This window comes from Candidatus Lariskella endosymbiont of Hedychridium roseum (genome assembly GCF_964020185.1).
In the GTDB taxonomy this organism is placed as follows: Bacteria; Pseudomonadota; Alphaproteobacteria; order Rickettsiales; family Midichloriaceae; genus Lariskella.
Genome location: NZ_OZ026538.1, coordinates 865,070 through 980,412, shown reverse-complemented (window position 1 = coordinate 980,412; position 115,343 = coordinate 865,070). Strand labels below are relative to the sequence as shown.

Here is a 115,343-nt window from a genome sequence, read left to right as displayed (position 1 = left end):
GATATAGTTGGTGTGTATGCTAACCCTGGTGAGATTATTACAGATTATATAGATAATGTTCGTCACATACTGAGAAGTTTTGCTATATTGCTTGATGCCTCGAAAAATCCATTAGTGTTTTTGTATTCTGATGAATATGATAAAAAGCCTATTACTAGAGCTGCTGCTGAATTAAATATTATGGAAAATATATGTTTGATAGATATTGCGCTCGATAATGGAGGTAGTAGTGAAGATATATTAGAAAAAATTGCAGATCTTGAGATGATTGCCAAATCAAGAGGAGTTGCAGTTGGTATAATACGTCCATATCAAGCTAATATAGAGATTCTTCAAAAGTGGATGGAAACGCTGAAAGAAAAACAGATTGAGATTAAACCGCTTACATTATTCATGAAAGAGAGGTCCAAGATTGCAAGTGGGAACTAAATTCTCTATCGCTTAAAAATCGATCATATAATGTTCAAACTAATCTGCTTGTCAAAAGCTGCGTAAATCAATTTATTCCTAATATATATCTATTATCTACATATGAAGTGAAGCTTAAAAAAAGAGTTAGGAAGGCTGTTATTGACTCAATTTTTGGCGGATGGACTTCTTCTTAAAACTTTTTTCAGGTAAGCAAGTGAAAGGAAGCATACGGAGCGCAGTGTACAAGAGGTACAAGAGGTACATGAGCATCTGAAGGCAAAGAAAGTAATAAAGCAATTGGCCGCTTGAAATAAGGCAATGCCTTCATTAGTGCACGCTTTGATGGTTTGCAGGGCATGATTTTTTAGAGTCCCAGTTAATTTCTGAGTCAGATATTATATATGTTTACAAAGAAATGAATGAAGTAATGCTTGAAAATCAGGCCAAAGGAGTCTGCGAAAGTGACTTTGCTGGGCAGTGCATAAGCATTTGAAGAAGAAGTCTAGTGTTAACCGTTCGTGTCTGGTATCTCTGTATAGTTATAGTGTAATTATAAATTCTACTAACAGCTTTTATAGCATTATAGAAGTGGTTTATTGCAATGATGTTGGAAATCATATAGAAATATGTATAACTGGAATTGCTAGTCGGTTTATCACTGATGTTATTTGTTGTGCTTCTAGCGTCTTAAGATAGTAATTTTTTATATACAGGTAACTTAAGCAGTTATTTTTTGTATTTGTATAATCAATTTCAAAATTCATTATATTGTAATGGTATAAATCTTTTGATTTAGATGTTGCACTATAGCAGAAAATCTCTATGTAATGTTACTGAAATATACAGCTGATATGCTTTAATTATTAAAGGAGTTATATGCATTTTAAGTGTCTGGTCTCTGTATTAATTTGCACATTTCTTGTATTTGGATGTAGTAAATCTTCAAGCAGAAAAGATAAGACTGGAGGAGATCCTAAAGATTTTAAAGAGAGAAGGGTGCCTAGAGAGAATGCAATGATTAGTAGAGGTGTTGGTGTTCGTTCTAATGTTGATTTGATGTCGAACCCTCCTAACAGAAATATGCAGGATGATGCGGTATTAAATCTTAGTGAGCAAAACAATACAGGAAATAATGTATATACTAGAACGAATTCTGATGAGAAGAAGACTAGTACTGGCTTTACTCAAAGTGTTTTAAATAGAAATGCAGCTTCAAATGTTCAAAGCACAGAAGGTGATAAGAAAACGATAGCAGATGGTAGTAAAGAAGCGTAGATTCTACTTTATTCTTTCGATAGACTTCTTCTTAAGATGCCTGTTTCAGCTGCCAATTGCTTTGTCGCTTCCTCGTGCTTTTGTATGCTTCTTACAACTTGCTTTGCTAGAACAAGTTTTTCAGAAGAAGTCTAATATTTTCTGAGAATATTCGCTTGAGCATTGCATGTTTAACTTATAGAGTAATGTAGCTTTTGCTTTACGAATCTCGCTATAATGTTTATTTTCTGCTGTTGTCATATCTAAAATATTCAGTTAAACATTACTGCAATAAACATAAATTCTTTTCCATTCAAGATAAATGAAATGTCTGAACATATAAGGGACTTAGAGCAACAAGCAAATGATTCTGAAAATGAGAATGTAATTAGACCAAGTCTGCTGAGGGATTTTATAGGTCAAGAAAAGTTAAAGCAAAATTTGCATATCTTTATTTCAGCTGCAAAATCGAGAGGAGAAGCCTTGGATCATGTATTATTTTATGGTCCTCCAGGCCTTGGCAAAACAACTTTGTCGCAAATTATTGCTCAGGAATTAAATGTTGGTATTAAGGTTACATCTGGGCCTATGTTAAGTAAAACTGGAGAGTTAGCTGCAATTCTTACTAATCTTGAACATAATGATGTATTATTTATAGACGAAATACATAGGCTTAATCCATCAGTTGAGGAGCTTTTATATCCTGCTATGGAGGATTATTGTATAGATTTAGTCATAGGCTCTGGCCCGGCCGCGAGATCTGTGAAGATAAATTTGCCAAAGTTTACATTGGTTGGTGCAACTACAAGACTAGGTCTTTTAACGAATCCACTGCGTGATAGATTTGGTATTCCTGTCAAACTAGATTTCTATGATGCAGGTGAGTTATTAAAGATTATTTTAAGAGGAGCGAAAATATTTGAAGTGCAGATTGAAAAGGAGGCTGCAGAAGAAATAGCTAGATGCTCTAGGGGAACACCTAGGATAGCAATTAGGCTTCTTAAACGGATTAGGGACTTTGCACAATATCAAAACAAAGCAGTAGTCAATGCAGACATAGTAAAAAATGCTCTGAATATGCTTGGTATTGATGTTCTTGGTCTTGATGCTTTAGATTATAAATATATCAGATATATAGCAGATTATTATGGTGGTGGACCTGTTGGAATAGAAACAATTGTTGCTGGGCTATCTGAAGATCGTGATACTATAGAGGATGCAATTGAGCCATATCTAATGCAGATAGGATTTATTAATCGTACTACAAGAGGAAGGGTTATAACTGCAAAATGTATGGAATATTTTGGTATAAATAATGTAGGATGATTTTTGATAGAATGTGTATTATTTTGCTATAATTAATATTATATTCGCTTCAAAAAGTTAATTTTAATGTCAAAATTTTATTTGTTTTGCAATAGATTGAAGCAGAAAAAATTATCGTTTTTTGATTAGATTTCTTTTAGATATAAGCTGTTTTTGCTTTAATACTAAGAGGTTTTTTGCACAAAAATTGCAATTATTTTTGCATAAAGTGAGTGAAATCAATTGTTATTATAAGTAAAGCTTATCAAAAAGTTTAATGTTTTTATATTAACACTTTTCTTTTTATGTGTAAGATAATCTGCTATAACATTCATTTCCCTAATTCTCTGGCTTTCTGAGTTAGTAGATTGCTTGTTTATACAAGCATGGGATTTGAATTTTTATTAGATTTAGTTGATTTTTGAATTTTGTTGTAGCTGGAGGTTGTATATGGCTGATGTTTTTGATCTTATAGTGATAGGTGCAGGTCCCGGTGGTTATGTTGCTGCAATTAGAGCTGCACAGCTTGGTCTAAAAACTGCAGTTATAGAGAGAGAAAATTTAGGTGGTATATGTTTAAATTGGGGCTGTATTCCAACTAAAGCAATGCTTAGAGCAGCTGAAGTTTATCATACAATTCAGCATTCCGAGGAATTTGGAATTAAGTGTGGAAATGTTAGTATAGATTTTCAAAAATTGATTGATCGTTCTAGAAAAATAGCAGGACAGCTAGCAGATGGTATTAATCACTTACTTCATAAAAATAAAATAAAGCATATTTCAGGAAGTGCTCGTTTTTTATCTAATAAGCTGCTTGAAGTAAAAGATGCATCTGGGAAGGCGACTGAAGTATCAGCAAAGAATATAGTAGTTGCAACTGGCGCAAGACCTAAGGTACTTCCGAATTTGGAGATAGATGGGAAGTTGGTTTGGGGATATAAAGAAGCTATGACGCCAAAAAAATTGCCTAAATCAATTTTAGTTGTTGGAAGTGGCGCTATAGGTGTTGAATTTGCAAGCTTTTATAACATGCTTGGAACAGATGTTCACATCATAGAAGTGGCAGAGAGAATACTCATGGCAGAAGATCAAGAGATTGCAACACTGGCTCATGCAGCATTCCAGAAACGAGGTATTAAAATATCGACAAACTCGAAGATTACAAATGTTGTTAGACATAAAGATCATATTTCTATTGAATGGAAGTCAGATGACAAAGTTTTTAAGAAGGATTTTGAACATGTGATATCTGCAGTTGGTGTTCAAGCAAATGTGGAAAATTTAGGGTTGGAGAAAACAAAAGTTCAGCTAGAGAGAGGTTACATTAAAACAGGTAAGTATATGGAAACTGATGAGTCAAACGTTTACGCAATCGGGGATGTTACAGCTCCTCCTTTGCTTGCACATAAGGCTAGTCATGAAGGGATAATATGTGCTGAGCATATTGCAGGCCTTGCGCCAGAACACATGGATCGAAATAAAATTCCTGGCTGTACTTACTGTTATCCACAGATTGCAAGTTTAGGATATACAGAGCAGCAAGCAAGAGATCTCAAACTGGATGTAAAGATTGGAAAGTTTCCAATGATTGCAAACGGTAAGGCATTGGCAGTTGGAGAACCAAGTGGCATTGTTAAAGTGATTTTTGATGCAAAAACAGGAGAATTACTTGGCTGTCATATGATTGGACATGAAGTTACTGAGATGATACATAGTATTGGTCTTGTTAAAGTATTAGAAGGAACAGAAGAGGATATAATTCATAATATATTTCCACATCCTACAATCTCTGAAGCGATGCATGAGGCTGTTTTAAGCGCATATGGAAGGGCTATACATATTTAGTAAATAACTATAGTAAATTAAGTTGAAGTTTGCGCATATATATAGATGTGTGTTACACCCAAAGGAAAAGTGCCATCCTCATATAGCGAAGATTTTCGGAAAAAAGTAATAACATATGTATGTTTTGGTTCAATTCTTTAATACGCAAACCTCAGCTCAATTTACTATAGCTTATGCTGTATGAGGAAAATATTGCTAGTGAGATTTATAGAATCTAAAAAGTACGTGCGGACTAATTGATGAGAGGAATACTATATATATTGTGGCATTAGAAGAATTAAAGCAGAGTTATTAATCAACATGAGTAAATCTTTAATAATTTATTACGTGATAACTCACCTTTTATAATTTCTATATATGACTTTGGTATATCAAAATATTCAGAAAGCAATTTTACCATTGCAACATTAGCCTTGCCATCAGTAGCTTGTGCAGTAACCTTTACTTTTATATGTAATATTTCATCATCAGCAGCACTAAGAATCTCAATCTTATTTTGCTTAGCATTAGGTATCACTTTTACACTCACAAATTTTTCAGACATAAATATTGATCCATTTTTCAAAACTATGCTTTTTAGCAAACGCTATGAAGGCAGTGCCTAGTTTAGCCATACTTCATTGAAGAATAGTATGTAGCTACACATCATCACCGGAGATTTTGACAAAGTCTGTAGCAACTTCTTTTGTATGTCCAATATTCTTCGCCATTTCTATAGCACCTTTGCTATCGTATTTGAGCATATCTCTAAGCAAAGAAAGCATTTTAGCATGTTTATTATCTTTCGGGAATCTAAGCTTAAAATCTTCATACAAATCTTCAAAAAGCTTGATTTCATTAACTAAAATATAAGCTATAGATTGCTTTAATAGTCTAATAACATCATAAGATGTCAAACGAGTATCCTTATACCTGATAGAATATATATAAGGTTCAGAAAAATCATTAAATTCTTTCCACTTTTCTTCCGACCATAATATCTTCATCTTTATTTCATCTGCTTGTTGTGATAAATCTCCTTTTAATATATTGATAGCAGCCTCACTATTTCCAGATGCATATAATGCTTCTGCACTCATATATCTGCGCTCTTTTGCAATTAAGTCTGGTAAATTTTGATAAGGAGCACCAAAAGCAAGTATCTTGAGAGCGTTAATAGGCTTTTGATTATATATGTATATATGCATCAGCTTATTGATAGCACGTTCCTTTTTTATACCAACTAGCCTATTACGTACCTGGTGTTCCAGAAGATCTGAAGCTTTGTTTAAAAGATCAAGTTCAATTAAGTAATCTGCAATATTAAGTATAACTTCATCTCCTAAATATCCTATAGGTAAAAGATGTTTAAATTCATAAAATAACTCCAGCTTCTTTAATGGTGCATCATACCGCTGTCCCTTGATCAAGAAATAATTTATGAACAATTGACTCATATCACTTGTTAATCTTAATGCTTCTATAGTGTTTGGATAGTCATCCAAAACCATTTGACCTATTCTAAGTGCCTGCAATAGCTGATCCTGACTATTATAAGAAGCATATAGATCTTTCAAGATACTCATCTCGAGGCCGTTGACTCCTGGTCCACGCCATATTACTCTCAAATGCTCAAGTTGATCAGTAAATTCGTCACTTGCGATTTTGTTATTATTATGTAGGACTTTTGCTTTTAGCCAGCTGCATTTTATATAATGTATAGGATCATTTCTACTAGCTATGCATTTATCAAACATTTCAATTGACTTATTAATCTTATGCTGAGTTGCATACAGTACTCCAGTATCAGAGTATAGCCTGTTTTGTTCTGATTCAGGTAATTTGAATGTTTTTAATACAGTAATTATCCTTTGAGCCATATCTACAGAACCATTGCTTACCTTATCACCCAAAATATCAAATCCGATTTTTGAGAGAAGAAAGGTAGGATAATTCTGCATAAAATTTGACTTATAGTCTTCAAATAATGCTATAGTGTTAGAACGTCCAAAGTATTTATAAGAATCTGCCATCTTATATGCTATCATTACCTTCCAGAACATAACCTCTTGGCGGTGCACTATTGGCACACTCTCTATATCTATAGAATCAATTAAGTCATAAGATTTTTCATAGCGACGATTCATATATTGAGCAACAGCATTAATTAAGGTAGCTCTATAGCTGATTTTTATAAGACCGCTTTCGCTTTGTGCCATCTTGACATATGCAACTGCTTCAGGATACATCTGATTTCCCAAGTAGAATAAGGCTAAATTTAGTTTTGCGATTGGTCTATAAGATGCTTTTCCTGTTATTACATCATGTCTTAAATATTTTTGTGCATCCATAAAATGCATCTTAGGCAAATCTTCAAAATTTAATAATGAATGCCTACTTGTGCGTGCATCATCTATTGACTTAAGACTATAATCCCATAGCGTGGATGAAATATTTAAACCACTTGCACTTGTTATAATTATACTAGAATCAAATGAAGATATTTTAATATCATCTGAGATTCTTTCAATAACGGCACCTTGAATTGTGTTAATCAAATTAAGATCAACAAATTTATAGTCCACCTCAACTCTTCTATTCTCAGTATCAACAGGTATAACAGACATCATATTACCTGTTACTGGGTCTCTATAATCAATGATGGAAGTTATTTCTCCATCCATCATTAACTCTATATTAGGAGTAGGAAGTGCCATTGGTCTAACAAACAAAGGTATTCCATAATATCTCTGATGTTGTTTTGAAACCTCAAGTATCCAACTATTGCCACTCTGAGAAAGGGTGACACCAAGGTTTGTATCTCCTAAGGTAAGCCCTATATCAGCCGTGATATAAGTTGCATTGCGATCAATATTATATTGCTCAAGGTTATATAACTTAAGTTTATTTGGCAGTATTGATGATCTGCCTGCTAAACTGCGGCTGTGATCTTGGAAATCCAATTCTGCGTACTGATCAAATATTATCCAAAGTTTGTTGTTTCTGATAAATGCGGCTGCTTTTACAGGAGAGTTCCAAAAGAACGTAACAACTGCACCAGAACTATTGCTTTCAAAGCGAGTAACAATCCTTTCAGACTGAGGAAGTAATTGTTTTACTTCTTTCTCTACCTCAATTCCAGCTTTATCAAACAAATTCACCCTTCCTTTATCGATGCTACCTGTATGAAGCTGTAAAGCTTTACCGCTATCATTTTTTTCTATAGCACCGATTTTTTTGGCACCTTTTTGTTTTGCTGCTTTCTCTTCTAAATTACTGGATATAACACTTGGCTTTTTTACACTCCTGCTGCTAACTTTTTGAGGAGGTTTCTTTTTTGCACGCTGTACTTTAGATGCAGCTCTACTATTATTCACCTTTTGTAGTTTGTCTGCTTGATTAACAACCTTTTCTTCATCTTTCATATTCTTCAGCAATAGCAACGGCTTATCAGGTTCAGCTGAAATCGCTACAGGCAGTAAAAAAGTACCGCAGACGAATAACAGCAGAACAAAAACTAATACGCTGCTTTTATTTAAAAAATACCTCATCATACAATACACATAAAATTAATGAATCAAGCAATAAACAGCATCATCATTCCGCTCAAGTAACGGTTTACAGGATAAAACCTACATAGAACTATGCTGTTATCTGAATTACATATCTGGTAACTAACATTAGTATCATTAAAACCTCTTATTTTATTATATCTAAACTTGAATAAAATTGTTAGTAATACGGTAGCTCAAAATTTGCTCTGCTTATCTAAGAGACGATAAGAAAAGCACAAATTAAGATCTTTAATGACTCTAAGACTCAACAATAAATATATACTAATCGGATTTAAATATCTCAGTCAGAGTAACACCGATCTTATTATCAACTAGCACTATCTCGCCGCGTGCAACTAGTTTATCATTTATACAAATGTCTATTGCATCTCCAACTTTTTTGTCCAATTCAACAACAGCACCTTTATTAAGTTTAAGAATCTGGTTCACTTTTAATTCAGCATGACCTAGTATAGCAGATATCTTCAGTGGAATATCATAGACTGCTTGGAGATTTATCTCTCCGCCAACGTCTGCTTTTTGTTGTGCTTGATTGGATATATTACTTTGTTGGTCTAACATTTATACCTCTAATTTAATACCAATTAAAAAAATTACTAAGCATCGCCCGTTTTTGAAAGATAACTATCAAGCACAGAATCCAAGTCTTCAAGCAAGATATCAATATTCCTAGAAATAGCGCCTCTGTCAAAATCAATCACACAATCACCTTGTGCTATATCATCTTGTGCTAATAAAACAATTTTTGTATTAGGACTACACATGCTTGTTATCTCATTCATACAGTCAAAAATTGCTTCGTAATCCTTAGTGCTTACTTTAATGCTTATTGATGGTTCAGTACAAACCTTGTGCATATTCTTTCTTAAAAAATCCAAAATCGAATCAGTAGAAAAACGCTCAGCTACTGAACCAACCACCTTACGCAAAAATACATTTAATAAAGCACCAAAATCCTTAATCATTTCATCATATTGACTTGTAACTACAGCGCCTATCTCATCAATTCTACTCATGATTGCAGATAATAACAGAAAATTTTTTTCCTGTACTTTATGTTGTTCCTCTTCATACTCCATCTTAGCGATTTTCATGCCTTCTGACATGGCATCAGATTTTAGTGCCTCAATTTCTTCTTTTGAATATTTTACAAATTCACATGAGTTGATTACCGAGACAGCAGGAGCTTGGTTTTTAACACTTGTGACAACCTCTTGAACACTTACCTCACTGTATTCTTGTTCATTACATTTTATATGTTCAGCATTTACAGAAGGACATTTATTCATTTCTAAAACGAAATCTGTCAAAGGAAATTTAGTAATGGCCATATCTATAACTCCTCTTCTTCATCACCTTCAGCGTATATCATTTTAATGACGCCTTTATTTATAAGGTCCTTTGCAATTTTCACTATGTTGCTTCTTGCATCATCTATATCTTTTTTGCGAACGCTTCTTAAGCCCTCAACTTCCTCCACAAGGAGCTTATAAGCTCTTTGTGACATATTTTGCATAAATATCTCATATATTTCATCTGGAGCATCTTTAAGAGCAGTAGTAAGTGTAGCTTTATCAACAACCTTTATTAACTCTTGAATTCCCTCGGGATCTATACGCAGTATATCTTTAAATTTAAACATAAGTCTTTTGATCTTGCCTGCTGCATCTTCATCATATTGAACAAGCATCTCCATAAACTTCTCTTCACTTTGCTTACCAAAGTAGTTAAATATCTCAGCTACTACATGGTTATTGTCATATTTTTGCATACTACCTGAATCAGTAACAAATTCGGTACGTAGCGTTTTTTCAATACTTTCTATTACGTCTTTTTTTACAGTGTCCATCGACATCATTCTTTTCAACATCTCAAATCCTGTCTCTTTATTGAAAAGTGACAAAATCTTAGCAGCATGAGATGGAGCCATTTTAGTTAGTATTAGAGCAATTGTTTGCGGGTACTCATTCTTTAAAAAAGAAACAAGTAACATAGGGTTCATTTTTCCGATCTTATCCCATATATTACGGCCCATTGGTCCACGTATATCTTCAAGCAGAACGTTAACTTTGTCATGTCCAAGTACTCCACGCAAAAATCTTTCAGTGCTATGAATATTTCCTATTACACTCATGGAAGTATTCATATCACGTGCAAACTCAATGATGACACTCTTGATAATTTCAGGATCAACTCTACCAAGCGTTGCCATAGCTTGAGAGACATCTTTGATCTCAGATTCATCAAGCGCGCGAAACACACGCGAAGCTACTTCAGGCTCTAAGGACAGTAATAGAATAGCCGCCTTATTTACACCAGTCATTTTTATAGACATACAGATTAATTAATCCTCACCTTTATATAACCAATTTCTGACAATTGACACTGTGCCATCAATATGCTGATTTACTGCATCATTTAAATGTCTCAACAAGTTCTGGTTTTTATCACTATAAGCGCTTGAGAGCAAAGCTTCTATACTTGTGTCAGTTTCTAAACTTGCGCTCTTAGCAATACCTTGTTCATTAGTATCCATGCCTTCTGAACCATTACTGTTAATATTATCTGCTGAGCCAGAGCCAATGCCACTTGAACCAAGTTCTGAGATTGCAGCAGCTGCAGCTTGAGGACTCATTTCAAGACCAGTAATCATAGATTCAAGATCTCTTGCTCCTTCTATCCCAAGTCCATTTCTATCATCTATAATCTTTGCTATAAATGGCTTCACGACCAAAACAATCAACAGTATGCTTACTATAGCTATTATTGCAGTCTGTATGAGGCCTCTCATATCACGCTTTAACCAGTCCATAAGTGTTTCTGGTACCACATCTTCTTCAATACCTGTACTGAACTGCATATTCACAATACTTAGTTTATCACCACGTTTTTCATCAATACCGACTGCAGAAATTACAAGATCTTTTATTTGTTGCAATTCTTCATCAGTTCTAGGGTTATATTTTGAGATAGGGTTACCAGATGATCTATCTACCGTATAAGTACCATCAACCAAAACAGCTATAGAAAGGCTTTTTATTTTGCCGCTCTCGCTTATTCTATTACTAACCTTTTTTGATATTTCATAATTTGTAATCTCATCAGATTTAGATCTGCTTTTAACATTAGCAGTGGGTTGTTTTTGTGCTCCAGGATAAGGAAGATTTGTTGCAACACTTACATTATCTGATTGTTTTGTATCTGATTCTTTTTCTTCACTTACTTTATGTGATCTAATAACTTGACCGTCAGGATCATAAGTTTCTGTATTTATAACTTCTCTATCAAAATCAATATCAGCTGTTACACTAGCTTTTACTTTACCTACTCCAACAGACCTTTCGAGTATTTCTTCTATAGATCGGGTCAATTTTGATTCAACACTACCTTTAAAATCTAGCATTCCTGTTGCAAAAACACCAAATTCTTCGCCATCATCAGAATTCAACTTGAGAGGTTTGCCATTGCTATCTATTATTGTGATGTTCTCAGCTTTTAGTTCAGGTACAGCAGCAGATACTAAATGTGTAATTGCAGCTACTTCATTCTTTCCAATCTGCTTATTTTTTGCAACTTTCAAAACGACAGAAGCAGACGGAATAACGGAATCTTTGGAAAATAGCTCTTTTTTCGGAAGTACAAGATGTACTCTTGCAGATTCTATAGAAGCAATACCACTGATTGTTCTGGATAACTCTCCTTCAAGCGCGCGAACCAAGTTGATGTTATATACGAACTGTGAAGTACCAAATGCATCAGACTTATCGAATATTTCATATCCAACTATGTTTCCAGAAGATGGATAACCTTCTTCAGCGAATCCAATTCTAAGTGAGTGAACTCTATCCATAGGAACTGTTATCTCTGCATTATCAGCAGATACAGTATATTGAATACCCATAGCCTGCAGTTTTGATGCTATAATACTGCTATCCTCTAATGATAAATTACTATAAAGAGGTGACATAGGCACCTTGTATGCGCTAAATACAAGCCAAACTATGAGTGATAAAATAACTAAAGCAACGCTTAACAAAGCGCCAACTTTTACAGCGCCAAGTTTTTTGAAAAAATCCATTAATGCATTCATACAATCACAATATGTTTATACTTACTTATAGAGTTAATCAATATGCACCAACATGATACACTCTGAAAAAAAGATAAAGAGTGTAAAGTAGGATTACTAACACAAACAATGGACATAAAGATGCTAGTATCCTTAATGTGATGCCACCGTACTCTCAATTTATTAGCAACATATACTTATAAAAATACTATACAAATAGTTGTCTTATACAAGTAAAAGTTATTGGTATGGTTATAGAATTTAATAGCGAGATTAGCATAATATATATTGTAACGTGAGAACTATAGTAGAACAAAATATGCAGTGATCTGAGAGTTTAATAGAATATATAGAGTGGAGGCTTGATATATAAAAGCCATAAAACAAAATTTTTATGTAATAATATAGATTTAAGACGATTTTTCTTTGATATAATGAAGGATTTGCTTAAATCAAAGCGTCTCAGAGTATATCAATTACTACCGGCTAAAGCGCGGTAGTTTGTGTAACGCTTGCAAAGCAGATTAAAAGCGTAAACGCTAAAACTCTGATATTCTAAAATCATCTTTTTTGTGATGTTCCTCATGCTGTTCTATATATTTTTGCACTTCTTCTGAATTCACATTGCCAACTGTCACAACAAAATACCCTCTGGCCCAAAGATGTTGTCCACAATACCGCTTACGGAGCAGTGCAAATTCCTGTAGCAACTTACGACTACTTATACCTTTAATATATTGCACAGCTTTAGATATTGATATACTAGGGGGAACCAATGCTAATATATGTACGTGATCAGGACTCATACTGCCACTAATTAATATTTATGTAATTAGCAGCACATATTTCTCGGATTACTTCCCTAGTTCTAATCGCAACTTGCCTAGTTAAAACTCTATACCTATACTTAGTACAAAATACTATATGATACTTTAGGTCATATAGGCTGTGGGATCATCTCCTATATTCCATTCGTCCTCCCTTAGCACATTTCCTAGATAACTAATACTAAAGTGTTCGCCTAAAGGCGAGGGTGTTAACCATATCACATATAACTACATAAAGTATATTATATTATGATATATTAATATATGAATAAAGATTATATGATCTAATTTTGAGAGTTTTCACAATTAGATAGAAGTATGATATGATCACTTTTTTAAAAACTAAAGAGTGGTTTTATGGTTTGTTGTAAGGGATGTTGCTCTGATATCTTTGTAAAGAATGGCATTGTGAGGGGGTGTACAGCGTTATAAGTGCAGATCATGTTCTAAATTTTGTTGAGGGCGATCTGGGCAAGAAGCCTCAAACAGCTGTTAAGAAAGCATTATGCGTTATGCTATATAGTCTTGGTAATGGCTCTTTTTCTATGTTAGGCAAGATATTATGGCATTCGCCGTCCATAATTTATCGCTGGGTAGTAGAGGTGATGGGCAAGACTCAGGAGCCAGTTGTCTCTTCGGATATTATGGAGATGGAATTCGACGAGATGTGGCATTTTATTGGTTCAAAAAAAACAAGCTTTGGATCATTAAGGCAGTTGATCGTAGTACAAGGAGAACAGTTGCCTGGGTTACAGGCAATCGTGATACTGCAACATTCCAAAAGCTCTACAAAAAGTGAGTCATCTGAAAGAATGTCATTTTTATACGGATGATTGGGATGCTTTTTCTAAAATTTTACCCAAAGAGCGTCATACAATTGGAAAGTCTGGCACAGTATGTATCGAGAGAGATAATAGCAACACGCGACATCATTTATGCCGAATGACACGGCGCACTAAAATCGTTTCTAAAAAAGAGTCAATGGTATACGAATCCATCAAGCTTTGGTGCGCTCTTACTATTACACAAATATTCAAACAATATCAAGAACAGCTCTTATCTATCTTTATGTGAAAACTCTCCTAATTATTATATGTTAAATACATTAAATATGACTTTATTAAAGTAATAAAACATTGTGATGTGAGATTGGCCAGTTTATGACAATCATAAAAATCTATAGTGCTAAGTAACGGTAAAATAATATGCAATATATAATCGGTATTGGTTCCAATATAGGTGACAGGAAATTACACATAAAAAGAGCAATTGAACTGCTTATAGAAAAGTTATGCAAAGTAAATTGTGTGAGTCAAACGAAAAGTCAAAACTTTGATATAGAACGCTTAGAAGTTGTCAAATTAACAGAGCAGTATATAAAAAGCTCAAGAATAGTACCACTAGCAACAATCATATATGATGGGAAGATTATAATATCACGGATATATGAGACACAAGCTTTACTACCAGAATTAAGCCCAGCAGACTGGGATGTAGAATTTCTTAATGTTGCTATTACATTTGATTCTATACTATCTCCAAAGGATATGTTACTAATTTTTAAAACTGTTGAAAGAGAAATGGGAAGAAAATCCTCTGCAAAATGGGCTCCACGAGTAATTGACTTAGATATAATATTTGCAGGACAAGAAGTAATAAATGAATCACATGAGATTTCTAATTTCTTAATTATTCCACATAAAGAATTTATGAATAGAACTTTTTTTATTGTACCTGTGGCAGATATAGCGCCAGACTATGTACATCCACTATTTGGCATAACAATTTCTAATATTTTAATAAAACAATTGCAAAGCTCATAATTTATGGTAAAAATACCAAATGGTTGAGTTTTTTACTTCTGGCTTCTAAGCATGTCATATTTTTTATGTATTCGTTGTAATTTTTATTTTTATATGGAAATTAGATGTTTATACGCAATAAAATGCTTATAAAGGCTTTGATTGCTTTTTTATATTGTCTATAAGAATGTAATATTAGGCATTGCTAACTAAAGATAGATATCAGCAAGTCTTTATTAAAAAGCATTAGGATAGAGTTATAGATCATATCTATGGCCTTACTGTAACGTTTGGTTTTACGATGAAACCTGGCTAAATAGTGCCGTATTAATGAGTTGAATGATTCCACTAAAGACGTTTCTGCCTTAGTAGAATAGTGTTTTTTAGCAATCCTAAATTTTTCATAAACGTCGTAATGGTCACTGCATGATATCTCTATCTCGTAGCTACTTTGTAATCGCATGGCAATCGGAAGATAGGATGCAAAATCCCTGACAATGCTCACTTCAAAATCAACAACTTTATTTCTGTCCCTATCAACAGCAAGCCAAATGTAGACTTTGTTAGTTTTTTTTGGCAATAACTAAAAAGCTCATCCAGCTCAATAATTGAGATTTGCTTGGCATCCTCAGGTATCGTAACATCATTCAGCCTTTGTTTTAGAAGCTTTGAGAATTTTCTAATCCACTTTATTATAAGTGAACTCGAGACCTTTTCTAATCTCTCGATTGATCTAATTCCAACTCCCTCCAGATACATACTAACAACCTTCATCTTTTTATTAAGGCTGTACTTTACTCTCATATCTCCAGACTTATAGCTCTTTTTACACTCTGGGCACTTATACCTCTGACGACCTTTAATATAGCCATTCTTTGTGCTTTCTATGCTGCCACAATGCTTACAACTTAACATATATAATGCTTCCAATATAACTTACTATCAAGGCAGTATACATATACGCGAATTTAAAAGCAAAATCTATTCTTGGTTAGCAATGCCTAATATAAAAGTATGATGTTATTGACTTTTTGTAATAATATTAATAAAAATGCCTTATAGCCTGCACCTGTAGCTCAATTGGATAGAGCATTACCCTCCGAAGGTAAAGGTTGTGGGTTCAAATCCCGCTAGGTGCACCAAAAAGCTACTGCCGCTTTCTATAGGATAACAGGCCTTGTGCACGTGATAAATCGCTTTTCTGCTAAGGTAGTGTACGCGGGGCGCCAAAAGTCTCGAAACAAAATGAAATGGTGCCACGAGTGTCAAAATAGTGCTTTAAATTTAACTTCTCGCCAAAAATTTATTTGCATAGCAAATCAATTTTTGGCGGATAGACTAACTATGTATTTAGCTGCACTCTATTCCTCTTTGTATCGCCAAAAAAAAAATCTGCTATACGCTTGGATGATTCATCAGCAACTCGAGTTACAATAATGTCTCGAAAAGTTTAAGTTAAATTAATAAAAACACAATTCATAATTGTGAGAGTGAGTTCACAAAGCTTTAAAACTAATTATAGATTCACGTACTTCTATTACAAAGCCTTGCTAAATGAAGAGTTAGAATTACAAGAATAAGGTAGTTTCGTTATTTAAAAACCATTAGATCTAACTTTACACATTGATTATTGAGAGTAAAATGGCGCAAAAAATCAATTTATAATTGAGCTTTTTACAATGCAGTGTAATAATCCTAAATGTTATGCAATGTGGTTTGAATTTGGTTAATACAAGAGTTTTTTCCTAGTCTGTGTCTCGCGTTGCATTGTTTCTAGTAATGATTTTAATTAATTCTGATGAATGAGCGCGATACGGTCACTATCTTTGGTGCAAGTGGATTTTTAGGAAGGCACCTAATCAGCGTGATCGCAAAATCTGGTGCAAAGATTAATTTGGTAACACGCAGTGCGTTGTTGAATAACGAAAAACTTTTATATGGCTCAGCTGGTCAAATTGTCCAAATAAAATTTTCTGATAATAGGGAAGTTTTAAAAAATATAGTTTCCGGATCTAGCTATGTTGTGAATTTAATCGGTACTCTCACTTGTAATGAAAAAGAGTTAGAATATGCAAATGTTTCTGTGCCTAGAAAAATAGCAGAAGTAGCAAAGCATGCAAAAGTAAAAAGATTTTTGCATGTTTCTACTTTAGTAGGAGATAATTTAAAGCTTAAGTCTTGTTATATAAAGAGTAAATTAAAAGGTGAAAGCGCTATATTAAATGAGCTGCATGATGCTATCATATTGCGTCCATCTCTGATGTTTGATAATGGAAGTGGTTTTTTAGGTATGATTATAAAACTGGCAAAATTTTTGCCAATCATACCAGTCGTTGGAGGTGATAAACTAAAATTGCAGCCAATCTATGTACACGATGTTGCGCTTTGTATATATAATGCTCTTACTTTACAGTGTAGTAAAAGTGTTTGCGGTAGACCTATAGCAATAGCTGGTACACACATATATTCTATAAAGGAAATTGTGGATATAGTATTAAAGCATAATGGCGTTAATAGAGTAACTGTAAACATACCAGCATGGCTTGTAAGTATAAAAGCCTTTATATTGTGGAAGCTTGGCTTATTAAAAATTACTACAGAACACGTTAAAATATTCACTGCAAATAATATACTCGCAAAAGGAGAGAATGGTTTATATGAGCTTTGCACATCACCAACTCCAATAGACCTCTTGCATAACCTCATTCTGAGGTAGAAATTCTTATAGAGTAGATTTTTGCAAAACGTCACCAAACAATGATCCACGTGAGTGTTTTTATGTTTTAGTGACAATCAAATCACAGTTTGGAACAGGTTATGCAAGAGGTCTAATACATGAAATATTGTAGTTAGTACGCGCGCCAAAAGTCTCGGAACAAAAGCATGAAATGGTGCTTGGAGCGCAAAAATAGCGCTTTAAATCCGTAAGAAAATGTTATAATAGACGCAAAAACCTTACGGATTTTGTGAAAGCAAAATATTTTGCTTATTAGAGCTGTTGTTTTTTCCTAAGCAATATAAGCAAATGAGAGATGGGATACACAGTAATGAAGAATAAGCAAAAAGTGCATGCCATCCAAGTTTTAGAGCAGCATATCCTGAGGAAGCTGTGAGTGATGTACGGCAAATGGAAGCAAAAGAGGAAAGCAGTGCATACTGAGTTGCTGTAAACTGCTTATTTGCCAGAAGACTGATATATGCTACAAGTGCTGCGCTACTTATCCCACCTGCAAGATTGTCTATTCCTATACAAACTGTAAGCACTGATATATTATGTCCTACAACAGCTTGCCATACAAATACCAAATTGGAAATTGCCTGTAGCACTGCACCCAAAAAAAGCATTTTATATATACTAATTTTGGATATTAAATATCCACCAAATGCCGTGCCTAGAAGCGTTGCAACAGTCCCATAAATCTTTGTTATATTTGCAATTTCTATCTTAGAAAATCCTATTTGTAACAAAAATGGACCAGTCATTGGCCCAATATAAGCATCACTCATCTTATATGATAGCACTAGAGCCAACATTAATATCCAGTTCTTGCGACTCATAAAATCCGCAAATGGCGCTATAAAAGCATCTTTTACCCATGATAAAATGTTATCATGAGTAAAAGTACGATTGATTTTTGGCTCTTTCGCAAGTAAAAGCAACCATATTCCTTGTAATTGGAAAACAGCCATAGTGCAATATGCTATATTCCAACTCCACTGTTGTGCAATGTACAGAGAACCTACTGATGTGATCAACATACCAAATCTATAGCCAAACTGTGCAAATGCAGCGCCAGCGCCTTGCTCTTCTTCATCTAGCATTTCAATACGAAATGCATCAATTATAATATCTTGTGTTGCAGATAAAAATGCTAAAGAAACGCCAAGCACTGCTATGTAAGAGATACTGCTGCTTGTGCTTACAAATGACATCAAAAAAATTATTGCGGAGAGGGTTAACTGAGATAGTAAGAGCCAAGATTTTCTATGCCCTATCAGTTTACCTAAAATAGGAATCCTTACACTGTCTATAATAGGAGCCCATAAATATTTAAGAGTATATGGAAGTACAACTATGCTCATTATTCCTATACTTACCAAATCTATTCCGACATCTGTAAGAAACAACAAGAATGTTGAAGCTGTAAGTGAAAATGGAAAGCCAGATGATATACCAAGAAGAAACACTGTAAGAATTTTAGGACGAAAATATACAAACATTACTACCTTTAAATTAATTCAATAGACCTCTTGCATAACCTGTTCCAAACTGTGATTTGATTGTCACTAAAACATAAAAACACTCACGTGGATCATTGTTTGGTGACGTTTTGCAAAAATCTACTCTATAAGAATTTCTACCTCAGAATGAGGTTATGCAAGAGGTCTAATATGATGCTACTAAACAAACCTTGTGTAGGCCTTTTTGACTTGATTCTCCATATTATTTATTTCATTTTTTTGTAAATATGAAAGTATCATGTGCAGAAATTACATTTAATATGCTTGCTATATTTCAAAAATTGGCGCATCTGAAAGACCGCCCATTGCTTTGCGTCCTTTCTAGTACTTTTTTAAATATAGCTTCGTATCAAAATCTGAAATACCAACTCTTCATTTATCAGATGTATACTCTCAAAAATCATGCCATCAAAATCCTCGCGCATACACTTATGAAGACAGCGCAACAGCTATACATTGGTAATAATTAAAAGTATAGATAAAATAAAGATATTAATACAATCTTAAATTGCTGAATGCTAGGCTATATAGCATCATCTTTATGATAGCAAATGTATATTCATGAAATTTTCCTATTGTTTGCTAAACAATAAAGATATAGCGAGATCCAGGTGAAATTAATATATTATTCGTTATTTTCTTCTGTTACATCATCAAAAGCAAGATTTTCTGATATGTCTCTAGATACAGACTCTAGGTCAGGACAAAGTGCGGAGATATTTTCTCTTGCTATCATGTCATGCATTTCTTTACGTAGTACTGTTACGTTTTTAGGAAAGGTAATACCAAATTTAATAGAACTCTTCTTAATCTCTACAACTTTGATTTCTATATCATTGTTTATAATAATAGACTCTTCGAGTTTCCTTACTAAGTATAACATCGCAAAGGTTTTTAGATTTTAGGTAAACAAAATGAGCGAACAAAGATGGTGCCGAATATCTGATTTGAACAGATGACCTACCGCTTACAAGGCGGTTGCTCTACCACTGAGCTAATTCGGCCAAAGCAAACAAAGCAAGGTTAGTCAAATATGCAAATAACACAACCTCTAAAACATGGCGAAAGCCACAGATGTACATCCAAAAACATGCAAAACAAGCTTAAAGCTTGAAAACAAGGATCGCATACAATAGACTCGGAACTTGTACAGCGCGACAGCATAACATGTTAGTCTTGCTTTTACTAGAGAAAATAATGCTTTGTTAAATAAAAATATAGTCTTTACATAATGAATCAAGTGCCAAAACTTCCAGAGATTAATAATGAAACCACAGCTATAGAAAGTAAACCGCATAGCGCGTTTTTTTGGCGTATTATACATTGTATTATAGCACTTGCTATTACATCTGCAGTTGCAATATATTGTTTCATGGTTTCTGAAAGACTTGGTAAATCCTTACAGGTGCTAGAAAATCAGCTTGACGAGATGAATTTATTTCATAATAAGTTGGCAGGTAATCTAGACCAGATGATATCTATAGTTGGAAATTTAAACTCTTCGACTTCTATAGAAAAGGAATTGGTATCAAGATCAAACCAAATGCTGACAGTAAAAGCTGCATTTAATGTTATTGAGAAGATAAAGAATGGTGAAGATTTTCACAATGAGCTTGATGTGATGAATCATTATGAGAATATAAATGTGATTAGTGAAATGTTAAGTGATTTATATAAACTTGCTAAACATGATACTCCATCAAACCATAACATAGTAACCACATTATCATCTTTCATGATAAATTTAAGCGGTAATACAAGGAGTCTTGCTGAAAACACAGACATTCCTGAAAAGTTTGCAGAAGTAAAGTTATTTAAAGATATGATAAAAATACAAGAGGTAGAAGAAGTAGAATTCAAACGTAATTTGGAATATGCTATAAGAGAAATACAAGGCAATGATATAAAACAAGCCATAGAATTCTTAAAGCCAATATCACACAAATACGTAGAGCTTGAACCAATAATGCAGTCATTACAAATGAAAGCGAACTCAGTTGTGCTAATTGAACAAATAATTAAACAGATAGTAAACGATGCGAATTAGTTTTGCTATATACCTGATAATATTCTTAGGGTTTTTTGCAGTTGGTTTCTTTTTAACTAAAGATATTCAAGATATTATTGTTGAAGCTTTTGGATTTAGAATTCATATACAGCCAATCGCTGGAATTGTCATATTATTGCTTAGCTATTTACTACTATACGTCGTTATAAAATTCTTCTTTATAGTGTTTAATATACCTAATTACTTGTCTAAAAATAGAGAAGCTAAGGCTATACAAAAGATGAATGAAAATTTGATGTTGCTTGTTTTTGCTATGCAAAGTGGTATGAAGCAAAATGTTCAGAAGATATTAAGGAACTTAAAAAGTATTCAGTGCACTCCTTATTTTGAGCGTTATGTTAGATATATGCTTGAAAATATTTTTGGTGAAAAATCAAAACCAGAAGAAAAAAAAGAAGCTCTACTTGAAATGCTACAATATTCTGAAAGTACTAAATTTGCTCTCTATGAACTTTGCGTTTTAATGATGAGTGAAAAGCAGTATGAAAATGCACTTATTTATGCTTCAAAAATGTATGAATTATTTCCGGATGAAAATGCAGCGGAGCTTTTGGTTAGAAATCATATTATGCTCTGCCGTTGGAATGAGTTGGATGAATTATTAAACTCATCCGGTATGGGTAAATTTCTAAATAAGGTGAACTTTAATTCGTATCGTGATATGGTGCGTGCAAAACTAGAAGTTATAAAATAAAGTTTTACTTATATGAAGAAATTAAGAATAGCTATTAACGGCTTTGGAAGAATAGGTAGATGTGTATTTCGTGCACATCTGGAAAGAGTTTCTCTAGGGATGGATGATGGTTTAGAATTTGTTGTTATCAATCTAGGACATGGAGATGCTGCAACTTATTCGCACCTTTTGCAATATGACTCCACACATGGTTTTTTACCCGATATTACGGCAGAAGATGATTCAATAAAGACCAAATTAGGTTGTGTAAAAACAGTAAGTATTACTGATCCTTTAGATTTAAGTTGGTTGGAAGATCGGATTGATGTTGTGCTAGAGTGTACAGGTCGAATGAATAAACACACAAGTAGCTTAATTCATATTGAGAAAGGTGCAAAAAAGGTTATCGTTTCTGCGCCATGTGAAGGTTCTGCAACTTTAATACATGGTGTTAATAATGCAATGCTAGATCTTACAAAAGAGGATGTAATATCGGTTGGTTCTTGTACAACAAACTGTCTTGCTCCAGTTGCAAAAATTTTGAATGATAATATAGGAATTGAAAGTGGTTTTATGACCACAATACATGCTTACACCAATGATCAAAATATTTTAGATTCGAGACATAAAGATCTGAGAAGAGCAAGAGCTGCATCTCTCTCTATGATTCCGACTTCAACTGGAGCAGCTAAAAGCATAGGAACTATTTTACCAGAACTTTTGGGAAAATTGGATGGAGTAGCTGTGCGCGTACCAACGCCTAATGTTTCAATGATAGATTTAAAATTTTCAGCGGCGAAAGAGACAAGTTCTGAAGAGATTAATCAATTAATGATTGATGCTTCAAAAGGTAAAGAACTATGTGGAATTCTCACCGTAAATAATAAAGAGCTAGTATCAATAGATTTTAATCATAATGCAAGTAGTGCAGTTTTCGATTTAACACAAACAAAAGTAATCAGAGGTAATTTTTGTAGAGTTGTAGCATGGTATGATAACGAATGGGGATTTTCAAATCGAATGCTTGATATTTGCAATTCAATTGCAAAAACCTTTTAAAATCAAATTATTAAAGTTAAATAGTGAGAATGTGTATACACAAGATAAAAAGAGAACATCTCTTATATTTAACAATTACTTATGACTTTATTAACAGTGCAATATGTAAGATCAAATAGGCAAGCGAGAGGAATATAATATTTTTTATAATCACCAGGGATATAGGATTATTTTGAAGTTGATTACTATAAGAAGTTTTTATAATAAAATGCATTATCTAGCTTATTTGCTTGCAAAAGCAGCATACAATTATTCGATAAAAATGTGTTATATAGAGCAGTTTTTGTTTTGCTTATCATTTTTAAGTGCTTTGTATAAGAAGCAAGCAGCATTATATAAGGATTACTATGATAATCCATTTCTTTGAGGTTATAAAAGTCTTCAATGCTTATATTTTATATATTTAAGAGTATTTATTTGATACTGCGTTATAATTTGATGTTACAGTTATTGAATATTATTTTCTTGAAGCGTTTAAATCATAGTGCACGTGTATTATTTGCACAAAGATTAGTAAATGCACTACCAAAAATGGGTCCTGCATTTGTGAAGTTTGGGCAACTTCTCTCTACAAGACCTGATTTAGTAAGTGATGAGATTGCAGGTTATATGTGTAAGTTGCAAGACGAAGTTCCTCAAGAGCAGTTCAGCTCTATAAGCAAAGTTATCAAAGCAGAGCTAGGTATTACATCTTTAAATGTTGCATTCTCTAATTTTGAGCCAAAAGCAGCTGCAGCTGCTTCAATAGCACAAGTACATAAAGCCGTTACAATAGATAATGTGGTTGTTGCTGTGAAGGTATTGCGCTCCAATATAAGACGTAGTTTTGAATCTAATATAGCAGGATTTAAATTAGTCGCAGAATTTATAGATAACTATTTTACTTCTGCAAAAAGACTGAAATTACCAGAAGTTATACGTGTTTTGAGTGATCTTGCAAGGGTGGAGCTCGACTTGAGACTGGAGGCTGCAGCAGCTGATAAAATTTCAAAAAGTGCTAGTAATGTAGCAAAAATTCCAAAAATATTATGGCAATACACTACTAAAAATGTCTTGGTTATGGAGTGGATAGATGGCTATAAAATAAATAAATTGCCTAGTATTATTGATAGTAATGCTCGCTTGCATATAGTACGTCAGTTATTATTTGTATTTTTTAACCAAACATTTGTTGATGGATTCTTTCATGCTGATTTGCATCATGGTAACATTGTAGTGATACAAAACTTATATCCAAATATTCAAAATGATGCTTATAAATATATCATAGGATTATTAGATTTTGGTATTACTGGAGGACTTAGCTTAAAAAATAAAAGACTGATGCTTGAGATTCTGCAGGGATTCTTAGATAGGGACTATGATAGAGTTGCAAAAGCTCATTTTGATGCCGGTTATGTTCCTTCTTCTGAGTCTTTAGAGCTTTTTTCACTTGCATGTAGAAGTATAGGGGAGCCAATAATAGGTAAAGATGTGAGTGAAATATCAATCTCTTCGTTGTTGACCCAGCTTTTTGAAATTTCAAAATCGTTTAATATGAATACTCAGCTAGACTTACTTTTGCTTCAGAAAAATATGGTTATGGTTGAGGGCATTGCTCGTACAACATTTCCAGATGTTAATATGTGGTTGATATTAGAAGAATGGATAACAATAAATATCAATATTATCAATAAGTTATGTCTCAAGAATCAGGAATTATTTCAAAAATTCACTTATGTTTTCTCATCTCATTTAGCATTGATTGAAAATATAAACAATGCTAGCAAGCTGTTTTTACAAGATCACAGTAATCGCAAAAGAATCAGGAAGAAATCTAATATGCTAATTATATTGATGGCGCTGTCTTTATTCGCTGTGGCAATATTCACTTCAACGTAGTATGTACATGTATATTAATAGCATTACTGCACTAAAAAACTTCTTAGTTAGTAGGCCCCCCGCGCCAAAAGTCTCAAAAGTGCTCATGAAATGGTGCTTGGAGCGCTAAAATAGCGCTTTGAATCCGTAAGAAAATGTTATAAGTAAAAGCAAAAACCTTACGGATTTTGTGAAAGTAGTGTTTACGCGGCACATGAGCAATTAATAGACTTCTTCCGAAACTCTACTTCCTTTGTGAGAACTGGTGCGTTGATTTCGTGTTCTGATTCTCAATGTTATCAAATACACTCTTGTCCTTCTTGCGCCTAAATCTCCTACCATTTTTCTGCCAGAAGCTAGTTTCGAAAGAGGTCTAATATATCCAAAAATTAGCACAGAGCTGAATCCTGGGCTAATTTTTGCACATTTCACTTCTCCACAAAAATTTATTTGCTTGCGTAAATCAATTTTTGGCGGATGGTGCATTATAATTATCTGCGAGGCATAAATAGGAGATATAATAAATCCATTTATATCAGCCATAGGCATGAATCTGAAGGCGATAGAGCGCACTCTATCTGGCTAATTACCTGAATTTAAACATATAAAAATCAAATGCTACAAAGTGACAATAGAGGGCGAATGCTTAAAACACAGCATTTTGCGCGCCTTACAGACATTTTTCTCATTCTGCCCATAAAAAATTACAACAAATTGACGCAGATATCATCAGCTGAGCAATAAAATACACAATACACAGTTGTACCAAGGAATTTCAAAAGCTAAAATGCATATTTCTGGCGGTATGGAGCAGCTATATCATTTCTACTGAGCTTGTAGCTTCTTGCACAAGAACTTCTTTAACACTTTCATCATGAACTCCAAAATCTAGGATTGATGTGAGTTTTATTACTAAGTTAAAGTAAAAATTCTGAAAATAAGAATAGTATTCGGATAGATCGTTATATGCGTTATCAGATTTTTTTGCACCTTCATCGCTATTTACTTCAAGATTTAGCGAGTACATATTTGAAATAGCACTGTATCCATAATATGTAGTAAGTATTAAATTAGCATATGTAATATACGGCATATTGAGCAATCCTATGATGTAAGGAATTGCAGTAAAACTAGCCGCCATTATAACACTCTTCGCTGCTTCGAAATATTGACCAGTATACAAGTGTTGCCCAACATCTAAAGCATTAATAGCAATAAAATGCCGATTAGTACTAAAATACATACCATATAGCTTTATTGAGCCTATTAGAGCCTTTTTCGTATTATCTCGTGTAGGTATATAAATAAACCTTGCAAAGTCTACTGCAGTATCTACTGTTTTGCTCCCAGTAGTTATCCAATGTAAGAGTCGTTGTGCAATTTCTTTAACTTGTATGTCATCTTTAAACTTTTCTTCTAAACTTTTTACAAATACCAAGTCATCATTGTAGCCATTTTCTTTGTCTGGATGCACTTTACGTGGCGCAAATCTCCCAAATGCACTCCTTAACATCTTTTGGTGAGAGCAAGGCTTTTAGTGCCTCGGACAGGAGATGTTTTAAATTTAAAAGTTGCAGCAAATTATTTGGAGGTTTTAGAGTGTCATTTGGTGATGAGTTGCTGTGAGGTGGCTGATTTGTAGAATCATCACTATTTGCAGGAGCAGCATGCGGTATTGCAATCTCTTTATGTAGTTATATGTGATATGGTTAAGACCCTCGCCTTTAGGCGAACACTTTAGTATTAGTTATCTAGGAAATGTGCTAAGGGAGGACGAATGGAATATAGGAGATGATCCCACAGCCTATATGACCTAAAGTATCATATAGTATTTTGTACTAAGTATAGGTATAGAGTTTTAACTGGGCAAGTTGCGATTAGAACTAGGGAAGTAATCCGAGAAATATGTGCTGCTAATTACATAAATATAATTAGTGGCAGTATGAGTCCTGATCACGTACATATATTAGCATTGGTTCCGCCTAGTATATCAATATCTAAAGCTGTGCAATATATTAAAGGTATAAGTAGTCGTAAGTTGCTACAGGAATTTGCACTGCTCCGTAAGCGGTATTGGGGGACAACATCTTTGGGCCAGAGGGTATTTTGTTGTGACAGTTGGCAATGTGAATTCAGAAGAAGTGCAAAAATATATAGAACAGCATGAGGAACATCACAAAAAAGATGATTTTAGAATATCAGAGTTTTAGCGTTTACGCTTTTAATCTGCTTTGCAAGCGTTACACAAACTACCGCGCTTTAGCCGGTAGTAATTGATTGTTTTGTGCCGATATAAAAGTTTCTTTCTTTTTTTTATCAAAGATATTAGTAGCACTACTTTGAGGAGTATAAAATATAGTTTGGGTAGCGTTATTTGTATGTTGTAATAACTCTTTCTGCAGTTTTTGATCGTCATATTTTAATAATGACTCAAATTCCTCGATTTGAAAAAGTGTAAGCATGGAATGCTTGACAAGGGCTGTAGCTTTTCGCGATCTATTATCATAATCTTTATCAAGTTGTGGCGGTTCTTGTCTCTGTGACTCGACATTTTTTTATATATTATGTCGGAATCGTGGTTTAGGTGCTCAATTTTATCGAAAAATTCTGTGTCAGAGGCAGATATTCCGAGTGTATCAAGCATTTGCTGATTTTTTATGATTTGCTCGCGAAATGTTAGGTATTTTTTTAAATTTTCTATAATTTTTAATGTTTTATGTGCCTGCTGGTCTTTAGGAGTATTTTGTGATATGGTATGTGATGTAACATTATCGAAAAATTCTGTGTCAGAGGCAGATATTCCGAGTGTATCAAGCATTTGCTGATTTTTTATGATTTGCTCGCGAAATGTTAGGTATTTTTTTAAATTTTCTATAATTTTTAATGCTTTATGTGCCTGTTGGTCTTTAGGAGTATTTATGGTATTTAATGTGATATTTATAGAATTATCGCTTCTCTTAGATAAATATGTCTCAATATGCTTAACTAATTCTTTTCCTATAACCTTGCTCTCGTTTGAGAGTTCGAATTGCACCTTTAAGCCTCGAGCTGCTGTGCTAGCGTTAATATTCTCTTGAATGATCTTGAGATTCAGTTTGATTATGTCGTTTATGAAACTACTTTCATCATGCTTTAAGAATAAACCAATCCTACTGTCTTCGGAGCTAAGATGCGATAGCATCTTCTCGTGAAATTCTGTGGTGAAACCAGTATGATTCTGTTGTGGTTATTACAGTATTGTTTATCCACGCTCTGAAATTTTGAATATCATAACCTAAGGAAGCTTTAGTAATTACAAATGACAAGGCATCTTTCACATCATCAAAATTACCAAGCAAATGTTTTAGCTTACTTAATAAAGCAATGAATTTTTCTCCTTTGTCAGATAAATTCTCTTCAGATAACAATAAAACAACTTTTGCATTCTCGGAGAGTTCAAATAACTGATCTTTCTCATATCTGTTAGTATCTCCAAGCCCTGGGCAATCCAAATAGATAATGCCTTCGTGTTCATAAAAATTAGGAAATTTCGTCTAGGCGTATCATGACTTATTTTAGATCTACTGAAATGACCATTTGACTTTAATATCGATGTTCTTTCTCCACTAATATTTGCATTTTTAACATCAAGCTCAGCTCCAGTGATATAGTATAATAAAGTACTTTTGCCGACACCTGTATCTCCAAGCAACAATACTATATCTTTATTATAAGAAATCTTTTCATTTCCAAGCTCAACTGGCAGTCTAATAATGTCACTCTCTACAGGAACATAGTGCGAGGCATTTATTTCGCTTGGAAAGGCTGCTGTGTATTCAGTTATTTTGCCTCTATTCTCTGGAGTTTGGCTAAAAGCTAATTCCAAGTCATGCGTGGTGGTGCCATATTCTACAGGTGGCTTTGTAAAGTACATACTGTTAGTTACGCCATCAACAGAAGTGCTGCTTACAGATTTATTTAAATCCGCAATATTCTCTAAACAATATTCCAGCCGCTTCGTCAATGAATATACGATTTTGTCCACTCTGAAGTAACTGTGTGGCTTGTTGATTTTTATCAATCAAATATTTTAAACCTTGATTGCTTGCATGAGAATCTAGTGCTTTGACAATTTGCTGTGTATTATAATAAGAATCTGTATTTGCTGATGCATTTCTATCTATTCTTTTCTTCATTGCGGCATTATGAATTTCAAGGATAAACTCAATTAGCTTTAACTCGCTATGAAATATATTTTTTATGCAAAAATTCTAGAATAATGCTTAGAAGATTAAATATTTCCCATTATTCCTGGATTATTGCATTCTTAGCCATTGCGAATCTATCCATATATATTCTACCGCTTGAAATTGATATAAAACAATATCAAATGACTAGGCAGTTTGTATATAGATATTGCTATAGTGCAATATTAACTTGATTGATCCAAAATGCAACTTTTTAAGGTGCAAATATAGGCAAAAATATCACTTATTTAATGCTAATATTAAAGAGATGAGAGTTTTCACAATTAGATAGAAGTATGATATGATCACTTTTTTAAAAACTAAAGAGTGGTTTTATGGTTTGTTGTAAGGGATGTTGCTCTGATATCTTTGTAAAGAATGGCATTGTGAGGGGGTGTACAGCGTTATAAGTGCAGATCATGTTCTAAATTTTGTTGAGGGCGATCTGGGCAAGAAGCCTCAAACAGCTGTTAAGAAAGCATTATGCGTTATGCTATATAGTCTTGGTAATGGCTCTTTTTCTATGTTAGGCAAGATATTAGGTCATTCGCCGTCCATAATTTATCGCTGGGTAGTAGAGGTGATGGGCAAGACTCAGGAGCCAGTTGTCTCTTCGGATATTATGGAGATGGAATTCGACGAGATGTGGCATTTTATTGGTTCAAAAAAACAAGCTTTGGATCATTAAGGCAGTTGATCGTAGTACAAGGAGAACAGTTGCCTGGGTTACAGGCAATCGTGATACTGCAACATTCCAAAAGCTCTACAAAAAGTGAGTCATCTGAAAGAATGTCATTTTTATACGGATGATTGGGATGCTTTTTCTAAAATTTTACCCAAAGAGCGTCATACAATTGGAAAGTCTGGCACAGTATGTATCGAGAGAGATAATAGCAACACGCGACATCATTTATGCCGAATGACACGGCGCACTAAAATCGTTTCTAAAAAAGAGTCAATGGTATACGGATCCATCAAGCTTTGGTGCGCTCTTACTATTACACAAATATTCAAACAACATCAAGAACAGCTCTTATCTATCTTTATGTGAAAACTCTCATAATTTTAAATCTTTTTAATGTATCAATGATATTTATCAAAAAGATGAAGTTTAGCGTGCCTGTTTTATACTGCTTTAGCTATAGCATTGGAATCTGCAGAAGTTATAGGATTTATTCCCATAAATTTATTCCCATAAAGTTTTCAAAGGATTCGCAAAGCGAAGTAAAACTACAAAAGGCCGGTTTTTCGGTCTGAAGCTTTATTTGATAAAAGTATCTTTTAGTAGTGGAAATGAAGATTATAGAAAGGCTTTAAGGTAGATTAATTTCTACAAAATGTTACGGTTTCGAAATAAGAATCTTGCATCATCTATAACTTAACATTTTGTCCTACCATTTTATCTAGAGACATTAATATAGTAGGTACAGCATTCATCCCTGGATTTATAAAGAACTCAGAACACAGCAAATGCGAAGTTTGTGTAAATTTATAAAAATCCCTTATAAAACCATATCTTTTAAGTTGTACGACTATATGCTATTATTTGTGGGATTTGGTATAAGAGATCGTTGAGTGAAGTACGCAGATTTTATCAATTCACTATAATAAAAAATTTGCTGCAATGTTAAGTGCACACTGCATTTTTTAACTATATACACTCTAGGTATCTGCCTTTGTAAAAACTATATATTGTTTGAAATAGATTGTTTTGCTACATTTGTACTTATGGCGCTACCAGTCAGGTAGGTGGTGAGCTTGATTTCAAAGTTGTTTGCCAGTTTATGGTAGCATAAAATTCCTTTTTATAGTCGATGTCAATATTAGCAAATTTTCATATTCACATCTTTAAGATGCGCTATATTCAACCTAAGAGGTGTGAATTATGATTGTACTTGCTATGTCATCACTTGTATTCATTATGAAAAAATATGGTATTAACATATTGTATTCTATTTGTGCATCATTGCGTCTTATTTTTCTTTGCTTAAGAAGTTGCTATGAATTTTCTATGTATCTCTTAAAATATTTGTATATTGACTCACATAAAAGTTATATATCAAAATATGTGATTTATTGCTTATTCCTATTGTTTTATAATACTTCTGCATTTGCTAATGTTAATTTTTATGCGGATTGCGTAAAGGGATATCAATTTTCTGATAATGCTATGCAATCTATTATGCTTTCACCTCTGAATTTGGTTTGTCAAAGACGATGTGAATCTGAATGCGGAGCTTTCTCTAGAAAAATAAAGGATCCTACCATCAAAAATGATGATGGAATAGAGCTGAATTCTGCCATTATTACTGAATGTGTTGCACAGTGCCAATCTGGTATTTTATTTAAAAGTCATTATTATGAAGCAAAAACTAGAGTAAATGGATCTGATCCCATAGAAGTTGAAGTGAAAGCACCAGTTAGTATAGCTTCTGCTTGTACTGAAGGGAAAGAATGGGTTGCAAATAATGCATTTAAAACTTTATTTTTTGTAAAGTCAGGAGACAAAATTAAAATCAGTTTAGTTGGAGATTATCAACATAGCAGCAAAGTATATCTGTGTGGTAAAAAAGAGAAAAAGTTAGTTCCAATTTTTCCTAATATTTCAGATCCGTTGTATGATATTACTAAGGCTGCAGATTGGAACATTAATAATAAACAAACGGCATGGAAAAAGCGATCAGATCATTGGTGCTTGCTTGATTTAAATGATACTGAGTGGAGTGCATTAAATAATAAATCGCTTTGGTCTTCTCCTCCTTGGTCTATGCCTCCAAGTTCTAAACCAGCTAGTGATATTTGCAATTGGAGCGCACGTAATAAAAGTATCACTGATACAGGGGTATATATAAGAAACGATGATGAAGTAACTATCAAATGGAGTGGAAATTATGCAGTTCAGAAGGATATTGGAACAGCTGGTCAAGTAGTATATGACAGAAAAGCATTAGTTGAATGCATGTACAATAAGACTTTGCAGCCAAGTGTAGTACAACAATGCAAAGATTTATGGAGAGAACAAAGCGCACTTTGGATCATAGCACAAAATGGAACTTCCTATATTCCATTGTATGGTGAGGATGCCAGACGAACTGATATAAGAAGCGGTTTATTATATACTCCACCTTCTAGTCAACCTGCTGATCCTCCTAAAAAGTGGTATGGTCTATCTGGAACAGTAGTAGACGTCAATCTAAAAAGTGAAACTAACACATCGATTCCTGGTTGTCCAAAGCCTGATGATAAAACCGAAAGCAGCGGTTATCAAGATCCAGATTGTATAAGGATTGTGAATCCTGGAACAGCAAGCTATACATTTTCAGGGAAGTTAGAAGGTTTATCTGATGAGAGAATACCACTAATGATACAACATCCAAATGCAAACGATCAGAAACATTTGGGAGGTTATGAAGTCAATATAGAATGGGGTGGTTGCGTATTTACAGACGGGCAGAGGATGCAATATGCTGTTATGACAGAGGCTGAAATAGCAAAGGTAAGTTTGGATAGTGGAGTTCTACAAATTCCTGAAGAAGAATGGAAAGATGTTCCTAAAGAAGTATTTTTGGGTTCTCATCTTGTTGTCAATACTTCTAAATCCGGATATCTATTTTTTAGGATTAAGAGCATGGATTTGCCATTTGGCGCAAATGATACACTTAAAGATCTATATGAAAATCCAGCGAATCGTTTTGGAAAATATTACATGTTAGCTGAGTCAATTAGCCAATCTTCTGCAGTTGTTAAGGATGGTCCAATCACGCAATTGCTTAGGATTATTATGGAACAATTACTTGGCAAGGATAGAAAAACTGGAACAGTAACACAAAGTGGGGCAGTCTATAAGATTTTTTCTTCAATTGTAGAAGATAGTATATTTAAAAATGTTATTAATGCTCTAATTGTAGCGTATATTTCATTCACTGTAGTAGGATTATTAATAGGTGTTGTGCAGTTAAGTCAACAAGATGTGATAAAGAGACTTGCAAAAGTTGGCTTAATACTAGTACTTATTTCCAGCACAAGTTGGGAATTTTTTGGTGGTTATCTAGTTCCATTTTTTGTGGATGGTGCTACAACTTTGATAGCATTGATACTATCGTCATCGATGGATTTAAGCGGTACAGAGTTAACACATAATAATCTAATGCAAGATCCACTAATAATCTTTACTATATTTGATGGGCCTTTCAAGGAAATGTTTAGTTCAGTCACTTGGAAGAAGATTTTGGGATTATTTCTTTCAAGTCCGCTTGGGTTACTTATAGTTTTCTTGATACTTTTTTCTATGTGGTTTTATGTACTTACCATAGTAAAGGCAAGTGTAATGTATATATTCTCCGTTATCATGACATCGCTTTTGATTGTAATGGGTCCAATTTTTATTCCTATGATATTATTTAAGCAAACTGCAACTTTATTTAAGAATTGGTGTTTTCAGCTGTTTTCTTTCATGTTGCAGCCTGTGATGTTGTTCTGCTCCATAGCGATGTTCAATATATTATTACTTGCTATATTACACGCAACACTCGGATTTACAGTGTGTCCTAACTGTATTCTATATATAGATTTGTCACCTCTTTATTCCGCTTGCTGGATTCCTGGTTATGCGCTCGTAGTAAACTCACACCTTCCTGTTGGTGTTTCATCAATGTCTTCTATACCTCTCTCTATACTTGCTGGTGCGTTGACATTTATGTTGCTAGCTCATGGTACATATGGTTTCTGTGATTTTATCACAAGACTTGCTATGAATATTATTACAGGTTCACCATTTGGTTTTGATATATCTAGACCAGCTGAGAAAGTAATGAGTGTTGGAAGTGATATAAAAGATTTTGTAAAAGATGCTGCAGTTTCAATTGCAACAAAGGGTAAGTCTTCTGGGGGAGATAAAAAAAGAGAAGACGGAAAGAAAGATCCTGCTGGATATAAAGATAAGAAAAATGATGATAAAAGTAAAAAGCCACAAGTAGAAATGTTTTATGATGATAGAAACAAGAGTGATAGTAGAGAAGGTAGTAGACGTGGCTCTCTTGATGAGGAGTAATAAATTAATACGACTCTGTCAGCAGTGGTAATAGCTTCATGTCAAATACATCAGAGATATACCGCAGCTAAATGAAGAGTTGAGATTTGAATTATGCACATATGAAGTTAGCCTTTAAAAGGCGCCAATTTTAAAAAAGATAACAAGTATACAATTGCTTGTTTAATAGGGCTATAGTTCAGGTTGTATTATGTAAATATTTTATTTATAATGAATGTTTTACTTTCTTATGTAGAAAATTCAAAATTTGTTTTGACATGTAGTTTGCTCATCATGTATCTTTAGGCGTCACATGGTTTATTATTTATTTTTGCGCCTGTAGCTCAGCTGGATAGAGCGTTAGACTACGGATCTAAAGGTCAAGGGTTCGAATCCTTTCAGGCGCGCCACTCTTTCATTCAGCTTTTGAGTGTTTGTGCCAGTGCATAGGAGAGGTGTTTATATTTTAAGTTGCGTTTCATTTAGTTTAAGTATTTATACTTATTTATTATTTGTTTAGATCTATAGAGCAATGTTTTTTTTGAAATAATCGATAGATATATAGATTTTTTAGATAAATCTTTGTAAGATGTGTGCTTCATAGTTTTTATATGTATTTATGGATAGATAGTATGGCAAGAAGAGTACTGATTTTCATGTTCGTTGTTATAGTTGCGTTGTTTGGTGCAAATTATGCAGCAATTTATATTCAAAAGAGAAACATTAAATCTGCCGTTGAGATGGCAAAAGAAAAATTGAAGGAAGTGCATGTAGATTTCAATTATGAGAAAATAGACTTTTCTACAACTACAGCTTTTGATATTAAAGCTGCTATTATAAATCCATCGTTTGAACAAAAAACATCTGTGAGCTCTACAGTCAGAACTCTTGATTCGATTAATATAACTGTAACACCATTTTCCAAAGAGTTATCTTTAACTACTACTAGTAAAATAAGAGAGGTAACCACAACATCTGGAGTTCAGATTTCAGATTTATCCTATTTTTTTAAAGCTCCGCGGATAGATATTAAGTTTTTAAACTCAATTAGCGATATATTTAAAAATTCAAGTGCACAAAAAACAAGTATTATAAGTCGTATTAAAGAAATACGGTATATTGATGAAGGTCTTACTACTGCAGATGAGATGGTAGATGGAAAGTTTTTTGTGCAGTATGACGGTGCTGCATTGAATGTAGTAAATCGCAGAGAAAATACTTCTACAAAGGATAAGGTAGAAGATACAAAAGATGAACCACATGAGATTATGAATTTTGCAATAGATGGTACTGTTGCAAGCTGTAAATATAACTCTGATCATCCAGATCCGGAGGTAAAACATATGGCAGCAGCTGGAAAGAGTACGGTTTCTCTTGATGTGGATTATATAGTTGGTGCTCTTGATCTCTCTAAGGATTCAGAAGGCGCCGCAGATAAAAAACTTTGTCAATATGTTGAATTTAAGAAGCTTCATTTAATTAATGATATCTTTTCTGTTAGTATAAGTGGTAGAGCAGGTTTTAATATTTCTGAAAAGAGACCAATGGTTGAAGGCGAGATATCAATAAATGAGATGCCTGCATTTGTTAAGTTTTATTCCAAGTTGTTTAACTTAATTATAGATAGAGAAATTAAAAATACTAGTGTGGCTGGCGGTGCTTTGAGAGATGATCAAGTTTCTGATGTAATATCGTTGCTTGAAAAATTAGCAGAGTCTACTAGTGTTCCAGGTAAAGCTGAGTTTAGAGTCACAAGTACTTCTGATGATTCACATTATGATATTAGAATTTCGGGTAAGCCTGCTATTGAGGTTTTTAACGAACTGAAAGGAATTTTTATCAGAGATCCAGCAGCTGTTATCGGCGCACCTACAATTGATGAATAGGTAAGTGGGTAGTTATATATTAATGTATAATATAATGTTTTTGTGTTAGTGTAATAATTATTAATCATATTATTAATATATCATGGAACAGTTTATGCGAAATAGTACTGTAGATAAGAGTCCTGTGTTGATGGATATAATCCTTGAACCCGATCCACGGTTACATTGCAAATCTGAAGATGTAGAAATTGTTGATGATACTTTGGTAGCTTTATGGATGATATGTTGTTTACCATGAAGGAGAATAGTGGCGTAGGTCTTGCAGCAGTTCAGGTAGGAGTGCTCAAGAAAGTTATAGTAGTGGATATCACAAGACCAGATGATTCTGTTCCAGTAGATGGAATGCCAATGTTTTTAGTTAACGCGAAGGTGATTAAATACTCTAATGATAAGTCATCGTTTCATGAGGGCTGTTTGTCGTTGCCAGGTATACGTGCAGATGTCCAAAGACCTTCTGATATAGTAGTGGAATATCTTGATTATTATGGTGAAAAACATGTTCTTGAACTACAGCATAGTTTGCTATCAGTTTGTATCCAACATGAAATTGATCATACAAATGGTATAATGTTTACAGATCACATATCAAATTCAGAACTGTAGTATTGATATTAAGTGGAGTTTTTCAAGCTTCATGATAGGTATTAATAGATATATCTTTGCAAGGTGTAAAACAATATATGTATTGTGTGATGTTTTACACTTAAATTAGGTTGTGTAGAAGTGCTCTGTCATAATACCATTGTTAGTATAGGAATTGTTAATAGAGTATGTGCTAGGAAGAGTGTGAGGCAGTGATAATCAATACATAACGAGCGGTCTTTTTTTAAGGCGCCAATTTTGAAAAGTATGACGAGTATAAAGCTTAAAATCTTAGTTACTAGATAAGACTCTTTAATTCACAGATTCAAGATGCTTCAGCACGTCACTCGATCTTGCTTTCATAATATACTTCTTCGGAAATTCTTGTTCCAGCTGTTAGTTATTTTGTCGCTCCGTGGCTTGTGGGATGCTCCTTGCACTCGCTCCACTGGAACAAGTTCCATAAGAAGTCTAATTAGGTACTGCCTTCATAAGTGCACGCTTTGAGGATCTTAATGGCTAAAGTACCAGTTATTGCAGATCAGGCAAAAAAGGTCTGCTAAAGTGATTTTGCTGGCAGTACCTAATATCTTCAATTTTCTTGACTATAACGTTTTTATGTTGGTGTGATAATTCTTGGGTATATTATTAGTATGTTATGGCACAGTTTATGCGAGATAATATTGTAGATAGAAGTCAAGTATTGATGAATATAATCCTTGAACCAGATCCACGGTTACATTGCAAATCTGAGGATGTAGAAATTGTTGATGATGCCTTACGTAGTTTCATGGATGATATGTTGTTTACCATGAAGGAAAATAATGGTATAGGCCTTGCAGCAGTTCAGGTAGGAGTGCTTAAGAAAGTTATAGTAGTGGATATCACAAGGTCAGATGATTCTGTTCCAGTAGATGGAATGCCAATGTTTTTAGTTAATGCGAAGGTTATCAAATGTTCTAATGATAAGTCATCATTTCATGAGGGTTGTTTGTCATTGCCGGATATATATGCAGATGTCCAAAGACCTTCTGATATAGTAGTGGAGTATCTTGATTATTATGGTGATAAACATGTTCTTGAACTACAGCATGGTTTACTATCAGTTTGCATTCAACATGAAATTGATCATACAAATGGTATAATATTTACAGATCACATATCAAAAATAAAGCGCGATATGCTAGTAAAAAAAATGCTGAAAGCGAGGAAAAAATCTAATGCATAATATTAGTTTTTCTACATCTATAGCAAACTAACTATAAAATATGGTAAATTAAGTTGTAGTTTGCGTATATATATAGATATGTGCTACACCCAAAGGAAAATGGCATCCTCATACAGCGAAGATTTTCGGAAAAAAGTAATAACATATGTATGTTTTGGTTCAATTCTTTAATACGCAAAACTCAGCTCAATTTACTATAGTTATAAAGGAAGGCAAAAGGGAAAGTTGAAAAGATGTCGTATTCATTATATTTTCGTCGTAAGGTTTTGTGCATTAAGCAGAAAGAACGGTTGAGTTATGAGGAATCTGGCAAACGATTTGGAATTGGCAAGCAGACAGTGTATAGATGGACTAAGCGCTTGGATCCGAAATTAGTTCGTTATAAGCCGCCCAGCAAAATTGACATGGAACGTTTGGAGAAGTATGTTGAAATGTATCCTGATCCTATCAGAGAGAATGAGCAGATCGATTTGGCGTTACTTCTGTTGGTATTTTAAAAGCTCTGAGACGTCTTGGTGTTAGTTATAAAAAAACACTAAATCACTCCAGGGCAGATTTAGAAAAAAGATCTGTATTCTGCGAAAAGATTGATAAATTCAAAAGCAAAGGAAAGCAGATTGTCTACATTGATGAGACTCATGGTTATTCTGTAAAAGGGCAGCGTTGTTACTGAAAGCATAATTGTGGTGCGAAAGGTAGAACCAATGCTATAGGTGCATTAGTTGGTAATGCTTTGGTAGCAATTGGTTTGCTTACTGGCTCTGTAAATACAGACGTCTTTACATGCTGGATTAAACAATTATTGCTGCCAAATATACCAGAAAAAAGCGTAATTGTTATGGATAATGCTACCTTCCACAAGGGCAAAGAAATGATAAAAATAATAGAGGATTCAGGGCATACCTTGCTTTACCTCCCTCCATACTCACCTGATTTAAACAATATTGAGAAAAAATGGGCTCAGGCTAAACAGATAAGACGCTCTAAAAATTGCTCAATTGATGAACTGTTCTCTATGATTATTTTATAGTTAGTTGGCTATATAGAGTATGTAATTCACCAGTTCAAATAACAAAAGAGAGTTAAGCTAGAATAGTCTATTTAGTCAAAAATTAGCATAAAGATGCGGCTCTGTGCTAATTTTCGGATATATAATTTTCATAACCAGAATTATGGATTAGGAATATGGTAAGTATTATGAATAGAGAGCTTTTTATCCTTTAACTGCTATACCGCAGGTAAAATGAAGAGTTGATAAGAGAGTAAAAAGTTATAAATAAAGGCGAATGTAATACGGCAGATTAAAAACAGCAGAGCAAGAAGATTTAATATGTCGTCATCGTCAGGAAAGAGACGGTAGGATTAGAAATCGTATCAATGCAGTTCTGATGTATGATGATGGCTATAGTATTGCTGAGATTGCAAAAGGTACTATTGCTAAGTGAGGAAGGAATAAGGAAGCATTTAAAGGACTATCATGTTTACAATAAACTGAGGCCTAAAAATGGTGGTGGCGCAAGTAAGCTAAGTGCTAAGCAGGAGCATGCATTAATTAAGCATGTTTATGCCAGGGATATAGGGTTTTACATAGAGCGAGAGTATGGAATTTCTTATACATTATCCGGTACGCGCGCCAAAAGTCTCAGAGCAAGCATGAAATGGGTTCCTGAGTGTCAAAAAGCGCTTTAAATCCATAAGAAAATGTTATAATAAACGCAAAAACCTTACGGATTTTGTGAAAGCAGTGTTTGCTACACATGAGTAATAATATATTCAAAAATTAGCGCAGGGCTAAGTCCTGTGCTAATTTTTGCACATTGAACTTCTCCACAAAAATTGATTTGCTTGCGCACATGAATTTTTGGCGGAGAGACTAAGTTGTATGCACAGCAGAAGTCTCAGAAGAGATGACTTATAAAGGCTGCGCCTTGCTATAAACTTTTAAAAACGTTGTTGTGACTTGTAGAAGTCAAGATTTGATCTTACAGACAGTTATAAATTTTATATCTGCTTGTCAGTTAAGTTTCGACTGTCAGATATGTAACTGAGATACAAGATTTCATTATTCTTTTCCACAGCTAACTTTTTACTATCCAAAAAAGTTTGCATAGGTGTTTTTCCATAACAATATTTACCAGAATGAGGTCTTTCATTGTTGAAATATTCTAACCAAATATCAAGATCTAATTGCAAGTCATCCAATGATGTATAAATCTTTTTACGCATAGCTGTATCAAAGAATTCTTGTTTTATAGTTTTATTAAAACGTTCACACATACCATTAGTTTGAGGTGAATATGCTTTAGTTGTTGTATGCTCTATACCTTCTATACTGATAAATAACTCAAAAGCATGATGTTCTATATTTCCCTTATATTCTCCTCCGCGATCTGTAAGAATACGAAGCATCGGTATCCCTTGACTCTCATACCATGGTAACACTCGATCATTTAGCATATCAGCAGCAGTAATCGCAGTTTTGTCAGTATACAGTTTAGCATCAGCAAATCTACTGTAGCTATCAATAAATACCTGAGCATAAACCTTTCCTATCCCTTTGAAATTGCCTACATAATATGTGTCTTGGCAACCTAAATAACCTGGATGTTGTGTCTCAATTTCTCCATGTGCTTCTTTTTCATTACGGCGTTTCTCTAGTACTTGCAGCTGTGCTTCGGTCAATATAATACCATCTTGGGCCATCTTAGCTTCTAAGGCTTTCAATCTTTTATTGATATTATTCAAATCATTACGTAACCAAATCGATCTTACTCCTCCAGGAGAAACAAGTATACCACTCTTCTTCAGCTCATTTGATACTCTAAGTTGTCCATATGCTGTACTCTATCGCCATATCAACTACTGCTTTTTCTACTGCAGGATCTACTCTATTAGCGATTATTGGCTTCTTGCGACTTATCTCGTATAGCGCTTCTTCTCCTCCTGTTTCATATAGTTCTTTAAATCTGTAATAGCTATCTCTACTATAACACATTGCCTTACATGCAGATTATATACTACCAAGGCTTTTTGCCAATTCAAGTAAACCTAGTTTCGGTTTGATGATTTTTTGATTTAAGTTCATTGCTTATCTCCATTTAATAACTAATTTAATTTACTAAATGTAAGATAAAATGTCGACTAATACACATAAGGTAGGGATAGATGTATCACCAGAAGATAAAGGCGAGGCATTAACCTATGCTGTAGCCTGTACTGTAGGGAACGATCAGTCAGGATTAGTGTACTGTATCCTAAATAAGGCTGGGAAAGATATATCAAAAGAGGATAAAAGCAAGGCATTAGCCTCTGCTGCTACAAAAGGTTATACAAATTTAGTGCGCTCTATTATAAAGATGGTAGGGGAGCAGATATTATCAGAAGCTCAAAGCAAGGCATTAGTCGATGCTGTAGAAGAAGATAATAAAGAAGTTGCTGGTGCTATTCTAGAAGATGCATCACAAGCAGTGCGGCAGCCTATTACTCGGTCATCTAGTTTTGTTGAGCAAGTGAAAGCTAAGCCTAGTACTACATCTATATCTAAAGTGTAATAACACGGATTCAGTCGGTTTTGTCGCAATAAGCTGCTAAAGGTTATGCAACCTTTACTTCTCATTAAACTTGAGTCTCATAGAGCTTCGGCCAGGATCTTTGTAAAAAGGTGCATGTTTAAATTGAGTATACAAATTAAATTGCAGCGTCATTTTTAAATCTTAGCTAAACTACCACTGTTAATTCAATATACAATAGTTTGACGAATGAAGGAATGGAAGAGAATTAAAAAATATGCAAGCGATACATCAGTCAGTTAATAGGTTAGCGATAGTAAGGTCTGATATTCAAGAACTCATAACTATATTAGCAGAAACACCTGTAGATAGTCAGATCCAGTCTGTTGTGGAGAAAATACTAGAGAAAGCGAAAAAACTTAGTACTTTTACTGTGACCGATCCTAAAGACACAAAAAAGGCTGTGGAGAGTATAGAAAAAAAATTCAAACAATTCTTAGCCAATCGGAAAAAGTTAAAGAACAGCAGAATAATGTAGCGTCTCTAGGCGCTACGTTACAAGTAGATCTCACGCAGCAAGTGTTGAATAAGCTCAGCGCTGCTATAGGTGATATAGATAAGCTTAGAGGAAGGCTAGCTAGAGGTATTGTAAATAAAGAGAATGAGCAGCTACGAAAAAGTATAAAACAGCATGAAGCAGATCCAAAAAGAGCTAAGTTGGTTTCTGGTATTGTAGAGTATATTAATTTTGGATTAATTACTGCTATCAAACAAACTAAACAAGGTACGCTAAGTATAGTAGCCCACATAGTACGTAATCCGGTAACAACTGCTAGAGCTGCAGCATTATATATGGATATGAAAACCGCTTTAGAGAAAGAGTTGGATAAAGATATAAATAAGATAATACAAAGTAATTTTGTACAATGTCTTATTGCAGATCCAAATATTTGGAAAGCATTTTCTCTGGAAAAACAACGTATTTCTACTCTTATAGCACTTAATCATGAAGCTATAGATGCTACAGTGTGTTCGATCATTGATGAACCATCAAAAGTTAATACTGACTCTAAATTAGCAATTATAAAAGCAATTTTTTGTGGGCCTGGCATAGATGCGATAAAAGGTCTGTTTACTGATACTGGTATTACTACCATGGATTTCAATATGAAAGTGTTAGAGCAACTATTATTCAGTATATCAAGTCTAGTTCTGAAATAGCAAAGCGCTTACAAAACTCAGGCATTAATCCAAAATTGCTCCAAGAAGGAGAAGTGTTACATAAAGTAGTAACACTAATATCAAAAGTGTTAAATTGCTCGAGCGAAATAGGAGTAGTGCTAGATATTGCAGAGAAAGTATTAAGCAAAGAACAAGAGATGGATAATCAAGATATAGATAAAATTTTTGGCTTAGTCAGTGCTATGCTTAGTGATTCAGAAGTATGTAATGAATTATCTGGTTTAGTGACCGATCCACATTTTATCAATATGCTCTCTGATATATGTAATACACCTGCTATAAAAACAGCGTTGAGTGGTTTAGGTGTAAAAGCAGACGATATAGCAATACTTATACCAGAAGTATCAAAACTTATGGGATCTTTGCTAGGGCGCGGTATTGAGATAAATAATGCGCTTCCCTGTATACGAAAAATGGTTGGTGGTGAGAAGCTTGATTCACAGGATATAGCACAGATGCTTGGTATGTTGTCTGCTATTGCTCAAGATAAGTCAGCAATCAATACTTTACAGACATTATTAGCTCATCCCAAAGTTGCTTCAATAAATAGTAGTGTATTAGAAAATCCAGATATCAAAGCATCGCTTGAAACTTTTGGCATTTCAACATCTGCAGTTGAAGCATTGCTACCTAATATTACCGCGCTAGCTAACAATTTATTAGATAACAGTACAGAGCTTATAAGTATTGCTGCTTTGTTATTGACGAAACGTGGTAACATAGAAATAGCAGATCTAGCGCAGTTACTTTGCCTCTCCAAGGATGCATTTACTTCGGGTATAGGAGAGCAATTATCAGAAATAGTACGGTCACAACCTCTAAAAGACACAGCCATAAATGTACTAAAGAACCACGCGTTTATAAAAACTCAACTAGAAAGATATGGGATACATGAAGAGATATTAACTATTGCACCTGAAGTGTTGCCACCGACATTAGAATTTGTTGATAATGTAATAAATGTAATTGGCACTACTATATTACCAGAAGTAGTTGAAAGATTACCTGAGGTGCTGCCAATATTAGAAAAAGATAGCGCTTTCCAACATTTAACAAAGACTGAAAAATTGGTATTGTTTGGAGCACATGCAGTGAGTGCTTTAGATAAAGCGAATATTGATGAATTTATTAGGGGTAATAAAGAAGTTCTTGGTACGTTATTAAGCAGTGCGTTAAATGTTGCACTCACTTCTCCTAAAATTGCGCGAGATATGCAAGCTTTATTAGGCAATGAATACAACTTCGCTGTTGTACAGTCTTTAGCTGTTCAGGCTGCACCTATATCATTAGATATATTAAGCTTAGCCTTTAATAAGTATAGTGTAAGCATTGTGAAAGAGAAAATGTTAGGAAATATAGCTGCGCTATTATCAGATGCTACGCCTGATGAGCAAAAGCTTCCAGCCTTCTTTCATATTATAGATGCTTCTATAGAGTTAATATCTCAGCCGCAAGGGCAGAAGCTTTATCATGAAAAAATACAGCCATTATTGCAACAACATCAGCCTTTTTTGGTGCAACTTGTAAATTCTGTGATGAAGCAAAGTAGTTTAGGGCTAACTGTAGATGCGCATAAGCTAGTAAGTACGTTATCACAGCCTGACACTTTGGTAGAGTTGAAAAATGCATATCAGGCATTTCGAGATAGCCATTGGATATCGCTCAGTGGTTCCGTAATGAAATTATTAGCAATAAAAGAAGTAAGAGGGCTTGTGTTAGATGCTATGTCTGAGCTTATTGGCCTCAAGCTGACTGCTTTATTGCCTAATTTTATGCGTAGGTTATATACTGGGCATAGTATGGACGATGCAGTTCACTGTGCACTTGCTGAATTATCACCATGCGAGAGGAGAAATCTTGGCAAAATTTTTGAGGAAGTAAGAAGTCATATAGAAGGTGTGGAAGATAATACAGTGGGTGCATCTATTATTAGGCATGCTCTATCAGATCGTTTTTGTAAGGGATTGAATTTTGCTAAGGTCAATTTTAGTAATACTGATATTGATGGATTTAATTTTCAAGGTGCGATTTTTGGTATGAATGAAGAAGGAGCTAGCCTTTCTTTTGCAGGTGCTAAGATAACTAATACAAATTTAACAAACATAAGATTGCGTGGCTCTGTGATAGATATGCGCAATGCTCAGCTTGATCCGAAATCTTTTATTTCAGTTTTACCATCGCTTATAAAAGCACAAAAGGAGGGTACGCAGGTTAATATAGAAGGTATGAATTTAACATCTATAGATATGGATGAGAAGGACTTAAAGAGGATACAAGCCTCACCATTTACAGCAATACTTCAAGCAACAGAAGCAGCGCTTACAGTAAAGGAGTCATCAAAAAGCAAACAACAAGAAATGCAGAAAGTATCTTTACCTAAAGCAGTAGCAGATATTTTAGCTGGAGGAGCGAAAATAAGAGAAAGCTTTACAGATTTAGTGGAAAAAAGAGGAGCGGTTTCGGTGAGTCAATATAAAGGTAGCTAACCGCCTGCGTCATAACTCAACATCTGACAGTCTAGACTTATCGGACTCCATTGACTTAATACTATACTGTACTTAGTACATCCTATTTTCGCGCAAACAGCAGTGCAACTTCAAGACCCAAAGATCTCATCAAAGATATCGCCAATAACACATAGCGGAAGTTCAGCAACGCTTAAAGCCATTTTTCCAACACCTCTAGCGACTTTTCCAACACTCTTAACTGTGCCTACCACAACTTCCTCCGCTAATTCACCAACTGCTAAGCCAACCTCTCCAACGCCCCTAGCAACATCTGCTGCCAATTCACCAGCCATTTTCGCGGTTTCTAGATCTGCATCCACATGAACCTTCATCTCGGCGGCATCTATACGTTTGCCATTAGTCTCAACATGACTGTGCTGATCAACACAATGATTATTCGCCTGCGTGCATTGATCGTCATAACCTTGCAAACCATAAATATCATTATCTTGAAGCGTATATGATTCGTACAACATATTTATTACCCTTTTATAATTGAGATTATATATTTGCTCTACAACTTACTGCGTTTTTATTCCTTAATGGTAGCTATAAACGCATTAACAATTGATTATATTGTATTTTTCTTTTAATTTACGTGATTTATCAAAATTTCATTGTAAATGCGGCTATATATATGATTTTTTCCAACACTTTTTATTTCGTCGCCACTAGTAATTTGCACAAATTTAAAAGCCTTATGTAGTCTATCAGTCAAAAGTAAAAATTTTTTAAATTGAGACAGAATATTGACCTGTAAAAAGATCTTTTTTTGCAGCTCAAGGCTTCAACATTAGCAAGTAAACCTTGTGAATTTTCTTCGCACATAAGGTTTCAAGGAGCACATTTTTACAGAGGTAATTTTTAAAAATCCATAAGGGTTTTTGCAATTTTGGTATTTTTTCTGCGGAATTTCTATGTTGTACAGTTGCTTACAACCAATATAAATTACTTATTTCAAGAATTATGATGCAACGACTAAATCATTTCACACAGGTCGTTATAAGGAAATTGCATTGATAAATACTAATATGTAAATAGGCAGTTGCAACATCCTCAAGAGTACGGGTCTATCTAAAGTAGAATAATTTTATCTATTAGCTACATAAAAAAACAGAATACCAAAGCTTCATAACCTTTATCAATTTATTGCGACAAAACCCTGTTTGCGCCCCTTTAAGTAATGCTTTCGATTGATTATAAAATATTTAGGATTATTTATCCACTGTTTTAATATAAATTGTCAAGGAGTATTAGTTTTAAGTCGTTTTGCAAAATTATAAGCTATTAGATAAGCATTCAAAGCGTATTTGAAGCTGGTCATGGGTAAAATAAGCACTGCCGGCAAAGCCACTTGCATAGACTCCTTTTGCCTGATTTTCAAGTATTACTTCGTGCATTCCTTTGTAAATATATAACATTTGATTCAGAAATTAACTGTCATTCTCAAAAATCATGCCATTAAAATCTTCATGCATTGATGAAGACAGTGTCTAGAGTAATTCTATATCTTAAATGCAATGCACAAATTACTTATGTCGAACTTTGGTTAACTTAACAAATTATGAGATAATACTAACATTCCTAAGGAGTATGTGTACCACAATATAACTATTGAGTTACACAGCTTTTGATCGAGAGAGATTTATTTGCGGAAGAAGGGTTGCAACATTAGACCTCTTGCATAACCTGTTCCAAACTGTGATTTGATTGTCACTAAAACATAAAAACACTCACGTGGATCATTGTTTGGTGACGTTTTGCAAAAATCTACTCTATAAGAATTTCTACCTCAGAATGAGGTTATGCAAGAGGTCTATTGTCATGATTTATGTACTGAACAAAATATCTAAGTCACTCAATTATGTTTTGTTGACTGTTTCTGCTAAATACAACGTTGTTATTATCTATAACGCCATAAATAAATATATTCTATCTTATTCATCTATTGGCAGCTTTGCCAAAACATTTGATATAGAGCTAAAAACAAAAAGAGATGGACTATTTAAGTGATTAATTGAAACTCAAGAAAATACATCCAAAAAAAATTCAATTCCTCCTGAGTTTTTCAGTACGTTATACTAACGATTTAACAGATTGTAATACTGTATGGGCATGACCTAAAGGATTTACTTTATACCATGCTTTGACTATATTTTGATTTTTTCCAATTAAGAAAGTGCTTCGCTGTATTCCATAATATTTTTTGCCAAACATATTTTTTATGTGCCATACTCCGTACTTTTTACAAACTTCACCTTCTGGATCGGATAATAAAGGAAATGCTAAGCATTGTGCAGCGATGAATTTCTTGTGGCTGGCAATGTTATCCCTTGAAATCCCTAATACTACACAATCAAATTTCCGAAACTCATCAAGATGTTTATTAAAATCGTTAGCTTCTATTGTGCATCCTGGTGTTGCATCTTTTGGATAAAAATATAATACAATATTTTTACCTGTAAAATCACTAAGCGAAACTTCTTTGTAATCAGTTGATTCCAATTTAAAATCAGGAGCAATATCATTTTCTTTTAGCATTATCATTATTTTTGAAAATTTGTTTTATGATTGAACTATAAGCTATATTATAATGTTTAATTTTAGCTTACCATAGAAAACTTATTTATAGAATTGGCATTGCTAACTAAAGATAGATATCAGCAAGTCTTTATTAAAAAGCATTAGGATAGAGTTATAGATCATATCTATGGCCTTACTGTAACGTTTGGTTTTACGATGAAACCTGGCTAAATAGTGCCGTATTAATGAGTTGAATGATTCCACTAAAGACGTTTCTGCCTTAGTAGAATAGTGTTTTTTAGCAATCCTAAATTTTTCATAAACGTCGTAATGGTCACTGCATGATATCTCTATCTCGTAGCTACTTTGTAATCGCATGGCAATCGGAAGATAGGATGCAAAATCCCTGACAATGCTCACTTCAAAATCAACAACTTTATTTCTGTCCCTATCAACAGCAAGCCAAATGTAGACTTTGTTAGTTTTTTTTGGCAATAACTAAAAAGCTCATCCAGCTCAATAATTGAGATTTGCTTGGCATCCTCAGGTATCGTAACATCATTCAGCCTTTGTTTTAGAAGCTTTGAGAATTTTCTAATCCACTTTATTATAAGTGGACTCGAGACCTTTTCTAATCTCTCGATTGATCTAATTCCAACTCCCCCCAGATACATACTAACAACCTTCATCTTTTTATTAAGGCTGTACTTTACTCTCATATCTCCAGACTTATAGCTCTTTTTACACTCTAGGCACTTATACCTCTGACGACCTTTAATATAGCCATTCTTTGTGCTTTCTATGCTGCCACAATACTTACAACTTAACATATATAATGCTTCCAATATAACTTACTATCAAGGCAGTATACATACATATACGCGAATTTAAAAGCAAAATCTATTCTTGGTTAGCAATGCCATAGAATTCACTTATGTTAAATGCAATTAAAACACTCTATGTATAAATCAAAGCTGTTAAGTCATGAATTCTACATAACCTCAGTTCGATATAAGAGCTAAGTTTATTATTTTATTTTTCCATGAGACTGCTGGTTTATTTGGTTTTAAAGTATAAGCAGTTATTCCAGCAAATAAGTTAGCTAAGAAATTAGTTGTTGATCTATGCCTTGTGTGCTGTATATGACAGATATTCTTCAGTTGTCCTATAGCTGTTTCAATAAAGTTACGCTTGTTTAAAAAGGATTTTTGAGCTTCAGAATATAGCTTTTCTTTCATGTTTTTCTTAAGTCTAGTAATTAGCTCTAAACCTTGAGCACGTAGCTTTTTAGCTATGTTCTTGCATATATATCCACGATCTCCAAACAGCCATCCTTTCAAGTTGCGTGCAAGATTCTCTACAACTGCTCTATCATCTTTATTACCAGGTGTTATTGATATATTAATAATTTCACCACAATCATTCATGATAATATGCAATTTAAATCCAAAGAACCAACCAGTTGATGTTTTCCCACGTTTTGCTATATCTTTGAAAACTTTGTGTCTTCTTATGCGCATATTATGACAAACCTCAAGCTTTGTTGAATCAATATAGTATTTACCAGTCTTACTTCCAGATAAAGAGCGTAGCATAACCATCTGTGGCACAACAGCATGCTTCATAAGCTCAACAAATCTATTGTAACTCACTAATCTTGGAAATTCCGACGCATAGTGTATGCTTAGACAGTCTTTATAAAAATCTTTAAATGTTCGATAATGACTAAGTTGGAACATCACAAGTATTGTAATGATCTCTGATAAGCTCAGCATGTATTGCCTATGTCTTAATCTTCTCTCACTGCATAAACCTCGATTCTGCAATTGCTCTTCAAATAGCTTGCAAAAGTCATCTATATAACAGTATAGCTCTAATAAGGGAACCATGGTATATCCTCAAAATGTAGTGGTTTTGGAGGAATTCTAATGGTTCCATTCTTATGCCGCTAATCTTATTTCTCTATTCCTTACGTCGAACTGGGGTTACATATGACAAGATTATGATTTAAGAGTCATACGATATAATCTTGTGGACAAAACAACATAAATTATTAATGATGTGTAGCATAACACTAGGGGTGCTTACTTAGCTGAGAATGTTTTATCATAACCCTTTGAACCTGATATTTGTTAGTACAAACGGAGGAAATGTGTTTTATATAGAAAATTTCTTTGGTATGTTAGCTCTTATTACGTCCTGTATCGGTTTTATTCCACAGGTTTATAAGTCTTTTGTTATCAAATCTGCCTCTGATATTTCAATGCTCATGCTGATCAATTACTTTATTTGTTCAATTAGCTGGGTCATTTACGCGTTGTATCAGTACTCTGCTTTTGTACTGATAAGTAATGTGATTGGTACAGCTGTTAGCCTGATATCTATAGCCCAAAAATGTTACTATGACAAGAGATCTGTATAACTCCTTTTTTAAGCTAGTTGAGCAAAGTGTTTTTAAGTCAGTCTTATGCTTAAATGGAGAGTTGCCGCATGCTAGTTTCTTTTATCAATTAAATAAATATTCGACATTTGATAAGATGCCGATTATTGCGGTTGATGGTGCAGCAAACCAACTTTTAAAAGATGAGATAGTGCCAGAAGTTGTTATAGGTGATTTGGATAGTATCGATAAAATTCAAGTAAAAAAACTCAATCTTGTACATATAGTTGATCAAGAGCTTTGTGACTTTGGAAAATCACTAAATTATATTAGAAAGAATAGCATGGCACCTTCAATCATATTGGGGATGGGTGGTGGTTGTATTGATCACATATTAAACAATGTAATACTGTTTACTATGACAACAGGGGACGTTTTCTTTGCGCCACCAATAGCTGGCTTTTTAGTGCGTTCCAAACGATGTAAGACCATATCTTTGCCTATCAATACTAAGATCTCGTTAATGGGCGCACCCAGGGGTAGTGTCACAACTAAGGGGCTAAAGTGGGATCTACAAGAAAAAGAACTCTGCTTCTTTGGTTATAGGTCTTGTTTTAATCGTACAACAAATGATTATATCACAATAACAGTAAACTCCGGAGTAGTTTTAGCTTTAATATATTTGCTAGATGTTCATGATTGTGGAAAGTTCATATAATACATGTTATAGATCATTTTTGCTTACCAGAGAAATAGGTAAAAGTGTTTCTTTCATTGAGAGTTTTCACAATTAGATAGAAGTATGATATGATCACTTTTTTAAAAACTAAAGAGTGGTTTTATGGTTTGTTGTAATGGATGTTGCTCTGATATCTTTGTAAAGAATGGCATTGTGAGGGGTGTACAGCGTTATAAGTGCAGATCATGTTCTAAATTTTGTTGAGGGCGATCTGGGCAAGAAGCCTCAAACAGCTGTTAAGAAAGCATTATGCGTTATGCTATATAGTCTTGGTAATGGCTCTTTTTCTATGTTATGCAAGATATTATGGCATTCGGCGTCCATAATTTATCGCTGGGTAGTAGAGGCGATGGGCAAGACTCAGGAGCCAGTTGTCTCTTCGGATATTATGGAGATGGAATTCGACGAGATGTGGCATTTTATTGGTTCAAAAAAAACAAGCTTTGGATCATTAAGGCAGTTGATCGTAGTACAAGGAGAACAGTTGCCTGGGTTACAGGCAATCGTGATACTGCAACATTCCAAAAGCTCTACAACAAAGTGAGTCATCTGAAAGAATGTCATTTTTATACGGATGATTGGGAGGCTTTTTCTAAAATTTTACCCAAAGAGCGTCATACAATTGGAAAGTCTGGCACAGTATGTATCGAGAGAGATAATAGCAACACGCGACATCATTTATGCCGAATGACACGGCGCACTAAAATCGTTTCTAAAAAAGAGTCAATGGTATACGGATCCATCAAGCTTTGGTGCGCTCTTACTATTACACAAATATTCAAACAATATCAAGAACAGCTCTTATCTATCTTTATGTGAAAACTCTCAAAAATTTAATTCTTTTTTGTAGTGTGCTACTGTATTCATAAACTTTTCCGTAGCAGGATTTTACTATTTCCATTCCATCGGTTTCTATCAAGCATACATCTACACCATCACAAGACGTACCGCTCATAGTACCAATTGCATTATATATATTGTCTAGCTTTTGCATTAATTACCACTAAATAAAATCTTAATTTTTTAGTTTTGCTATAGCAGCATAACAATTTTAATTTGAAATATTGTATCACTTATTACTCGTTTAGAATACAATTTATAAGTTATATATTTATACGAGCATGCAGTGTTTGAATAAAGCTGCAATTACTGGGCAGTTTGTTGTTCTTTATAGAATATGTCAAAATTTAAATAGTGTTTCGGTTATAAATTTTGATTTGCAATATTATGCGAGTTATTGTATATAATGCAGCATTATTTGGCTTAATGTTGCTATTTATTGCATAGATTGATTGCATATTATGCTGAATATATATATAGTATGTTTTGTTATGTCGTCTTTAACTGAAAAATGTTAAAACATAATTAATAAAGAGGGGTTATATGGATTATATTCGAAAGATAATTGTATTGAGCTTGTTTTTTATATTCTCATGTGGAGGTTTTGCATTTGCTGAAGATTGCATTGAGCAACGTTACGTTTTTGAACTTGGTTCAGGCACTTCTAGAATGACTACCTATTTATTTAACAAATGTCATGGGAATATCATAAAGGAGGTAGAGCATTTATCTAGAAAGATGGCATATCAATGCTGTATCTCTAAATCTCCAGATAAAAAAGTGGATGAGAATTGTATTAAGAATGGTATAGCGACGATAAATGAGATGAAGAAACTGAATAAAGTAGACTGTAAATCTAGTAAATGCACTGGTTTTGCGACTGCTTGGGCCCGTAAAGCTTCAAACACTAGCGAAGTTTTGAAAAAGATAGAGGATTCTACAGATGTTCGTGTATATGCTATATCGCAGGAAGAGGAAGCTAAGATGGCATACATAGTAACACAAGAGATGTTATTACAAAAGGGAGAAATTACGATTGATGATCCAAATATCCTGCTAATTGATATAGGTGGCGGCAGTTATCAAATCACATCGGTAGATCCAAAAACGAAGCAAAGTTTAATATATAAAGGTAATACTGGTACTGAAATTTTAACACGGGAAATGAAAGTACGGTTTCCACAAAAGAAAACATCTATGATTGAATGTTCTTCTCTAAATGATATTTATAAGTTTTATGATAATAAAGTAAGAAAAGTTCTCTCTGAAGATAAAGCTCTAATGTCTTTGATCAAGAATAACCCTGAAATGAAAGCTTATGGATTTGGTAGCGGTATAGTTTCTGGTTTAAATGTTGAATTTGCTCTTGCAAGCCCTGTGAAGCTGCAGGATCTAGAGAAAATAAATCAAGAAATCTGTGGTATGTCATTTGACAATGTTGCTAGTTTATATCCTAAAAGCAAGATAGAATATATGGATACTATGCAATCTATGTTTTTCCTTTTGCATGCAATTATGAAGGGAATTGGAGTGAGTGAAATACACACAGCAGGTAGTGTGAACTCTGGTTATTACATAGTAAAGAAAGATGAATATTGGAGTAATCAATAATTAGTCGCATGCGTTATAATGCTTGAAGGAGAGGAAACATGTTGATTTCAAGCAATTATGGCGCATCAAAAGTCCAGCAGAAAAAATGGCAAAATTGCCAAAAATTTTATGGATTTTGTTAGGTGGTATTTGCAAGTATCTGATAAATTATATTGCACTGCCTTCATAAGTGTATACGCGATGATTTTAAGAGTATGATTTTTTTAAGGTGCAAGTTATTTTTAAGTCAAATATTATAGCCAAAGCAGTATAAAAGAGTTATGTTGAGTTTTGAAATTCTTCAGATAATTTTATGAATGTTTTATCAGCTTCTTATCATTTTAATAGTCTATTCGCCAAAAGTCTCAATCAGCGGCATTACTCGTATACTCATCACTCATGGATGGAATTTTTGGTCTAGCTAAATTTTTGAATGGTTTATGTAAAATAGACATTAGACCTCTTGCATAACCTGTTCCAAGCTGTGATTTGATTGTCACTAAAACATAAAAACACTCACGTGGATCATTGTTTGGTGACGTTTTGCAAAAATCTACTCTATAAGAATTTCTACCTCAGAATGAGGTTATGCAAGAGGTCTATTATACAGCTTGTTCACTCTTGAAAAGATATTCAAGTGAATTGCAATGGCAGATTCAAAAATGTGATTGTGATGCTTGCTGCAAAAAATCCGTAAGTTTTTGCACTTATTATAACATTTTCTTACGGATTTAAACACCATTTTGACACTCTAAACATTATTTTATACCGCTTCTGAGACTTTTTGCGGATAGATTTAATACCTCTTTCCTAAACTGAATAGTGGTATATTATGCTTTCATTCCTTTAATATTCACCTAGCATCATAACATGTATAGCGACTCTTTTATACTGCTTTGGCAATACACATATATGCTGTTATTTTAGGGATTTGGTATAAATATGGAAAATCAGGCCAAAAGAAGTCTGTGCAAGTTGCTGTGCAGGCAGTGCTGAGCGTAGGGTCGTGCTAAAAGCTAAGTTTTGTACATTCAATTTTCCGAAAAATTTATTTATGCAGCAAATCGATTGTTGACGAAAGGAGTAATTAGAGGTTTCATAAATTTACCAAGTATAGTATCGTGCAGTGTTAGCATGAAGTGTTATATTTTTAAATTATGAGTGGAAGACTGTGCTGGCTATATATTGTAAATAAGTTGGAGTAATTCATGGTTGATTTGTTATTGAGCGAAGTACGAGGAGATATAGCAAGAGAAAAAGCTGAAAGGTTTCTTATAAAATATTGGAAATTTATTTTTGCTGTACTTTTGTTATGTATAATTTCTGGTATTTCATACATTTGGTTGCAGTATCATAAGAAAAATAAGATCTATGCTGATGCAAGTGTATTTATTGAGGCAATGACACAGATGCAATCTAGAAACACTGATTTTGGGCTTATTGTGTCAAAACTAGAGAATTTATCATCAAAAAGCTCAAATTACGCTATGATGGCTAAGTTATACCTTGCATGGTTTTATGATGGAAAAAAGGAAGTGGATAAAGCAACATCAATATATGATTCTATATCAAATGATGAAAGTGTTGATATGACTTTTAGAGATTTTTCAAAGATACTTTCTCTTAATCTAAAAATTCGTTCGAAGACCATAGAAAACAAAGATGCTATCAATGAGCTTGATCAATACATCGAAACAAATCCAATATATGCTTCCAGTGCTCAGATTATACAGGCTTCTTTATTACTTAAAGAGAATATGCAGGATAGAGCTAGAGAGGTATTGGATAAATTATTAACTAACCCAAATGTTGGCTATCATACGCGGCAGACCGCTATGTTTTTATCTACCAATGTACATGAGCAGTAGCACATATTTTTAAGCAGGTGTTTAAAAGATGCGCCAAATAAGAGATAATTCATATTATTCTGGATTTGCTTTAGCACATTCCATGATAATATTTCTTTTACTTACATTGTGTGCAATTGGCCTTGTGCTGTTGTATTCGGCAGCTGGTGGCTCTTTAAATCCCTGGGTTAAAAAACAGTTTTATGTGCTATTGTTATTCCTACCGCTTATATATGTAATTAGATACATAGATACTTCTTTTATATTTAATTCTGCTTATTACATCTATTTTTTCTGTTTATTTTTGCTTGTCATGGCAGAGGTGCTTGGGCATTATGCGATGGGCGCGCAGCGGTGGATAAGATTTGGCATGATAAATTTACAGCCGTCTGAGTTTATGAAAATAGCAATGGTGATAATGCTTGCACATTATTTCCATGAAATGCATTCTTCTCAAATATTAAAGTTAAAATTTTTACTGATGCCAATTGCTATGCTTTTGCTTCCTGTTTTTCTTATACTTAAACAGCCAAATTTAGGTACTGCAATAATTACACTGGCAATTGCAGCTGGTATATTTTTTGCATCAGGGGTAAGACTAGTTTTTTTTGCAGTGCCTATAATTGCTGCTATTGCAAGCTTGCCGATAATTTGGAATTTATTACATGCTTATCAGAAGAGGCGGATAATGATATTCCTAAATCCTGAATCGGATTTGCTTGGGGCAGGATATAATATTATGCAGTCAAAAATTGCTATTGGTTCTGGTGGTTTTCGTGGGAAAGGATTACTAAATGGAACTCAAAATCAGTTGAGCTTCTTACCAGAAAAACATACCGACTTCATATTTACATTGCTTGCAGAAGAAGCTGGTTTTATGGGATGTATGTTTGTACTTTTGCTCTATACACTTTTGATTTTATGTTGTTATTATATAGCGCTTTCTACTCGTCATCAATTTGGAAGACTGGTTGTGTGTGGAATTGCAACAATGCTCTTTGCGCATATCTTTGTAAATGTTGGTATGGTATCTGGAATGTTGCCTGCTGTTGGAATACCGCTGCCATTTCTGTCATATGGTGGCTCAAATCTAGGTGTGATGTTACTTGGATTTGGGCTTGTACTAAATATACAGAAACACCAAAAGCATATGTTAAATCAAGAGATTTAATACCAGTGTTGATAGGATTTAGCATTTTTGCTATGCACTTGGTAAAGTGCACGCGCGCGGATTTTAATGGCATGATTTTTTAGAGTACAAGTGAATTTTTGAGTCAAATATTATAGCTAAAGCGCTACAAAATATGCATAGCAAACGAGGAGTTAGAATAAATTTTTATTCGCTTAAAATCGGCAATATAACTCTATTTTATGTGAGAGGCTGACTTAAATTTTATCAAAAAGACAAAGCACGGCATGACTCTTTTATGCTGCTTTGGCTATATATATTTGTGAGGAAGTTAACGAAGTAATAATTGAAAATCAGGTCAAAGGAGTCTGCGAAAGTGACTTTGCCGGCATGGCCTAATGTATGATGAATTTTGTAATTGAGGCTTTTTAGATTTACATGTATTTCATCATATTTTATGGGCTGCGTGAAATTATGCTAACTTTGTAATAATTTTATTTAACTTAAATAAGTGATATGAAGCTAAGTGATATCAGAAAGAACTTTTTAGAGTTTTTTTCAAACTGCGGTCACGAGATTGTAGAATCTAATTCTCTGATTCCAACTCAAGATCCGACTTTAATGTTTACAAACTCAGGTATGGTTCAATTTAAGAACTATTTTACTGGAGTGCAGGTACCTACTTTTAAAAGAGCGGCAACTGCTCAGAAATGCGTTAGAGCAGGTGGGAAGCATAATGATTTAGATAATGTTGGATATACTGCAAGACACCATACATTTTTTGAAATGCTGGGGAATTTTTCATTTGGTGATTACTTTAAAGCGGAAGCGATTGAATTTGCATGGCGCTACATAACATCAGAAATTGGATTGAATAAAGAAAAACTTTATATCACAGTATATCATGACGATGAAGAAGCTTTTGGTATTTGGAAGGCACTGACTGGTTTTGCAGATGATAGAATCATAAGAATTGCAACGAGTGATAATTTTTGGTCTATGGGAGAACTTGGACCATGCGGTCCGTGTTCTGAGATCTTCTATGATCATGGTGATAAGTATTTTGGAGGGCTTCCTGGGACAAAAGATGCAGATGGAGATCGCTACATAGAAATTTGGAACCTGGTTTTCATGCAGTATGAGCAATGTGAGGGTGGCATAAGAAAAAATCTTCCAAAGCCTTCGATAGATACAGGTATGGGGCTTGAGCGTATTGCAGCTGTACTGCAAGGCAAGAATGATAATTATGATATAGATTTGTTTCAGTCATTAATAGGTGCTGTAAAATCTTTAGCTGGTGATGTTCCAACGAATGCTTCGCATAAAGTGATAGCAGATCACTTGCGCGCATCATGCTTTTTGATTGCAAGTGGCCTTACACCATCAAATGAGGGTAGAGGATATGTGCTTCGTAGGATTATGAGAAGAGCCATGAGGCACGTGCATAGCCTTGGTTATATGGATGCTATGATGTACCGCCTTGTTCCAGCATTAATCGGCGAAATGGGAGATGCATATCCTGAACTCAAGCGTGGAGAGCATTTTATCATGTCTACTTTAAAGGAAGAGGAAGAAAGATTTAGTGAGACTTTGGAGAGAGGATTGAGATTATTGAATGCTAGTACTGACAAGATAGCACAGGGCGGTATAATGGATGGAGAAGTAGCGTTTAAGTTATATGATACATATGGATTTCCTCTAGATTTAACAAAAGATTTCCTCCGCGCGCAAGGTATTATGCTTGATGAAGCAGGTTTTGAGTCGTGCATGCAAGAACAAAAGGAAAGAGCGAAGGCTGCTTGGGTTGGTTCTGGTTCTAAGGCGGACGATTTATTATGGTACCAAATCTATGATGAGTTTGGTGCTACAGAGTTTATAGGATATTTAGATAAAGAAGCTATTGGTAAAGTCGTGGCAATAGTGCAGGAGGGAAGGCTGGTTACAGAAGCTGCAGCTGGAGAAGCTATAGTGATAGTAAATCAAACGCCATTTTATGCCGAGTCTGGAGGGCAGGTGTGTGATACTGGTGTTTTGTCTGGTCACAAAGTATCAAACACGCAGAAGTATGCTGATAAATTGTTTGGTCATCATGTAACTTTGCAAGCAAATATTTCACCTATTCGTGTTGATGAACAGGTAAATCTGGTGATAGACGATGAAAGAAGAAGAAAGATTAGAGCAAATCATTCTGCTACTCATTTGTTACATCTTGCGCTAAGAGAAATTTTAGGTGCTCATGTAGTACAGAAAGGTTCTATAGTGACGGATATAAAGCTTAGATTTGATTTCGCACATAATAAAGCGCTTTCTCCAGACGAAATTAAAAAGATAGAAGAGCGAGTAAATTCAATTATTATTGCGAATATAGCATCATGTACTGAAATCATGCCTCAAGAGGCTGCGATTGAAAGAGGTGCGGTTGCTCTCTTTGGTGATAAATATGATGACAAAGTTCGAGTTGTGCAAATGGGTGATTCGATGGAGTTATGCGGTGGAACTCATGTAAGTAGAACTGGAGATATTGGTTTCTTCAAAATAGCTAGTGATTCATCGATTGCATCTGGTGTTAGAAGAATAGAAGCGTTAACTGGTATGATTGCTTTAGAATACGTATCTGACAAGTTGAAGGTGCTAAATGCATTATCATCAATAATGAAGTGTCAAGAGCAAGATTTGCCAGAAAAATTGGAATTACTTACTAGCGCGAAGAGGTCATTAGAAAAGGAGTTGCAGGATTTGAAATTGAAGAATTTGGCAAATACAAATCTGAACGAAGAGGTAATAAATTCGTCAAGGTGTTATATAGCTTATATCTCTGATGTTGCACCTAAAGATGTAAGAAGCGTTGCTTCTATAATAAAAAATAGAATAAAAGATGGTGTTCTCATAGTTATTTCAAAGGATGGGAACATTGGAAATATATTTTTACAGATTTGCAATACTCCTAAGTTTGCTGCCAATGAGATTTTGAAAAAGATGAGTGAGTATGAAGACTTAAGAGGTGGTGGAAATAAAGAGTTTGCACAAGCCAGCTTCTCAGGAATTAGCGATGGTGAGTTACTAGAGATTTTAAGAAAGGTGCTTTAAGCATGTTGCTGCCGGTTTTGATATAGAAGTGCTAAAATAATGGTGCAGTCCCACCATTAAACGATTCTATTTTTGTGGATAAGTTAAAGTTAAATGTGCAACGATTAGCCATTAAAGCTGCCATGCGCTAATTTTCTGATATATAATTCTGTCCTGTACCTAGAAATACTACTTAATAACGTCATAACTCTAAGAAGAGCAGGATTGATGTTGGTTTCAAGCAATTACGACTGTTATTAAATCATTGACACGCCAAGCATTCTTCGTCATTTTTATCGTTTTGAATAAGGCTCATTTGTAATTGTATAGCATGTTCTGTATGTGTCATATTTTCTAGCGATACTTTATCAGCACGCTGCAACGACTTAGAGCGCAGGTAATACATACTCTTTACACCTTTCTTCCATGCTTGAAAATGTACCATGTGTAACTCTCTTTTACTCACATTTGCAGGAAGAAATATGTTGAGCGATGAAGCTTGATCTATCATCGGTGTTCGATCTGCTGCAAGGTCTATTAACCACCTTTGATCTATCTCAAATGCTGTTTTAAATACATCTTTTTCGTGTTGAGTCAAGAAATCAAGATGTTGTACAGAACCTTCATGATTCATAATAGAAGACCATATTTCTTCTATATCTTTACCCTTAGAATGCAATAGTTTTTTTAGATGCTTATTAAGTACACTAAACGAGCCAGTAAGTGTTTTTTGTGTATATGTATTAGCACTATAAGGTTCTATACCAGGAGATGCATTCCCTGCTATAACTGAGATCGAAGCTGTTGGTGCAATTGCAGTTTTATGGCTGAATCTTTCATTAATCCCAGCATCTTTTGCATCAGGACATGCGCCTTTTTCTTCTGCAATCATTACAGAAGCTCTATCTACTTCCTTTTTGATATGTGTAAAGAACTTTTTATTTAATGATTTTGCTACAGCAGATTCAATAGGAACCATATCCTGCTGCAGCTTGGAGAAAAATCCCATAACACCAAGGCCGACACTTCTTTCTCTTGAAGCTGAGTAAGCCGAGTTTGCATGTTCCTCAGGTGAATTTTTTATAAAATCTTCCATAACATTATCAAGAAAACGCATCACATCAGGTATGAATAACTCATTCTTAGACCATACATCAAAATATTCTAAGTTAAGTGAGGATAGACAACAAACAGCTGTTCTTTGTTTGCCAATATAATCTTTGCCAGTAGTGAGTGTGATCTCACTACAAAGATTTGAAGTCTTAATTTCTAGATTATGTTTTTTATATATGTCGGACTTTAGTCTATTTACTGTATCTATAAATACAACATATGGTTCGCCTGTTTCAACACGTGCAAGTAATATCCTGATCCACAGGTCTCTAGCTTTAATAACTGAGGCAATACGTCCATCTTTAGGACTTTTTAAGTGCCAAGACATGTCATTTTCTACTGCTTCCATAAAAGCATCTGAAATTAAAACTCCATGGTGCAAATTAAGCGATTTTCGATTAGGATCTCCACCAGTTGGGCGTCTTATCTCTATGAATTCTTCAATTTCTGGATGCCAAACTGGCAAATATACAGCAGAACTACCACGTCTTAAACTCCCCTGCGAGATTGCAAGTGTTAGCCTATCTTGTACACATATAAATGGTATAATTCCAGATGTTTTCCCATTATCCTTAACCTTTTCTCCAAGCGCTCTAACATTACCCCAGTATGTTCCTATTCCTCCTCCTTTTGCAGCAAGCCATACATTTTCATTCCAAACATCAACTATGCCACTTAGACTATCAGAAACCTCGTTTAGAAAACAAGAGATTGGCATACCACGTGTTGTCCCTCCATTGCTCAAGATAGGTGTAGCTGGCATAAACCACATCTGACTTACATAGTCATATATTCTTTGAGCATGATCTTGGTTATCTGCATAGTGGCGTGCAATCCTTGCAAATAAATCCTGAAAACTCTCTCCATTTAACAAATATCGATCAGTAAGCACGGCTTTTCCGAAATCTGTCAAAAAATCATCACGTTTATTATCTATATTGATTTGATAAGGTACATTTTTCATAAATTTCCGTATATGATACTTGAGCTGATCATGAACGTATTGCGCTATATATAGCGTAATACTGCTGGATATTCTCTATATATTGTTGTATATAGCTTGCATATAAAAAAATCAAGAGTTTAAATATCTTTTATTTATGAGATATTTTACAATAATAAAGTCAAGAAAATTTTTTAACAGTTTTTGCAATTGTGAAAATAGCAACATCACTTGCATCATTTGCCAGCAACACTTTTGTACACTCATTAACTGTAGATCCGGTTGTAAAAACGTCATCTATAATTGCTATTTTTTTACCTTTTATTTCTTTTAAGTATCTACAATTTACTTCAAATGCTCCACTTATAGAAGTTTGTCTAATGGTTTCATTAAGTGTCATTTGACTTGCTGTGTTTCGTGTTTTGACAAGTGCATCCTCTATATATTTGATTTTGAGAGTTTTCACAATTAGATAGAAGTATGATATGATCACTTTTTTAAAAACTAAAGAGTGGTTTTATGGTTTGTTGTAATGGATGTTGCTCTGATATCTTTGTAAAGAATGGCATTGTGAGGGGTGTACAGCGTTATAAGTGCAGATCATGTTCTAAATTTTGTTGAGGGCGATCTGGGCAAGAAGCCTCAAACAGCTGTTAAGAAAGCATTATGCGTTATGCTATATAGTCTTGGTAATGGCTCTTTTTCTATGTTATGCAAGATATTATGGCATTCGGCGTCCATAATTTATCGCTGGGTAGTAGAGGCGATGGGCAAGACTCAGGAGCCAGTTGTCTCTTCGGATATTATGGAGATGGAATTCGACGAGATGTGGCATTTTATTGGTTCAAAAAAAACAAGCTTTGGATCATTAAGGCAGTTGATCGTAGTACAAGGAGAACAGTTGCCTGGGTTACAGGCAATCGTGATACTGCAACATTCCAAAAGCTCTACAACAAAGTGAGTCATCTGAAAGAATGTCATTTTTATACGGATGATTGGGATGCTTTTTCTAAAATTTTACCCAAAGAGCGTCATACAATTGGAAAGTCTGGCACAGTATGTATCGAGAGAGATAATAGCAACACGCGACATCATTTATGCCGAATGACACGGCGCACTAAAATCGTTTCTAAAAAAGAGTCAATGGTATACGGATCCATCAAGCTTTGGTGCGCTCTTACTATTACACAAATATTCAAACAATATCAAGAACAGCTCTTATCTATCTTTATATGAAAACTCTCTTGATTTTTAGCGTATGCGCAACTTTTACTGCAAGTATAGATGATTGATTATATCCTCTCTCCTTTAATCTTAAGTAATGCATAGGCACAGGAATCACAACATCGTAATTCTTTATATTCTCAGCAAACCTATTACAAATTAATTTTGCGAAGAATTGTGCTATCTGATAGTAAGTAGAATACTTTAGTTTATGTATCAACTCTCTTGTCACAGATTCATACACAAAAACAGATTTTGCGGTAGAGTATTGATGTTGTATATGCAAACAATTTATGTCACATTTTTGCTCCAGTGCTATAGACTGTATTGGAAGAGAACACTTGGCACAATTGGGTTCTGTTATAAAATCCAGTTTCTTCCAGCAAAGATCGCACATTGTATATGCTTCAGTTATTTCGGAATTGCATGTAATGCATTCGGGTGGAAATAATATATTTAAAAGCTTATTCAAATAAGCGGTAGGTAGTCTAGAAATTTTCATGAGTTTGCCAGGTAGGTGGATGGTTAGATATTGCGCAAGTTATATATGAAAATATAAGATATATACATACAAAGTTTTTATGTATACACTATCTCGCATTCCTTCTAGCTCATAGCTTCGTATCAAAATTCGAAATGCCAATTCTTTATTTACCTGCTGTATGGTACTGCCGGCAAAGTCATGGTGTAGGTTTTTTTAGCTGAATTTTTAAGTATTACTTCGTTAATTTTTTGCAAATATATAAAAGTGCAAGGTGCAGAAATTAACTAGTACTTAAAAAAATCGAGAGTTTTCACAATTAGATAGAAGTATGATATGATCACTTTTTTAAAAACTAAAGAGTGGTTTTATGGTTTGTTGTAAGGGATGTGGTTCTGATATCTTTGTAAAGAATGGCATTGTGAGGGGTGTACAGCGTTATAAGTGCAGATCATGTTCTAAATTTTGTTGAGGGCGATCTGGGCAAGAAGCCTCAAACAGCTGTTAAGAAAGCATTATGCGTTATGCTATATAGTCTTGGTAATGGCTCTTTTTCTATGTTAGGCATTTTATGTAGTTATATGTGATATGGTTAAGACCCTCGCCTTTAGGCGAACACTTTAGTATTAGTTATCTAGGAAATGTGCTAAGGGAGGACGAATGGAATATAGGAGATGATCCCACAGCCTATATGACCTAAAGTATCATATAGTATTTTGTACTAAGTATAGGTATAGAGTTTTAACTGGGCAAGTTGCGATTAGAACTAGGGAAGTAATCCGAGAAATATGTGCTGCTAATTACATAAATATAATTAGTGGCAGTATGAGTCCTGATCACGTACATATATTAGCATTGGTTCCGCCTAGTATATCAATATCTAAAGCTGTGCAATATATTAAAGGTATAAGTAGTCGTAAGTTGCTACAGGAATTTGCACTGCTCCGTAAGCGGTATTGTGGACAACATCTTTGGGCCAGAGGGTATTTTGTTGTGACAGTTGGCAATGTGAATTCAGAAGAAGTGCAAAAATATATAGAACAGTATGAGGAACATCAAAAAAAAGATGATTTTAGAATATCAGAGTTTTAGCGTTTACGCTTTTAATCTGCTTTGCAAGCGTTACACAAACTACCGCGCTTTAGCCGGTAGTAATTGATACGGATGATTGGGATGCTTTTTCTAAAATTTTACCAAAAAAGCGTCATACGATCGGCAAGTCTGGCACAGTATGTATCGAGAGAGATAATAGCAACACGCGACATCATTTATGCCGAATGACACGGCGCACTAAAATCGTTTCGAAGAAAGAGTCAATGCTCTACGGATCCATTAAGCTTTGGTGCGCTCTTACAATGCCACAAATATTTAAACAATACCAAGAAGAACTTTTATCTATCTTTGTGTGAAAACTCTCAAAAAATCATGCCATCGAAATCCGCGTGTGTGCACTTTGCAGGTAGGATCATTAAAGCTCTTTGATCGGCTGCAAAATTTGCCATATAATTGTGCTATTAATTGGTAACTAGTATTTCATTATAGAGTTGCAATGTGATTATCAGTATGCTGAAGATATTCGACTAAAAAAACAGTTACTGCGTATCCTGATATCATGACTCTATCATTTACGACGTTTGAGTATACTACGCCACCACGCTTAGATAATGCACGAGATATAAAGAACTCTTTATTCATAATGTTAGACCAATAAGGTGTCAGCCTGCAGTGTGCAGAACCGCAAACATCATCTTCATCTATATCAACCTTTGGTGCAAAATACCTAAAGACAAAATCACAATCATAGAAAAGTGGCCTTGCAATAGATGTAACAACTAAAGCTCTACACTGTTCTTTTGAAAGAAGCGTGAAGTTAGGTTTTAAATCTTGCACTACACTTGGATCTGCAAAACGCATTACTACACAATTCTCATCACAAAGGAATTCAATTGGACGAATACCGCCTACAATTTCGTTAAAACGTAAGCACATGGTATGATCTGTAATGCTATTCAGTTTGTAGGACGGAAAGTTTAGTGTTATAAGACCATTAAAGTCTTTAATAGCTGAAAGAGGACCAGAAATACTGTCAAACTTTATGTATATCCCTTTTTCTTCTATACCAAGCTCTGTTAGAATATGCATAGCCCCAACTGTAGCATGACCACAAATAGGTGCTTCTGAATTTGGTGTGAACCATCTGATGCTATAATGCTGCTTATTCAAATGCTTAACAAAAGCAATTTCAGAGATTCGAAATTCGGATGCTATTGATTGCATTAATTTCTCGTCTAAATCGCAAATCTGTTCTACTATGCAGACACCGGCAGGATTGCCAGAAAAACGCGTTTTAGTAAAAGCGTCTACTATCCAAATCTTCATTTAGCCATATTATGCAATAAAATTAACTCTTTGTGATCTGCAACATATAGATACGGAACCATAGCATTATCTACATCTTTTTGTGTGTTTTGATCACCAAATAGCACAAACTGTGCAGATATAGAATGCGCACACTTTGCGTCTACGATACTATCTCCAACAAACCAAACTTTCTCAGGAGATGAAAAACTAAAAGCAGAAAGTGCAAGTTGTGCTGGATCTGGCCATGGCTTATCACGTTTTGCATCAGAAGCTCCAACAATACCGGTAAAATATTTTTCCCACCCAATACGTTTGACTTCATCTCTTAGGACGTTGCCGTTTTTGTTGCTGACAATAAGCATAGTCAAATCTTCGGATTGCATATGTTTTAAGACATCCTCAGCGTGTTCCATGACTTCTATGTTTGAAAGATCAACATTACTCAAATGATTATAATATAAATCGCGCGCTTTTTTCCAATCATCACCAAATATCATTGGAAAAGCTTCATTTAATGAGTAGTGTCTATAATATTCACGCGCTGCTCTAACGCTATCTGATGAGTTTAAATCTCTCATTACTTTTTCAAAAAGTATCTGGTATATGTTTCCAGACTTTATCAAAGTATCATCCCAGTCAAAAATCACTATCTCAGGTTTTGTAGCATCAATGTTGGATAATTTGAATTGTTGAATCATTTTAGTCTTTCTTGATAAAGAGTGAGTTAATCTTCATAGAATTCAGTACAACTACTATTGAAGACGTAGACATCGCAACCGATGCTATGACTGGAGTTATCAACCCACACATAGCAACTGGTACAGTGATAATATTATATAAAAATGCAACAAAAAAGTTTTGCTTTACCACTATAGATGAATATCTAGAAATCATCAAGTTTTCAATCACAGCGTATAAATCTTTTTGAAATATTATGTCTGCACTATTTTGTGCTATTCCAATGGCTGAAGCTGGGGACATAGAGATATCAGCGGCACTCAGTGCGGCTGCATCATTTAGTCCATCACCAACCATAAGTATATTTCCTCCGAATTTTTGTATATTTCTGATAAATTCACATTTTTGACTAGGTGTTTTGCAAGAGAAATACTCTAGTATATTAGTTGCATCTGCAACTTTTTTTACAGTATTTGTTCTATCTCCAGATAGTATAATCAATCTTAACTTCAGTTTTTTTAGTTTTGTGATCACATCTACTGCTTCTGGTCTTAGTTCATCTTCAAATGTTAATCTTATAGGATCTGAGTTTTCACTTGCGAACCAGGTTTCCATTTTATCATCATCGAGTCCAATATCATGTTCTATACCGCACCAGCTTCTGTTTCCAAGCTTGTAAGATTTATTATTGTATTTGGCAAGTAACCCAAGTCCTTTTTCCTCCTTTACACTTATATCTAAAATGTCACCTTTATATTGTTCTCTAATCGCAATACATATCGGGTGCTTACTCTTGGTGGCGATTGATGCTATAATTTTCAAGGTTTCATCATGTATGTTATGTGCATGCATACGCACTATGCCTTTAGTCAATGTGCCGGTCTTGTCAAAAATGATAGTGTTTACTTGATCAAATTTTTCTAAAGCATCGTGGGATTTTATGAATGATCCAAGCTTCATCAGTTTTAGATTGGAGATAACATGTGCAATTGGAACTGCAAGTGCAAGTGCGCAAGGACATGTAACTATTAGAACAGAAACTCCATAGAGAATAGCATTTGTAATGGATATTTCCATTATAAATACCCAGAAGAAGATAGTTATAGCAGAAAGCATAAGAATTATAGGAACATAAAACTCTGTTATTTTGTCTGCAACCCTAACATATTTTGCTTTGCTGCGCTCTGCAGTTTCAATGAGTTTGATTATATCACTCAAGATTGTTTGATCGCTTAATTTTTCTATTCTAATTTTGATGGTATTGCCAAGGTTTATACTGCCTGCATATATCATTTCGCCAAGTGATATATCTTTTGGTACTGTTTCTCCGGTGATAATGCTTCCATCTATGGATGCAAATTCATCAATTAATTTCCCATCAATAGGTACTCTTTCTCCACTCTCTACTATTGCGACCTGACCCAGCTTTGCGTCTTTAACCCTAATTATCTCAAGTTGATTTCCATTTTCTATAGTAACATACTGTGGTTGACTGAGTAACATTTGTCTAGCTGCAGCTCTTGCTCTATTTCTTACCTTTAAATCTAGATATCGTCCTATCAATAGAACAAACGCAAGGCTAATTGCAGCATCATAATATGTGTAATCTCTCATTAATATTGTTTCTTGAATACTAACTAATGTTGCACCAATTATGCCGATAGATATTGGTATATTCATATCACTGCGCCAGTTTCTAATGGCGCGCCATGCAGGATAAAAAAACGGCTTGCATGAATATATAATCGCAGGAATACTGATTGCTGCTATGACAACATGTAGTACATACCTTGTGTACTTTGGCATTGTTCCGTAATAATGGCTTATCCATATTACCATTGCTACCATCATTGCTTGTGCTGCTGCAATGCCTGAGATAAACAAGCGCTTTAGTAAGTCTTTCTCTTCTCTTAGAGAATTTGCAATCATCTCAGATACTTCAAATGGAACTGCTCTATAACCAAGTTTTTCTATAATGGATATGATATCATTAATTTTTTTAGCGTCTCCCTCCCACTCCAAGCTTAGTCTATTGGTTGTCATATTAAGTCTAGCAGAGTTTACATATCCTTGTGCATTTAGGCTAGATTCTATTAACCAAACACATGCTCCACAATAAACCCCTTCCACCGACAGTACAATATTGTTCCACCCTGACTTTTCATCTTTAGAGACACTTGCTACATAATTTATATTATTTTGGATAGCGTCATTAACGCGTATTGGATTTGTATTATAAATATTTTTGCAGTATTTATAGTAGTCACTCAAATCTAGCGATTTTATTAAATTGTGAGCTACTTTACATCCAATGCAACAAAAATTACCTAGATCTGACAATACGAAAAAAGTTTCATTGCAGTGCATGCATTTATAAGACATAAGAACCGGAAACTATATATAATAAGTGGAGCAAAAGACGATATTAATTTGGTTGTAGAAGTCAAGATTTGATCTTACAGACAGTTATAAATTTTATATCTGCTTGTCAGTTAAGTTTTGACTGTCAGATATGTAACTGAGATACAAGATTTCATTATTCTTTTCCACAGCTAACTTTTTACTATCCAAAAAAGTTTGCATAGGTGTTTTTCCATAACAATATTTACCAGAATGAGGTCTTTCATTGTTGAAATATTCTAACCAAATATCAAGATCTAATTGCAAGTCATCCAATGATGTATAAATCTTTTTACGCATAGCTGTATCAAAGAATTCTTGTTTCATAGTTTTATTAAAACGTTCACACATACCATTAGTTTGAGGTGAATATGCTTTAGTTGTTGTATGCTCTATACCTTCTATACTGAGAAATAACTCAAAAGCATGATGTTCTATATTTCCCTTATATTCTCCTCCACGATCTGTAAGAATACGAAGCATCGGTATCCCTTGACTCTCATACCATGGTAACACTCGATCATTTAGCATATCAGCAGCAGTAATCGCAGTTTTGTCAGTATACAGTTTAGCATCAGCAAATCTACTGTAGCTATCAATAAATACCTGAGCATAAACCTTTCCTATCCCTTTGAAATTGCCTACATAATATGTGTCTTGGCAACCTAAATAACCTGGATGTTGTGTCTCAATTTCTCCATGTGCTTCTTTTTCATTACGGCGTTTCTCTAGTACTTGCAGCTGTGCTTCGGTCAATATAATACCATCTTGGGCCATCTTAGCTTCTAAGGCTTTCAATCTTTTATTGATATTATTCAAATCATTACGTAACCAAATCGATCTTACTCCTCCAGGAGAAACAAGTATACCACTCTTCTTCAGCTCATTTGATACTCTAAGTTGTCCATATGCTGTACTCTATCGCCATATCAACTACTGCTTTTTCTGGATCTACTCTATTAGCGATTATTGGCTTCTTGTGACTTATCTCGTATAGCGCTTCTTCTCCTCCTGTTTCATATAGTTCTTTAAATCTGTAATAGCTATCTCTACTATAACACATTGCCTTACATGCAGATTATATACTACCAAGGCTTTTTGCCAATTCAAGTAAACCTAGTTTCGGTTTGATGATTTGAGAGTTTTCACAATTAGATAGAAGTATGATATGATCACTTTTTTAAAAACTAAAGAGTGGTTTTATGGTTTGTTGTAAGGGATGTTGCTCTGATATCTTTGTAAAGAATGGCATTGTGAGGGGTGTACAGCGTTATAAGTGCAGATCATGTTCTAAATTTTGTTGAGGGCGATCTGGGCAAGAAGCCTCAAACAGCTGTTAAGAAAGCATTATGCGTTATGCTATATAGTTCTTGGTAATGGCTCTTTTTCTATGTTATGCAAGATATTATGGCATTCGCCGTCCATAATTTATCGCTGGGTAGTAGAGGCGATGGGCAAGACTCAGGAGCCAGTTGTCTCTTCGGATATTATGGAGATGGAATTCGACGAGATGTGGCATTTTATTGGTTCAAAAAAAATAAGCTTTGGATCATTAAGGCAGTTGATCGTAGTACAAGGAGAACCGTTGCCTGGGTTACAGGCAATCGTGATACTGCAACATTCCAAAAGCTCTACAAAAAGTGAGTCATCTGAAAGAATGTCATTTTTATACGGATGATTGGGATGCTTTTTCTAAAATTTTACCCAAAGAGCGTCATACAATTGGAAAGTCTGGCACAGTATGTATCGAGAGAGATAATAGCAACACGCGACATCATTTATGCCGAATGACACGGCGCACTAAAATCGTTTCTAAAAAAGAGTCAATGGTATACGGATCCATCAAGCTTTGGTGCGCTCTTACTATTACACAAATATTCAAACAATATCAAGAACAGCTCTTATCTATCTTTATGTGAAAACTCTCAATAATTTAATTTACTAAATGTAAGATAAAATGTCGACTAATACACATAATGCTCTGCTTGCAAGTCATCATTTTGCTTCTCATCAAGTTTTGTATTTTCAAAATTGTTTAAATCAATTGTACCACTTTGAGTAGATTGTGAGTTATTAGATCTTATTTGATCAGTCTTACTTGCTTTATTTACTAAACTTGTAGGCTTCTTAATATTTCTTTCTGCTTCAACTAAACTCTCAGCTTCCGCCATAGCGCTCCGACTCGCTCCAGTTAAAGAATTAATCGAAATCCTATTAATACTGCCTTCTTCCGCCCCAACTATGAAAATCTCATCTTCTGTTTTATCTATACCACTTGCTCTAGTTATGAAACTAGTCGGAAGCTTCTTCACATTTCCTTCCTCTTCATTAGTGATAGCATAAGTGACTAAGGTGCTGACAATTTAATTGTATTAAAAACAGCATCATAAAGAGTATCAAATAAATCTATAGTTTTTCTAATTTCATTTTTTATCTTAAACCAGTAATGCTCTATAGGATTTAAATCAGGAGAGTAAGTTGGTAAAAATAATATGTAACAACCCACAGATTCAATTAACTCTTTCACTTTAGGATTCTTATGGAAGTTAATGTTATCCATAACAACAGTTTGTCCAGGTTTTAATTCTTTAATTAACATCTCCCTAATATAAGCTTCAAAGACCTCTTTATTGCAATTACCCTCAAATATTACGGGAGCAATAAGATTACAATTACAAAGACCAGCTATCATACTTATTCTAGTTTTATGTTGATACACCTTTTCCCCATAGCACCTTTCTCCTAAAATACTACAACCATATCCTTTACAAGCATTATCTTCTATTCCAGATTCATCAAGATATACTATTTTATCTCTTGTGATGGTTTTTATCTTTTCAATAAATTCATGTCTTAACGGAATATCTCTTTTCGGATGAAGATGAGTTTTTTTTATAGCTATAACCAAGTTTTTTTATCGCCTGTAAGATCGTTGTAGGTGATATATTACACCACTTCTTTGCTAGTTCTTTTGATGTCATAGCAATATTTAATTCAAAAAATTCTTTAAAATCTTCTAGATTTTTGATCTTATGACTGTGACCTTTTTGATAACCACTTGCTGCTTTCAAAGAACCGTGCTTATCTTGCAGAATTTTCCACTTATAGATAGTATCACGACTCACTCTAAATAGTTTACTCACTTTAGTGATTCTTGCACCATTTTCTAATGCTTCTATTACTCTTACCCTAAGTTCTATTGGATATGCTCTTGCCATAATTTTATGCTTTTTATTTCATACTCACTTTTTATATCTTAATTCCTAACTTTTGTCAGTATCTTAGTCACTTATGCTATACATAATCAGCTTCTAGCTCCTCAAATAAATCTTCTAACAGGACATCAGGGTTCTCATGCTTATCTTGTGTTTCATCCACTTCAAACTTCACTGCAGAACTTGTTCTATCTATAGCACTAATAAAAATCTCATTTACAAACCTTTTAACTTGTTCACTAAATAACTTGTAAAAAACATCTTCCGACAGAACATTAGGGTTCTTACACTTACCTTCTAATTTATCATCTTCAAACTTCACTGCAGAACTTGTTCTATCTATAGCACTAATAAAAATCTCATTTACAAACCTTTTAACTTGTTCACTAAATAACTTGTAAAAAACATCTTCCAACAGAACATCAGGGTTCTTACACTTATTTTCTAATTTATGTAGTTATATGTGATATGGTTAACACCCTCGCCTTTAGGCGAACACTTTAGTATTAGTTATCTAGGAAATGTGCTAAGGGAGGACGAATGGAATATAGGAGATGATCCCACAGCCTATATGACCTAAAGTATCATATAGTATTTTGTACTAAGTATAGGTATAGAGTTTTAACTGGGCAAGTTGCGATTAGAACTAGGGAAGTAATCCGAGAAATATGTGCTGCTAATTACATAAATATAATTAGTGGCAGTATGAGTCCTGATCACGTACATATATTAGCATTGGTTCCGCCTAGTATATCAATATCTAAAGCTGTGCAATATATTAAAGGTATAAGTAGTCGTAAGTTGCTACAGGAATTTGCACTGCTCCGTAAGCGGTATTGGGGACAACATCTTTGGGCCAGAGGGTATTTTGTTGTGACAGTTGGCAATGTGAATTCAGAAGAAGTGCAAAAATATATAGAACAGTATGAGGAACATCAAAAAAAAGATGATTTTAGAATATCAGAGTTTTAGCGTTTACGCTTTTAATCTGCTTTGCAAGCGTTACACAAACTACCGCGCTTTAGCCGGTAGTAATTGATAAAATAGCGCCGATACTCTCGCTATAACTGGCATCATCTCTGTGCCTTTATATAAAAAAATCATATCGTTAGAATATTTACACATCTTATCGATATTTTAGAATTTTTATTGGTTATATGGATCTATAAATATTATAACTTTAAGTATACTTTTGATCAACTCTTTAGCTCTCTTTTTAAGTAAAAAATATATAAGGGGTGTAATTATAGGCATCTTCCGCATAATAACTCTTTAAATTCCTTCTCTTCTTTAAAGTTTATTGAACAGTGGATGCGGATATATATATGATATGGCGATATTTGCCAAAGATCGGGAGAATTTTCTGCTTTATGCCGCTAGATTTGAATCTAATAAAGAGATTTTCGGTAAATTTTGAAAGATTGGTGGCTAAGCTGTAGTAAAATTTTAACATATGCTCATATATGCGGCCTTTAATACTGAGCTCAATTCTGTTTAACTATGCATTTTTACGTTCTATAGTATATCTCCTATCAATTAATAAAAGATAATGTTATATTGTACGCGCGTCAAAAAGTCTCGAAAGTGCGCATAAAATAGTGCTTGGAGCGCAAAAATAGTGCTTTAAATCCGTAAGAAAATGTTATAATAAACGCAAAAACCTTACGGATGTTGTGAAGGCAGTGTTTGCTTAGGCGCATGAGTAATAATATATCCAAAAATTAGTGCAGTGCAGAGTCCTATGCTAATTTTTGCACATTTAACTTCTCCACAAAGATTTATTTGCGTAGCAAGTCAATTTTTGGTGGATGGAGTACATTCTTCAAAGGTATGGAAGTATTTAAAGCGATTGAAAGTTACGCTAAAAATCCACTTATATCAGCCATAGGCATGAATCTGAAGGCGATAGAGTGCACCCTATCTGGCTAATCACATAAAGTTCAACATATAAAAATCAAATGCTACAAAGTGGCAATATAGGACATATGCTTAGAACGCAGTATTTTGCAGACTTTGTAGACATTTTTCTCATTCTGCCGTAAAAAATCACAACAAATTAACACAGATAGCATCAGCTGAGCAACAAAACACACAATATAAAGTTGTACCAAGGGTTTCAAAAGCTAAAATACATACTTTTGGCGGATGGACTATGAAGCAGGCGACTAAATAGAAAAATTTATCTATAGAACAGCCAACTCTGGTTAGTTGTAGTTAGCGCTAAAATTAATTGGATGGTTTAATTCCAAAGCTTTGTAGTAGATTGTATACAATACTCATTGGAAGGCCCATGATTGTAGAATCAAGTCCTCTTATATATTGAATAAACGATGAGGCTTTTCCGCGTATCGCATATCCACCAGCTTTTCCATACCACTCTTTAGATTCTACATAAAGACTTTTTTCTTCCTCTGTTAAGTGCTTAAATTTTACAATTGACATTGCAACTTTTTTTCTAAATATACTGTTATGTGCAAGACAGATACCTGTGTAAACTACATGTCTTCTTCCAGATAGTTTGTCTAAGCAGAGTTTTGCGTCGGACTCAAGCAGTGCTTTTGGCAGAGATGTTCTGCCAACTGAGACTACTGTATCTGCTCCTATTACAACATCATTAGGAAATTCTTGAGAGACTTTCTGGACCTTTTCAAAAGCTAACCTGAATGCCAAAGCTTTCGGCATCTCTCCTTTTAGCTCAGATTCATCTATATTAGCAGGAACTATTGAGTCGACTTTATATCCAGATGCTGTGAGCATGCGCATACGCTCTTCAGAGGAAGAGGCAAGTATCAATTTTTTAGAGTTGTTCATAAGTATTAGTAATTAATCAAATTATGCTTTTTTAATGCTATAACATATTGTTCCTTAGAATCGCTATAGCTAGATTTAGGCTTAAAGATTTTTAATTTTTCAAAATTGGATTTAAGCATATCGTTTACGGACTTTTCTCTACCACCTGTAAGTAAAGTTTTTGCTACAAAGTGACCGCCTATTTTCAAGTTTAAGATTGCAAATTTTGCAGCGATTTCTAACAGTTTGAGGTTTCTTATCGCATCGATACCTGAATCTCCTGATGCGTTTGCTGCCATATCGCTGACTATTAGATCTATACCAGCTTCACCAAAGCGCAGCAGGATTTCTTCTATAACAGTTTGGTCTGTGAAGTCTCCGATAATGCAATCTATGCCACTGATATCTTCAACTGCTTTTAAATCCACTCCAATTATTCTAGAGTCTTTTTTTGCGGAGGAAGATAGAACTTGCAACCAACTTCCAGGAGCCGAGCCTAAATCTAAAATATTTTGAGCAGAAGATAGGAGTTTGAATTTCTCGTCGATCTCAATTAATTTAAATGCTGCGCGAGAGCGATAACCAGATTTTTTTGCAAGTGCTATATAAGGGTCATTTATATTTCTTCTCAGCCAATTTGCAGAGGAATTAGTACGTCCTTTTGACGTTTTTAGAGTTTGTTTTTTATTACGGTGATTAGATGTTAAAGACATAAATGACATTCTTACCTTATAAGTGAAAGAAGATTCTGCAGTCTCAAAAATAGATAGATATTTATTCACTAAAATCGACATAGTAATGTGCCGATCTCTTAATTAATAACCAAATGAAATTGAGTATTGTGTACTGTTTCATTCTAGTTGCGCTGATGATGCAAAATATGAAGCTAAGCTTTCTCTTATTATCTATATGTTTAGTGCTAAATTCCAGAAGTCTCTACTCTATGTATAATCTTTAGACGTATGAAGTTGTAAAGCGCAAGCATTGATATGGCATCCCGCAAGGTAAATGCAAAGTTGGTGTGTATTATGTATATAGCACCATTAGCTAAGTTATTGTGTAAGCATTTTTTATCTAATTTTCCAGATTACTTCGTTAATTTTCTTGCGAATATGGAATCTGTAAAAGTATTCGATACAAACAATTAATTTGTGCCATAAAAATCATGCTCAGAAGTTCAAACACAAGCAGTTTGCGGGCAGTGCCATATATTTAAAGTGAAATTTTTAGTGTACTGAAGAGCTTGAAAATTATGAATTAAAAGGCCAATTTTTACTTTAAAATTGAAAATCATATATCAAGTCTATCATACCATCAACTTCCTTTGCTATATTATAAATGCGCGCTACAATTTAAATAAACACAACAACATGACATAAATGCACATAGAGTGAAATACGAGGCACGCACTTTTAATCTAGATATCACATTAAGCAACTATTGTGCTGCATGAGGTATCTTCCTCACCGACTTGATAACGGATAACTTTTGTTATCTTGATTGTTGCTCCAATTTCTTTCTCAAGCTCATTAATTACTGTTGAGACTTTTTTCTTACTATCAAGCAGGAAAATTTGTTCTATGAGTACAGCTTCAGAGTAAAACTTCGCAAGTCCACCTTGAAGAAATTTTGCTTCATCTATTTTTTTTGCGCCACCAGATTCATGTGTGATATTTATAAGTCTTTCCTTAAGTACAGATGTCTCACGTTCTATAAGCGACTTGTTTACGCCATCTATAGCAATAGCAATTGGCCTATATGCGGCAACTTGCATTGCAAGTTCTTTTCCAAGCTTAGCAATTTTTGTATGCTGACCTGTTGATTCTATAGCAATTACCACGCCTATTTTTCCCATACCATTTGCAAATGCGCTGTGAACATAGCTTGCAACAACTCCATCTACCTTAAGTACATCTATTCTGCGTAAATTGATATTTTCACCTATGACGGCGATTCCTTCAACTATTGCATCTTTCACTTTTACATTGCTGTCGTATTGCATATCACAAAACTTTGTAATGTCTTGTTCGCCAGATTCAAGAACAATATTTGATAGATTGGCAGCTAAACTTTGGAATTTATCATTTTTTGCTACAAAATCTGTTTCTGAATTTAGCTCGATTATAGAAGCCATATTCCCACCTTTGTGCACAGAAATTGATACAAGTCCTTGAGCAGCAACTCTATCTGCTTTTTTCTCAGCATTTGCAAGTCCTTTTGCACGTAGAAAATCTATAGCAGCATTTACATCACCATCACACTGAGTCAAGGCAGATTTACAATCCATCATTCCGGCGCCAGTTTTTTCACGTAGCGCTTTTACACTTTCAGCACTTATCACCACTTCATACTCTCATAAATTATTTTATTATTACTAGCTTAACACAGGTCTATAGCAGAGAATGAAATAACCTATGCGCTCTAGCTTTGTGCAGCATACACTTTAAAAAGAAACTACGCAGCAAAAACTAGGTTTATGCGCTATAGCTTATTTATCTTCGGGTATACTATCTTGCTCTGAGTTTGCATCAGTATTTTTTATAGGTTTTGCATTAGCTTGTGGCGCAACAAACTCAGTTTCACTCATAGCACCTATATCAACACCGGATTTTGCAAGACTGATCTGTACGCCCTGCAATATCGCATCAGCGGCAAGTTTACAATAAAGCTCTATGGATTTTCTTGCATCATCATTTCCAGGGATTATATAATCAACACCATCAAATTGCGCATTAGTATCTACTATGGCAACGACTGGAATCTTCAGCTTTTTTGCTTCTTGTATTGCGATATCATTCTCCCTGGTATCAAGTGCAAAAATTAAATTTGGTAATCCGCCTAAATTACGTATACCACCAAGTGCAAGCTCAAGCTTTTGATGTTTTCTTGATAACTCCAGTTTTTCTTTCTTTAATAATAGAGAACTTGGATCATTCAGCATTCCTTCATACTCTTTGAGTTTATTGATGGAATTCTGAATTGTTGCACGATTTGTAAGCATGCCTGGAAGCCAGCGGTAATTTACGTAATATTGACCACATCTTTTTGCATGTTCTGCTACTGCGTCACTACCCTGTTTTTTTGTTCCAACAAATAGAATTCTTCCATTCTGTACGGCAACATTTTGTAAATTTTCAAGTGCCTTTGCAAGCAATTTATATGTTTGTTCTAGATCTATTATATGTATACCACTTCTTACCCCATATATGTACTGCGCCATTTTGGGATTCCAAAAGTTTTTCTTATGACCATAGTGAACTCCAGCTTCTAAAAGCTGTCTCATAGTAAAATTTGGGCTATATTCGCTCATATTTTTAATTATCCTAATTTTTGGTTTTTTCCAGTGCAAAGCCATAATTAACGCTAGTAAAATAGCGCACCAAAAAGGCAAAAACGTTCTTAAGCTGTGATACATCCATGCTAAGATAGCAGAGCAACGTTTTTCACATAAGAAGCGCAAAGAAGGTGATGCACGTGAATTTTTGTTTGATATCCAGTTATGTATAGAGTTTTCAAGTACTCACAAAATATACATGCTGTATACTAAGCGCAAATTACAATATGTAAATACAAGGTAATACTTAAAAAGCATAAGCATGATAACAAATTTGTTTTTCTTACTCAAAGGGTATTTTCTGGATGCAGCAAAATATTAGCTAACTTTTGTTAATATGAGCTGATTATCAGAAGAGAACTAGTATTTGACACAAATGCACAAGTTGTATATTATCCTAATCTTGGCGCGACGGTGGGGTTTTATGGTGGCTGTCTTATTTCAAATGTTGGGCAGCAGTTGCTTAATTTATTTTGATTCCATGGTTTTTTGTTTTGAAATGCGCTTTTTATAGGCCAGTTTGTGTTCTAGATTTTTCTTGCGAACCATTTTGGGGCGTTTGTTAAATGATTTTTAGAGATTAATTTTATGTTTGCTGTAGTAGAGAGTGGTGGAAAACAGTATCGCGTTAAGTCAGGCAGTGTAGTGAAAGTTGAAAAAATGTACAGCGAGCCAGGAGAAGTGGTGCAGCTAGGTGAGGTTATGGCAGTCGGTACTAAAATTGGTCAGCCTTATTTAGATGGAGCTAAAGTGATGGCTGAGGTTATAGCGCATGATAAGACTGATAAGGTGATAGTCTTCAAGAAGAAGCGTAGACACAATTATCGTAGAAAACGCGGCCACCGTCAGCAGATTACTGTGCTTAGGGTAAAGGAAATCATTGTATAGATAGTTAAATATATTGAGGTAATAGTATGGCAACCAAGAAAGCCGGTGGTAGTTCAAGAAATGGTAGAGACTCAGCCGGACGCAGGTTAGGCGTAAAAAAATTTGGTGGAGAGCTTGTGACTCCTGGCAGCATTATAGTGCGTCAGCGCGGAACAAAGTTTCATCCTGGGCAAAATGTTGGTATGGGACGTGACCACACTATTTTTGCTGTTGTTCCTGGATATGTTAAGTTTCATAGAGGTGAAAGAGATAGATCTTTTATATCTATCATTCCTGCTTGATAAGTTGTAGAAGTCAAGATTTGATCTTACAGACAGTTATAAATTTGAGAGTTTTCACAATTAGATAGAAGTATGATACGATCACTTTTTTAAAAACTAAAGAGTGGTTTTATGGTTTGTTGTAAGGGATGTTGCTCTGATATCTTTGTAAAAAATGGCATTGTGAGGGGGTGTACAGCGTCATAAGTGCAGATCATGCCTTCTAAATTTTGTTAAGGGCGATCTGGGCAAGAAGCCTCAAACAACTGTTAAGAAAGCATTATGCGTTATGCTATATAGTCTTGGTAATGGCTCTTTTTCTATGTTAGGCAAGATATTATGGCATTCGCCGTCCATAATTTATCGCTGGGTAGTAGAGGCGATGGGCAAGACTCGGGAGCCAGTTGTCTCTTCGGATATTATGGAGATGGAATTCGACGAGATGTGGCATTTTATTGGTTCAAAAAAAACAAGCTTTGGATCATTAAGGCAGTTGATCGTAGTACAAGGAGAACAGTTGCCTGGGTTACAGGCAATCGTGATACTGCAACATTCCAAAAGCTCTACAAAAAGTGAGTCATCTGAAAGAATGTCATTTTTATACGGATGATTGGGATGCTTTTTCTAAAATTTTACCCAAAGAGCGTCATACAATTGGAAAGTCTGGCACAGTATGTATCGAGAGAGATAATAGCAACACGCGACATCATTTATGCCGAATGACACGGCGCACTAAAATCGTTTCTAAAAAAGAGTCAATGGTATACGGATCCATCAAGCTTTGGCGCGCTCTTACTATTACACAAATATTCAAACAATATCAAGAACAGCTCTTATCTATCTTTATGTGAAAACTCTCATAAATTTTATATCTGCTTGTCAGTTAAGTTTTGACTGTCAGATATGTAACTGAGATACAAGATTTCATTATTCTTTTCCACAGCTAACTTTTTACTATCCAAAAAAGTTTGCATAGGTGTTTTTCCATAACAATATTTACCAGAATGAGGTCTTTCATTGTTGAAATATTCTAACCAAATATCAAGATCTAATTGCAAGTCATCCAATGATGTATAAATCTTTTTACGCATAGCTGTATCAAAGAATTCTTGTTTTATAGTTTTATTAAAACGTTCACACATACCATTAGTTTGAGATGAATATGCTTTAGTTGTTGTATGCTCTATACCTTCTATACTGAGAAATAACTCAAAAGCATGATGTTCTATATTTCCCTTATATTCTCCTCCACGATCTGTAAGAATACGAAGCATCGGTATCCCTTGACTCTCATACCATGGTAACACTCGATCATTTAGCATATCAGCAGCAGTAATCGCAGTTTTGTCAGTATACAGTTTAGCATCAGCAAATCTACTGTAGCTATCAATAAATACCTGAGCATAAACCTTTCCTATCCCTTTGAAATTGCCTACATAATATGTGTCTTGGCAACCTAAATAACCTGGATGTTGTGTCTCAATTTCTCCATGTGCTTCTTTTTCATTACGGCGTTTCTCTAGTACTTGCAGCTGTGCTTCGGTCAATATAATACCATCTTGGGCCATCTTAGCTTCTAAGGCTTTCAATCTTTTATTGATATTATTCAAATCATTACGTAACCAAATCGATCTTACTCCTCCAGGAGAAACAAGTATACCACTCTTCTTCAGCTCATTTGATACTCTAAGTTGTCCATATGCTGGGTACTCTATCGCCATATCAACTACTGCTTTTTCTACTGCAGGATCTACTCTATTAGCGATTATTGGCTTCTTGCGACTTATCTCGTATAGCGCTTCTTCTCCTCCCGTTTCATATAGTTCTTTAAATCTGTAATAGCTATCTCTACTATAACACATTGCCTTACATGCAGATTATATACTACCAAGGCTTTTTGCCAATTCAAGTAAATCTAGTTTCGGTTTGATGATTTTTTGATTTAAGTTCATTGCTTATCTCCATTTAATAACTAATTTAATTTACTAAATGTAAGATAAAATGTCGACTAATACATATCATATAGCTTATTACCTATGCTTCCAAATGCAGATGCTAGGTCTGGCATGTAGAATTTTTATTGGATTTCTTCTTCAAACGTTTGTTACAGCTTGACAATTGCTTTGTTGCATCCTGAGCATACATAGTATGCTCATATGCTTCTTGTACACTGCGCTTTCTTATGCTCCTTGCACTTGCCTCGCAATCGAGTGTGAAGAAGAAGTCTATTGTAATGCAAGTAATTTATGTAGTTATATGTGATATGGTTAAGACCCTCGCCTTTAGGCGAACACTTTAGTATTAGTTATCTAGGAAATGTGCTAAGGGAGGACGAATGGAATATAGGAGATGATCCCACAGCCTATATGACCTAAAGTATCATATAGTATTTTGTACTAAGTATAGGTATAGAGTTTTAACTGGGCAAGTTGCGATTAGAACTAGGGAAGTAATCCGAGAAATATGTGCTGCTAATTACATAAATATAATTAGTGGCAGTATGAGTCCTGATCACGTACATATATTAGCATTGGTTCCGCCTAGTATATCAATATCTAAAGCTGTGCAATATATTAAAGGTATAAGTAGTCGTAAGTTGCTACAGGAAGTTGGCAATGTGAATTCAGAAGAAGTGCAAAAATATATAGAACAGCATGAGGAACATCACAAAAAAGATGATTTTAGAATATCAGAGTTTTAGCGTTTACGCTTTTAATCTGCTTTGCAAGCGTTACACAAACTACCGCGCTTTAGCCGGTAGTAATTGATAGTGCTTTGTGTCTCTTATGGCACTTTGCTGCTTGTCATGCTTCAAAATTGGCTGTTATCAAGAATACTACTTATGTATTTCATTATACACTCCTTGCGCCTGAATTTTTCCTGGCTCTTTTTGAAGTCTAATACCAAATACCCTAAATAACAGAACACTTTAGCTTCGTATTTGTAGAAAATTTAAGCGTGCTTTTCTCAGCTTTACTTCTAATACAGATCACTTAAATCTAATCTTAAATTTTCTAACAAAATACACAGCGGTTATATGCTGTTATTTGTGGGATTTGGTATAACATTGAAAATCAGGATTAGAGTTCTGCTTCAAACGTTTGCTCCAATGGCTAATTGCTTTGTCACATCTTTTGTTTTCAGGATGCTCATGTATTTCTTGTATACTGTGTTCCACTCGCTTTCGTATGCTCTTTGCACTTGCCTAAACTGGAACAAGCGTTTTAAGAAGAAGTCTATTGTAATTTGACACTTGCGATTATTACTAGTTTTTGGAATAAATCTGGGCTATATAGCTTTATAATGACATTCAAACTAATATAATGCAGCTGATATGTGCGCAAAGTTAAGAAAACCAGATTGGATCAAAGTTAAGGCGCCTGTGAGCTCTGAGTACTTAGCGACTAGAGACCTGGTTAAGAAAAATAATCTAAATACAGTTTGTCAGGAAGCTGCATGTCCTAACATAGGGGAATGTTGGGAGAAAAAACATGCTACATTCATGATATTAGGGAGCGTCTGTACTAGAGCTTGTAGATTTTGTAACGTTGCAACTGGTTTACCTGATAAATTAGATCCGCATGAACCTGAGAGAGTTGCGTTTGCAGTAGCTGAGCTTGGTTTGAAGCATGTTGTAATAACTTCTGTTGATAGAGATGATTTGGAAGATGGTGGCGCTACGCATTTTGCGGAGTGTATATCACAAATCAAAAAACGTAGTGCGGAAACAACAGTTGAAGTTTTGACGCCTGATTTCTTGCGCAAGGAGGGGGCACTTGAGATTGTGATCAAGGCAAAGCCTGATGTTTTTAATCATAATATAGAAACAGTTCCGTCTTTATATACGAAAATTAGACCAGGTGCTAGATATTTTCATTCGCTGAATATACTATATAAAGCAAAGGCAATAGATAAAGATGTTTTTACCAAATCTGGTTTGATGGTTGGTCTTGGAGAGGATGATACGGAAGTTCTACAGGTTATGGATGATTTAAGAGCTGCAGATGTGGATTTCTTGACTATAGGGCAATATCTGCAGCCAACACCTAAGCATGCTGAAGTAGCGCGTTATGTGCTGCCGGAAGAATTCTTATATTACGAAAAGATGGCTAGAGCAAAAGGGTTTCATATGGTGTCTGCTAGTCCACTAACACGTTCTTCATATCATGCAGGTGACGCATTTGAGAAACTTAAAGCTGCTAGGCGTAGGTTTGCTTGAATTCTATAGAATTATTGTTCAAGTATCGATCGTGTATCTCTGATAAATTAGGAGTTATATTTATTATATGTACGAAGTTATGTTTCAAAAAGAGCTAGGAAAAACTAATGGGGCATTGTTGTAAGGTGCCAATTTCTAAGTGGTTTTTTATTGGCATTGATTTTTAATTAATGCACTCTATATGTTAAAGCAGTGCAGTTTTCTCCACTTATTTGTGAATAAAAATGGATTTATAAGTTATGGTATTATAAGTTATGAGGAATAAGCAACGTAGTAGTAGAGCAGAAACAGTCTTTCATAACGTTAGTGATTTTTGTGTATTCATAACACGATTTCGTGCAGTTGTTGCTATAATTATTTGCAGTCTACTTTCATTATTTTTCAATTCTTATAGTTTTAAAGATCTATCTTTTATCTCTGAAGATACAGTTAGTGGTTTTTATAGCGCTGTATCGTCTCCGTTTCATTGGGCTAAATCGAAGTTAGATGATTTGAGATTATACGACGAAGTATTGGCAGAAAATAAGGATCTTAAGCTAGCAAATACTAAAGCTTCTGAAATGCTAAATACTATAGCAAAGTTGGAACTTGAAAATCAGCAATTAAAAGATTTATTAAATTATACGGGATATATAAATTACAGATATATTTCAGCTAGAGTTGTGAGTGCAGTCTTAGACGAACTTGGAACAACTATTATGATAAATGCTGGTACTGAAGATGGTATCAAAGATGGTTACCCAGTGTTAAGTGGATTTGGTGCTATAGGTAGAGTAATAAGTGTTTCCAAAAGATCTGCTAGAGTTTTGCTGTTTACTAATGGTAGTTCTAAGATTCCTGTTAGGCTTTTTCATAGTAAAATTTCATGTATTGCCATAGGCAATGCAGAAAATGGTACAATGAAAATGCTTTATGTTGAGCAATCAAACAATAATATCATGGAAAATGACATAGTATTTACTTCTGGTGAAGGTAGTTTAATACCTTATGGGCTTTATGTTGGTTCTGTGGTAAGTAAAAATGGTGATATGATAATCAAACCAACTATTGACTACAATGACATGGAAGTAGTAAAAGTACTCTTACCAGAAAAAGAGTTCCCGTAGCTCAGCAGGATAGAGCGTTGGATTCCTAATCCGAAGGTCGCAGGTTCAATTCCTGCCGGGAACACCAGTGATTTTAGCGATTTTGCAGAATCACCTGATGGTGGTCTTGTTAACTAAGTCATTGTGTAAATAGTATCTAGCACAGGTTTTTTTCCACTCCATATGTATCTTATACCAAATTCCACAAATCACAGAACAGTTTAGCTTGTCTACCTGCCAAAAATTGATTTGCATAGAAGTTAAATGTACAAAAATTAGCCTTTAGAGCTGCCATGCGCTAATTTGCGGATATATTAATTCTCCTATACCTAGCAAATACTACGTTCACAAAATCCGTAAGTTTTTTGGCAATTTTGCCATTTTTTCTGTTGGACTTTCGGTGCATCGTAATTTCGTAATTGCTTGCAGGCCAAGATAACTTCTATGTTCCTTAGAGTTATGACGCAGGCGACTAATACCTATATTCGAAATTTTCGAAATATAAAATTCAACTAAAATTCAACGATTTTTGCAGAGTTGATATTTTATAAGTCACTAGACCTCTTTCGAAACTAGCTTCTGGCAGAGAAATGGCAGGAGATTTAGGCGCAAGGAAGGACCGGAGTGTATTTGATATACATTTGAGGATCTGAAGCCACGAAATCAACGCACCAGTTCTCACAAGGAAGTAGAGTTTCGAAAGAGGTCTACTGCTTAAGTGTCATATATAGCATAAGTGACTAAGATACTGACAAAAGTTAGGAATTAAGATATAAAAAGTGAGTATGAAATAAAAAGCATAAAATTATGGCAAGAGCATATCCAATAGAACTTAGGGTAAGAGTAATAGAAGCATTAGAAAATGGTGCAAGAATCACTAAAGTGAGTAAACTATTTAGAGTGAGTCGTGATACTATCTATAAGTGGAAAATTCTGCAAGATAAGCACGGTTCTTTGAAAGCAGCAAGTGGTTATCAAAAAGGTCACAGTCATAAGATCAAAAATCTAGAAGATTTTAAAGAATTTTTTGAATTAAATATTGCTATGACATCAAAAGAACTAGCAAAGAAGTGGTGTAATATATCACCTACAACGATCTTACAGGCGATAAAAAAACTTGGTTATAGCTATAAAAAAAACTCATCTTCATCCGAAAAGAGATATTCCGTTAAGACATGAATTTATTGAAAAGATAAAAACCATCACAAGAGATAAAATAGTATATCTTGATGAATCTGGAATAGAAGATAATGCTTGTAAAGGATATGGTTGTAGTATTTTAGGAGAAAGGTGCTATGGGGAAAAGGTGTATCAACATAAAACTAGAATAAGTATGATAGCTGGTCTTTGTAATTGTAATCTTATTGCTCCCGTAATATTTGAGGGTAATTGCAATAAAGAGGTCTTTGAAGCTTATATTAGGGAGATGTTAATTAAAGAATTAAAACCTGGACAAACTGTTGTTATGGATAACATTAACTTCCATAAGAATCCTAAAGTGAAAGAGTTAATTGAATCTGTGGGTTGTTACATATTATTTTTACCAACTTACTCTCCTGATTTAAATCCTATAGAGCATTACTGGTTTAAGATAAAAAATGAAATTAGAAAAACTATAGATTTATTTGATACTCTTTATGATGCTGTTTTTAATACAATTAAATTGTCAGCACCTTAGTCACTTATGCTATATTGCACAGCTTTAGATATTGATATACTAGGCGGAACCAATGCTAATATATGTACGTGATCAGGACAGTTAAAACTCTATACCTATACTTAGTACAAAATACTATATGATACTTTAGGTCATATAGGCTGTGGGATCATCTCCTATATTCCATTCGTCCTCCCTTAGCACATTTCCTAGATAACTAATACTAAAGTGTTCGCCTAAAGGCGAGGGTGTTAACCATATCACATATAACTACATAAAATAATCACTAAGGAACTACCAGTTCGAACTGAACCTTTGCAAATTATAAGTTCTACTGATATATAGAAATTCTGAGCATTTCAAAAATTTACAAATGAAAATAGAAAAGTTTTAGGTCGCCAGAAATGTTAGAATTTAGAGAATTTAGTGCAAGTGGCCCAGGAAATCCTAAACAACTGGTAATATTATTGCACGGCTATGGGTCAAATAAAGATGATTTGATAAATATAGCGCCTGAGATTAGTAAATATCTACCTAATGCTCATTTTATATCTCCTAATGCATGTCAACGTTTTGAAAATGCACCAGAATATGATGCATACCAATGGTTTAGTCTAGTTAATAGATCTCAGGAAGCAATGTTAAATGGCGCAAATACAGCTATGAAAATACTTGAACCATTTATTTTAGAGCAAATGAAAAGGTTTAGTCTTTCTGCAAAGCAAACTGTTATTTTAGGATTTTCACAAGGTGGGATGATGGCTCTGCACACAGGGTTAAATATGAAGGAAAGTCCTAGGGTATTGCTTTGTTATTCTGGACTTTTAATACAAGGTGAAAATTCCAATATAGATTCATTTACTGTGGCAAACTCTATTCAAGATATAGTACTTATACATGGAAAGGATGATGATGTCGTACCAATTGAATCTATGCAAAGAAGTGCTATTTTGCTAGTCAAATCTGGCGCTAGGCTGCACACTCTTACTTGTAGAGCTCTTGGACATGGAATAGATATGGTAGGGCTAGAATTTGGAGGTAGAATCCTAAAGTCTGTATTTAATGATGTATAGTGTCTGCAACATTAATTGGTACGCGCCAAAAGTCTCGGAACAAGCATGAAATGCTGCCACGAGGGTCAAAATAGCGCTTTAAATTCGTAAGAAAATGTTATAACAAACGCAAAAAACTTACGGATTTTGTGAAAGCAGTGTTTGCTTAGGCGCATGAGTAATAATATATCAATTACTACCGCGCTTTAGCCGGTAGTAATTGATAACATTTCCTTGCGGATTTAAAGCATTTAAAGCGCTATTTTGACCCTCGGGGCGCCATTTCATACAGCTTCTGAAACTTTTGGCGCGCGTACTATATATTGTTTTCGCGTGGATTTTGATATGAGCGAAGCGCATTAATCTTGAGAATCTGGTGTTTTCTTTTTGCATATATTATCAGCTTTTCTCCAAAACTGGTTAATCAATGTTCCACTTCCTGCATCGCCTTGATAGCGTGTAGTGCATATTCTAGTTGGGTCTGATGTACTTGACTTCTCAGGATATGGCTCTTTGCAGGTGCTTGTAACAGAGGTTTGATTTGTTCCGATTCCAGAACTTGGATCTTGTGTATATTTTCCTTTGTTTTGTTTGTAAGCAGAAGAGCTATCTGCCCATGTTGTATTTCCGGTAATAGGAGCTGCTTTAGTAATAGAAGGACAGCCATTTGTATAAACACAAGGGTTAGTAACTTGACTAAATATAGAGCCTTTGCAAGTGCGCTGAGGCTTCAGGGTATTTTGCGTTATAGTTAAGTACTGTGTTTGCGGAAGTTCGCCAGGCTGTACATTGCGATTTTCTAACTTAGCTTTTCCTTTAGCGCTTTCATATGCATCACGAAATTTGACAAATTCCTCTTGTGCCTTTATTGCTTCGGTTGAAGAAAGTGTTCCATCTTTAATTTTAAAAGCGATCTCCATTTGCTCAACTACGCCGTATTCAGCATCACACGCTCCAGTTTGCACTTCTCCCTTTTTTGCTTCTGCCCAAGTGGTATAACCACTGCTTTCAGTCGGAGAATTAATTGCGTCGCATTTCTGTGGTATTAGAACGCAGAGCGGCTTTGGCATTGCTTCATCCCAGTTGTCTGACTGATTTACAAGGCAAATCTTATCAACAGTATCACCTTCTACACCACCGTATATACCAGGACATACCGCTCTCTCGGCATCTTGATCTCTTTCTGGCAGCGTCCCTGATTTATCAATACATGTTTGAGTGGAATAGTTGGGTACAATGCACTTGTTCAATTGATCTTTTGGAGGAATAGAAGGTGAGCAGCAAAGACTAACGTCGCGTATACCAGATGGAACAATATACTCTGGATAATCAGAGTCAGGGGATTCAGTAGTACACACAGTGCACTTATCTCCTCCTTCCTGACTTCTAGCTTGAGCGGTTAAAACTTTAATTTTTTCTACTTCACCTTCACTATCAAATTTCGGAATTATTACGTTGAACTGCATCCCATATAATCCTTTTTCATCACGAGAAAGCAGCCCATTTATGACAGTTGAGCCATCTGGATTTTGCTGTTCAAACTGTTTTTTATAATATTCTCTTATTATGATTGGAGAATCTTCTTTAGATAGCGGTAATCTATCATATTTAAATGGTTGTTTTGGATTTGGGTAAGGGTTTGCTTGATTTTGTGTTTGTGTGCCATTTGAATCAAGCTTATAAAAATTGCCATCCTTTCCTTGATACACTTCACTGTTATCTTGATCTCTCATAATAGGGATGCTGCCGTGAGCTCTTGCGAATATCAAGTTAATGGCTGGATATAGATTCTCTAAATCGTCGCTATCTGCTATATACTCTGGAACAATTGCAACATTTGATTGCGCAGGAGTAGGCCTCAGGACACACCCTAAAAACACATTATCTTTGCAGTCAGGCTCAGCGCATGCACATACTTTGCCAGGTTGATCTGGAGCTACCTTTGCACAGTATTTAAGGGTTGATAAGTCAGGAAATGAAGCGCATTGAGGAATGGAAGGCGTTCCACCATCTGAGGTATCACCATCAAACTTATACTTAATTAATATGTTGTCAGATGTTTTTTCTCCTATTTGCGTACTATTCCTAGTTGTCATCATTCTTATAACTGGTTGCTCAAAAGAGCTTCCAAGCGCTATTAATTCCTTGATGCTGATTGATGTATCAACATATGGTTCAGAAGATGGTGATAATACACTGTTAAATGTTGGAGGACCTGGCATTAATGGAGCATCAACACAACCAATTAGACCGTTTTCAAAAGATCCACGACCTATTATTCCACCAAAAGAAGAAACATAGTATGCGCATACCTTAGTTCTATTTGTATTATTTTTTCCACCGTGTGCGTACTCAGCTCCAGTGCCAAAGCTACACACTCTTGCTTTATTAAAGATACCGTATATGTTAATATCATTCTTATCTGAAGAGCAATCCTTCGTACTTTCTATTCCGACAGAGCCTGTCTTTGTGTCTCCCCAGAGAGTATAAGCAGGTGGGTCCCAGGAGAACTGAAAAAACCCCACCATTCTTGGAGCGCCGCATCTTAGCTCACTATCAAAAATAAATCTAGCCCAACAATATTGCCTCGTAACAACATATCTTGCTTCAAATGGATCTGTATTGCTTCTTTCTAATTTTTCCCTCTCACCAAATGTTGGAAAGAAATCTCTACAAACCCCTTTCACACCTTGACTATCCAAAGATTGCTTATCATTACTCGGGTCTTCTTTTCCATTCAACCAATTTTTGCAAAGGAGATCATGCGCAAACGTTATTTGAGAAACAAAAAACGAAAGTAGAAAATAAAAGAGAACACCACTAAATCTGTTAACTGCTATATGTTTAGCAAAATACGCTACTTCTGATATATAAAATAACAAATTAGATGTCACATTCATAATGAGTTGCCGCTTTCTAACAATGATGAAATGTTGTTAAATTCAAACCTAACGCTTAAGGTATCAGTCTGTTGTTTCAAGAGTACCAAATTCTTTTTGTTTCCACTACTCTTTATCGAATAAAGCTCATCATGCGTCAGCTTAAATGATTTTCTAGCTGGATTATCGGCTGCTCTATGTCCTGTGAATAGCAGGCTTGCGAAGCAATCTAAACTGCTTTTAAAAAAGGGTGCAGCGTATAACTTTTCATTATATTTTGATCCTAGTAAAACGATGGCATTTTTTTCAGCAATAAATTTCAGCAAAGGTTTAAGGTATTTTTCCATAATTTTATTGTTATATAGCATATCAAATTCGTTAAATACTATTATGGTTGGGTTGCCATCAAGGAGTTTTATAATACGCATTAGTAATATAGCTATAGCATTAGAGATAATATGCAGGCTGTCTGAACTCTCTGTATGTTCTCCAAAATCTATGTTACAAATTTGATTTGATATTATAGTAGAGATATCACATTGAGCTGTGCATAACTTATTGAATTTTTCTAGAAATGTTTTCACAGCTTCTAGTAGGTCATTTTCATGATCACCAACTGCTAGTTCTAATAAAAGGTTTATCTTATCTTGTGTAGTTTGAAGCTGCTGCATTTTTTCAGCAACTTCAATAATTTTGTTATCATACTTGTTGTGAAGCTTTTCATTATGCCCAAGTATCATATTAGCTAAAACTTTTGAGAAAAGTTCAATATCATTTTCGAAATTTTGCAAATCTAATAAGTCAAATATTAGCTGCTTATTATCACTATCTAAAGATCCTATATTGAATGTTTTAGCTCCGATACTCTCTAAAAATTTTTTATCATCTGAATTGATAGAAATATTTATAATCTTTGGGTTAATCCTCATAGCTTGAGCAATTAAAAATCTAATAAGCTTATTCTTTATAGAATCTTTTTCTCCAAAGACTATTGTATTGCCATTGTTTGGATCATTTAATACATCATGAAAATTGAAATAATAAGCAGTATTATAAACTGTTTTGAATATTGATATTGGATCTCCCCATTTGCTGCCGTGGTAACTGCCATTTTTCTTCTCTGCAATCGATGAGAAGAAACCTATATTTTTGCCGGAAGTGTATTGTTTCCTAGTTATGTATCGAAAATTTCCCGGTATTTGAGAGAAAAAACATTTAGGACAATTAAAATCCTCTCTTACCATGATTAGGCCAATTTCCTGTGCAAGGCGTGTGATCTCCTTGGTTCTTGTAAAAAATAGCTCTTGTTCATATTCATATATCGTAATAGTTATCTGACGCTCACAGAAATCTGTTGGTGCAAGTGTATTGTTATTCATTAATTCTGCGACACCAGTTAGTGTTGCTATGTCTTCATCCTTACTGATATCAGTAACTTTTTTCTGGTATTTTGCGTTCTTAAGTGCAATATGTGCAGGAGCAAAAACTGCGACTTCTGATATGATATACTTACCTTCAAAGTCTAGTAGTTTAATACATTCCTCATGATCAAGCTTACATGGTACTTTTATTGTATATACTGCGGCCCATATATCGCTCTTTTCATTAGCTTTGGAGTCATAGTCTGTGAATTGAAGAGAGCTGAAAAAATAGTCTATATTTAAGTCTGATATTTGTGATGCAAGATTATAAGTACTTGGAAATATATCATTTTCTTTAAGATGCAGAAGCTTATTAATAAATGAAAGAGGTTCCGAAACATAGCCTTTCTCAGTTTTTCGCATATTGAGCAATTTTGCGCCAAACCTTCCAATATCTTTTATCAAACCTGAAACAACACCACTGAGCTCTTCGTTTCGCCTCGCGAGATTATTGTAGTATGCTGCTTTAAGTGATCTAAACGATAAACTTCTTATTGCTGTTTTAGGGTTGAAAGCAGATTCATGCATTCCTCTTGAGACTATCGTAATATACATCATACTAATATCCTGAGAGCTCCATTTATTTATCTTATTCCAGGTTTGCTCTATTTGAGATACAGATTCTGATTTGAATGATGATTCAAGAATTATATTGCGTGTATTATTCATTATATGAATATACACAGCGTATTCTGCGCTTTTAATATGCATTTTCAATGAATTTCGAAATACTTCGCTTAACTCATTCCTACCAAATAATTCATCATTATTTTCAAAACCACTGACACTAATCGTTTTTATTAAATCACCAGTTCTTGTCATAAGTGTCACGCTATCATAGTGCGACACAACTGGGATTAATGAACTTATATCAGGGTTGGTATATTTCTGTTCTTTATTCGCAGACATTTTTTATTACACGATACTAATTGGTAAGACTTGTTTCATAAACTCATTTGAAGTGAATAGCATATAAACTTCAGCTATTTTTTGCATTGGCATTACTGATGGAGAGTAACGTAAAAACACTCGTGATGTATTACGCAGAAAAATAGCTGTGTATATTCGGAGATTATAAAAATCTAGCAAAACATTCTTACATCAACTATAAAAGGTTAGCAAAAATTCTCAAGCTGTGAACATATTATTTACGTATATACTAAGTAATACTTTTCAAAATTGGTGTCTTTAAAATGCATATCCACATTATTTCTGGCTCCTTTTTGAAGTCTAAATTTATGTATTGCACTGCTGGCAGTGCAATACATAATCAAATACAAATTTTTCATTTACCTAAAAGGTATACCGGTGCAAGAGATAATCATTTATACGATTGGCAAGAATAATTCTACAGCAATAATTGGTTTAGAAGATGAGTATATAAAGAGGATACGTTGGAAAATTAGTCGTGTACAAATTGATTTGAAAATCAAAGCTAGCTCAAGCTCGCAGCAGAAACTACATGAGGGAGATGCTTTATTGCTCAAAGTTAATCCAGATAGTTATTTGATAGCTCTAGATGAGAGGTGTGCGACAATAGACATCTTGCATAACCTCATTCTGAGGTAGAAATTCTTATAGAGTAGATTTTTGCAAAACGTCACCAAACAATGATCCACGTGAGTGTTTTTATGTTTTAGTGACAATCAAATCACAGTTTGGAACAGGTTATGCAGGAGGTCTAATGAATAGTGAGGAATTTGCATCTTATATCTCATCCACATTTGCATTAAGAAATCAACGCATCTCTTTTTGCATAGGAGGTGCTTTCGGCCATTCAAGTAAAGTGATTAGTAAAGCGAATTTCGTACTTTCACTTGGTCAAATGACTTTTGCTCATAAGCTTGTGCCTTTATTGCTTTGTGAGCAGCTATACAGAGCATATACCATAATCAATAAGCACCCTTATCATAAAAAATAATTGTACTACTCTGGTAAATGAAAAATTTTTCAATAGACCTCTTGCATAACTCAATTTCTTAGAGCGACTGGTTTGAGTCGCCTTCAATGCTAAAGGTCGTTATGTATATTTAGAATACACGCCTCCTTTGCACATCTCAAGGCTACTACCACTTACTTCTCACAAATAGCTTCTGCAAGATGTCTAATGAAGTTAGATTTTAAAAAGAGCCGGGAAGAACTAAAGATGTATGTATACATAAAATATAATAAGCATTTTAAAGACTCCAATGTTGAAAAGTATGATGAGTACATACATTACGAAATTATGTAAAAACCTTTCTTGACTATTCTGAAATAAATGAATTATAAGGTGTTGACATGTAGAGATATACTCATTTTGCTGCGATGCGTCATAAAATCTGATGTGTAGCACACTTAAAGTAGGATATTTTTCTTGTAAACTATTTTGCGAATTAATATACTCAAATAGTGTATTTATGCACGTATAAAGCTTAAAAATAGGCTGCAGAAAGTTAATTTGCAACATTTAGTGGTGTTTTTCTTCATTATGAGTTTTTGTTAACTTATATAGCTTATAAAACAACAGTTATTCATTAATATCATAGTAATATATATAAATAAGCTTGTCCTAGAAGAGAGGAAGCTATGCTTAGAGTCATGATATTGTAAATGTTGATTATATATGTGTATGAATGTTGGCTAGTGTGTTTCATGACCGTGCCTGCTTGTTTCAAAATATAGGTGAGCATTTTTAGTGCGAATTTTCAACTTCAACTCGTAATTTTAAGCGAGCAATTGCTCTTTTTGCAAATAATAAATAATATTCATCAGGAATAATCTGCATGACAATCAAATCACAGCATTCTGCTATAGGAAAAGAAGCGTTGGAATTTCACTCTCGCTCTAAGAAGGGGAAGCTCTCTGTGTATGCACATAAACCACTTAAAAATCAAAAGGATCTCTCTCTTGCTTACTCGCCTGGAGTTGCTGCGCCTTGCATAGAGATACAGAATAATCCTGGTTCTGCTTTTGATTACACATCTAAAGGCAATTTTGTAGCTGTTATCACAAATGGAACGGCGGTACTTGGGCTTGGAAATCTTGGTGCACTGGCGTCAAAGCCTGTAATGGAAGGAAAAGCTGCGCTATTTAAAAGGTTTGCTGATATAGATGCTATAGATATTGAAGTTGATACTCAGGATCCAGAAACTTTTATACAAGTTGTTAAGCATATAGCACTTACCTGGGGTGGGATAAACCTTGAAGATATTAAAGCTCCAGAATGCTTTATTATTGAACAAAAACTAAAAGAGCTAGTTGATGTCCCAGTTTTTCACGATGATCAGCATGGCACAGCAATAGTTACAGCTGCGGGTCTTGTGAATGCAGCGCATGTTACAGGCAGGAATTTTCAAGATATGAAAATTGTTGTTAACGGGGCAGGGGCTGCAGCCATTGCTTGTATAGAGCTGCTAAAGACTATGGGCATGCAGGATGATAATGTTATTATGTGTGATACTCAAGGCGTTATATATAAAGGCAGAACTTCTGGTATGAATCAATGGAAAGAAAAACATGCAAATAAAGTTACGAATGCAAGAACTTTAGCTGAAGCACTTGTTGGAGCGGATATATTTTTAGGACTTTCAGTGAAGAATGCGGTAACAAAAGAGATGATACTGAGCATGAGTAAAAAGCCGATCGTCTTTGCAATGGCTAATCCAGACCCTGAGATTACACCAGAAGAAGTTTTTAGTGTATGTCCGGATGCGATAACAGCGACTGGACGCTCTGACTATCATAATCAGGTTAATAATGTCATGTGTTTTCCTTATATTTTCAGGGGAGCGCTTGATACTCAAGCAACTACCATAAATGAGGAAATGAAAATAGCTGCTGTGCATGCGATCGCAACGCTTGCAAGGCAGGATGTATCTGAAGAAGTTGTGGCTGCATATCCTGGGAGGAAACATAAGTATGGCCACAGCTATATCATTCCAACTCCATTCGACTCAAGATTAATACAAGAGGTTTCTGCTGCTGTCGCAGAGGCAGCAATGAAAACAGGCGTTGCGAGGAAGCAAATAGATAATATTTATCAATATAAAAGAGAGCTTGCTGCTAGACTTAACCCAGGTGCAGATATTATTAATCGTTTTTTTGCGACGCTGCAGCAAAAGCCACAGAGTGTAATCTTTGCACATGGCGAGGAAGAGCAAATGATAAAAGCTGCTATGTATTGGCAGATTAATAAATATGGTAAAGCAATTTTAGTTGGAAAAGAACACAAAATAAAACCATTAATACTGAGCATTAATCCAGATATTGCTCCGGATCACTTTTTAATTATAGACCCCAAAAAGCATCATAACACTAAACTGTATACTGATGACCTATATGCAAGGATCCAAAGGGCTGGCTTATCATATGATGATTGTGTTAGATTGCTTATGAATGATAGCACAGTTTTTGCAACTGAAATGCTAAAGCATAGAGAGGCAGATGCAATGGTTGCAGGATTAACAGAAGGGTATCTGGAATCCATCAATAAAACACTTCTAGTGACTGATAAAATTCCAGACCAGATGTTGTTTGCTCTTGCTATGATGATAAAAGGTGATCGTGTTATATTTATAGCGGATATTGCAATACATGAAGAGCCAACTCCTAAGGAAATGGCACAGATTGCAATACAAGCTGCAAGAGCAGTCAAACAGCTAGGACATATTCCAAGAGTTGCATTTGTATCATCTTCCACATTTGGTCAACCTAATAGAAAATGTGTCAGTAAGGTTAAAGAAGCTCTTTTCATTATGGGTGAAAAAGGTTTAGACTTTGAATATGATGGTGATCTTGCTGCAAATGTTGCAATTAATAGTGAATTATTAAAGTTATATCCATTCTGTAGGTTGTCTGGTCCTGCTAATATCTTGATAACACCAGACTTGGGTAGTGCGCATATATCTTACAGATTACTCGAAGAGTTTGGTGAGGCAACAGTGATAGGTCCTGTGTTATGTGGTTTGGGTAAATCAGTGCAAATCGTTAGAATAGGTGCAACAGCAGGTGATATATTAGATGCGGCGGCTGTTGCTGCGGCAAGAGATCTATGAAAAACGATTTAAAGTGTTCATTATGTAGTTGTATGCATCATCACTCTAAGAAGCTGAGGATTTATATCGGCACGCAAGCAATGATGATGCACCGAAAGTCCAGCAGAAAAAGTGGTAAAAACCTTATGGATTTTGTTAAGTAGTATTTGCAAGTATCGGAAATTGATATATCTGAACTAAATATGTGCGAAAAACTTGTATATATGTATTTCGAAAATTGGCGTTTCTTAAAGACTGCTAGTTATGTATGGATTATACACATGCTCCCTTGGTTTTTTCTAGCTCTTTTTGAAGTCTAGCTTTGTATCAAAATCCGAAATTCCAACTCTTCATTGATCAGAGGTATATGTATAATCTGAATGAAGTACTTAGTTCCACAGCAATAGCGGTGGATGAGATTATATCTGCCATCATTGGCAATTGTTATGATATCGCGTGTCCTGTGCTAGTTGAGTCTATGCGCTATTCTTCTCTTGGTGCTGGAAAAAAGGTCAGAGCATTTTTAGTGATAAACTCAGCTGCCATGTTTGGTTTTACTGAGAAAGCTTCGGTTTATGCAGCTTCTGCTATAGAGATGGTACATTCTTATTCACTCATTCATGATGACCTTCCATGTATGGATAATAGTGATATTAGAAGAGGTAAGGATAGCTGTCATAAGCGTTATGGAAAAGCAACAGCACTTTTAGCTGGAAATGCACTGCTAACGCTTGCATTCGAAGTATTATCCACGGAAGAAGTTTCGAAAGATCCTGCTATAAGGATGCATTTGATCAAAACGTTAGCAAGGTCAATTGGCTTCTGTGGAATGCTTTCTGGTCAAGCAATGGATATACTTAGTGCTGATCAAAATCTTACATTTCAAGAGATTCTTAAATTACAAGAGATGAAGACAGGTAAGCTTTTTATGGCATCTTGTGAATTTGGCGCTATTTTGGCAAAAGCACCAGAGACTTTAGTGCAAAAAGTTAGGGAGTATGCAAAATTCATAGGTCTTGCTTTTCAAATTAAAGATGATCTTCTTGATATATCAGGCAGCAGGCATTCTATAGGTAAGGAAGTAAATAAAGACATAGAGCTTAACAAGGTTACATCAGTATCATATTTAGGAGAAGATGGAGCTACAAAATATCTTATTGAGCTGAAAGAAAAAGCTGTGGAATCATTAAATGATTTCGGAAATTCTGCATTACCACTGATTTATCTAGCTAATTTTATAGCAAGCAGAGAAAGTTGATAAATACAAAATCCAACAAATAAAGAGCTGAAAAAATTGCCTGAACTCTGTAATATCACAGGTATACACGGCAGAAATCGTTGAATTTTATATTTCGAAAACTTTAGAAAGAACGCTCATGACTCGATTTTCAAAACATTTAGACAAATTATAAATTATTTTATAATTGGCAACTCGCGTTTATGTATTGTCACGATAAAGTTCAAATTTTGTTTTGCTTGTGATGTTTTGAATTAGTACGTGCCGCGCACCAAAGGTCTCGTAAGCGGTATAAAATGACGTTTAGAATGCCAAAATAGTGTTTTAAATCCGTAAGGAAATGTTATAATAAGCGCAAGAAACTTACGGATTTTGTGAGAGTAGTGTTTGCGCGTGGCACAGGACCAATTAATATATCCAGAAATTAGCGCAGGGCTGAGTCCTGTGCTAATTTTTGCACATTTCATTTCTCCACAAAAATTTATTTGTTTGCGTATATCAATTTTTGGCGGATAGACGAATTAAAAGCTAGAGCTTGCTTGCATTATAATAAAAACCCTGCTACAATTGCTTCTGCTTTCTCTATAGCACTTTTGCTTGTGTGGCATGTGAGTCTTCCAGTTATCTTGATGGATTTTATAGTGTTTCAAGCAAAGTATTCGATTACCTGTACTATTTGTTGACTGCATTGCTTTTTGCAATGTTGATACGTTTTTGTTGTTTTATTACATCTCTATTGCTTGTGCCCGTAGCTCAGCTGGACAGAGCAACAGCCTTCTAAGCTGTGGGTCGAAGGTTCGAATCCTTCCGGGCACACCATCTATTTTTCTAGTTTTAAGTCGTCTGTGTCACAATTCTAAGGGTCGCTGAGTTTATATTAGTTGGTACGTGCGCCGGAAGTCTCAGAAGCTGCATAAAATAGTGTTTAGAATTGGAAAATAGTATTTTCAATCCGTAAGAAAATGTTATAATAAGCGCAAAAACTTACGGATTTTTGCAGCAAGCATCACATTCACATTTTTGAATATTCCATTGCCATTTGAAAAGCGCTTGAGTACTTTTTCAAGAGTGTACAAGTCGTATAATGCTAGTTATACCAGAATTCCATCCATGAATGAGACTAGATGAGTAATGCCACTGATTTAGACTTTTGGCTGATGGACTATATAAAGTGTGAATTTTAAGATAAAAAATCTGTAGAAGTCAAGATTTGATCTTACAGACAGTTATCAATTACTACCGGCTAAAGCGCGGTAGTTTGTGTAACGCTTGCAAAGCAGATTAAAAGCGTAAACGCTAAAACTCTGATATTCTAAAATCATCTTTTTTGTGATGTTCCTCATGCTGTTCTATATATTTTTGCACTTCTTCTGAATTCACATTGCCAACTGTCACAACAAAATACCCTCTGGCCCAAAGATGTTGTCCCCAATACCGCTTACGGAGCAGTGCAAATTCCTGTAGCAACTTACGACTACTTATACCTTTAATATATTGCACAGCTTTAGATATTGATATACTAGGCGGAACCAATGCTAATATATGTACGTGATCAGGACTCATACTGCCACTAATTATATTTATGTAATTAGCAGCACATATTTCTCGGATTACTTCCCTAGTTCTAATCGCAACTTGCCCAGTTAAAACTCTATACCTATACTTAGTACAAAATACTATATGATACTTTAGGTCATATAGGCTGTGGGATCATCTCCTATATTCCATTCGTCCTCCCTTAGCACATTTCCTAGATAACTAATACTAAAGTGTTCGCCTAAAGGCGAGGGTGTTAACCATATCACATATAACTACATAAATTTTATATCTGCTTGTCAGTTAAGTTTTGACTGTCAGATATGTAACTGAGATACAAGATTTCATTATTCTTTTCCACAGCTAACTTTTTACTATCCAAAAAAGTTTGCATAGGTGTTTTTCTATAACAATATTTACCAGAATGAGGTCTTTCATTGTTGAAATATTCTAACCAAATATCAAGATCTAATTGCAAGTCATCCAATGATGTATAAATCTTTTTACGCATAGCTGTATCAAAGAATTCTTGTTTCATAGTTTTATTAAAACGTTCACACATACCATTAGTTTGAGGTGAATATGCTTTAGTTGTTGTATGCTCTATACCTTCTATACTGAGAAATAACTCAAAAGCATGATGTTCTATATTTCCCTTATATTCTCCTCCACGATCTGTAAGAATACGAAGCATCGGTATCCCTTGACTCTCATACCATGGTAACACTCGATCATTTAGCATATCAGCAGCAGTAATCGCAGTTTTGTCAGTATACAGTTTAGCATCAGCAAATCTACTGTAGCTATCAATAAATACCTGAGCATAAACCTTTCCTATCCCTTTGAAATTGCCTACATAATATGTGTCTTGGCAACCTAAATAACCTGGATGTTGTGTCTCAATTTCTCCATGTGCTTCTTTTTCATTACGGCGTTTCTCTAGTACTTGCAGCTGTGCTTCGGTCAATATAATACCATCTTGGGCCATCTTAGCTTCTAAGGCTTTCAATCTTTTATTGATATTATTCAAATCATTACGTAACCAAATCGATCTTACTCCTCCAGGAGAAACAAGTATACCACTCTTCTTCAGCTCATTTGATACTCTAAGTTGTCCATATGCTGTACTCCATCGCCATATCAACTACTGCTTTTTCTACTGCAGGATCTACTCTATTAGCGATTATTGGCTTCTTGCGACTTATCTCGTATAGCGCTTCTTCTCCTCCTGTTTCATATAGTTCTTTAAATCTGTAATAGCTATCTCTACTATAACACATTGCCTTACATGCAGATTATATACTACCAAGGCTTTTTGCCAATTCAAGTAAACCTAGTTTCGGTTTGATGATTTTTTGATTTAAGTTCATTGCTTACCTCCATTTAATAACTAATTTAATTTACTAAATGTAAGATAAAATGTCGACTAATACAATTTATATGGGTGCTTCAAATAGCACAGTAACTAATAGTACCACATCTTATTTTGATATTAATTTTTCGAGAGTTTTCACATAAAGATAGATAAGATCTGTTCTTGATATTGTTTGAATATTTGTGTAATAGTAAGAGCGCACCAAAGCTTGATGGATCCGTATACCATTGACTCTTTTTTAGAAACGATTTTAGTGCGCCGTGTCATTCGGCATAAATGATGTCGCGTGTTGCTATTATCTCTCTCGATACATACTGTGCCAGACTTTCCAATTGTATGACGCTCTTTGGGTAAAATTTTAGAAAAAGCATCCCAATCATCCGTATAAAAATGACATTCTTTCAGATGACTCACTTTGTTGTAGAGCTTTTGGAATGTTGCAGTATCACGATTGCCTGTAACCCAGGCAACTGTTCTCCTTGTACTACGATCAACTGCCTTAATGATCCAAAGCTTGTTTTTTTTGAACCAATAAAATGCCACATCTCGTCGAATTCCATCTCCATAATATCCGAAGAGACAACTGGCTCCTGAGTCTTGCCCATCGCCTCTACTACCCAGCGATAAATTATGGACGGCGAATGCCCTAATATCTTGCCTAACATAGAAAAAGAGCCATTACCAAGACTATATAGCATAACGCATAATGCTTTCTTAACAGCTGTTTGAGGCTTCTTGCCCAGATCGCCCTCAACAAAATTTAGAACATGATCTGCACTTATAACGCTGTACACCCCCTCACAATGCCATTCTTTACAAAGACATCAGAGCAACATCCCTTACAACAAACCATAAAACCACTCTTTAGTTTTTAAAAAAGTGATCATATCATACTTCTATCTAATTGTGAAAACTCTCAATTTTTCTTCTAATATGAGTTATCATGAGATGATTAATATTATTTCTGACATTATAGAAAGCCATAATGGCATTGGAGGTTATTAATTTGAAGTACTGCTAATCCTTTATTGCTTTGATTTTTGCATTCGATGATGCTTTGAGTTGCTGCAGGGCTTACTTGAGTTTGCTACTGCAGTCACTCTTTTATATTAAGTTTGGTGGTAATATTGTAGCGCGATAAATAATACCTCGCCTTTGCCTTTGATATATAGCTAACTAACTAACCATAAAATACGCATGTTAAACATTTGTCTTGTTGATAAATTTAGTATCCGCTTTTCGTCTGTAATATAGCGACATTACTGCATTGCAAACAAATAAAATTTATCCAAAAAATATATCGTTTTTCATACTCATTTTATGGTTAGTTAGCTATAGGTCTTGATCAGTATACCAAAGGCAAAGGCAGCAGAACTCTTACTACCCTACCAGTTCAATATATGAAATAACCTTTTTGCTTAGCTCAAGTGAATAATAGCAGCCCATATCACTCAATAACATACTCTTATTTATTTCACAGATAATATAGTACATCCGCCAAAAATTGATTTGCGCAAGCAAATAAATAGTTAAATGTGCAAAAATTAGCCTAGGATTTGGCTCTGCGCTAATTTTTGGATATATAATTTGTCTGATACTTAAAAATACTACTTTCACAAAATCCGTAAGTTTTTTGCGTTTATTATAACATTTTCTTACGGATTTAAAGCGCTATTTTTGCGCCCCAAGCGCCATTTTATGCGCGCTTTCGAGACTTTTTGCGCGCGTAACAATCTAGACTACAATATTAACTTATAATAACTACCTGTTTTTACTATAATACTACATCAAAGTGGCATCTTCAGAATTTCCTGATATGCATTTATAAAACGATCCCGCAGTCCTATCATTTTTAATAGGACAATTTCAGATTCATTAACAGCACCCATAACTTCTGCTATCGAAGTGTTTTCTTCTATAGCGCTAACGGTTTTTCTTTCTGCTTTTTTTAACTTGCTAATATAGTCCTTTCTTGCAAGACTGAGCAACTCAGGAAAACTTGCTGGACCTACAGATTTGGATATAGAAAGCCCTGATTTATCTATTTGCAGAGCGGCACTAGCATTTTGTATAGCTGCTACTGTATTAGAATTCAGCTTTCCTGGTTTGTTGCCAAAATTCCCAGCAGCGCTTTTAATACTTGCTCCAAGAGCCTTTTTATAGGCATTTGCAGCTTGCAGGTGTGACGTTACACTTGATATTGTACTCATAAAAACTCACATCATTTAATCAATTCAATCAGCTTATGTTGATTTGATTTAGTAATCTCAAAAGCACTAAGATTAGCTTCAAAACTTCTTTGAGCTTCTTTGGCATCAACCGTTTCAATAGCAAGGTGAACATTTGGATATTTGACATACCCACGCTCGTCTGCAGCAGGATGGGATGGCTGATATTTTAGCATGAAGTCACTACTATCATGGCTTATCCTTTCTACGCTAACAATTTCAGTTTTTGCGTCTTCATTGAACTCGTTCTTAAAAAATATTATCTTCCTTCTATATGGATCTTGATCCTGTGTAATGCCAGTGACTTCCATATTTGCAAGATTCTGAGCAATAATCTTTAACCTTTCGCTTTGCGCGTGCATACCAGATACAGATATTCTGGAAGCAGCAGTTAAAGTATCAACCTCTCCAAACGCAATACAATGCAGCGCAATCGATACAACATAAGTATATAAGAATACAGTAACTTTCATAACGCTACTTTACTCCTCCAGTTATTGCTATTTTCATCAATGTTCGTGCCTTGCTATATAAATTTGCAGCTTCCTGCATAGCAGAAGCATTCTCATTCTTTTGCATCATTTCATGTTCAAGGTGCACAGCATTGCCATTAGGTTTAAGTTCAATAATCTTACCATCTTCCAAATCATATCTCGTCCCAGTTTCATAAGCAATATGCATAGGATCTGTAACACTTAACTCAAAACTTGGGATATCGGATCTATTGCGCGATAAATCCTTAGGCTTAAAATTTGGAGTATCAGCATTCGCTATATTTTTTGAGAGGACCATATCTCGATCACTCAAGAACTGCATATACTGCTGTATATATTCCAGATCTTCTCCATAGCACTTGCCATAAGCAAATAATAGAGAAGCAATAAAAGAGTATTTGACAAGCCTCAGAAATTTTGCACAAAAAGTACATTGGAACATAACACTTTGCTCAACTTTATGGTGTATACAACTAGTATATTGGCAACATTTGATTCTTACAATCACTTTGTTAAGTGATACATTCACAAATGCTGTATGACGTTAATTCTTTACTTTTTAAAACAAGTTACAAATTAGTTTTATAATTGCCAACTCATATTTATTTAGTATGGCACGGTTAACAGTATCATTGTTCCCTTTATTTCATATTAAACCATATTAAACGGATACATCTCAGGTAAATGAAGAGTTGGTATGAGACTTCAAAAAGAGCTAAAAAGAATGAGAATACATGCTGTATACAAAATACATAAGGAGCTTTTTTATGATGCCAATTTTGAAAAGTATGACAAGTATACTTGCAAAAACTACAAAATATAGTCTATTGCATGTTTAGAAATTCACTAGTTGGCTACTTGTATCTTCAAAAAAATACACTATATGAATTTGAAAAGTGATTTTCTCAAGAGAGGTATAAAGTATAATGGGTACAGTAATAGGTATAGATCTTGGCACAACAAATTCATGCGTTGCCATAATGGACGGGAAATCCGCCAAAGTTATAGAGAATTCAGAAGGTGCACGCACAACACCTTCAGTAGTAGCATTTACAAAAAATGGTGAAAAGTTAGTAGGACAGCCTGCAAAGAGACAAGCTGTTACTAATCCAGAGAATACTGTATTTGCTGCAAAAAGATTAATAGGCAGGCAGTTTGATGATCAAAAATCTAAGGAATTAAATTCTAAAGTTGCCTTCAAGATAGTAAAGGCAAAAAATGGAGACGCTTGGGTTGAAGCTAAAGGTGAAGCTATGTCTCCTAGTCAAATAAGCGCTATGGTTCTCCAAAAGATGAAAGAAACTGCGGAAAGTTACCTAGGACAAAAAGTTACAGATGCTGTAATCACAGTTCCTGCGTATTTTAACGACTCACAAAGACAAGCAACAAAAGACGCTGGTCAAATTGCTGGCTTAAATGTTCTCAGAATAATCAATGAGCCTACTGCTGCTGCGCTTGCATATGGCCTTGATAAGGCTGGCTCTAAAACTGTTGCAATTTATGATTTGGGTGGTGGTACATTTGACGTATCTATCCTAGAGATTGGCGATGGCGTATTTGAAGTAAAATCTACTAACGGTGATACTTTTTTAGGCGGTGAAGATTTTGACTTGCGAATACTACAATATCTTTGTGATGAATTCAAAAATGATACTGGTGTAGATTTGATGAAAGATCAGATGGCACTACAAAGGTTAAAAGAAGCAGCTGAGAAGGCTAAAATAGAACTATCTAGTGCGATGGAAACTGAGATAAATCTACCTTATATTACTGCTGACGCAAGCGGACCTAAGCACATGCATATTAAGTTGACACGTGCTAAATTTGAAAATCTTGTTGATGAGTTTATTAATAGAACTATAGCTCCTTGTAAAGCTGCATTAAAAGATGCTGGCATTAATGCAAGCGATATTGATGAAGTTGTATTAGTAGGTGGCATGACACGCATGCCAAAGGTGATAGAAAAGGTTCGAGAATTTTTTGGAAAAGAGCCTCATAAAGGTGTAAATCCTGATGAAGTAGTAGCAATTGGTGCTGCAATTCAAGGTGCAGTCCTAAGTGGCGATGTGAAAGACGTAGTACTTCTGGACGTAACACCGCTTTCTATTGGTATTGAGACATTAGGCGGTATATTTACTCCATTAATAGAGCGTAATACTACAATTCCTACAAAAAAGAGCCAAGTATTTTCAACAGCAGAAGATAATCAACATGCTGTTACCATACGTGTATTTCAAGGTGAGAGCAAAATAGCTACAAGTAACAAACTACTTGGGCAGTTCAATTTAGAAGGCATTCCTCCTGCGCAACGCGGCATGCCACAAATTGAGGTAACATTTGATGTTGATGCAAATGGTATATTACATGTGTCTGCAAAAGATAAAACAACAGGCAAAGAACAAAAAATTACGATTCAATCATCAGGTGGTCTTTCAAAAGAAGAAATTGAAAAAATGATCAAAAAAGCAGAAGCAAATGCAAGTATTGAAGAGACTAAGAAAGCCTTGATAGAAGCTAGAAACAATGCAGATAGTACAATCTATTCAACTGAGAAAACCTTAAAAGAATATGGAGATAAGATTTCTCAAGATGATAAAACATCTATAGAAAATGATATATCTGCTTTGAAAGCTGCTATAGCAACTGAAGATTTGACAGATATTCAAAACAAAACAGAAGCGTTAATACAATCATCCATGAAAATTGGTCAAGGAGTATATGGGCAGTCTGGTTCTGTTCAAGATTCTGAGAGTACAACTAATGGAGAAGAGTCATGTAACGCTACAGATGAAAAAGTTGTAGATGCTGAGTTTGAAGAAGTAAAAAATGATAAGAAGGATTAATCAATTGATATTTACTTCTGATAAATGAAGAGTTGTATTCACAACGCTATTAACAAAATACATGGCTTTGTTGCATAATGCGCAGGGCATATCCTTGAGTTTATCTGCTAAATAAACTAACAAAGCTGGTATTTCAATGGCAGATAAACTTCTTGAAGTGAGAAACTTTAGGATTTTATATGTACTGATAATGAAATAGTCTCATTATGCAACAATGCCACAATGCATGCGCGAGGATTTTGAGGGTATATTTTTAGAGTACTAGTTCCTCCATCTCACCTTCATTCTAAAGCGAAGTGCAGCCATCCAAGCAATGATATAAGAATCATTTTATCAATTACTACCGGCTAAAGCGCGGTAGTTTGTGTAACGCTTGCAAAGCAGATTAAAAGCGTAAACGCTAAAACTCTGATATTCTAAAATCATCTTTTTTGTGATGTTCCTCATGCTGTTCTATATATTTTTGCACTTCTTCTGAATTCACATTGCCAACTGTCACAACAAAATACCCTCTGGCCCAAAGATGTTGTCCCCAATACCGCTTACGGAGCAGTGCAAATTCCTGTAGCAACTTACGACTACTTATACCTTTAATATATTGCACAGCTTTAGATATTGATATACTAGGCGGAACCAATGCTAATATATGTACGTGATCAGGACTCATACTGCCACTAATTATATTTATGTAATTAGCAGCACATATTTCTCGGATTACTTCCCTAGTTCTAATCGCAACTTGCCCAGTTAAAACTCTATACCTATACTTAGTACAAAATACTATATGATACTTTAGGTCATATAGGCTGTGGGATCATCTCCTATATTCCATTCGTCCTCCCTTAGCACATTTCCTAGATAACTAATACTAAAGTGTTCGCCTAAAGGCGAGGGTCTTAACCATATCACATATAACTACATAAAATAATTGGCAACCAGTGCCCTATAAGCTTTTAAAAACCTAAGATTATAACATAGCTTGATGAGATATTAAGTATCTCTAGCGATAAAATAATACTATATTTAATCCATTATTTTCTTTTGCGACAAACATCTCAATAACTCTCAAATTATCTCTACATAATACAGCAAGATTTATGTTTTGGACCACATTCAACAACATAAAATTATATAATACTTTTGATATGTTCTTATTAAAATAAATTAGGAGAGTTTTCACAATTAGATAGAAGTATGATATGATCACTTTTTTAAAAACTAAAGAGTGGTTTTATGGTTTGTTGTAAGGGATGTTGCTCTGATATCTTTGTAAAGAATGGCATTGTGAGGGGTGTACAGCGTTATAAGTGCAGATCATGTTCTAAATTTTGTTGAGGGCGATCTGGGCAAGAAGCCTCAAACAGCTGTTAAGAAAGCATTATGCGTTATGCTATAGTCTTGGTAATGGCTCTTTTTCTATGTTAGGCAAGATATTAGGGCATTCGGCGTCCATAATTTATCGCTGGGTAGTAGAGGCGATGGGCAAGACTCAGGAGCCAGTTGTCTCTTCGGATATTATGGAGATGGAATTCGACGAGATGTGGCATTTTATTGGTTCAAAAAAAACAAGCTTTGGATCATTAAGGCAGTTGATCGTAGTACAAGGAGAACAGTTGCCTGGGTTACAGGCAATCGTGATACTGCAACATTCCAAAAGCTCTACAACAAAGTGAGTCATCTGAAAGAATGTCATTTTTATACGGATGATTGGGATGCTTTTTCTAAAATTTTACCCAAAGAGCGTCATACAATTGGAAAGTCTGGCACAGTATGTATCGAGAGAGATAATAGCAACACGCGACATCATTTATGCCGAATGACACGGCGCACTAAAATCGTTTCTAAAAAAGAGTCAATGGTATACGGATCCATCAAGCTTTGGTGCGCTCTTACTATTACACAAATATTCAAACAATATCAAGAACAGCTCTTATCTATCTTTATGTGAAAACTCTCAAAAAATATTCATGTATGACGTGATATAGATTTACCTTTTACTACGCGTAAAATCCTTGCAAAGTTTTGATAGGAATGAGATATTTGTACGAGGAAATTTTACGAGTTATGTGCTTTTAAATAGCAACTATAGATTGCTGCAACTTTTGTATTTCAAAATCAAGCAAAATATATAACTGGCTTCTATAAACTTGTAAACACAAAGGTTTCAGTGTAACTAGCTTTATCTTCTTAACATTACCTTGATATGTCGCGCAAGGTAAAGGCATGGCTCTGTTAACCAAGTAATTGTGCTGGCCAATTTCTTCGCAAATATATAAAAGTATCATGCACAGAAATTAACCTGCACTCTAAAAAATCATGCATTGCAAATCTTCGCGCGTGCACTTATTAAGGGAGTGTCATGGCGATTGTGTTATATATTAATAGTTTGTTGTGTCATAATAGCTTGCACAGCACGTTGTTCAAAGAATCCTAAAACAAATTTCTTATAAAAACCTTGAACTACACAAAATAAAAACACTAAGATCTAAAGCAACTCACTTATTTTATCCATATAAAAACATGATATATTTGTTAAATGTTAGCTTTAAGCGCATAAGTCATTTATTAGCAATTATAATATTGCTCTTTTGCACTTATAGTTCAAGAAATGTTCATGCACATATCAAACAAGCAGCAGATGTTTCAGCAAGTACGATACTATTAGACAATCAATATGTAATAATAGTGAATTTCCATTTGAACAATGAATGGAAAATTTATAGTACACATCCTGGCGATACAGGCATGCCTCCTTCTATAGAATTACTTCGTAAAAACAAGATGGATAAAGTTTTTATAAATGAAGTTATTTGGCCTCAAGCTAACAAATATGAAGAAGATGTTTCGGGTGAAGTAGTAACGTCATATGTTTATGATAAGGATTTCAGTATAATAGTAAAAATAGGGAAGGAAGAATATACAGCAACTCAAGATCTATCAATTATAGTAAAATATGCTGCTTGTAATGTAATTTGCGCTGTCTTTGAACATAAAATAGATGTGGCGCTTCCTTCTAATCATGCAAATACTCAAGCTGCAGGTAAAATTGATGTTCTTGAAATATGTTTAATCATGTTGGGAGCAATGCTTGGCGGCTTTATACTCAATTTTATGCCATGTGTATTTCCAGTTCTTTCCATAAAACTATTTGGCATTATTAAACATAGCAAAAAAGAGCATAAAGTTATTACGATGAACCTTTTATGTAATGCTATTGGTATTATATTAACATTTCTTATAATGGCAATAATTACTATATTATTTAAATCAGGAGGAAAACTGATTGGGTGGGGAATACATTTTCAGTCACCAATCTTCTTAATTGTACTAATTATCATTATGGCGCTAGTTGCAAGTAATTTATGGGGTGATTTTGAAGTGAAATTACCGAGTTTTATAAATAATAAATTTGGTCTCATAGAAATTAATAACGAGTATTTAGGCAGCGTTTTTTCAGGTGTTCTTGCTACAATACTTGCAACCCCATGCACAGCTCCATTTTTGGCAACATCTCTTGCTTTTGCACTGAGTCAGAATTTTTTGATGATCCTACTGACCTATCTTTGTATAGGGCTTGGTATGGCCATACCTTATGCAGCGCTATCAATGAAGCCAGCACTACTTTCCAAGCTACCAAAACCTGGTAATTGGATGGAGCACACAAAAAAAATTATGGCTTGCTTTGTTTTGCTAACTATTTTGTGGCTTTTTTATATATTATCTTATCATTTTAATTTGCAATCCATAGTGGCATTATGTTTTGGATTGTTTGTATTTCGAGTAGTGTTGATCAAATCTCACTATTTTAAAGCTACTATACGCTATGTTGTTCTAACTTCTGTGATATTAGCTTTTTCGCTTTTATCATATTGTGTCAACGATAACGCAAAAGATGATCAAAATATCGATGCAATATGGGAAAATTTTGACGCTGATAAGTTACAGCGCTATGTAAATAACGGACAAACTGTTTTGATTGATGTAACTGCTAGCTGGTGTGTTACTTGTAAGGTAAATAAGATAATGATTTTGGATAATAAGGATGTAATAAACATGCTTAAAAAGAAAAATGTTTTATTAATGAGAGCAGATTACACGCATAGTAATCACGAGATATCAAAGTTTCTTGTCACTCATTCACAGCATGGAATTCCGCTAAATGTAATATATGGCCCTAAAAATCTTACTGGACTAAAATTACCAATTGTGTTGACACAGGATATATTGTTTGAAGGAATTGCATCAGTTCAATAGTTTGCTTGTCGTTATGTGAGATAATACATGCGTAGGATCAGTAGATATAAGCTAGGAAGCTCATCTCAAGATCTTTATGAGTAGATGGACTTCCTGGCGCTTGCGCTGTTAATTTTTTTAGTCGTGCGCCAAAAAGCCTCAGAAGAGGTATGAAATGCTGCCATAAGTGTCAAAATAGCGCTTTAAATCCGTAAGAAAATGTTATAAAAGACTCAAAAAACTTACGGATTTTGTGAAAGTAGCATCTGCTTAAGCATAGTGCTAACTAATATATCAGAAAATTAGCCTAGAGCCGCAGCTTTAGGCTAATTTTTATACATTTCACTTCTCCACAAAAATTTATTTGCCTAGCAAATCAATTTTTGGCGGATAGACAATTTATCCTGTACTTAGCAAATGCTACTTTAAGTGCTGCCAATAAAATCTATAAGGTCTTTGGCAATTTTACCACTCTTTCTGCTGGATTTTTGGTGCATCATAATTGCTTGCAGTCAAGATAAATCATATGTCCTTTAGAGTTATGATGGGCAGACTATTTTGTCTTTGTGATAAATTTTAAGTCAGCTTATCCGTCAAAAACCCTTCAGCTTTGTTTCGATTGAAAGCTGAAGAGTTTGAAAAAATGAAGCGATTAGAAGCGGAATCCTGCACCTATGGCTATATTATGCCCAGTGAGAGAGGCTTTTTCACCTGAATCTATACTGCCAGCCCGTTTCGTTTTAGATTTCATAGACATAGAGAAGGTATAGCCAATATCAAGAAACATATTGCTTGATGTATTGTATGTTACTCCAACGCCAACTGCAGCAGTAGGCAAGTTTGCAGTCCACAGCCCTATTATTAGATGCTGATAACCAAGACCCGCTTTGATATACGGAGAAAACTGAGAAGTTGTGGCAAAGTTATATTGGCAATTTGCGAAGATACTATACTTAGTATCGCTATGATATGTTTTGTTTACATAATAGACCTCTTGCATAACCTGTTCCAAACTGTGATTTGATTGTCACTAAAACATAAAAACACTCACGTGGATCATTGTTTGGTGACGTTTTGCAAAAATCTACTCTATAAGAATTTCTACCTCAGAATGAGGTTATGCAAGAGGTCTAATATATGCCAAGATCAAGCTCTGTAGCAAAATTCTCAGTGAAGTGGTAGCCAGCAGAAAATACAGCAGTTATTCCCCTTCCTGACAAATTATTGCTTTTTTTGGAATTATTGTTTGTTTTGTCGTCGTCTAACGTTTTTATAAAAAGCATTGAGAAGCCTGTGCTTGCTTTTACATAAAACGGCTTAAATTTTTGAGAGTTTTCACAATTAGATAGAAGTATGATATGATCACTTTTTTAAAAACTAAAGAGTGGTTTTATGGTTTGTTGTAAGGGATGTTGCTCTGATGTCTTTGTAAAGAATGGCATTGTGAGGGGGTGTACAGCGTTATAAGTGCAGATCATGTTCTAAATTTTGTTGAGGGCGATCTGGGCAAGAAGCCTCAAACAGCTGTTAAGAAAGCATTATGCGTTATGCTATATAGTCTTGGTAATGGCTCTTTTTCTATGTTAGGCAAGATATTATGGCATTCGCCGTCCATAATTTATCGCTGGGTAGTAGAGGCGATGGGCAAGACTCAGGAGCCAGTTGTCTCTTCGGATATTATGGAGATGGAATTCGACGAGATGTGGCATTTTATTGGTTCAAAAAAAACAAGCTTTGGATCATTAAGGCAGTTGATCGTAGTACAAGGAGAACAGTTGCCTGGGTTACAGGCAATCGTGATACTGCAACATTCCAAAAGCTCTACAACAAAGTGAGTCATCTGAAAGAATGTCATTTTTATACGGATGATTGGGAGGCTTTTTCTAAAATTTTACCCAAAGAGCGTCATACAATTGGAAAGTCTGGCACAGTATGTATCGAGAGAGATAATAGCAACACGCGACATCATTTATGCCGAATGACACGGCGCACTAAAATCGTTTCTAAAAAAGAGTCAATGGTATACGGATCCATCAAGCTTTGGTGCGCTCTTACTATTACACAAATATTCAAACAATATCAAGAACAGATCTTATCTATCTTTATGTGAAAACTCTCAAATTTTTTAGTTTTATCGCCATCAGCTAAAGCAGTTCCAGCAAGAATAGTTGCCGCAAGAGCTGCATATGAGATCATCCCAAGATTTTTCATATAACCTTCCATATTATTGATATATTGTAAATTGAAACATTCTGAATAAGAAGAAATTAGCAATGTTTCGCACATGGAAACGCATGATAATGCGAATGAATCGCTTTTTCAAATAAATATGCAGATATTCCGCATAAAATTTTTGCATATGTTGCTTATAAATCACATAATATAAAATTTTTAGCTAATATATCATTGTTATGTCTATTTAATTTAGAGATTCTTAATAAATCCGCAGTATTTTAATGCCGCTTCTGCTGATATAAATATAGTGTATTGCATATATTAAAATCTTGTTCAGAGAAAATTTATGCATTATAGCAATGCAACAGTAGGCACTGCCTGTAAAATCAGGCATAATAATTTTTTTAGAATAGTCTCATAAAGAAGTAGCATTCTGATGATGACCAATTTTGAAAAATATGATGAATATAATCTAAAAGTATTAATGGCAAATGATTAGACATCAGATACTTGTAATAAAAAGACTTGAGTCCTATATTAATTATAAAAGCACGAAGTCTTAACAAATTTTTTGGTTTTGAGTTATGGATTTAGAAAAATTTACAGATAATAGTAAAGCTGCTATTCAACAAGCGCATGTCTCAGCTGTTTCAATGGGAAATCAGCAGCTTACGCCAGAACATCTAATGGAAGCATTGCTAAAATCTGGAGATTCCGTTGTGTTGCAGTTGCTTTCTGTTTGTTCTGTATCTCCAGAACTTATTCAATCTAAAATCAGTGAAGCGCTAGGTAAGCTCCCAAAGATCAGCGGAAGCGGTGCAAGTGGTCAGGTTTTTATATCGCAAGATATGGCAAAAGTGCTGAAAAAAGCTGAGGAGCTAGCATCAACTCATGGCGATTCATTCATAACAACTGAGCGCTTACTGCAAGCTATGGCAGAAGAGAAGGGAAGTAATATACAAAACATCTTAGATTCCTCTGGCTTAAACAGCAAAAAACTTGAATCTGCAATAAACAACTTGAGGCGCGGTAGAGTGGCAGATTCTCCAAATGCTGAGCAAACTTTCGATGCAATAAGGAAATATGCAAAAGATGTTACAGCACTTGCTGCATCAGGTAAGCTAGACCCTGTCATAGGAAGAGATGAAGAGATTAGACGTACCATTCAAGTGCTTTCTCGTAGAACAAAAAATAATCCTATACTTATAGGTGAACCAGGAGTAGGAAAGACAGCAATTATAGAAGGTCTTGCACAGAGAATTATAATGGGGGATGTCCCTGAAAGTTTAAAGAATGTAAAATTGATGGCGCTAGATCTTGGCGCGCTGATAGCTGGAGCAAAATTCCGCGGTGAGTTTGAGGAAAGGCTTAAGGCTGTGCTAAATGAAATTACACAAGCTAGTGGCGAGATAGTCTTGTTTATAGATGAAATGCATACTCTTGTCGGTGCTGGAGCTGCAGAAGGCTCTATGGACGCATCAAACTTACTGAAACCTGCTCTAGCCAGGGGAGATCTGCACTGTGTTGGCGCAACCACCCTTGGCGAATATAAGAAATATATAGAAAAAGATGCAGCTCTTGCAAGAAGATTTCAACCTGTCTATGTGAGTGAGCCAACTGTTGCAGATACAATTTCAATACTTAGAGGACTAAAGGAAAAATATGAAGTGCATCATGGAATACGAATTAATGATAGCGCAATAATTGCTGCTGCTACTCTTGCAAGCAGATACATAACAGATAGATTCCTTCCAGACAAAGCTATAGACTTGATAGACGAAGCTGCAAGCCGTTTAAGAATGCAAGTTGATAGTAAACCAGAGAAAATAGATGAACTCGATCGAAAAATTATACAGCTCAAAATAGAAGAAATGGCGCTCTCTAAAGAAGAAGATGAAGTTTCAAAAGAGAGACTAAAAAATCTTAGAAGTGAGCTTCAAAAGATGGAATCCGAATCTATGGATCTAACTAGCAAGTGGCAAAGCGAGAAATTAAAAATCAATGAGCTGAAAACTCTAAAAGAGAAACTGGATTCCGCTAGAATGTCGCTTGAGTCTGCTCAACGTTCAGGTGACTTAAATAAAGCTGGAGAAATAATGTATGGGGTTATTCCCGAGCTTGAGCAAAAAATAAAAGAATCTTCTGAAGCAAAGAAAAATACCATGTTGCAAGAATCCATATCTGATGCTGAAATTGCATCGATCGTATCAAGATGGACAGGTATTCCAGTAGACAAGATGTTGACCTCAGAGCGGGATAAACTCCTTAATATGGAGCAATATTTGGAGAAATATGTTGTTGGGCAGCATGCTGCTGTGGAATCTGTTAGTAACGCAGTGAGACGTGCAAGATCTGGTATTGCAGATCAAGAGAAGCCAATTGGTTCATTCTTGTTTTTGGGGCCAACTGGTGTTGGCAAAACTGAACTTACAAAAGCGCTTGCCATCTTTTTGTTTGACGATAAAAAAGCAATCGTCAGAATAGATATGTCAGAATATATGGAGAAGCATGCTGTTGCTAGGTTAATAGGAGCACCTCCTGGATATGTTGGCTATGAAGAAGGTGGCGTTTTGACTGAAGCAGTGAGAAGAAGGCCATATCAAGTTATTTTATTTGATGAGGTTGAAAAAGCACATCCTGAGGTGTTTAATATACTACTGCAAATGCTAGATGAGGGTAGACTTACAGATAGTAAAGGTCGTACTGTTGATTTTAGAAATACTCTTATTATTCTTACTTCTAACCTTGGAGCGGAAATTATCGCAGGACTACAGGAAAATGAGTCCATAGAGATGGCAAAGACTGGAGTAATGGAGGCTGTAAAGAGGTCTTTTAAGCCAGAGTTCATAAATAGGTTAGATGAGATAATACTATTTAACAGACTGAAGCAATCAGATATGAGCGCAATAGTTGAT

General features: G+C 34.7%; 104 protein-coding genes, 5 tRNA genes, 12 pseudogenes and 1 riboswitch (2 of these 122 running past the window's edge). Of the genes and pseudogenes, 67 read left to right on the top strand and 54 right to left on the bottom strand.

The annotated features are described in order from the left end of the window. The 4 genes from AACK98_RS04995 to lpdA form a co-directional block, all read left to right on the top strand. A protein-coding gene (locus tag AACK98_RS04995; RefSeq protein WP_339040453.1) for a divergent polysaccharide deacetylase family protein crosses the window boundary here: on the top strand, nt 1-429 show its final stretch. The gene continues 438 nt to the left of window position 1, outside the view; the window shows 429 of its 867 coding nt (coding positions 439-867); the start codon falls outside the window, past its left edge; it ends in the stop codon at nt 427-429. Between the two features lie 858 nt (nt 430-1,287). Then, the gene (locus AACK98_RS04990) at nt 1,288-1,686 is read left to right on the top strand and encodes a hypothetical protein (RefSeq protein ID WP_339040451.1); all 399 of its coding nucleotides are present in this window, start codon (nt 1,288-1,290) and stop codon (nt 1,684-1,686) included. Nucleotides 1,687-1,992: 306 nt separating this feature from the next. Continuing rightward, nucleotides 1,993-2,991, top strand: coding sequence for a Holliday junction branch migration DNA helicase RuvB (gene ruvB / locus AACK98_RS04985; RefSeq protein ID WP_339040449.1), 999 nt, complete (start codon nt 1,993-1,995; stop codon nt 2,989-2,991). A 429-nt stretch (nt 2,992-3,420) separates the two neighbouring features. Next, the gene (gene lpdA / locus AACK98_RS04980; protein ID WP_339040447.1) at nt 3,421-4,815 is read left to right on the top strand and encodes a dihydrolipoyl dehydrogenase; all 1,395 of its coding nucleotides are present in this window, start codon (nt 3,421-3,423) and stop codon (nt 4,813-4,815) included. A 295-nt stretch (nt 4,816-5,110) separates the two neighbouring features. Here the strand turns inward: lpdA and AACK98_RS04975 are convergent, their stop codons facing one another. The 8 genes and pseudogenes from AACK98_RS04975 to AACK98_RS08240 all read right to left on the bottom strand — a co-directional run. Then, the gene (locus tag AACK98_RS04975; RefSeq protein ID WP_339040445.1) at nt 5,111-5,380 is read right to left on the bottom strand and encodes a DUF167 domain-containing protein; all 270 of its coding nucleotides are present in this window, start codon (nt 5,378-5,380) and stop codon (nt 5,111-5,113) included. Between the two features lie 73 nt (nt 5,381-5,453). Then, a complete protein-coding gene (locus AACK98_RS04970; protein ID WP_339040443.1) occupies nt 5,454-8,219 on the bottom strand; it encodes a hypothetical protein in 2,766 nt (921 codons plus the stop codon). Between the two features lie 411 nt (nt 8,220-8,630). Continuing rightward, a complete protein-coding gene (fliN, locus tag AACK98_RS04965; RefSeq protein ID WP_339040441.1) occupies nt 8,631-8,930 on the bottom strand; it encodes a flagellar motor switch protein FliN in 300 nt (99 codons plus the stop codon). 35 nt (nt 8,931-8,965) lie between these two features. After that, nucleotides 8,966-9,658: a hypothetical protein gene (locus tag AACK98_RS04960; RefSeq protein WP_339040439.1), complete on the bottom strand. Its 693-nt coding sequence runs from the start codon at nt 9,656-9,658 to the stop codon at nt 8,966-8,968. Between the two features lie 44 nt (nt 9,659-9,702). Continuing rightward, nucleotides 9,703-10,704 carry a flagellar motor switch protein FliG gene (fliG, locus tag AACK98_RS04955; RefSeq protein ID WP_339040437.1) on the bottom strand — a complete coding sequence of 334 codons (1,002 nt, stop codon included), beginning with the start codon at nt 10,702-10,704 and terminating at the stop codon, nt 9,703-9,705. A gap of 9 nt (nt 10,705-10,713) precedes the next feature. Further along, nucleotides 10,714-12,447, bottom strand: coding sequence for a flagellar basal-body MS-ring/collar protein FliF (gene fliF / locus AACK98_RS04950; protein WP_339042604.1), 1,734 nt, complete (start codon nt 12,445-12,447; stop codon nt 10,714-10,716). A gap of 530 nt (nt 12,448-12,977) precedes the next feature. Then, a complete protein-coding gene (tnpA, locus tag AACK98_RS04945) occupies nt 12,978-13,244 on the bottom strand; it encodes an IS200/IS605 family transposase (RefSeq protein ID WP_410519972.1) in 267 nt (88 codons plus the stop codon). Nucleotides 13,245-13,251: 7 nt separating this feature from the next. Beyond that, a pseudogene (locus AACK98_RS08240) lies at nt 13,252-13,371 on the bottom strand (transposase); the annotation flags it as partial. Nucleotides 13,372-13,681: 310 nt separating this feature from the next. Here AACK98_RS08240 and AACK98_RS04940 point away from each other — a divergent pair. The 3 genes from AACK98_RS04940 (at nt 13,682) to folK (ending at nt 15,088) form a co-directional block, all read left to right on the top strand. Beyond that, nucleotides 13,682-14,098 (top strand): hypothetical protein, encoded by a 417-nt coding sequence (locus AACK98_RS04940; protein ID WP_339040435.1) that lies wholly within the window; start codon nt 13,682-13,684, stop codon nt 14,096-14,098. Further along, on the top strand, nt 14,061-14,339 hold the full coding sequence (locus AACK98_RS04935) for an IS1 family transposase (RefSeq protein ID WP_339040433.1): 279 nt from the start codon (nt 14,061-14,063) through the stop codon (nt 14,337-14,339). The genes AACK98_RS04940 and AACK98_RS04935 overlap by 38 nt, the downstream gene beginning before the upstream one ends. Before the next feature lie 233 nt (nt 14,340-14,572). Continuing rightward, nucleotides 14,573-15,088: a 2-amino-4-hydroxy-6-hydroxymethyldihydropteridine diphosphokinase gene (gene folK / locus AACK98_RS04930; protein ID WP_339040431.1), complete on the top strand. Its 516-nt coding sequence runs from the start codon at nt 14,573-14,575 to the stop codon at nt 15,086-15,088. 184 nt (nt 15,089-15,272) lie between these two features. Here the strand turns inward: folK and AACK98_RS04925 are convergent, their stop codons facing one another. Then, nucleotides 15,273-15,647, bottom strand: coding sequence for an IS1 family transposase (locus tag AACK98_RS04925; RefSeq protein ID WP_339040222.1), 375 nt, complete (start codon nt 15,645-15,647; stop codon nt 15,273-15,275). Continuing rightward, entirely contained in the window at nt 15,569-15,982 is a 414-nt protein-coding gene (locus AACK98_RS04920; RefSeq protein WP_339040429.1) for a hypothetical protein, read from the bottom strand. Before AACK98_RS04920 ends, AACK98_RS04925 begins: the two co-directional genes overlap by 79 nt. Before the next feature lie 150 nt (nt 15,983-16,132). Here AACK98_RS04920 and AACK98_RS04915 point away from each other — a divergent pair. Then, nucleotides 16,133-16,209 (top strand) — tRNA-Arg (locus tag AACK98_RS04915). A 656-nt stretch (nt 16,210-16,865) separates the two neighbouring features. Beyond that, the gene (locus AACK98_RS04910) at nt 16,866-17,783 is read left to right on the top strand and encodes an NAD-dependent epimerase/dehydratase family protein (protein ID WP_339040427.1); all 918 of its coding nucleotides are present in this window, start codon (nt 16,866-16,868) and stop codon (nt 17,781-17,783) included. A gap of 239 nt (nt 17,784-18,022) precedes the next feature. On the opposite strand, the gene AACK98_RS04905 is transcribed toward AACK98_RS04910, so the two are convergent. The 3 genes from AACK98_RS04905 to AACK98_RS04895 form a co-directional block, all read right to left on the bottom strand. Next, complete coding sequence (locus tag AACK98_RS04905) at nt 18,023-19,288, bottom strand: AmpG family muropeptide MFS transporter (RefSeq protein ID WP_339040425.1); 1,266 nt, start codon at nt 19,286-19,288, stop codon at nt 18,023-18,025. A gap of 646 nt (nt 19,289-19,934) precedes the next feature. Continuing rightward, on the bottom strand, nt 19,935-20,192 hold the full coding sequence (locus AACK98_RS04900) for a carbon storage regulator (RefSeq protein WP_339040423.1): 258 nt from the start codon (nt 20,190-20,192) through the stop codon (nt 19,935-19,937). A gap of 46 nt (nt 20,193-20,238) precedes the next feature. Continuing rightward, nucleotides 20,239-20,313, bottom strand: a tRNA-Thr gene (locus AACK98_RS04895). A 227-nt stretch (nt 20,314-20,540) separates the two neighbouring features. Here AACK98_RS04895 and AACK98_RS04890 point away from each other — a divergent pair. From AACK98_RS04890 to AACK98_RS04875, 4 genes are all read left to right on the top strand, one after another. Continuing rightward, nucleotides 20,541-21,356: a hypothetical protein gene (locus AACK98_RS04890; RefSeq protein ID WP_339040421.1), complete on the top strand. Its 816-nt coding sequence runs from the start codon at nt 20,541-20,543 to the stop codon at nt 21,354-21,356. After that, nucleotides 21,346-22,071 (top strand): hypothetical protein, encoded by a 726-nt coding sequence (locus AACK98_RS04885; protein WP_339040419.1) that lies wholly within the window; start codon nt 21,346-21,348, stop codon nt 22,069-22,071. Before AACK98_RS04890 ends, AACK98_RS04885 begins: the two co-directional genes overlap by 11 nt. Before the next feature lie 12 nt (nt 22,072-22,083). After that, nucleotides 22,084-23,109 carry a type I glyceraldehyde-3-phosphate dehydrogenase gene (gap, locus tag AACK98_RS04880; RefSeq protein ID WP_339040417.1) on the top strand — a complete coding sequence of 342 codons (1,026 nt, stop codon included), beginning with the start codon at nt 22,084-22,086 and terminating at the stop codon, nt 23,107-23,109. A 465-nt stretch (nt 23,110-23,574) separates the two neighbouring features. Continuing rightward, entirely contained in the window at nt 23,575-24,990 is a 1,416-nt protein-coding gene (locus AACK98_RS04875; protein WP_339040415.1) for an AarF/UbiB family protein, read from the top strand. 793 nt (nt 24,991-25,783) lie between these two features. Here the strand turns inward: AACK98_RS04875 and AACK98_RS04870 are convergent. After that, nucleotides 25,784-26,482 carry a hypothetical protein gene (locus AACK98_RS04870; RefSeq protein WP_339040413.1) on the bottom strand — a complete coding sequence of 233 codons (699 nt, stop codon included), beginning with the start codon at nt 26,480-26,482 and terminating at the stop codon, nt 25,784-25,786. Nucleotides 26,483-26,776: 294 nt separating this feature from the next. On the opposite strand from AACK98_RS04870, the pseudogene tnpA (AACK98_RS04865) reads away from it, so the two are divergent. Beyond that, nucleotides 26,777-27,136, top strand: a pseudogene (gene tnpA / locus AACK98_RS04865) (IS200/IS605 family transposase); the annotation flags it as partial. Between the two features lie 252 nt (nt 27,137-27,388). Here tnpA (AACK98_RS04865) and AACK98_RS04860 read toward each other — a convergent pair. Genes AACK98_RS04860 through AACK98_RS04845 form a run of 4 tightly spaced genes read right to left on the bottom strand, consistent with a single transcriptional unit; the run spans nt 27,389 to nt 29,144 of the window. Then, nucleotides 27,389-28,150 (bottom strand): hypothetical protein, encoded by a 762-nt coding sequence (locus AACK98_RS04860; protein ID WP_339040411.1) that lies wholly within the window; start codon nt 28,148-28,150, stop codon nt 27,389-27,391. Then, nucleotides 28,134-28,376, bottom strand: coding sequence for a hypothetical protein (locus AACK98_RS04855; RefSeq protein ID WP_339040410.1), 243 nt, complete (start codon nt 28,374-28,376; stop codon nt 28,134-28,136). Before AACK98_RS04855 ends, AACK98_RS04860 begins: the two co-directional genes overlap by 17 nt. Continuing rightward, nucleotides 28,322-28,972 carry a hypothetical protein gene (locus AACK98_RS04850; protein WP_339040408.1) on the bottom strand — a complete coding sequence of 217 codons (651 nt, stop codon included), beginning with the start codon at nt 28,970-28,972 and terminating at the stop codon, nt 28,322-28,324. The genes AACK98_RS04855 and AACK98_RS04850 overlap by 55 nt, the downstream gene beginning before the upstream one ends. Further along, nucleotides 28,923-29,144, bottom strand: a complete 222-nt coding sequence (locus AACK98_RS04845) for a hypothetical protein (protein ID WP_339040406.1) — start codon at nt 29,142-29,144, stop codon at nt 28,923-28,925. Before AACK98_RS04845 ends, AACK98_RS04850 begins: the two co-directional genes overlap by 50 nt. Nucleotides 29,145-29,589: 445 nt before the next feature. Here AACK98_RS04845 and AACK98_RS04840 point away from each other — a divergent pair, with 445 nt between their 5' ends. The 12 genes and pseudogenes from AACK98_RS04840 to AACK98_RS04795 all read left to right on the top strand — a co-directional run bounded on the left by AACK98_RS04840 (nt 29,590) and on the right by AACK98_RS04795 (nt 39,609). Further along, nucleotides 29,590-29,883 (top strand): hypothetical protein, encoded by a 294-nt coding sequence (locus AACK98_RS04840; RefSeq protein ID WP_339040404.1) that lies wholly within the window; start codon nt 29,590-29,592, stop codon nt 29,881-29,883. Then, the gene (locus AACK98_RS04835; protein WP_339040402.1) at nt 29,841-30,005 is read left to right on the top strand and encodes a hypothetical protein; all 165 of its coding nucleotides are present in this window, start codon (nt 29,841-29,843) and stop codon (nt 30,003-30,005) included. Before AACK98_RS04840 ends, AACK98_RS04835 begins: the two co-directional genes overlap by 43 nt. Next, nucleotides 29,968-30,246 (top strand): IS1 family transposase, encoded by a 279-nt coding sequence (locus AACK98_RS04830; protein WP_339040400.1) that lies wholly within the window; start codon nt 29,968-29,970, stop codon nt 30,244-30,246. The genes AACK98_RS04835 and AACK98_RS04830 overlap by 38 nt, the downstream gene beginning before the upstream one ends. A gap of 133 nt (nt 30,247-30,379) precedes the next feature. Then, on the top strand, nt 30,380-30,517 hold the full coding sequence (locus AACK98_RS08235) for a transposase (protein WP_410520022.1): 138 nt from the start codon (nt 30,380-30,382) through the stop codon (nt 30,515-30,517). Nucleotides 30,518-31,224: 707 nt separating this feature from the next. Continuing rightward, entirely contained in the window at nt 31,225-34,245 is a 3,021-nt protein-coding gene (locus AACK98_RS04825) for a type IV secretion system protein (RefSeq protein WP_339040398.1), read from the top strand. Nucleotides 34,246-34,557: 312 nt separating this feature from the next. Further along, a tRNA-Arg gene (locus tag AACK98_RS04820) sits at nt 34,558-34,634 on the top strand. A gap of 183 nt (nt 34,635-34,817) precedes the next feature. Then, on the top strand, nt 34,818-36,110 hold the full coding sequence (locus AACK98_RS04815; protein WP_339040396.1) for a hypothetical protein: 1,293 nt from the start codon (nt 34,818-34,820) through the stop codon (nt 36,108-36,110). Between the two features lie 213 nt (nt 36,111-36,323). After that, nucleotides 36,324-36,713 (top strand): peptide deformylase, encoded by a 390-nt coding sequence (def, locus tag AACK98_RS04810; protein WP_339040395.1) that lies wholly within the window; start codon nt 36,324-36,326, stop codon nt 36,711-36,713. A 637-nt stretch (nt 36,714-37,350) separates the two neighbouring features. Continuing rightward, on the top strand, nt 37,351-37,920 hold the full coding sequence (def, locus tag AACK98_RS04805) for a peptide deformylase (RefSeq protein ID WP_339040393.1): 570 nt from the start codon (nt 37,351-37,353) through the stop codon (nt 37,918-37,920). Between the two features lie 233 nt (nt 37,921-38,153). Beyond that, the gene (locus tag AACK98_RS08230; RefSeq protein WP_410519970.1) at nt 38,154-38,417 is read left to right on the top strand and encodes an IS630 transposase-related protein; all 264 of its coding nucleotides are present in this window, start codon (nt 38,154-38,156) and stop codon (nt 38,415-38,417) included. 203 nt (nt 38,418-38,620) lie between these two features. Then, nucleotides 38,621-38,950, top strand: a pseudogene (locus tag AACK98_RS04800) (transposase); the annotation flags it as partial. Between the two features lie 362 nt (nt 38,951-39,312). Further along, the gene (locus tag AACK98_RS04795) at nt 39,313-39,609 is read left to right on the top strand and encodes a hypothetical protein (protein WP_339040391.1); all 297 of its coding nucleotides are present in this window, start codon (nt 39,313-39,315) and stop codon (nt 39,607-39,609) included. Between the two features lie 312 nt (nt 39,610-39,921). On the opposite strand, the pseudogene AACK98_RS04790 reads toward AACK98_RS04795, so the two are convergent. After that, nucleotides 39,922-40,915 (bottom strand): annotated as a pseudogene (locus tag AACK98_RS04790) (IS481 family transposase). A gap of 139 nt (nt 40,916-41,054) precedes the next feature. On the opposite strand from AACK98_RS04790, the gene AACK98_RS04785 reads away from it, so the two are divergent. The 4 genes from AACK98_RS04785 to AACK98_RS04770 all read left to right on the top strand — a co-directional run bounded on the left by AACK98_RS04785 (nt 41,055) and on the right by AACK98_RS04770 (nt 45,157). Continuing rightward, nucleotides 41,055-41,471 (top strand): hypothetical protein, encoded by a 417-nt coding sequence (locus tag AACK98_RS04785; RefSeq protein ID WP_339040389.1) that lies wholly within the window; start codon nt 41,055-41,057, stop codon nt 41,469-41,471. Nucleotides 41,472-41,706: 235 nt separating this feature from the next. Beyond that, nucleotides 41,707-41,967 (top strand): hypothetical protein, encoded by a 261-nt coding sequence (locus AACK98_RS04780; protein WP_339040387.1) that lies wholly within the window; start codon nt 41,707-41,709, stop codon nt 41,965-41,967. A gap of 44 nt (nt 41,968-42,011) precedes the next feature. After that, nucleotides 42,012-42,650: a hypothetical protein gene (locus AACK98_RS04775; protein ID WP_339040385.1), complete on the top strand. Its 639-nt coding sequence runs from the start codon at nt 42,012-42,014 to the stop codon at nt 42,648-42,650. A gap of 53 nt (nt 42,651-42,703) precedes the next feature. Then, nucleotides 42,704-45,157, top strand: coding sequence for a hypothetical protein (locus AACK98_RS04770; RefSeq protein ID WP_339040383.1), 2,454 nt, complete (start codon nt 42,704-42,706; stop codon nt 45,155-45,157). A gap of 110 nt (nt 45,158-45,267) precedes the next feature. Here the strand turns inward: AACK98_RS04770 and AACK98_RS04765 are convergent, their stop codons facing one another. From AACK98_RS04765 to AACK98_RS04745, 5 genes are all read right to left on the bottom strand, one after another. Then, nucleotides 45,268-45,651 carry a hypothetical protein gene (locus tag AACK98_RS04765; RefSeq protein ID WP_339040381.1) on the bottom strand — a complete coding sequence of 128 codons (384 nt, stop codon included), beginning with the start codon at nt 45,649-45,651 and terminating at the stop codon, nt 45,268-45,270. Between the two features lie 1,603 nt (nt 45,652-47,254). Next, complete coding sequence (gene bcp / locus AACK98_RS04760; protein WP_339040379.1) at nt 47,255-47,719, bottom strand: thioredoxin-dependent thiol peroxidase; 465 nt, start codon at nt 47,717-47,719, stop codon at nt 47,255-47,257. A 102-nt stretch (nt 47,720-47,821) separates the two neighbouring features. Beyond that, nucleotides 47,822-48,196: an IS1 family transposase gene (locus AACK98_RS04755; protein ID WP_339040222.1), complete on the bottom strand. Its 375-nt coding sequence runs from the start codon at nt 48,194-48,196 to the stop codon at nt 47,822-47,824. Further along, nucleotides 48,118-48,531, bottom strand: coding sequence for a hypothetical protein (locus AACK98_RS04750; protein WP_339040377.1), 414 nt, complete (start codon nt 48,529-48,531; stop codon nt 48,118-48,120). Before AACK98_RS04750 ends, AACK98_RS04755 begins: the two co-directional genes overlap by 79 nt. Before the next feature lie 171 nt (nt 48,532-48,702). Beyond that, nucleotides 48,703-49,476, bottom strand: a complete 774-nt coding sequence (locus tag AACK98_RS04745; protein ID WP_339040242.1) for an IS982 family transposase — start codon at nt 49,474-49,476, stop codon at nt 48,703-48,705. Between the two features lie 291 nt (nt 49,477-49,767). Then, a riboswitch (TPP riboswitch) is annotated at nt 49,768-49,869 on the top strand. An 11-nt stretch (nt 49,870-49,880) separates the two neighbouring features. Here AACK98_RS04745 and AACK98_RS04740 point away from each other — a divergent pair. The 4 genes from AACK98_RS04740 to AACK98_RS04725 all read left to right on the top strand — a co-directional run bounded on the left by AACK98_RS04740 (nt 49,881) and on the right by AACK98_RS04725 (nt 51,639). Then, nucleotides 49,881-50,123 carry a SemiSWEET family sugar transporter gene (locus AACK98_RS04740; RefSeq protein ID WP_339042602.1) on the top strand — a complete coding sequence of 81 codons (243 nt, stop codon included), beginning with the start codon at nt 49,881-49,883 and terminating at the stop codon, nt 50,121-50,123. Continuing rightward, nucleotides 50,104-50,799, top strand: coding sequence for a thiamine diphosphokinase (locus AACK98_RS04735; protein WP_339040375.1), 696 nt, complete (start codon nt 50,104-50,106; stop codon nt 50,797-50,799). The genes AACK98_RS04740 and AACK98_RS04735 overlap by 20 nt, the downstream gene beginning before the upstream one ends. Nucleotides 50,800-50,980: 181 nt before the next feature. Beyond that, nucleotides 50,981-51,364 (top strand): hypothetical protein, encoded by a 384-nt coding sequence (locus tag AACK98_RS04730; RefSeq protein ID WP_339040357.1) that lies wholly within the window; start codon nt 50,981-50,983, stop codon nt 51,362-51,364. Beyond that, entirely contained in the window at nt 51,268-51,639 is a 372-nt protein-coding gene (locus AACK98_RS04725) for an IS1 family transposase (RefSeq protein WP_339042600.1), read from the top strand. The genes AACK98_RS04730 and AACK98_RS04725 overlap by 97 nt, the downstream gene beginning before the upstream one ends. On the opposite strand, the gene AACK98_RS08225 is transcribed toward AACK98_RS04725, so the two are convergent. After that, nucleotides 51,632-51,775 carry a hypothetical protein gene (locus AACK98_RS08225; protein WP_410520021.1) on the bottom strand — a complete coding sequence of 48 codons (144 nt, stop codon included), beginning with the start codon at nt 51,773-51,775 and terminating at the stop codon, nt 51,632-51,634. The genes AACK98_RS04725 and AACK98_RS08225 overlap by 8 nt on opposite strands. 428 nt (nt 51,776-52,203) lie before the next feature. On the opposite strand from AACK98_RS08225, the gene AACK98_RS04720 reads away from it, so the two are divergent. Then, a complete protein-coding gene (locus AACK98_RS04720) occupies nt 52,204-53,271 on the top strand; it encodes a hypothetical protein (RefSeq protein WP_339040373.1) in 1,068 nt (355 codons plus the stop codon). Between the two features lie 344 nt (nt 53,272-53,615). Here AACK98_RS04720 and AACK98_RS04715 read toward each other — a convergent pair whose 3' ends face one another. Beyond that, nucleotides 53,616-53,750, bottom strand: coding sequence for a hypothetical protein (locus AACK98_RS04715; RefSeq protein WP_339040371.1), 135 nt, complete (start codon nt 53,748-53,750; stop codon nt 53,616-53,618). A gap of 708 nt (nt 53,751-54,458) precedes the next feature. Here AACK98_RS04715 and AACK98_RS04710 point away from each other — a divergent pair. From AACK98_RS04710 to alaS, 3 genes are all read left to right on the top strand, one after another. Then, complete coding sequence (locus AACK98_RS04710) at nt 54,459-55,118, top strand: hypothetical protein (RefSeq protein ID WP_339040369.1); 660 nt, start codon at nt 54,459-54,461, stop codon at nt 55,116-55,118. Nucleotides 55,119-55,146: 28 nt separating this feature from the next. Further along, a complete protein-coding gene (rodA, locus tag AACK98_RS04705) occupies nt 55,147-56,268 on the top strand; it encodes a rod shape-determining protein RodA (RefSeq protein ID WP_410519969.1) in 1,122 nt (373 codons plus the stop codon). Between the two features lie 465 nt (nt 56,269-56,733). After that, nucleotides 56,734-59,313: an alanine--tRNA ligase gene (gene alaS / locus AACK98_RS04700; RefSeq protein ID WP_410520020.1), complete on the top strand. Its 2,580-nt coding sequence runs from the start codon at nt 56,734-56,736 to the stop codon at nt 59,311-59,313. 241 nt (nt 59,314-59,554) lie between these two features. On the opposite strand, the gene AACK98_RS04695 is transcribed toward alaS, so the two are convergent. Both AACK98_RS04695 and AACK98_RS04690 read right to left on the bottom strand, forming a co-directional pair. Further along, nucleotides 59,555-61,369 (bottom strand): ribonucleoside-diphosphate reductase subunit alpha, encoded by a 1,815-nt coding sequence (locus AACK98_RS04695; protein WP_339040361.1) that lies wholly within the window; start codon nt 61,367-61,369, stop codon nt 59,555-59,557. Nucleotides 61,370-61,529: 160 nt separating this feature from the next. Beyond that, a complete protein-coding gene (locus AACK98_RS04690) occupies nt 61,530-61,814 on the bottom strand; it encodes a ComF family protein (protein ID WP_339040359.1) in 285 nt (94 codons plus the stop codon). A gap of 111 nt (nt 61,815-61,925) precedes the next feature. On the opposite strand from AACK98_RS04690, the gene AACK98_RS04685 reads away from it, so the two are divergent. Both AACK98_RS04685 and AACK98_RS04680 read left to right on the top strand, forming a co-directional pair. Continuing rightward, nucleotides 61,926-62,309: a hypothetical protein gene (locus tag AACK98_RS04685; RefSeq protein ID WP_339040357.1), complete on the top strand. Its 384-nt coding sequence runs from the start codon at nt 61,926-61,928 to the stop codon at nt 62,307-62,309. Then, on the top strand, nt 62,213-62,584 hold the full coding sequence (locus tag AACK98_RS04680; protein WP_339042598.1) for an IS1 family transposase: 372 nt from the start codon (nt 62,213-62,215) through the stop codon (nt 62,582-62,584). Before AACK98_RS04685 ends, AACK98_RS04680 begins: the two co-directional genes overlap by 97 nt. On the opposite strand, the gene AACK98_RS08220 is transcribed toward AACK98_RS04680, so the two are convergent. Further along, nucleotides 62,577-63,074 (bottom strand): ComF family protein, encoded by a 498-nt coding sequence (locus AACK98_RS08220; protein WP_410519968.1) that lies wholly within the window; start codon nt 63,072-63,074, stop codon nt 62,577-62,579. The genes AACK98_RS04680 and AACK98_RS08220 overlap by 8 nt on opposite strands. Before the next feature lie 407 nt (nt 63,075-63,481). Here AACK98_RS08220 and AACK98_RS04675 point away from each other — a divergent pair, with 407 nt between their 5' ends. From AACK98_RS04675 to AACK98_RS04665, 3 genes and pseudogenes are all read left to right on the top strand, one after another. Next, a complete protein-coding gene (locus AACK98_RS04675) occupies nt 63,482-63,640 on the top strand; it encodes a hypothetical protein (protein ID WP_339040355.1) in 159 nt (52 codons plus the stop codon). Nucleotides 63,641-63,743: 103 nt separating this feature from the next. After that, nucleotides 63,744-64,145, top strand: a pseudogene (gene tnpA, locus AACK98_RS04670) (IS200/IS605 family transposase); the annotation flags it as partial. Between the two features lie 62 nt (nt 64,146-64,207). Then, a complete protein-coding gene (locus AACK98_RS04665) occupies nt 64,208-64,462 on the top strand; it encodes an IS1 family transposase (RefSeq protein ID WP_339042596.1) in 255 nt (84 codons plus the stop codon). Between the two features lie 127 nt (nt 64,463-64,589). On the opposite strand, the gene AACK98_RS04660 is transcribed toward AACK98_RS04665, so the two are convergent. The 4 genes and pseudogenes from AACK98_RS04660 to AACK98_RS04645 all read right to left on the bottom strand — a co-directional run bounded on the left by AACK98_RS04660 (nt 64,590) and on the right by AACK98_RS04645 (nt 69,555). Next, nucleotides 64,590-65,432 (bottom strand): PhzF family phenazine biosynthesis isomerase, encoded by an 843-nt coding sequence (locus AACK98_RS04660; protein ID WP_339040353.1) that lies wholly within the window; start codon nt 65,430-65,432, stop codon nt 64,590-64,592. Next, a complete protein-coding gene (locus tag AACK98_RS04655; RefSeq protein WP_339040351.1) occupies nt 65,429-66,112 on the bottom strand; it encodes an HAD family hydrolase in 684 nt (227 codons plus the stop codon). Before AACK98_RS04655 ends, AACK98_RS04660 begins: the two co-directional genes overlap by 4 nt. A gap of 1 nt (nt 66,113) precedes the next feature. Next, entirely contained in the window at nt 66,114-68,363 is a 2,250-nt protein-coding gene (locus AACK98_RS04650; RefSeq protein WP_339040350.1) for a cation-translocating P-type ATPase, read from the bottom strand. Between the two features lie 204 nt (nt 68,364-68,567). Next, a pseudogene (locus AACK98_RS04645) lies at nt 68,568-69,555 on the bottom strand (IS481 family transposase). A gap of 237 nt (nt 69,556-69,792) precedes the next feature. On the opposite strand from AACK98_RS04645, the gene AACK98_RS04640 reads away from it, so the two are divergent. Both AACK98_RS04640 and AACK98_RS04635 read left to right on the top strand, forming a co-directional pair. Continuing rightward, entirely contained in the window at nt 69,793-70,170 is a 378-nt protein-coding gene (locus tag AACK98_RS04640) for a hypothetical protein (protein WP_339040348.1), read from the top strand. Continuing rightward, nucleotides 70,133-70,411 (top strand): IS1 family transposase, encoded by a 279-nt coding sequence (locus tag AACK98_RS04635; protein WP_339040346.1) that lies wholly within the window; start codon nt 70,133-70,135, stop codon nt 70,409-70,411. The genes AACK98_RS04640 and AACK98_RS04635 overlap by 38 nt, the downstream gene beginning before the upstream one ends. Nucleotides 70,412-70,456: 45 nt before the next feature. Here the strand turns inward: AACK98_RS04635 and AACK98_RS04630 are convergent, their stop codons facing one another. From AACK98_RS04630 to AACK98_RS04620, 3 genes are all read right to left on the bottom strand, one after another. Continuing rightward, nucleotides 70,457-70,804, bottom strand: a complete 348-nt coding sequence (locus AACK98_RS04630) for a hypothetical protein (RefSeq protein WP_339040344.1) — start codon at nt 70,802-70,804, stop codon at nt 70,457-70,459. Nucleotides 70,805-70,839: 35 nt separating this feature from the next. Then, nucleotides 70,840-71,710, bottom strand: a protein-coding gene (locus AACK98_RS04625; protein WP_339040258.1) for an IS630 family transposase whose coding sequence is annotated in 2 segments (ribosomal slippage) — nt 70,840-71,385 and nt 71,387-71,710 — 870 coding nt in all. Because the reading frame shifts where the segments join, the coding sequence is not laid out codon by codon here. A 76-nt stretch (nt 71,711-71,786) separates the two neighbouring features. After that, the gene (locus AACK98_RS04620) at nt 71,787-72,122 is read right to left on the bottom strand and encodes a hypothetical protein (protein WP_339040342.1); all 336 of its coding nucleotides are present in this window, start codon (nt 72,120-72,122) and stop codon (nt 71,787-71,789) included. Between the two features lie 155 nt (nt 72,123-72,277). Between AACK98_RS04620 and tnpA (AACK98_RS04615) the strand changes: the two are divergent. Next, nucleotides 72,278-72,679, top strand: a pseudogene (gene tnpA, locus AACK98_RS04615) (IS200/IS605 family transposase); the annotation flags it as partial. Nucleotides 72,680-73,933: 1,254 nt separating this feature from the next. On the opposite strand, the gene AACK98_RS04610 reads toward tnpA (AACK98_RS04615), so the two are convergent. The 4 genes from AACK98_RS04610 to rpsB all read right to left on the bottom strand — a co-directional run bounded on the left by AACK98_RS04610 (nt 73,934) and on the right by rpsB (nt 77,807). Further along, a complete protein-coding gene (locus AACK98_RS04610; RefSeq protein ID WP_339040339.1) occupies nt 73,934-74,518 on the bottom strand; it encodes a Maf family protein in 585 nt (194 codons plus the stop codon). 5 nt (nt 74,519-74,523) lie between these two features. Further along, nucleotides 74,524-75,291: an RlmE family RNA methyltransferase gene (locus tag AACK98_RS04605; protein ID WP_339040337.1), complete on the bottom strand. Its 768-nt coding sequence runs from the start codon at nt 75,289-75,291 to the stop codon at nt 74,524-74,526. A 635-nt stretch (nt 75,292-75,926) separates the two neighbouring features. Further along, a complete protein-coding gene (gene tsf, locus AACK98_RS04600) occupies nt 75,927-76,841 on the bottom strand; it encodes a translation elongation factor Ts (RefSeq protein ID WP_339040336.1) in 915 nt (304 codons plus the stop codon). Between the two features lie 144 nt (nt 76,842-76,985). Then, nucleotides 76,986-77,807, bottom strand: coding sequence for a 30S ribosomal protein S2 (gene rpsB, locus AACK98_RS04595; protein ID WP_410520019.1), 822 nt, complete (start codon nt 77,805-77,807; stop codon nt 76,986-76,988). A gap of 612 nt (nt 77,808-78,419) precedes the next feature. Here rpsB and rplU point away from each other — a divergent pair. From rplU to AACK98_RS04575, 4 genes are all read left to right on the top strand, one after another. Beyond that, on the top strand, nt 78,420-78,719 hold the full coding sequence (gene rplU / locus AACK98_RS04590) for a 50S ribosomal protein L21 (RefSeq protein WP_339040332.1): 300 nt from the start codon (nt 78,420-78,422) through the stop codon (nt 78,717-78,719). Nucleotides 78,720-78,745: 26 nt separating this feature from the next. Next, nucleotides 78,746-79,000 carry a 50S ribosomal protein L27 gene (gene rpmA / locus AACK98_RS04585; RefSeq protein WP_339040330.1) on the top strand — a complete coding sequence of 85 codons (255 nt, stop codon included), beginning with the start codon at nt 78,746-78,748 and terminating at the stop codon, nt 78,998-79,000. 268 nt (nt 79,001-79,268) lie between these two features. Further along, nucleotides 79,269-79,589 (top strand): hypothetical protein, encoded by a 321-nt coding sequence (locus AACK98_RS04580; protein WP_339040328.1) that lies wholly within the window; start codon nt 79,269-79,271, stop codon nt 79,587-79,589. Next, nucleotides 79,552-79,830 carry an IS1 family transposase gene (locus tag AACK98_RS04575; RefSeq protein ID WP_339040326.1) on the top strand — a complete coding sequence of 93 codons (279 nt, stop codon included), beginning with the start codon at nt 79,552-79,554 and terminating at the stop codon, nt 79,828-79,830. The genes AACK98_RS04580 and AACK98_RS04575 overlap by 38 nt, the downstream gene beginning before the upstream one ends. 15 nt (nt 79,831-79,845) lie before the next feature. On the opposite strand, the gene AACK98_RS04570 is transcribed toward AACK98_RS04575, so the two are convergent. Next, nucleotides 79,846-80,841, bottom strand: coding sequence for an IS481 family transposase (locus AACK98_RS04570; protein ID WP_339040324.1), 996 nt, complete (start codon nt 80,839-80,841; stop codon nt 79,846-79,848). A gap of 503 nt (nt 80,842-81,344) precedes the next feature. Between AACK98_RS04570 and tnpA (AACK98_RS04565) the strand changes: the two are divergent. The 5 genes and pseudogenes from tnpA (AACK98_RS04565) to AACK98_RS04545 all read left to right on the top strand — a co-directional run. After that, nucleotides 81,345-81,680: pseudogene (gene tnpA, locus AACK98_RS04565) on the top strand (IS200/IS605 family transposase); the annotation flags it as partial. 633 nt (nt 81,681-82,313) lie between these two features. Next, a complete protein-coding gene (gene lipA / locus AACK98_RS04560) occupies nt 82,314-83,198 on the top strand; it encodes a lipoyl synthase (protein ID WP_339040322.1) in 885 nt (294 codons plus the stop codon). A 254-nt stretch (nt 83,199-83,452) separates the two neighbouring features. Further along, on the top strand, nt 83,453-84,304 hold the full coding sequence (gene mreC / locus AACK98_RS04555; RefSeq protein WP_339040320.1) for a rod shape-determining protein MreC: 852 nt from the start codon (nt 83,453-83,455) through the stop codon (nt 84,302-84,304). Then, nucleotides 84,295-84,371 (top strand) — tRNA-Arg (locus AACK98_RS04550). Before mreC ends, AACK98_RS04550 begins: the two co-directional genes overlap by 10 nt. A 719-nt stretch (nt 84,372-85,090) precedes the next feature. Beyond that, a protein-coding gene (locus AACK98_RS04545; RefSeq protein WP_339040258.1) for an IS630 family transposase occupies nt 85,091-85,961 on the top strand; the annotation gives its coding sequence in 2 pieces (ribosomal slippage) (nt 85,091-85,414 and nt 85,416-85,961; 870 coding nt in all). A 55-nt stretch (nt 85,962-86,016) separates the two neighbouring features. Here AACK98_RS04545 and AACK98_RS08215 read toward each other — a convergent pair. Continuing rightward, nucleotides 86,017-86,097, bottom strand: a pseudogene (locus AACK98_RS08215) (hypothetical protein); the annotation flags it as partial. 247 nt (nt 86,098-86,344) lie between these two features. Here AACK98_RS08215 and AACK98_RS04535 point away from each other — a divergent pair. Next, entirely contained in the window at nt 86,345-87,013 is a 669-nt protein-coding gene (locus AACK98_RS04535) for a hydrolase (RefSeq protein WP_339040318.1), read from the top strand. Nucleotides 87,014-87,351: 338 nt separating this feature from the next. Here the strand turns inward: AACK98_RS04535 and AACK98_RS04530 are convergent, their stop codons facing one another. Together AACK98_RS04530 and AACK98_RS04525 are read right to left on the bottom strand one after the other, a co-directional pair. Further along, on the bottom strand, nt 87,352-89,733 hold the full coding sequence (locus tag AACK98_RS04530; RefSeq protein WP_339040316.1) for a hypothetical protein: 2,382 nt from the start codon (nt 89,731-89,733) through the stop codon (nt 87,352-87,354). A 155-nt stretch (nt 89,734-89,888) separates the two neighbouring features. Next, the gene (locus AACK98_RS04525; RefSeq protein ID WP_339040314.1) at nt 89,889-92,201 is read right to left on the bottom strand and encodes a hypothetical protein; all 2,313 of its coding nucleotides are present in this window, start codon (nt 92,199-92,201) and stop codon (nt 89,889-89,891) included. A gap of 348 nt (nt 92,202-92,549) precedes the next feature. Between AACK98_RS04525 and AACK98_RS04520 the strand changes: the two genes are divergently transcribed. The 5 genes from AACK98_RS04520 to AACK98_RS04500 all read left to right on the top strand — a co-directional run bounded on the left by AACK98_RS04520 (nt 92,550) and on the right by AACK98_RS04500 (nt 98,363). Continuing rightward, a complete protein-coding gene (locus tag AACK98_RS04520) occupies nt 92,550-92,861 on the top strand; it encodes a 23S rRNA (pseudouridine(1915)-N(3))-methyltransferase RlmH (RefSeq protein ID WP_339040312.1) in 312 nt (103 codons plus the stop codon). A 70-nt stretch (nt 92,862-92,931) separates the two neighbouring features. Continuing rightward, nucleotides 92,932-93,213, top strand: a complete 282-nt coding sequence (locus AACK98_RS04515) for a 23S rRNA (pseudouridine(1915)-N(3))-methyltransferase RlmH (RefSeq protein ID WP_339040310.1) — start codon at nt 92,932-92,934, stop codon at nt 93,211-93,213. Between the two features lie 844 nt (nt 93,214-94,057). Next, the gene (locus tag AACK98_RS04510; RefSeq protein WP_339040308.1) at nt 94,058-96,328 is read left to right on the top strand and encodes an NADP-dependent malic enzyme; all 2,271 of its coding nucleotides are present in this window, start codon (nt 94,058-94,060) and stop codon (nt 96,326-96,328) included. A 346-nt stretch (nt 96,329-96,674) separates the two neighbouring features. Then, on the top strand, nt 96,675-97,565 hold the full coding sequence (locus AACK98_RS04505) for a polyprenyl synthetase family protein (protein WP_339040307.1): 891 nt from the start codon (nt 96,675-96,677) through the stop codon (nt 97,563-97,565). A gap of 721 nt (nt 97,566-98,286) precedes the next feature. Further along, nucleotides 98,287-98,363 (top strand) — tRNA-Arg (locus AACK98_RS04500). A gap of 477 nt (nt 98,364-98,840) precedes the next feature. On the opposite strand, the pseudogene tnpA (AACK98_RS04495) reads toward AACK98_RS04500, so the two are convergent. From tnpA (AACK98_RS04495) to AACK98_RS04465, 7 genes and pseudogenes are all read right to left on the bottom strand, one after another. Then, nucleotides 98,841-99,242, bottom strand: a pseudogene (gene tnpA, locus AACK98_RS04495) (IS200/IS605 family transposase); the annotation flags it as partial. A gap of 124 nt (nt 99,243-99,366) precedes the next feature. Continuing rightward, a pseudogene (locus AACK98_RS04490) lies at nt 99,367-100,360 on the bottom strand (IS481 family transposase). 230 nt (nt 100,361-100,590) lie between these two features. Then, a complete protein-coding gene (locus AACK98_RS04485) occupies nt 100,591-100,959 on the bottom strand; it encodes an IS1 family transposase (protein ID WP_339042594.1) in 369 nt (122 codons plus the stop codon). After that, the gene (locus AACK98_RS04480; RefSeq protein WP_339040305.1) at nt 100,866-101,249 is read right to left on the bottom strand and encodes a hypothetical protein; all 384 of its coding nucleotides are present in this window, start codon (nt 101,247-101,249) and stop codon (nt 100,866-100,868) included. The genes AACK98_RS04485 and AACK98_RS04480 overlap by 94 nt, the downstream gene beginning before the upstream one ends. Before the next feature lie 993 nt (nt 101,250-102,242). Next, the gene (locus tag AACK98_RS04475) at nt 102,243-102,665 is read right to left on the bottom strand and encodes a flagellar hook-basal body complex protein FliE (protein ID WP_339040303.1); all 423 of its coding nucleotides are present in this window, start codon (nt 102,663-102,665) and stop codon (nt 102,243-102,245) included. 11 nt (nt 102,666-102,676) lie between these two features. Then, nucleotides 102,677-103,156 carry a flagellar basal body rod protein FlgC gene (flgC, locus tag AACK98_RS04470; RefSeq protein ID WP_339040301.1) on the bottom strand — a complete coding sequence of 160 codons (480 nt, stop codon included), beginning with the start codon at nt 103,154-103,156 and terminating at the stop codon, nt 102,677-102,679. Nucleotides 103,157-103,160: 4 nt separating this feature from the next. Then, nucleotides 103,161-103,619, bottom strand: coding sequence for a hypothetical protein (locus AACK98_RS04465; protein WP_339040299.1), 459 nt, complete (start codon nt 103,617-103,619; stop codon nt 103,161-103,163). Between the two features lie 484 nt (nt 103,620-104,103). On the opposite strand from AACK98_RS04465, the gene dnaK reads away from it, so the two are divergent. After that, nucleotides 104,104-106,020, top strand: a complete 1,917-nt coding sequence (gene dnaK, locus AACK98_RS04460; protein ID WP_339040297.1) for a molecular chaperone DnaK — start codon at nt 104,104-104,106, stop codon at nt 106,018-106,020. Between the two features lie 400 nt (nt 106,021-106,420). On the opposite strand, the pseudogene tnpA (AACK98_RS04455) reads toward dnaK, so the two are convergent. Together tnpA (AACK98_RS04455) and AACK98_RS04450 are read right to left on the bottom strand one after the other, a co-directional pair. Next, nucleotides 106,421-106,822, bottom strand: a pseudogene (tnpA, locus tag AACK98_RS04455) (IS200/IS605 family transposase); the annotation flags it as partial. Between the two features lie 198 nt (nt 106,823-107,020). Continuing rightward, nucleotides 107,021-107,200, bottom strand: coding sequence for a hypothetical protein (locus tag AACK98_RS04450; RefSeq protein ID WP_339040228.1), 180 nt, complete (start codon nt 107,198-107,200; stop codon nt 107,021-107,023). Between the two features lie 360 nt (nt 107,201-107,560). Here AACK98_RS04450 and AACK98_RS04445 point away from each other — a divergent pair, with 360 nt between their 5' ends. Both AACK98_RS04445 and AACK98_RS04440 read left to right on the top strand, forming a co-directional pair. Beyond that, complete coding sequence (locus tag AACK98_RS04445; protein WP_339040232.1) at nt 107,561-107,968, top strand: IS1 family transposase; 408 nt, start codon at nt 107,561-107,563, stop codon at nt 107,966-107,968. A gap of 581 nt (nt 107,969-108,549) precedes the next feature. After that, the gene (locus tag AACK98_RS04440) at nt 108,550-110,274 is read left to right on the top strand and encodes a protein-disulfide reductase DsbD family protein (protein ID WP_339040295.1); all 1,725 of its coding nucleotides are present in this window, start codon (nt 108,550-108,552) and stop codon (nt 110,272-110,274) included. A 631-nt stretch (nt 110,275-110,905) separates the two neighbouring features. On the opposite strand, the gene AACK98_RS04435 is transcribed toward AACK98_RS04440, so the two are convergent. Continuing rightward, the gene (locus AACK98_RS04435; protein WP_339040293.1) at nt 110,906-111,265 is read right to left on the bottom strand and encodes an outer membrane protein; all 360 of its coding nucleotides are present in this window, start codon (nt 111,263-111,265) and stop codon (nt 110,906-110,908) included. Nucleotides 111,266-111,704: 439 nt separating this feature from the next. On the opposite strand from AACK98_RS04435, the gene AACK98_RS04430 reads away from it, so the two are divergent. From AACK98_RS04430 to clpB, 3 genes are all read left to right on the top strand, one after another. Continuing rightward, entirely contained in the window at nt 111,705-112,088 is a 384-nt protein-coding gene (locus AACK98_RS04430; RefSeq protein ID WP_339040291.1) for a hypothetical protein, read from the top strand. Then, nucleotides 111,992-112,363: an IS1 family transposase gene (locus AACK98_RS04425; RefSeq protein WP_339042592.1), complete on the top strand. Its 372-nt coding sequence runs from the start codon at nt 111,992-111,994 to the stop codon at nt 112,361-112,363. Before AACK98_RS04430 ends, AACK98_RS04425 begins: the two co-directional genes overlap by 97 nt. A gap of 649 nt (nt 112,364-113,012) precedes the next feature. Next, nucleotides 113,013-115,343: the 5' portion of an ATP-dependent chaperone ClpB gene (gene clpB / locus AACK98_RS04420; protein WP_339040289.1), read on the top strand. It continues 252 nt past the right edge of the window; 2,331 of the gene's 2,583 nt are visible here — the first part of the coding sequence; it begins with the start codon at nt 113,013-113,015; its stop codon lies off the right edge, out of view.

What these genes read in the sequence shown, in the direction of transcription:
- AACK98_RS04885 (WP_339040419.1), top strand. Translation starts at nt 21,346, where the DNA reads ATGCGAATTAGTTTTGCTATATACCTGATAATATTCTTAGGGTTTTTT.
- fliG (WP_339040437.1), bottom strand. Translation starts at nt 10,704, where the DNA reads ATGTCTATAAAAATGACTGGTGTAAATAAGGCGGCTATTCTATTACTG.
- gap (WP_339040417.1), top strand. Translation starts at nt 22,084, where the DNA reads ATGAAGAAATTAAGAATAGCTATTAACGGCTTTGGAAGAATAGGTAGA.
- AACK98_RS04660 (WP_339040353.1), bottom strand. Translation starts at nt 65,432, where the DNA reads ATGAAGATTTGGATAGTAGACGCTTTTACTAAAACGCGTTTTTCTGGC.
- AACK98_RS04740 (WP_339042602.1), top strand. Translation starts at nt 49,881, where the DNA reads ATGTTAGCTCTTATTACGTCCTGTATCGGTTTTATTCCACAGGTTTAT.
- AACK98_RS04610 (WP_339040339.1), bottom strand. Translation starts at nt 74,518, where the DNA reads ATGAACAACTCTAAAAAATTGATACTTGCCTCTTCCTCTGAAGAGCGT.
- mreC (WP_339040320.1), top strand. Translation starts at nt 83,453, where the DNA reads ATGAGGAATAAGCAACGTAGTAGTAGAGCAGAAACAGTCTTTCATAAC.
- AACK98_RS08220 (WP_410519968.1), bottom strand. Translation starts at nt 63,074, where the DNA reads ATGAAAATTTCTAGACTACCTACCGCTTATTTGAATAAGCTTTTAAAT.
- lpdA (WP_339040447.1), top strand. Translation starts at nt 3,421, where the DNA reads ATGGCTGATGTTTTTGATCTTATAGTGATAGGTGCAGGTCCCGGTGGT.
- AACK98_RS04890 (WP_339040421.1), top strand. Translation starts at nt 20,541, where the DNA reads ATGAATCAAGTGCCAAAACTTCCAGAGATTAATAATGAAACCACAGCT.
- rodA (WP_410519969.1), top strand. Translation starts at nt 55,147, where the DNA reads ATGCGCCAAATAAGAGATAATTCATATTATTCTGGATTTGCTTTAGCA.
- AACK98_RS04720 (WP_339040373.1), top strand. Translation starts at nt 52,204, where the DNA reads ATGGATTATATTCGAAAGATAATTGTATTGAGCTTGTTTTTTATATTC.
- AACK98_RS04750 (WP_339040377.1), bottom strand. Translation starts at nt 48,531, where the DNA reads ATGTTAAGTTGTAAGTATTGTGGCAGCATAGAAAGCACAAAGAATGGC.
- AACK98_RS04535 (WP_339040318.1), top strand. Translation starts at nt 86,345, where the DNA reads ATGTTAGAATTTAGAGAATTTAGTGCAAGTGGCCCAGGAAATCCTAAA.
- AACK98_RS04870 (WP_339040413.1), bottom strand. Translation starts at nt 26,482, where the DNA reads ATGTTAAGGAGTGCATTTGGGAGATTTGCGCCACGTAAAGTGCATCCA.
- AACK98_RS04695 (WP_339040361.1), bottom strand. Translation starts at nt 61,369, where the DNA reads ATGAAAAATGTACCTTATCAAATCAATATAGATAATAAACGTGATGAT.
- bcp (WP_339040379.1), bottom strand. Translation starts at nt 47,719, where the DNA reads ATGCTAAAAGAAAATGATATTGCTCCTGATTTTAAATTGGAATCAACT.
- def (WP_339040393.1), top strand. Translation starts at nt 37,351, where the DNA reads ATGGCACAGTTTATGCGAGATAATATTGTAGATAGAAGTCAAGTATTG.
- AACK98_RS04960 (WP_339040439.1), bottom strand. Translation starts at nt 9,658, where the DNA reads ATGAATAAATGTCCTTCTGTAAATGCTGAACATATAAAATGTAATGAA.
- AACK98_RS04860 (WP_339040411.1), bottom strand. Translation starts at nt 28,150, where the DNA reads ATGCTATCGCATCTTAGCTCCGAAGACAGTAGGATTGGTTTATTCTTA.
- tnpA (WP_410519972.1), bottom strand. Translation starts at nt 13,244, where the DNA reads ATGAGTCCTGATCACGTACATATATTAGCATTGGTTCCCCCTAGTATA.
- AACK98_RS04735 (WP_339040375.1), top strand. Translation starts at nt 50,104, where the DNA reads ATGACAAGAGATCTGTATAACTCCTTTTTTAAGCTAGTTGAGCAAAGT.
- fliF (WP_339042604.1), bottom strand. Translation starts at nt 12,447, where the DNA reads ATGGATTTTTTCAAAAAACTTGGCGCTGTAAAAGTTGGCGCTTTGTTA.
- AACK98_RS04710 (WP_339040369.1), top strand. Translation starts at nt 54,459, where the DNA reads ATGGTTGATTTGTTATTGAGCGAAGTACGAGGAGATATAGCAAGAGAA.
- rpmA (WP_339040330.1), top strand. Translation starts at nt 78,746, where the DNA reads ATGGCAACCAAGAAAGCCGGTGGTAGTTCAAGAAATGGTAGAGACTCA.
- AACK98_RS04795 (WP_339040391.1), top strand. Translation starts at nt 39,313, where the DNA reads ATGATGATGGCTATAGTATTGCTGAGATTGCAAAAGGTACTATTGCTA.
- AACK98_RS04525 (WP_339040314.1), bottom strand. Translation starts at nt 92,201, where the DNA reads ATGTCTGCGAATAAAGAACAGAAATATACCAACCCTGATATAAGTTCA.
- AACK98_RS04605 (WP_339040337.1), bottom strand. Translation starts at nt 75,291, where the DNA reads ATGTCGATTTTAGTGAATAAATATCTATCTATTTTTGAGACTGCAGAA.
- AACK98_RS04505 (WP_339040307.1), top strand. Translation starts at nt 96,675, where the DNA reads ATGTATAATCTGAATGAAGTACTTAGTTCCACAGCAATAGCGGTGGAT.
- AACK98_RS04970 (WP_339040443.1), bottom strand. Translation starts at nt 8,219, where the DNA reads ATGAAAGATGAAGAAAAGGTTGTTAATCAAGCAGACAAACTACAAAAG.
- AACK98_RS04475 (WP_339040303.1), bottom strand. Translation starts at nt 102,665, where the DNA reads ATGAGTACAATATCAAGTGTAACGTCACACCTGCAAGCTGCAAATGCC.
- AACK98_RS04780 (WP_339040387.1), top strand. Translation starts at nt 41,707, where the DNA reads ATGCAAGCGATACATCAGTCAGTTAATAGGTTAGCGATAGTAAGGTCT.
- AACK98_RS04990 (WP_339040451.1), top strand. Translation starts at nt 1,288, where the DNA reads ATGCATTTTAAGTGTCTGGTCTCTGTATTAATTTGCACATTTCTTGTA.
- AACK98_RS04655 (WP_339040351.1), bottom strand. Translation starts at nt 66,112, where the DNA reads ATGATTCAACAATTCAAATTATCCAACATTGATGCTACAAAACCTGAG.
- AACK98_RS04465 (WP_339040299.1), bottom strand. Translation starts at nt 103,619, where the DNA reads ATGTTCCAATGTACTTTTTGTGCAAAATTTCTGAGGCTTGTCAAATAC.
- dnaK (WP_339040297.1), top strand. Translation starts at nt 104,104, where the DNA reads ATGGGTACAGTAATAGGTATAGATCTTGGCACAACAAATTCATGCGTT.
- AACK98_RS04905 (WP_339040425.1), bottom strand. Translation starts at nt 19,288, where the DNA reads ATGTTTGTATATTTTCGTCCTAAAATTCTTACAGTGTTTCTTCTTGGT.
- flgC (WP_339040301.1), bottom strand. Translation starts at nt 103,156, where the DNA reads ATGAAAGTTACTGTATTCTTATATACTTATGTTGTATCGATTGCGCTG.
- AACK98_RS04910 (WP_339040427.1), top strand. Translation starts at nt 16,866, where the DNA reads ATGAATGAGCGCGATACGGTCACTATCTTTGGTGCAAGTGGATTTTTA.
- rplU (WP_339040332.1), top strand. Translation starts at nt 78,420, where the DNA reads ATGTTTGCTGTAGTAGAGAGTGGTGGAAAACAGTATCGCGTTAAGTCA.
- AACK98_RS04900 (WP_339040423.1), bottom strand. Translation starts at nt 20,192, where the DNA reads ATGTTATACTTAGTAAGGAAACTCGAAGAGTCTATTATTATAAACAAT.
- AACK98_RS04745 (WP_339040242.1), bottom strand. Translation starts at nt 49,476, where the DNA reads ATGCTGAGCTTATCAGAGATCATTACAATACTTGTGATGTTCCAACTT.
- rpsB (WP_410520019.1), bottom strand. Translation starts at nt 77,807, where the DNA reads ATGAGCGAATATAGCCCAAATTTTACTATGAGACAGCTTTTAGAAGCT.
- AACK98_RS04845 (WP_339040406.1), bottom strand. Translation starts at nt 29,144, where the DNA reads ATGAAGAAAAGAATAGATAGAAATGCATCAGCAAATACAGATTCTTAT.
- AACK98_RS04785 (WP_339040389.1), top strand. Translation starts at nt 41,055, where the DNA reads ATGTCGACTAATACACATAAGGTAGGGATAGATGTATCACCAGAAGAT.
- lipA (WP_339040322.1), top strand. Translation starts at nt 82,314, where the DNA reads ATGTGCGCAAAGTTAAGAAAACCAGATTGGATCAAAGTTAAGGCGCCT.
- AACK98_RS04920 (WP_339040429.1), bottom strand. Translation starts at nt 15,982, where the DNA reads ATGTTAAGTTGTAAGCATTGTGGCAGCATAGAAAGCACAAAGAATGGC.
- AACK98_RS04510 (WP_339040308.1), top strand. Translation starts at nt 94,058, where the DNA reads ATGACAATCAAATCACAGCATTCTGCTATAGGAAAAGAAGCGTTGGAA.
- fliN (WP_339040441.1), bottom strand. Translation starts at nt 8,930, where the DNA reads ATGTTAGACCAACAAAGTAATATATCCAATCAAGCACAACAAAAAGCA.
- def (WP_339040395.1), top strand. Translation starts at nt 36,324, where the DNA reads ATGGATGATATGTTGTTTACCATGAAGGAGAATAGTGGCGTAGGTCTT.
- AACK98_RS04570 (WP_339040324.1), bottom strand. Translation starts at nt 80,841, where the DNA reads ATGTGTTATAGTAGAGATAGCTATTACAGATTTAAAGAACTATATGAA.
- AACK98_RS04580 (WP_339040328.1), top strand. Translation starts at nt 79,269, where the DNA reads ATGCTATATAGTCTTGGTAATGGCTCTTTTTCTATGTTAGGCAAGATA.
- AACK98_RS08225 (WP_410520021.1), bottom strand. Translation starts at nt 51,775, where the DNA reads ATGAGCGGTACGTCTTGTGATGGTGTAGATGTATGCTTGATAGAAACC.
- ruvB (WP_339040449.1), top strand. Translation starts at nt 1,993, where the DNA reads ATGTCTGAACATATAAGGGACTTAGAGCAACAAGCAAATGATTCTGAA.
- AACK98_RS08230 (WP_410519970.1), top strand. Translation starts at nt 38,154, where the DNA reads ATGTCGTATTCATTATATTTTCGTCGTAAGGTTTTGTGCATTAAGCAG.